This window comes from Blastococcus sp. SYSU DS1021, from assembly GCF_054050995.1.
Genome location: NZ_JBJHAL010000021.1, coordinates 1 through 90,502, shown reverse-complemented (window position 1 = coordinate 90,502; position 90,502 = coordinate 1). Strand labels below are relative to the sequence as shown.

Sequence of the window (90,502 nt, the reverse complement as noted above, 5' to 3'; positions counted from 1 at the left end):
CCTCGGTCGCGTTGTGCGCGATCTCCCGGATCGCCGACTCCATCTGCGACGACCCCGTCGCCACCGTGTCCACGCTCGAGGCCACCGCACCCGCGGAGGTCACCACCTCATCGGCCTGGCCGGCCGCGAGGCGGGCGTTCTCCCGCATGCCCTCGGCGGCGCCGCTGAGCTGGTGGGAGGCCGTGGCCAGGCGGGTGGAGGAGTCGTTGACCAGCAGCAGGACGTTGCCGATCGAGTCCAGCGTGTGGTCGAGCGACGCCGCCATCTCGCCCAGCTCGGCGCCACCGGTACGACCCGCCCGCACCGTCAGGTCACCAGCGGCCACCTGCGCGAGCACCTCGCGGATCCGCTGCACGGGCCGGGTCACGCCGCGAGCGACCACCATCGCCAGGACCACGGCGACCAGCAGGCCGGCGGCGATGATCAGCAGGGTGAGCGTCCGCGCCGTCTCGTAAGCGTCCTTGGCGTCCTCCGCCGTCGCCACCGCAGATGCGGCCGCGGCGTCGGTCGCCTCGATCAGCGACTCCTCGATGATGGTCTCGTTCTCGGCCATGGTCTGCAGCAGCCCCGGCATCGCAGCGGGGTCGGTCCCGCTGACCGCCTGGAGCTGGGCGAGGGCCGCGAGGTAGTTCTGGGTCGCCGTCGCGAACGTCTCGTACGCCGCCCGGGCCGCCGCGTCCAGGGGCATCTCACCCACCGCGGCGATGTGCTCGGCGAGCGACTCGCTGGAGGCCGCGGTGCCCCGCTGCGCCTTGGCGATCGTCTCGGGGGGCAGCGTGGGGATGGAGGCCCGCGCAACATTGGTCGACAGACGCCACCAGTCGCTCTCGAGCTCCTGCAGCCCGTGGAGCGGGACGGCGCCGTTGTCGTAGACCTGCTTGGACTGGTCACTGAGGGTGGACATCCGGTCGATGCCGAAGGCGCCCACCCCCACGGTGGTCAGCGCGACGACGAGGATCGAGCCCAGCAGGCGGCCGCGCAGCCCGATGCCGGACAGCCCCCGGGGCTGCTGGTCGTCCCGCGCCGTGTTCGCCGCGGTGTCGGGGTCCTGCACGCGCTCCATGCCTGCTCGCTCTCCTGGAAGTCGGTCGGTCCGAGAGGACCGTCGTCCTGCTCATCGGCAGGCCGAACGGTGGAGTTCACCCCAGTCGTGGAACGGCTCCACCGGTAGGGGTGCGCGGGACGCGCGACGGCGCCGCCCCCGGGTCGGGGGACGGCGCCGTCGGGCGTGCCGGGTTGGTTCAGACGGTGAAGCGGGCGACCGCCTCCTGCAGCTCCCCGCTCATCCGGGCCAGCTCCGCGGCGGCCCGCTGCGCGTCCTCGACCCGCTGGTTGGTCTCCTGCGTCCCCGCGGCCAGCCCCGAGATCGCCGCGGCGATGTCCTGCGAACCACTCGCCGCCTCGGCCACGTTGCGGTTCATCTCGTTCGTCGTCGCCGTCTGCTCCTCCACCGCCGCAGCGATCGTCGCCTGGAAGTCGTTGATCTCCCCGATCACCGCACTGATCTTGCCGATCGCATCCACCGCACCCGCGGTGTCACCCTGGATCGCCTCCACCCGCTTGGAGATGTCCTCGGTCGCCCGCGCCGTCTCCTGCGCCAGCTCCTTCACCTCGCTGGCCACCACCGCGAACCCCTTGCCCGCCTCACCGGCGCGCGCGGCCTCGATCGTGGCGTTCAGCGCCAGCAGGTTCGTCTGCTCCGCGATCCCGTTGATCAGCTTGATCACCGTGGCGATCTCCTGCGAGGAGTCACCCAGCTTCCCCACGGTCTTCGTCGTCGTCTCCGCCACCGTCACCGCCTGACCCGCCACCCGGGCCGCCTCGGTCGCGTTGTGCGCGATCTCCCGGATCGCCGACTCCATCTGCGACGACCCCGTCGCCACCGTGTCCACGCTCGAGGCCACCGCACCCGCGGAGGTCACCACCTCATCGGCCTGGCCGGCCGCCGCCCGGGCGTTGGCGGCGATGCCCTCGGCGGCGCCGTCGAGCTTCTGCGAGGCGTCGGCCAGTCGGTTCGCGGAGTCGCCGACCAGCCGCAGCACCCCGCCGATCGAGTCGAGGGTCCGGTCGACCGAGGCCGAGACGCGGGCCAGCTCGGCGCCGCCGGTCGGGCCTACCCGGACGCTGAGGTCGCCGTCGGCCACCCGGTCGAGCACCTCGCTGATCCGCTGCACCGGGCGGTTGATGCTGCGGGCCACCAGAACGGCCAGCCCGACCGACACGACGAGGCCGATCCCGATGACGAGGAACGTCAGCGTGCGCGCCGCCTCGGCGGCGTTCCTCGCGTCCTCCGCGATGGCGTCGGCGAACTCCGACTGCGCGTCGGCGGCCTCGGTGAGGGCGGCGATCGCCTCGATCTCGGCGGCGTCGAGCTCGGCGCCGGCGGTCTCCAGCTGCGCCAGCTGGGCCGGGTCACCGCTCTCGAGGGCAGCGATGATCTCGCCGAGCGTGGTGAAGTAGTCGGTCATCGCGGGCTCGAAGCGCTCGAAGGCCGCGCGCGACGCGGCACCCAGCGGCTCACCGTCGACGAGGCCGGTCAGCTCCTGGATCCGGGCCTGTACCTCGGTGGCGCGGGCCTGGTACTGGGCGACCGCCTCCGGCTGCAGCCCGGGGATCGTGGTGCGCGCCGAGTTCGCCTGGTACTCCCACCAGGCCGACTGCAGCAGCCGGATCTCGTCCAGCGGCACCGTGCCGTCGTGGTAGATCTGCTCGGCCTGGTCGCTGAGCACCGCCATGCGGGAGGCCCCGATGACGCCGACCGCCAGGGTGGTCAGGGCGACGAGCAGGATCGCCAGCAGGAGCCGGCCCTGCAGACCGACCCGGCGGAACAGCCCGCGCCCTCCCTCCGCCGCGTGGTCGGAACCGTGCTGAGCCGTTGGTGCGACAGCGGCGTCCATGCCGAGCCTCCCGAGGGACAGAACCGCTCCACCGGCGGTCGACTTCCCGGGTTTTCGGCAGATCGCGCGCCGGATTGAGCCGACCCAAGGCTGGAGTCACTCCAGCGGAGCACGAACGGCTAGAGCGACCTCAGGAAGGTGGCGACGCCGTCCTCCTCGTTGGTCCCCGTGACGTCGGTGGCGACGGCGAGCAGGTCGGGGTGCGCATGCGACATCGCGACCGCCCGGCCGCCGCCGTCGCGCACCCACTCGAAGGCGGCGATGTCGTTGGGCATGTCGCCGAAGACGACGACGTCCTCGGGGCCGATCCCGTGCCGGGCGGCGACCGTGGCCAGGCCCGACGCCTTCGTCACCCCGGTCGCGGAGATCTCCGCGAGGGCATCCGTCGACGAGCACGTGACCGTCGCCCGCCCGCCGATGACCTCCTCCACCAGGGCCACGAACTCGTCGCGCGGCAGCTTCTCGTGGCGGGCCAGGAGCTTGGCGACCGGTTGCTCCAGCATCTCCTCCAGCGTCGCCTCGGCGACCCCCGGCGCGTCGACGTCCCACCGTGGCTTGTAGATCGGCTCGTGGCGGAACTCCAGCCCGTACTCGACCGCGAACCAGGTGTCCGGCTGCCGCCGGCGCAGCTCGGCCGTGACCGACCGGAGGACGTCGGGGTGCACCGGCTCCTCGTGGAGGATCTCGAAGCTCTCCAGGTCCAGGAGCACGGCGCCGTTGCAGCACACCGCCGTCCCGTAGCCGAGCACCTCGCGGATCCGGCGCATCCACCGCGGCGGGCGGCCGGTGGCCAGCACGACCGGGACGCCGTCGGCCCGCCAGCGCTCCAGCTCGGCGACGGTCGCCTCGCTGACCGTGTCGTCCCAGCGCAAGAGCGTGCCGTCCATGTCGCTGGCGATCAGGCGGGGACGCCAGTCAGCCATCGAGCACCGCCTCCAGGTACCGGGCGACCCCGTCGGCGCGGTGGCCGCTGGTCACGTGGGTGGTGACGGCACGAACCGCCGGGTGCGCGTTGGCGACGGCGACGGCCCGGCCCCCGGCCTCGGCGACCGCGGTCAGCATCGGCAGGTCGTTGGGCATGTCGCCGAACACGAGGACGTCGGCGAGGTCGACGCCGAAGCGCTCGAGGGCGACGGCCAGGCCGGTGGCCTTGGTGATCCCCGGCGGCAGCACCTCGATGAACCCGAGGCCGGCGTGGGTCAGCTCGGCGTCGGCCGGGTCGACGACGGAGCGGGCGAGCGCGAGCAGCTCGTCCTGGCCGATCGTGGGCGAGCGCAGGAAGACCTTGAGCACGGCCTCGGCCGGCAGCACCTCGTCCTTGGCCACGAGCTCGGCGTCCTCGGGGTAGGGCCAGTCGAAGCCGTGCTGCACCCGCAACGCGCCGCGCGCCTCGCCCTGATGGGCGGCGTCCTCCACCGCCAGCACGAGGTCCCCGGCCACCGACTCGATCCGCTCGATGACCGCGGCCGCCTGGCTCCGCGGAAGGGCGACTGTGCGCAGCACCTCGTCGCGTTCCAGGTCGACGACGAAACCGCCCTGCGCCAGCACCGCGATTCCGCGCCCACCGAGGGCGACGCGCACGCTCTCCAGCAGCCGGGGGCCGCGGCCGGTGACGCCGACCACCGGGATACCGGCGTCCCAGCAGGCGGTCACCGCCGCCCGGGTGCGCGGGCTGACCTCGCCGGCGTCGTCGAGGAGGGTGCCGTCGAGGTCGGTGGCGACCAGCTTGGGCCGCCACGGGCCGAGGTCACCGAGCTCCACGACCTGGTCGGCGCCGGGCAGGACGCCGTAGGCCTGCAGAGCCTTCGGCGCGGAACCGCTCATGCCGCGGGCGGCGGGACGGGGGCCGCCAGGGTCATGCCGGGGGTCAGCGCCTCGACGCCCCCCAGCCACGGCCGCAGCGCCACCGGCACGTGCACCGAGCCGTCGGCCCGCTGGTGCACCTCGAGTAGGCAGGCGATGGTGCGGGCGATGGCGCAGAGCGTGCCGTTCAGCGTGGCCGCGGTCTGGTTCTTCCCGTCCTCGTCCCGGTACCGGATGGTCAGCCGGCGGGCCTGGAAGGTGGTGCAGTCCGAGGTGCTGGTGAGCTCCCGGTACGTGCCCTGGGTGGGGAACCACGCCTCGATGTCGTACTTGCGCGTGGCGCTGGTGCCCAGGTCGCCGGCGGCGATGTCGACGACGCGGTAGGGCAGCTCCAGGGCCTGGAGGAACTCCTCCTCCCACGCGAGCAGCCGCAGGTGCTCGGCGGCGGCGTCCTCCGGCCGGCAGAAGCTGAACATCTCGACCTTGTCGAACCAGTGCACCCGGATGATGCCGCGGGTGTCCTTGCCGTAGGAGCCTGCCTCGCGGCGGAAGCAGGAGGACCACCCGGCGTAGCGCTTCGGGCCCTGCGCGAGGTCGAGCACCTCACCGGCGTGCATGCCGGCCAGCGCCACCTCGGAGGTGCCGACGAGGTACAGGTCGTCGCGCTCGATGCGGTACACCTCCTCGTCGTGCTCGCCGAGGAAGCCGGTGCCCTCCATGGCGCTCGGCTTGACCAGGGCCGGGGCGACCACCGGGGTGAACCCGGCCGCCACCGCCCGGCTGATCGCCAGCTGGGCCAGCGCGAACTCCAGCAGCGCGCCGGGGCCGGTGAGGAAGTAGAAGCGGGAGCCGGAGACCTTGGCGCCGCGCTCCATGTCGATGGCGCCGAGGGCCTCGCCGATCTCGATGTGGTCGCGCACCTCGAAGTCGTAGGTGGGCACCTCGCCGACGGTGCGCAGGGTGACCGCGTCGTCCTCACCGCCGGGCGGGACGTCGTCGGCGACCACGTTGGGGATGCGCAGGTGGACCTCGCGCAGCGCGGCGTCGGCGGCGCGCTGCTGCTCCTCTGCCTCCTTGACCTCGGCGGCCAGCGCCTTGGCCCGCTCCAGGACGGCCGGGCGCTCCTCGGGGCTCGCCTTCTTCACCGCCTGGGAAGCGCTCTTCTGCTCGGCGCGCAGGTCGTCGGCCCGCTTCACCGCGTCGCGGCGGGCGGCGTCGGCGGCGAGCAGCCGGTCGACCAGGGACTCGTCGGCGCCCCGGGCACGCTGGCTGGCACGGACGACGTCGGGGTGCTCACGCACGAGTCGCAGGTCGATCACGGGACAACAGTAGGTGAGCCGCCCTGCGAGGGGCCGACGGCGGCGCGGAGCCCGGAGGGCTTCCGACGACGTGGCCACCAGAGCGCGGTGGCCCGCCGAACCGTGCGATGTCGTGGCGATCAGCCGCTGATGGCCACGAGTTCGCATGGTTCGGCGCGGTCGTCACGGTCCGGCGAGGTACGGGACACTGGGGCAATGCGCTTCCTGCAGCGGCCCTCGCACGACCTCACCTACTCCGACGTCTTCATGGTGCCCAACCACTCGACGGTCGGCTCGCGGCTCGAGGTCGACCTGACCACGCCGGACCGCGTGGGCACGACCATCCCGATCGTCGTCGCCAACATGACCGCGATCTCGGGACGGCGGATGGCCGAGACCACCGCCCGCCGGGGCGGGTTGGCGGTGCTGCCGCAGGACATCCCGGTCGACGTCGTCACCGAGGTCGTCTCCTGGGTGAAGACCCGGCACCCGGTCTACGACACCCCGATCACCCTCGCCCCCACCTCCACCGTCGGCGAGGCGCTGTCGCTGCTCACCAAGCGCGCGCACGGGATCGTCGTGGTGGTCGAGGGCGGCTCCCCCGTCGGCGTCGTCACCGATGGCCAGTGCCAGGGCGTCGACCGGTTCACCCAGCTCGCCGAGGTGATGACCCGCGAGCCGCTCACCATCCCCGCCGGCACCGACCTGCCGAAGATCTTCGACGTGCTCTCCGGTGAGCGCGTGAGCGCCGCCCCCGTAGTGGAGGGTGACCGGCTGGTCGGCGTCATCACGAAGAAGGGCGCGCTGCGCTCGGCGATCTACACGCCGGCGGTGAACGCCGAGGGCCACCTGCTCACCTCGGCCGCCGTGGGCATCAACGGCGACGTCGCTGGCAAGGCGGCGGCCTTGCTGGCCGCCGGGGTGGACGTGCTGGTCGTCGACACGGCGCACGGGCACCAGGAGAAGGCGATCGAGGCGGTCCGCGCGGCGCGCTCGGTGGCCGGCTCCGTGCCGGTGGTCGCCGGCAACGTGGTGACGGCGCAGGGCACGCGCGACCTGATCGAGGCCGGCGCCGACGTCGTCAAGGTCGGCGTGGGCCCGGGCGCGATGTGCACCACCCGGATGATGACCGGCGTCGGGCGGCCGCAGTTCTCCGCCGTCGAGGAGTGCGCCGCGGAGGCCCGTTCGCTGGGCAAGCACGTGTGGGCCGACGGCGGCGTGCGGCACCCCCGCGACATCGCGCTCGCGCTGGCCGCGGGCGCGGCGAACGTGATGGTGGGCTCCTGGTTCGCCGGCACCTACGAGTCGGCCGGTGACGTGCACGAGGACGGCGGCCGGCTGTACAAGGAGTCGTTCGGCATGGCGTCGGCGCGCGCGGTCAAGGCCCGGACGGCGACCCAGACCGGGTTCGAGCGGGCGCGGGCCGGCCTCTTCGAGGAGGGCATCTCCTCGTCCCGGATGTACCTGGACCCGGCCCGCCCCGGCGTCGAGGACCTGATCGACCAGATCGTGGCCGGCGTGCGGTCGTCGTGCACCTACGCGGGCGCGCGGACCGTGGACGAGCTGCACGAGCGGGCGGTGCTGGGGGTGCAGAGCTCGGCCGGCTACGAGGAGGGCCGGCCGCTGCCGACGTCCTGGTGAAGGCGCTCCCGCTCCCCGTCTTCGAGGAGCTGGTCGCCGACGCCCTCGACCAGGTGCCGCCCGAGCTGATGGGGCTGCTGGACAACGTCGTCGTCCTGGTGGAGGACCGGAACCCCGACGAGCCGGAGCTGCTCGGGCTCTACGAGGGGTACGCGCTGACCGAGCGCGGCTGGGACTACGGCGGCTCGCTGCCGGACCGGATCATGATCTACCGCGAGGCGATCTGCGACATCTGCGAGACCGAGGAGGAGGTCGTCGAGGAGGTCACGATCACCGTCGTCCACGAGATCGCGCACCACTTCGGCATCGAGGAGGACCGCCTGCACGAGCTCGGCTGGGGCTGACCCCGGCGTCTCGTGCACGAAGCGCCGGGTGGTCGGTGCGGCACCGACAGCCGAGTGCGCAGTCGTTTCCGCCGACACGGGCGGACACGCCGGGCAGACCGACCACAAGTCAGCACTCGGCCGCTCCGAGGGCCCTAGTAGCGTGGGACGACGTGCCCGAGAACAGCGCCGGCCGGCTGCCGATCAAGATGCTGCACGACCGCATCCTGGTGTCGCTGCGCCGGGAGGACGGCGAGCGGCGCTCCACCGGCGGCATCCTCATCCCGGCCACCGCGCAGGTCGCCAAGCGGCTGGTGTGGGGCGAGGCCAAGGGCGTCGGCCCGAGCGTGCGCCAGGTCAAGATCGGCGACCAGGTGCTCTTCTCCCCCGAGGACCAGCACGAGGTCGAGGTGCACGGCGAGGACCTGATCATCCTGCGCGAGCGCGACGTGCACGCCGTCGCCGCCGAGCGCATCGAGGAATCGACCGGCCTCTACCTCTGAGCGGCCCCCAGGCATAGGAAGGAAGCTATGCATGCGTCCGGGGCCCCGGATGCGCACGTATAGCTTCCTATGCCTGGGTCTCGGGCGGGGTCGTGCGGGCGTGCTGCTCGATCACCCCGGTCATGTCGGTCAGGAACCGGTGGACGACGGCGAGCTCGGCGTCGGAGTAGCCTTCCATCGCCGCCAGCAGGTCCCGCTGCAGCCCGCCGAAGAACTCCGCCCCGGCGGCCATCGCCTCCGATGACATCTCCAGCGTCACCCGGCGGCGGTCGGCGTCGTCCCGCACCCGGCGCAGGTGACCGGCGCGCTCCAGCCGGTCGACCAGCGCGGTCACCGACGCCGAGCTCAGCTCCACAGCCGCGCCAAGCCGGCCCGCGGTGAGCGCCTCACCGCGGCGGGCGGCGTCCATCACCGCCACCAGCGCCCGGACGTCGGTGCGCCCCAGCCCGTGCAACCCGGCGAACCGCTGCCCGACCGCATCCAGCTCCACGGTCAGCCGGCGGAGGAGCAGCGCCAGCTCCTGCCGCGCGGGATCGACCTCGGCCACCACACCTCCGTTCGCGCGCGGCACGAGACCGCCCTAATCTCTCGATCACCGAGATGATCGACCATCAAGGAAGTGCGATGCCGCGCCGCACCCCCGTCCTCCGCTGGATCCTGCCTGCCGTCGTCGCCCTGCTGTGGCTCGGGCTGGCCGGACCCCTCGGCTCGTTCAGCGGCAAGCTCGGGGAGGTCTCGGAGAACGACTCCGCCGCCTTCCTCCCCGACAGCGCCGAGTCCACCCGGGTGACCGAGCTGCAGCAGCGGTTCCGCACCGAGCGCACGCTGCCGGTGATCCTGCTCTGGGAGAGCGAGGACGGCGCGCTCGCCCCCGCCGCGCTGACCGAGGCGCAGGAGCGGGTCGAGGAGGCGGCCGCCCTCGCCGAGGACGCCGGCGCGCTGGCCGGCGAGCCGTCGCCGCCGATCCCGTCGGAGGACGGCGAAGCGGTGCAGGCGGTGCTGCCGTTCGACCCGGACCTGGGCGACGCGCTGGGGCAGGTCATTGCCGACCTGCGCGATCTGCCGGGCATCGACGGCACCACGGCGTACGTCACCGGCCCGGGCGCGATCTTCTCCGACTTCGCCGAGGGCTTCTCCGGCATCGACGGCCTGCTGCTGCTCGCCGCGTTCGGCGTCGTCCTGCTCATCCTGTTGGTCGTCTACCGCAGCCCGCTGCTGCCGCTGCTGGTCATCGGCACCGCCGGCCTCGCGCTGGTCGTCTCCCTCGCCGTCGCCTACTTCCTGGCCGACCGGGGCTGGATCACGGTCAACGGCCAGAGCCAGGGCATCGCCTCGATCCTGGTCGTCGGCGCGGCCACCGACTACGGCCTGCTGCTGGTCGCCCGCTACCGGGAGGAGCTGCGCCGCGAGCGGTCCCCCGTCGCCGCGATGAAGGTGGCGCTCCGGCAGTCGTGGGAGCCGATCCTCGCCTCCGGCGGGACGGTGATCCTCGGCGTCCTCTGCCTGCTCTTCTCCGACCTCGGCTCCAACCGCGCGCTCGGCCCGATCTCCGCAGTCTGCATCGCCTTCGCCATGCTCGCCGCGCTCACCTTCCTGCCCGCGGTGCTGGTCCTCTTCGGCCGCGCGGCGTTCTGGCCGTTCCGCCCGAAGTACGGCGAGGAGCACGCGCACGGCAAGGGCTGGGAGCGGGTGTCCGCCTCGGTCGGGCGCCGTCCCGGCCGGTACCTGCTCGGCAGCGGCGCCCTCCTAGTGGTCATGGCGCTCTTCCTCCCCACCTTCGACGCCGACGGCATCCCCCTGTCGGAGGCGGTCCGTGGTGGCTCCGAGTCCGGTGCGGGGCAGGAGGCGCTGGCCCGGCACTACCAGGCCGGCGGCGCCAGCCCGGCGGTGATCATCACTCCCGCCGACGGCTGGCAGGACGTCGCCGACGCCGCGTCGCAGGTCGACGGCGTCGCCGGGGTGGCGCCCTTCACCGGTGGGGGCCCGCCCGGATCCGGGGACGCCGAGCCGGTCGTGGCGGACGGACTGGTCCGCATCGACGCCACGCTGGCCGACGCCCCGGACAGCGAGGCCGCGCAGAGCACCGTGGCCGACCTGCGGGCGGCGGTGCTCGACGTCGACCCCGACGCCCTCGTCGGCGGCTCGACCGCCCAGGACCTGGACACCCAGCAGACCGCCGCCCGCGACCTCGCAGTGATCGTGCCGCTGGTCCTGCTGGTGATCACCGTCGTGCTCGCGATGCTGCTGCGGGCGGTCGTGGCGCCGCTGCTGCTGGTGGGCACGACCGCGCTGAGCACCGCCGCGACCGTCGGCGTCGCCGCGCTGGTCTTCGAGCACCTCTTCGACTTCCCGGGCAGCGATCCGCAGGTGCTGCTCATTGGGTTCGTCTTCCTCGTGGCCTTGGGGATCGACTACAACATCTTCCTCATGACCCGGGCCCGGGAGGAGTCGACTCGGCACGGGGCGCGGGCCGGCGTCCTGCGGTCGCTGGCGGTCACCGGCGGGGTGATCACCAGCGCCGGGCTGGTGCTCGCGGCCACCTTCGGGGCGCTGACCGTGCTGCCGCTGGTCATCCTCATCCAGCTCGGGTTCCTCGTCGGCTTCGGCGTCCTGCTCGACACCTTCGTCGTCCGGACCCTGCTCGTGCCCTCGGCCGTGCACCTGATCGGCGACAAGGTCTGGTGGCCGGGCCGGCTGGCGCAGGGGCCCACCGAGCCGGCCGCGCCCACGGAGGAGCGCGGGCTGGAGCGCAGAAAGGACCCCGCTGCCCCCCACCACTCGCGAGCTCGCGGCGGGACCCTGCAGCGGGGCCGCTGACGTAGCGCGAGGATGGCGTCATGGATCCGTTGCGCGTGGCCGTGCTGGGACCAGGTGGCGTCGGCGGGCTGCTCGCCGCCCTGCTGGCGCGCCAGCGGCACGCCGTCACCTGCCTGGCCCGGCCGGGGACCGCGGCACACCTCGACGAGCACGGCGTGCGGGTGACCAGCGACCGCTTCGGCGAGCTGACGGCGCGGGTGCGCGGCGCCGAGCGGCTGGACGGCCCGGTCGACGTCCTGCTGGTGACGACGAAGGCCACCCAGCTGGAGGAGGCGCTCGGCCGCGTGCCCGCCGACGTGCTGGGCGGCGCCGTCGTGGTGCCGCTGCTCAACGGCGTCGAGCACCTGGCGGCGCTGCGCGAGCGCTACCCGGCGGCGCGGGTGGTCGCCGGCACGATCCGCGTCTTCGCCGACCGCCCGGCGCCCGGCGTGGTGCGGCACGACGGCGAGCTGTGCGCCGTCCAGCTGGCGCCGGGCGCCGAGCCGCTGGCCGACGCGCTGACCGCCGCCGGGGTCGACGTCACGGTTCGACCGGACGAGGCCGGCCTGCTGTGGGACAAGCTCTGCTTCCTCGCCCCCATGGCGCTGCTGACCACCCAGGCCGCGGCCCCGCTCGGCACCGTGCGCGACCAGCACGGCGAGGAGCTCGCCGCGGTCATCGGCGAGGTCGCCGCGGTGGCGCGGGCCGAGGGCGCCGCCTCCGACGCCGCCACCACCCGCGAGTTCGCCTGGTCGCTGCCCGACGGCATGCGCTCGTCGATGCAGCGCGACGCCGAGGCGGGCAACCCGACCGAGCTGGAGGCCATCGGCGGGGCGGTGCTCCGGGCGGCCGACCGGCACGGCGTCGACGTCCCGGTCACCCGGCGGATCGTCGAGGAGCTCCGCACCCGCGCGCGGTGACGGCCCCGTCCGGAGGCTCGCCGCGAGCTCGCGAGCGGTGCGAGGGACGGGCGGCCCCGTCCGGAGGCTCGCCGCGAGCCTGCGAGCGGTGAGCGGGACGGGCGGCCCCGTCCGGAGGCTCGCCGCGAGCCTGCGAGCGGTGAGGGGGACGGGGTCCTTCTAGAGGTCGCCGGCGCGGACCCGGGCCAGCCACTCACGGGCGTCGGCGAACGCGGCGTCGGACGACTCCGGCTGCACCGGGCGGTTCTCCCGCCCGTCCGCGCGCGGGTAGGACCCCAGGAAGCGGACGTCCTCGCACACCCGGTGCAGCGCGGCCAGCGCCTCCCCCACGCGCGGGTCGCCCACGTGCCCCTCGCAGTCGAGGGAGAAGGAGTAGACACCCAGCCGCTGCCGGGTGGGCCGCGACTCGATGCGGGTGAGGTTGATGTCGCGGACGGCGAACTCCCGCAGCAGCTCCAGCAGCGCACCGGTGCGGTCCCCCACCACGGCGACCAGCGACGTCTTGTCGTTGCCGGTCGGCGCGGCGGGCGGGGCGGGCGGTTCCACCAGCACGAACCGGGTGACCGCACCGGGGTGGTCGGCGACGTCGGAGACCAGTTGCTCGAGGCCGTAGCGTTCGGCGGCGATCGCCGCGCAGACGGCGGCGTCCACCTCGCCCGCGGCCACCCCCGCGGCCGCCGCGGCCGTGGAGTTGGTCGGCAGCGGCTGGACGCCGGGCAGCAGCTCGGCCAGCCGCCCGCCGGTCTGCGCGAGGGCGTGCGGGTGGCTGGCCACCGACCGGACGGCGGACAGCGCCGTCCCCGGGCGGACGGCGAGGACGAAGGCGACCTCCAGGTACACCTCGCGGGTGATCACCAGCGGCGCGCCGTCGGCCAGCCCGTCCATGGTCGCCGGCACCGACCCCTCGACGGAGTTCTCCAGCGGCACGAGCGCGGCGTCGGCGTCACCCGATCGGACGGCGGCCAGGGCCGCGGCGACGCTCGGGTGGGGGTCCCGACGTCCCTCGGCGGTGGCGATTGCCCTGCTCAGGGCCGCTTCGGCGAAGGTACCCTCGGGCCCCAGATAGGCGAATCGCGTCGGAGACGAACTGGGTGGCATCCCGGGCATCCGACGAGGGTAGTGCGCACGGGACGAGGCGGTCGCCCGGCCCGGACGGGCACCGGGAACCGGCAGCACCGGCCCTCCGGGGGCCCACCGCGGAGGGGAGGGATGCGTGACCGCAGGTCGTGCCCGCGTCGCTCCCGGCGCCCTGCACACCGCCCTCTGGCGACTGCTCGACGCCAGCGACCGGGAGGACCACGCTCCCTTCCTGGCGCACCTGGACGAGGTCGACGAGGCCTTCGCCGGCAGCCCCGACCCCGCCTGGCGCGCCTGGCGGCACGCGTTCGACGCCCACCGCGCGCTCGTGGACGACGACCCCGCCGGCGCTGAGGTCCGGATCGCGGCGGCCCGCGAACAGCTCGACGAGTGCCCGGTGTCGTCGCAGACGGCCCTGCTCATGGCCTACCTCGCCCACGTCGAGGCGACCGCCGACCACCTCGACTCGGCCCTGCTGCTCGCCGTCGACGCCAGCCTGCTCACCGACGGGCCCGCCGTGCCGCCCTCGCGCGCCCTGCTGCAGGCCCACCGCTGGCTGTCGATGACGCTCTCCGGGCTGGACCTCGAGGAGCTCGCCGTCCACCACGCCGTCCGCGGGCACCAGGTGGCCGCGGAGCTGCCCGACGTCGGTGACCGCGGCCGGCTGCTGCTGCTCACCGCCCGCCAGCACGTCGAGCTCGCCCAGACGATGCGCCGCCGCGGCGACACCGAGCGCGCCGCCGAGCTGGCCACCGAGGCGATCGCCTGCGCGACCGCCGCCCGCGAGCTGGACTGGTCTCCCGAGCAGGCCGACGCCGACCTGCTCGACGTGGTGCAGGCCTGGGCGCTCATGTGCAGCGGCGACCCGGGCGCCGCTCTCGGGCCCCTGCGCCGCGTGCGGCGGGCCCTGCAGCGCGACGGCGGCGGCCTGTGGCTGCGCGGCTACACCGACCTGGCACTCGCCCGCGTGCTGGCCGCCCTCGGGTCCGGCGGACGGGACCCGGCGGCGGGCGAGGAGGCGATCACCCTGCTTGTCGACGCCTCGGGCGCGTTCGCCGCCGTCGGTGACCGACGCCGCTACCGGCAGAGCCTGCTGGAGCTCGGACAGGGCAGCGCCGACCTGGGCCGGCCGGCCGAGGCGCTGCACTGGCTGGAGGCCTACCGCGCCGACACCGGCCGGGCGCACGCCCGCAGCCGCGAGCTGTGGGCGGAGATGTTCGTCCGGCGCAGCCGGCTGCGCGAGGCCGAGCGGCAGGAGGCGGTGCTCCGCCGGCACGCGCTGGAGGACCCGCTGACCGGGCTGGGCAACCGGCGCAGCGCGGAGCGCCGGCTGGGGGCGCTGCGGCTGGGCGAGGAGCCGCTGTCCCTGGCCGTCGTCGACGTCGACCGGTTCAAGGAGGTCAACGACGACACCTCGCACACCCACGGCGACGCCGTGCTGCGCCGGGTCGCCGACCTGCTGCGGGAGCACAGCCGCACCGGCGACGAGGTGTACCGATGGGCCGGGGACGAGTTCCTCGTCGTGCTGCCGACCGCCACCGAGGCGCAGGCCGTGGTCGTCATGGAGCGGCTGCGGTCGGCCGTCGCCGAGGCCGACTGGCGCGACCTGCAGCTCTCGGGGCCGGTGACGGTCAGCATCGGCGTGGCGACGGCGCCGGCGGTCCCCGACGGGCAGCCGAGCCCGGTCGCCGGCTGGCGAGCGCTCTTCGACACCGCTGACCTCCACCTCTTCTCCGCCAAGCGGCTCGGGCGCAACCGGGTCCGCGCGCACGGGCCGGCCGACGTCACCCCGGCCGATCGCGGGGCGACTGCGTGACGACCCTGCGCGTGTGGGACGGGAGGGACACGACGGACGAGGGACGGCGCGTTCCCCGTGACGTCCTCGACACTGTCGGTGACGACATGCACAGTGCGCTCGTGCCACCGGGAGCCCTGCACCAGCGGGTGACCGCCGCTCTGAGCAACTGGCAGCTCGACGACGCCGAGCAGCTGCTCGCCGGGGTCGAGCGGGACACCTCGCCCTACGTCGCGGCCGCACCGGCCGCCGACGCGCCCGACGGCGCCCCGGCGTCGCTCGGCCGCGCGTGGGCCGACACGCTGCGCGCCGAGCTGCTGGTGCGGCGGCTGCGCGTCGCCGGCTTCACCCTCGTCGGCGACCCCGTCTCCCCCGCCGAGTCCGCCCTCGACCTGCACGCCGGGGTCGCCGGGCTGATCGACGGCGACTGCGCGGACGCCGACCCGCGGTCGGAGTCGGCCTCCCGCGCGGCGCTGGCCATCGCCCTGGTCCGCTCGGCCAAGGCGGCGTTCGACGCCGCCGACGACGACCTCCAGCGGGCCGCCGGGCTCGCCCGCCACGCCCGCATCGAGCTGCTGTCGCGGCGCATCGACGCCGCGATGGACGAGGCCGTGGAGGCCGCGAGCCTCCTCGACCCGGGGTTGGCACCCAGCCCGCTGCTGGTCGACACGCTCGGCACGCTGGCCGGCGTCCTCGCCGACCTGGAGCTGATGCCGCTGGCGCTGGACTACCAGCGACGCGCGGTCGAGGCCGCCCAGGCGGTCGCCGCGAGCGGGGCGGAGGAGACCGATGCCGACGTGCTCGTCGCCGTCGCAGCCACCCGCCTCGGGGAGCTGTGCGCCGAGCTCGGCGAAGGCCTCCTCGACGACGGCGCCCCCGATTCGGCCGCGCCCTACTTCGCGGAGGCCCGTGGGCTCGCCGAGCAGGCACTGGTGCAGCTGCCCCCGGACTCCGCCGGTGTCGTGCCCGCCCAGGTCGTGCACGGGTGGGCGCTGGTGGGCCTGGGCGAGCAGGCCGCCGCGGCCGGGCCGCTGCGCGCCGCGATCCGGCTCTCCGCGGCCGCCGCCGACCGGGACCGCATGGCCTCGGCGCAGCTGGCCCTCGGCCGCGCGCTGCGCCGCCAGGGCGAGGGCCGGGCCGCCGACGAGCACCTGGTCGCCGCCCTCACCCTGGCCACCGAGCACGGCCTGCCGCGGCTGCGCCGGGCCGCCCTGCGGGAGCTCTGCACGCTGCACGCCGACCTCGACGACGCCGGCCGCGCCCTCCCTTACCTGCAGGCCTACCTCGCCGACGAGCTGGACCGGGTCGACGAGCGGCGCACCCGCTGGGTGGAGCTGTTCGGCCGGCGCAAGAGCCTGCTGGAGACCGAGCGGGCCGCCGGGCAGCTGCGCCGGCAGGCCTACGAGGACCCGCTGACCCACCTGCCCAACCGGCGCTACGCCGAGGCGCGGCTGGACGGGCTGCTGGCCGCCGGCGACGTCCCGGCGCTGGCCGTGGTCGACGTCGACAACTTCAAGGCGATCAACGACACCGCCGGGCACCCGGCCGGCGACGCCGTGCTGCGGACCATCGGCGAGCTGCTGGTCGCCGGGGTGCGCGACACCGACGAGGTGTGCCGCTGGGCGGGTGACGAGTTCGTCATCCTCCTGCCCGAGACGACGGCGGAGCAGGGCGAGCGGGCGCTGGAGCGCATCCGCGCCTCGGTCGCCCGGTACCCGTGGACCGACCTCGGCCTCGACCTGCCGGTGACCATCAGCGCCGGCATCGCCTCGGCCACCCGGGGCGACGACCGCAAGACGCTGTTCGCCGCGGCCGACGGGGTGCTGTACGACGCCAAGCGCAGCGGCCGCGACCGCGTGGGGCGGCTCTCCGCGGTCACCCAGACGCGGGCCGCCGACGGCGCGCCCGAGCCGGCCGCCCAGGAGGCCGCGGCCCCGGAGGCCACGACGCCGGACGCGACGACGCCCGGGGAGACGACGCCCGGCGCCGCGCCGCCGGAGCCCGCGGGAGCCACGCCCGCCGACGACGCCGCCCGCGCCGCCGCCGCCGTCCGCGCGGAGGCGGCCGGCTTCGCCGCGCTGCTGGGCGGCGCGCACCCCCCGCTGGCCACCGCACGCCCGGGCGAGCCGCTGCTGGCCCCCGTCGCGCCGGCGCCCCCCGCCGCGGGGGTCGGCCCGGTGGTGGTTCGCGCCGCGGGCCGCACCACCGAGCAGGTGCTCGCCCTGGTCCGCGACGCCCGCCGCGAGACCCCCGACCGGCCCGTGCTGGTCCTGCGCGCGGCCGCCGAGACGCTGGTGGCGTTGGCCACCGAGCACGGGTCCGGCACCACCCTGGACGGCGCCGCGCGGGCCGCGGCCGTCGGCCCGCTGCCGGAACCGGCCGGCCGCACCACCGTGCTGTGCGCCGACGGTGCGGACGCCGCCGTCGCCGCCGAGGCCGCCTTCGCCGCCCGCGTGACCGGCACCGAGGTCCGCCTGATCGAGGACGGGACACTCCCCGAGGGCACCGACTGCCTCGTCGTCGTCGCCGGGGCGGACCCCGGGCTGGCCGCGACGATCGGCGCGCGCACCGACGTACCGGTGGTCGCGGTGCCGACCTCGGCCGCGCACCCCGGTGGGCTCGGCGGGCTGGGCGCGCTCGTCACGATGCTGCACCCGGCCGGGTCCGGGGTGGTCGTCGCCGCGGTCGACGACGGCTGCTCGGCGGGCATCTTCGCCGCGCGCACGGCGCGGAGGGGCGCCAGGAGGGCGTGACCCCGGGCCGGGGGACGGCACCTGGCCGCGGTGTCGTCCGGAGGACGACGATGTCACGGTGATCGGCTGGCTGGACCTCGCGGCCGGGGCCTCGGGCGACATGCTGCTCGGCGCCCTGGTGGACGCCGGCGTGCCCCTGGACGTCCCGGTCGAGGCGGTCGCCGCGCTCCCGGTCGAGCGCGTCCGCCTGGAGACCGAGCAGGTCACCCGGCACGGGCTGGGCGCCACCCGCGTGCACGTGCACGCCCCGCCCTCCGACGTCCACCGCACCTGGGCCGACGTCCGCGCGCTGCTGGGCGGCTCCGCCCTGCCGGCCCCGGTCCGCGACGGCGCGCTGGCGGTGTTCGAGCGGCTCGCCGTCGCCGAGGGGCGGGTGCACCGCGTGCCCGCCGAGGAGGTCCACTTCCACGAGGTCGGGGCGCTGGACGCGCTGGCCGACGTCGTCGGCGTCGTGGCCTGCCTGGAGCACCTGGCGCTCGACCGGCTCACCGCGTCCCCCGTGGCCCTGGGCAGCGGCTCGGCGCGCGGTGCGCACGGCGTGGTGCCGATCCCGGGGCCGGCCGTGCTGGAGCTGCTCACCGGCGTGCCGGTGCACGCCGGCCCGGTGCCGGCGGAGACGTGCACGCCCACGGGGGCAGCGTTGCTCGCCGCCCGGGTGGATGAGTGGACGACGCTGCCCGCCCTCCGCGTCCAGCGAGTGGGCACCGGCGCCGGCGGGCGCGACCCGGAGCAGCTGCCCAACGTGGTCCGGCTGGTCCTCGGCGAACCGGCCGAGCCGGCACCGTCCGGGCCGGTGGTGCTCGAGGCCAACGTCGACGACCTCGACCCCCGGTTGTGGCCCGGCGTGCTGGAGGCGCTGCTGACCGCCGGCGCCTCGGACGCCTGGCTGACGCCGATCGTGATGAAGAAGGGCCGCCCGGCGCACACGCTGTCGGTGCTCTGCCGCCCCGACGCGGTCGCGGCGGTGCAGGGCGCCGTCTTCGCCAGCACCTCCACGATCGGGCTGCGGGTGGTCCCCGTGGGCAAGGTCGCGCTCGACCGCACGCAGGCGGCCGTCGACGTGCTCGGCGGCCGGGTGGGCGTCAAGATCGCCTCCGCGGGAGGCCGGCGGGTGAACGTCAGCGTCGAGTTCGAGGACGTCGCCGCGCTGGCCCGCGCCCGGGAGCTGCCGGTCAAGGAGGTGCTGCGGGCCGCCACCGCCGCCGCGTCGGCTGCCTACCCGGTCGGCCCACCCGGCGACGCTCCCCCGCCCCGGGGCTGACCTCACCGCCGACGCAGGCCGGCCGCCGCCACCGGGACGACGGCGAGCACCAGCAGCCCGACGGCCGCCGGCCCGCCCAGCGCCCACACGGCGAAGACCAGCAGCGACGAGAGCTCGACCCCCATGCCGGCGACCGAGGTGATCGTCGCGCGGTGCGGGCCGGTGATCCGGCGCTGCAGCTCGGCCTCGGCGGCGACGAGCACGGCCAGGTACAGGCCGTAGGCCACCGCCAGCACGGTGACCACGAGGAACCCGCCCGCGGCCGCGGCGAGCAGCACCCCGGTTCCCGCCGCCGCGAGCAGCGCGGCCAGCAGCCGGCCCGGGGGCCCCACCAGCCGGCCACCGAGCGCGGCTCCGGACGCCCCGGCGAGGGAGACGACGAGCACCGACCCGGGCACCGCCACCTCCGGCACCCCCCGGTCGGCCACCAGCACCGGGAAGTACTCCTCCATCCCGTCCAGCCCGCCGACCAGCGCGACGGCCACCACGGCGGCGAGCAGCGCGGGGCGGCGCAGCGCGACGCCCGGGCCGGCGGCCGGCTCCTCCTCGGCCCCGGCGCCGGGCGCCGCCGCCTCGGGGAACCGGAGCGCGAGCGCGGCGGCGCCCAGGCAGCCGGCGGCGCTGACCCAGCCGACCAGCGGGAAGCCGCCGGCGGTGTAGAGGGCGGTGGCCGCCAGCGCCGTCGGCACCTGGACCAGCAGCTCGGCAGCGGTCATGGCGGCGTTGACCCGGGCGAAGCACCCCGCGGCGCCGACCTCGGCGAGGCCGTCGTGCACCAGGGCCTCCGCCGCGCCCGACGTGCCTGCGCCGGCGAGGCCCCACAGGACGAAGCCGGCGGCGAACGCGCCGGTCGAGGGAGCCGCCGCCCACACGCCGAAGGCCGCGGCCTGCAGCACGCCCGAGAGGGCCAGCACACCGCGGCGGGACCACCGGTCGGCGAGCAGCCCGGCCGGCACCTCGGCCAGCAGGGCGGTGACCGACCAGAGGCCGAACAGAAGGGAGAGCTGGGCGGCGGAGACCCCGGCGTCGAGGAAGAGCAGGGCGTACAGCGGGTACAGCGGCACCCACTCGGAGAGCGCTGCCCAGCCGATGGCCAGGCGGGCGAGCGGCCTGGCCGCGGGAGGCAGCGGGGGCGGTGCGGATCAATGTCGGCGCATGGCCCGCAGGCTAGCCCGGACGCTGCCCCGGCGCACCGGGGTAACAGCGGGGCGGGTGGGCATGACCCCTGCGGGTGGAAGGAACACGCCGGGGACTCAACCGCCGGACACGGCACGCCGTTGCGAGACTGAAGAGACCGGATGCTCCGGTCCCGCCCGCGGAGGGACGCAGGATGACCAGCACGGCCGAGCCCACGCCGGTGCCCGGCGGTCCGGGTGCCCGCGAGGAGGACCTCGAGCGTCCGGTCATGGACACCGACCCCGCGCTCGCAGGCCTGGTGCGCGTCGCCGCCGCCGTCACCGGCACGTCCTGGGCCTCGGTGATCACCATGGACACCCCCGTCATGCACGTGATGGCGGTGCACGGCTTCCGGGGAGCGGCGTGGCCGCGCGAAGGGTCCATCGTGTCGATCGTGCTCGAGCGCGGCCCGGGGGTGCAGACCTGCGACGACCTGAGGGCGGAGCCGCGGTTCGCCCGGAGCCCGTGGGTCGACGGCCGCCGCGCCGGGATGCGCGCCTTCGGCACCGCCCCGGTGGTCGTGGACGGCCGCACGCTGGCCGCGGTCTGCGTCTTCGACCCCGCCCCGCACGCCTTCACCGACGAGGAGCGCGCCCGGCTCGCCGACGTCGCCACCGCGGTGGCCTCCCTGGTGCGCGCCGCCCAGCAGGCCCGTCAGCTCGCCGACCTGGCCGCCGCCAGCCAGCTCGCCCGCGCCGAGACCGCCCGCGCCCACCAGGTGCTGGCCCGGTCCACCGCCTTCAGCCAGGCGCTGCTCGAGGTGCTCCCCGTGGGCGTCGTCGGCGCCGACGCCGAGGGCCGGGTGACCCTGTTCAACGCCGCCAGTCGCCGATGGCACGGCCTGGACGCCGACCCCACCGTCGAGCCGACGGACATCCCCGGCACCTACCGGCTCACCGACGTCGACGGCGCGCCGCTGCCACCGGATCAGGTGCCGCTGCGCCGGGTCTACGCCGAGGGGCGGCTCGACCAGGCCGAGGTGGGCATCGCGGTGCCCGGCGAGCCGTTCCGGCACGTCTCCTGCTCCGGTGTGCAGGTGCACGACGCCGAGGGTGCACTGCTCGGCGCGGTGGTCACGCTCTCCGACGTCACCGAGCAGCGGGCACTGGAGTCGGCGCTGCGCGAGGCCGCGCTGCACGACCCGCTGACCGGCCTGCCCAACCGCAACCTGCTGCTCGACCGGCTCGACCAGACGCTCGCCGCCGCCGAGCGGGCTCGAAGGCCGATGGCAGTGCTCTACTGCGACCTGGACGGGTTCAAACCGGTCAACGACACCGCCGGGCACGCCGCCGGCGACGAGGTGCTGGTCGAGGCGGCCCACCGGCTGGCCGCCGCCATCCGCCCCGGGGACAGCGTGGCCCGGATCGGCGGCGACGAGTTCGTCGTGCTGTGCCCGGAGGCCGGCTCCGAGCAGGCCGCGCAGGTCATCGCCGATCGCATCACCGCCGCCTTCGACCGCCCGCTGCGCCGCCCCAACGGCGCCGAGCACGCCGTGGGCATCAGCATCGGGGTCGCGCTGTGCGGGCCGGGCGAGACGCCCGACTCCGCGCTCGCCGCCTCCGACGCCGCGATGTACCGGGTGAAGGCCGCCCGCCGGGCGGGGCACCCGCACGCGCCGCGGCCGGTGCCGGGATCCGCCGTGTCCACCCCCTGACCCCTCCGCCCGCCCCATCCGGCGGCCGCTACCGTTGGCCGCTGAGAAGGTCGCCTGCCCGAGCTCCGCCCGGCAGTGCCGCGGAGGAGGGCTCGTCGTGATCTGGTCGGTCGTGCTGGCCGCGTTCGTCCTGGTGCTCCCGGTCGAGCTGCCCGACAAGACCCTGTTCGCCAGCCTGGTGCTCGCCACCCGGTTCCCCCCGCTGCCGGTGTTCGTGGGCGTCGCCACCGCGTTCGGCCTGCAGGTGGCGATCGCCGTCACCGCGGGCTCGCTGCTCTCCCTGCTGCCGGAGGCGCTGGTGAGCGGCGTCGTCGCGCTGCTGTTCCTGGTGGGGGCGGTGATCCTCTGGCGCAGCGCGACCGGCGAGGCGGAGGACGCCGGAGCGGCCGCCGACGGCCGCGAGCCGACGTCGTTCCTGCGGGCGGCGGCGATCTCCTTCGGCGTGCTGTTCGCCGCCGAGTGGGGCGACCTCTCCCAGCTGGCGACCGCGGGGCTGGCCGCGCGCTACGAGGCGCCGCTGTCGGTCTTCGTCGGCGCGTGGGCCGCGCTCTTGGTGGTCTCCGGCCTCGCCGTCTTCCTCGGCAAGAAGCTGGCCGACCGGCTGCCGATCGCGCTGATCCGCCGGGTCGCGGCGGGGCTGTTCCTCGTGTTCGCCGTGGTCGCGGTCGTGGAGACGGTCCGGGCGCTCAGCTGACCGGGGGCGCCAGCAGCGCCAGCCGCTCGACGAGCGCCGTCAGTTGGGCATCGAGGTCGGGCCAGCCCACCTCCGGCGCCGCGGACCGCAACGTGACGACGCCGTGCAGCGCCGTCCACACCAGCGTCGCCTCCTGGTGCGGGTCGCGGCTGCGGGAGCGCCCCGCGGCCATGCACGCCTCGACGCCGCCCACCAGGACGGCGAAGGCCCGTTGCCCGCTGGCGACCCTCCGCGGGCCGAACATCGCCCGGTAGCGGGCCGGCGCGGCCAGCCCGGCCAGCACGTAGGCCCGACACCCGGCGAGCAGCCGGCGCGCGGGGTCGGATTCGGCGTCGACGGCGGCCAGCACCGCCGCGCGCAGCTGCTCGAACCCCTCGTCCAGGACGGCACCCAGCAGCGCCTCGAGGTCGGCGAAGTGACCGTAGACGGCTGGCGCGCTGACCCCCGCCTCCCGGGCCACGGCCCGCAGGCTGACCGCGGCGAGCGACCCCTCTCGCTCCAGCAGCGTCGTCGCGGCGGTCACCAGATCGGCGCGCAGGTCTCGGGGCACGAGCGGCACTTTACAGCTGTAAAGAGGGCGGCTACCGTGCTTTACAGCTGTAAAGCTGGCGCCGAGCGAGGAGACCACCGTGCCGCTGATCCCCGATCTCATTTGGACCGCCCCCGACCGACGTCCGGGCCCGGGCGTCGTCGTCCGCACCGAGCTGCGACTGCGGCGACTGCGCGACGTGCCCGCCTTCGTGCGCACCTCGCTCGCCGTCCACCGGCAGGCCGTCGCCGCCCCGGGCGCCCGGTCGGTACGGCTGCAGGCCGAGCCGCTGGCCCGGCGCTTCCGCACCGTCTCGTGGTGGGACGACGCCGCGGCGGCGCGCGCCTACGCGATCGCCGAGCCGCACCGCTCCGCCATGCGGGACTGGCGCGAGCGCCTGGCGGTCGCCGAGGTCACGCGGGAGCCCGGCGTCGAGGGCGCCGCGCCGGAGGTGGCCACCCGGTGACGCGCGGCCGTGGCGACTAGCCCAGGGTCGGGATCCAGTCCGCCACCGCGCGGCCGATCTCGTGCGGCGAGTCCTCCGGCACGAAGTGGCTGCCCGCGACGGTCACCTCGGTCAGCGCCGGCCAGCTGCGCACCACCTCCCGCTGGCGGCCGACCAGGATCGATCCCGGGTCGGCGTCGATGAACAGCTTCGGGACGTCGCTGCTCGCGAGCCACGCCCCGTACCGCTCGACCCGCTCCACCACGGCCGCGGGCTCGCCGTCGAGCGGGATCGACCGCGGCCACTCCAGGGTCGGCCAGCGGTCCGCGCGCTCGCGGAACGGCGCCCGGTAGACCTCGTGCGCCTCCGGCGTCAGCCCGCGGGCCACCGACGCCGGCAGGATCCGCTCGACGAACACGTTCTTGTCCAGCACCGCCGCCTCGCCGTCCGCGCTCCGCATGAGCTGGAAGATCTTGCGGGCGTCGGCGGGCCAGTCGTCCCAGGTCATCGGCGTGACGATCGCCTCGGTGAAGGCGATGCCGCGGACCCGGTCCTGGTGGCGTTCGGCCCAGTCGAAGCCGAGCCCCGAGCCCCAGTCGTGCAGGACGAGGGTGACGCGGTCGCCGACGAAGACGCGGTCGAGGAACTCCTCCAGGTACGCGGCGTGCGTCTCGAACGAGTACGTGCCGGGGCCCGGGTCGGGGAGCTTGTCCGACTGCCCCATGCCGATGAGGTCGGGGGCGATGCAGCGGCCGAGGTGCTGCACGTGCGGGATGACGTTGCGCCACAGGTAGGACGACGTCGGGTTGCCGTGCAGGAAGACGATCGATTCCCCGGTGCCGACGTCCACGTACGCCATCTCGGCGCCCTTCACGGAGATCCGGGTGCGCGGGAACGGGTCGTCGGGTGAGATCTCGTCAGCCATGCGGCGATCCTCACCCCGCGGCGGCGGGACCACCTCCGGAACCACCGGACCTGGCCGCCGCCGCGCGCGCGGCGGCCTCGATGCGACCCCGGTAGGTGGCCCACTCCTCCGCGGTGCGCTCGGGCAGGTTGGCGTTGCCCGCGCTCAGCCCTGCCGCGCCGTCCAGCGTCTCGCGGAGGATGTCGGCGTGGCCGGCATGCCGGGCGACCTCGGCCGCCACGTGGACCAGGAGGGTGTGCAGCGTGGGGCGCCGTCTCTCCTCCGACCACCAGGGAACCTCCCCCACGGCGTCGAGCGGTAGCGCGTCGATCGTCGCGTCCGCGTGCGCGGCCGAGAACCGGTAGAGCTCGATGATCTCCGCACGGGACTCCTCGGCGGTGGCCCACATGTCGGCGTCGTCCTCCCCGTCGCCGTCCCACGGGTAGGCCCGGCCGCTCGGCCGGCCGAGCACCTCGCCGAAGTAGCCCAGCTGCACGTACGCGACGTGCTTGAGCAGGCCGAGCAGGTTGGTGCCGGTCGGCGTCAGCGGCCGGCGGACGGCGTACTCGTCGAGCCCGTCCAGCTTGGCGAGGAGGTCGTCGCACCCTTGCCGCAGGTAGGTGTGCAGGACGGTCTTCTGGTCCGGGTCGGTCGTCTCCATGCCGGCACCCTGCCGCAGCAGGGTGACGAATCGGACCGCTACGACCGGCTCTGCATGCTCCCGTCGCCCGGCCGGGCGACGAGCACCCGGAACAGGTTGTGCAGCCGGTAGCCGTCCTCACCCGTGCGGTAGGGCTCCAGGTGCTCGAGCACGGTGTCGCGCACGACGTCCGGCCCGGCCTGCCGCGTGGCGGCGCGGCCCAGCGGGGTCGCCAGGAGCGGGACGAGCAGCTCGTCGGCGTCGGCGTAGTCGAAGGGCACGAGCACCTCGTGCAGCTGCTCGACCACCAGCCCGGCCCGCTCCGCCATCGCCCGCAGCCGGGCCGGCTCGCTCACCGCCGGCGTCCGCGCCGGGCGGCCGGGCGCCAGGGCCTGCTGCAGCACGCGCAGCTCGCACTCCCGGTCCCGCCCCCACACCGTCGCGGCGACGACGCCGCCGACGCGCCCGGCCCGGCGCAGCACCGCGACCGGGTCGGCGACGTGCATCAGCAGCTGCACGGCGGCCACCACGTCGAACGGCCCGGGCGGCGGGTCCTGCGCGTGCCGCACCAGGAAGGTCCCGCCGGGCACCTCCGCCGCGGCCTGCGCGACGGCATCCGCGTCGAGGTCGACGCCGGTCACCCGGGCGCCGCGGTCGGCCGCCGCCCGCGCGAACAGCCCGGTGCCGCAGCCCAGGTCGAGCACGCGGGTGCCGCGGCCCACGCCGGTGGCGTCGAGGACGGCCTCGTGCAACGGCGCGCCCCAGCCGCGCGGTTCCTCGCTCACCGGGTCGACCCTAGGCGGCGCCCCGTCCTCGGGAGGCCGGCCCCGGCCGCGAGGCCCGGCAACCGCGCCGAGTGCGACGAACTCGTGGTCATCAGCGCCTGATGGCCACGAGTTCGTGACACTCGACGGGTCGTGGCCACCACGTCGTCCATGAACGGGCTTGACCCTGACGCGACGTCAGGCTGTTGCCTGCAACGTGTCAGGAGAAGGGAGGACCCGATGAACGTGGGTGAGGTCGCGGCGCTGGCCGGCGTCACGGTGCGCACGTTGCACCACTACGACCGGATCGGCCTGCTGTCGCCGTCGGGACGGACGTCGGCCGGCTACCGGCAGTACGCGCCGGCCGATCTAGAGCGGCTGCACCAGGTGCTGCTCTACCGCGAGCTCGGGTTCCCCCTCGAGGAGGTCGCGACGCTGCTCGACGACCCGTCCGCCGATCCCGTGGAGCACCTGCGCCGGCAGCACCGGCTGCTGCGGGACCGGCTGGAACGGACGTCGGCGATGGTCGCGGCCGTCGAGAAGGAGATGGAGGCACGTGCCATGGGGATCTCGTTGACCCCGGAGGAGCGGTTCGAGGTGTTCGGCGACTGGCTGCCGGAGGAGTACGCCGCCGAGGCCGAGGAGAAGTGGGGCGACACCGAGGCGTGGGCGCAGTCGCAGCAGCGGACGCGCGCCATGACCAAGGACGACTGGCTGCGGGTGAAGGCGGAGTCCGACGACGTCGAGCGCCGGTTCGCCGAGGCGCTCACCGCCGGCGTGCCCGCGGACTCGGAGCGGGCGATGGACCTCGCCGAGGAGCACCGGCAGCAGATCAGCCGGAACTTCTACGACTGCCCGCCGGAGATGCACGCCGGGATCGGCCGGATGTACGTGGAGGACGAGCGGTTCACCGCGTACTACGAGCGGATCGCGCCCGGCCTGGCGCAGTACGTGAGCGCCGCCGTCCAGGCGAACGCCGCGCGCCAGGGCTGAGCAGGCATGTGCGCCGGCGCCCGGTTTCCCGCACCGGAACCGGGCACCGGCGCACACGCCCGGGGGTCACCCGCGGGTGACCAGCCCCTCGGAGACCATCCAGTCCAGCGCGACGTCGGCGGGCTCCTCCCCGTCGACGTCGACCCGCGCGTTGAGCACCTGCAGCACCTCGTCGGTCAGCAGCGGGGTGATCCGGCCGAAGATGTCGGCCAGCTCGGGGTGCTCCTCGAGGGTCTCGGTCAGCACGACCGGGGAGATGTTGTAGGCCGGGAAGAACTGCCGGTCGTCCTCGAGCACGGTGAGGTCCAGGGCGGGGATGCGGCCGTCGGTGGTGAACACCTCGCCGAAGTTGCACAGCCCGTCGTCGGTGGCCTCGTACACCGCCCCGGTGTCCAGGATGCGGATGTTGTCCCGCGGCACGCCCTGCGGGTCCCCGAGCGGGATGCCGTAGGTCTCCAGCATCGGGGCCAGGCCGTCGTTGCGGCTGGCGAACTCCGACTCCACGCAGAACGTCCGCTCCTCGACCGGGAGCTCGGCGATCCCGGAGAGGGTGGAGATGCCGCCCAGCTCGGGCACCGCCTCGCTGCGGACGGCGAAGGCGTAGGTGTTGTTCGCCTCGGCCGGCGGCAGCCACGTCAGGCCGTTGGCCGCGTCGGCGTCCCGCACCGCCGCCCACTGCTCCTGCGGGTCGGGGATCGGCTCCGCCTCGCCGAGGTAGGAGAGCCAGGCCGTGCCGGTGTACTCCCACTCCATGTCGATGTCGCCGTCGACCATGCCCTGTCGGGCGGGGACGGAGCCGGGGATGTTGGTCCGGTCCACGACCTCGAAGCCGGCGACCTGCAGCGCGATCACCGCGATCTTGCCGAGGATCAGCTGCTCGGTGAAGTTCTTGGCGCCCACGACGATCTCGGCGCCCTCGGCGCCGTCGATCGGTTCGATGCTGCCGGGTGCCGACGGCGGGGTGTACTGCGTGGCCGCCTGGAGACCGCAGCCGCTGGTCGCCAGGCAGCCCGCGACGACCAGTGCGACGAGTCCGGCGGGCGGGCGCGGGCGCATCAGAGTCCCTTCGGCCGGGCGACGTGCTCCACGACACGGCCCAGCCAGTCGATGGCCAGTGCCAGCAGGGCGACCAGCACCGCCCCGCTGATCAGCAGGGCGTCGAGCGACAGGTTGATCCCGGTCGTGATCAGCAGCCCCAGCCCGCCGCCGTTGATGAAGGTCGCCAGCGTCGCGGTGCCGACGAGGAGCACGAGCGCGGTCCGCACGCCGGCCAGCAGCACCGGCACGGCCAGCGGGAGCTCCACGCGGAGCAGCACCGCCAGGGCGCTCATCCCCATGCCCCGGCCGGCCTCCACCAGCCGGGCGTCGACGCCCTGGATGCCGACCATGGTGTTGCGCAGGACGGGCAGCGCCGCGTAGACCACCAGCCCGATCACCGCCGTCCGGAAGCCGAAGCCGCCCCAGGCGGCCAGCAGGACCAGCAGGCCGATGGCGGGGGCCGCCTGCCCGGTGTTGGCCACGCCGATGATCAGCGGGCTGAACCGCCGCATCCCGCCCCGGGTGAGCGCCACGCCGAGCGGGATCGCGATGACCAGCACGATGACCGCGGAGGCCGCGGTGAGCTGGAGGTGCTGCACGATGGTCCGGGACAGCGCGTCCCAGCCCAGCTGGCGGGACTCGGTCTCGCTGAGGTCGGCGGTCAGCCGCCAGACGACGAAGGCCAGCACCGCGACCGCGAGCATGACCGGCTGCCACAGCAGAGCCCGCCAGCCGCCGGCGTCGGCCCTCGCCGAGCGCTCGTCGGCCGCCTGGGTCGCGGGCTCGGGGGCGGTCGGGTCGGGCGTCCCGTCCGGGCGGAGCCCGGTGGAGGCGGTCACCGGTTCGCCCCGCTCCGGGTGCGCTGGATGGCCGCCATCACGGCCTCGACGGCCATCACGCCGGCCAGCGCGTCCCGGCGCCCGGTGACGACGACGCCGCCCTGGCTGGCCGCCAGCATCGCGTCCAGCGCGTCGTTGAGGGTCGAGCGGAGCCCGACCACGGGGAGCCGCTCGTCGACGGTGCCCGGCACGGTCCTGGTCCGCTCGAGCTCGGCCAGCGTGGGCCAGCTGAGCGGCCGCCCCCGCTGGTCGAGCACCACCACGTAGTCGTCGCCGGCCGCCCGCGCCGCCGCCACCGCGGTCGCGGAGTCCGAGCCGACGGTCGCCGTCGTCGGCCGCTCGAGCTCCACGTCGCCCACCCTGGTCAGGGTGAGCTGCTTCAAGGTGGCGCCGGCGCCGACGAAGTCGGCGACGTACTCCTCGGCCGGCTCGGCCAGGATCCGCTCGGGGGTGTCGTACTGCACCACCCGGGCGCCGACGTCGAAGACGACGATCTTGTCGCCGAGCTTCACCGCCTCGTCGAAGTCGTGGGTGACGAAGACGATCGTCTTGCCCAGCTCCTCCTGGATGCGGATCAGCTCGTCCTGCAGGCGCTGCCGGGTGATGGGGTCGACGGCGCCGAACGGCTCGTCCATCAGCAGCACCGGCGGGTCCGCGGCCAGGGCGCGGGCGACTCCCACCCGCTGCTGCTGGCCACCGGAGAGCTCGCGCGGGTAGCGGTCGCGGTACTGGTCGGGGTCCAGGCCCACCAGGTCGAGCAGCTCGTCGACCCGCGCGGTGACCCGGGCGTCGTCCCACTTGAGCATCTTCGGGACCAGGCCGATGTTGGTCGCCACCGTCATGTGCGGGAACAGCCCACCGGCCTGGATGACGTAGCCGATCCGCCGGCGCAGCTGGTCGGGCTGCTGGTCGGTGACGTCCTCGTCACCGAGGTGGATGCGCCCGCCGGTCGGCTCGATCAGCCGGTTGATCATCTTGAGCAGCGTGGTCTTCCCGCAGCCGGACGGGCCGACGAACATGACCGTCTCCCCGGCGGCGATCTCCAGGGTCACGTCGTCGACGGCGGGGACCTCCTGACCGGGATAGCGCTTGGTCACGCCCTCCAGCCGGATCGGCACACCACTGATGTGCCGGTCGCTGCCGGACCCGGCAGCGGACGTCGGAGCGGGCAGGGTCTCAGACACGGATCCCCCTGGGGGTGGTCAGCCGGCCGGCCAGCACCAGCAGCAGGTCGAGGACGAGCGCCAGCAGGACGATCGCGATCGTCCCGGTGAGCGTGGAGTTGAGGGCGTTGGCCCCGCCGAGCCGGGACAGCCCGGAGAAGATGAAGCCGCCGAGCCCGGGGCCCAGCACGTAGGCGGCGATCGCGGCGATGCCCATGACCATCTGGGTGGACACCCGGATGCCCGCGAGGATGACCGGCCAGGCCAGCGGCAGCTCGACCCGCAGCAGGGTGCGGACCCGACTCATCCCGATGCCGCGGGCCGACTCGACCAGCGACCGGTCGACCCCGGCCAGCCCCACGACCGCGTTGCGCAGCACCGGCAGCGCCGCGTAGAAGGTGATCGCGATGACCGCGGGCGTGATGCCGAACCCGAACGGCGCCAGCAGGATCCCCAGCAGCGCGAACGAGGGGATGGTCAGGCCCACGGCGGAGAACCCGTTGGCAGCCGACGTCGCGGTCGGGTTCCGGTAGACCAGCACCGCCAGCGCGACGGCGATCAGCGAGCCGAGGAGCACGCACTGGACCACCAGGCTGACGTGCTGGAAGGCCTGGAAGGCGATGAGATCGGCACGCTCGGTCACGTACTCCCACATCGCGGCAACGCCTTCCCCGCCCGACGTCGTCATCGGGCTCGTCGTCGTTCCTCGTCTGCGCACCGCGACCTGCACCGGCGCGCGGCAGTTCCCCATGACGGTAGCGGCTGCCGCTCCCCGGGCGCCCGGTCAGGTCGGCGTCACCCCGTCCGGCGGCGCCGTGCCGCGCCCCGGGACCCGGCGCGCGCCCGAGCCGCGGCACCGGTCATCCTGGGCGGGATGAGGGCCGTATGGGTGTGGCTGCACCGCCCGGCGGCGCAGCGAGGGGTGCGGGCAGCGGTCGCTGCGGGGCTGGCCTGGCAGGTGGCGGTGATGCTGCCGCCGCTGCTGTCGGAGTACGCCTACTACGCCCCGCTCGGCGCGGTGATCGCCGTCCACCCGACGATCGCCGACTCGGCGAGCGCGGCGTGGCGCAGCGTCCTCGCGATGCTCATGGGCTTCGCCCTGGCCTACGCCGTGTACGAGCTGACCCGGACCGTCCCGGACGCCCTGACGATCGCGCTGATCGTCGCCCTGGCCATCGGGGTCGAGCAGTGGCGTCGCCTCCTGCGGGACCAGGCCGCCTGGGTCAGCTTCGCCGCGGTCCTGATGATCACCGTCGGGGCCGGTCAGCCCGGGCCCTACGTCCTGCGGTACGCCGGCCTGACGCTGGTCGGCGCCGCCATCGGCGTCCTGGTCACCGCCGTGCTCTTCCCACCCCTGCAGCTCACCCAGGCCGTCGATCGGATCGCCGCCACCCGCGCCGTCCTCGCCGAGCACCTCTCCGACATGGCCGGGACGTTGCGCGAGGGGCAGGTCCCCGATCCGGGCGAATGGACCGAGCGCAACCGCCGGCTGGACGGCGCGCTGGACCGCATGCGCGCCGCCGAGCGCCAGGTCGACCGGGCCCGCCTCGCCAACCCCCGGGCCCGCCGCTGGAAGGGGCGGGCCGAGAGCATCCGCGCCGAGTCCCGTGCGGTCGACCGCGTCGCGGTGCTCGTCGACGACCTCACCTCGCTGGTCGTCGAGTTCCACCCGCACCGGCGCGGCATCGACCACGCCGACGCCGGGACCGGCTGGGTGCTCGCCGAGGCCCTGGACGGGCTCGCCGACGTGCTCCGCGCCGGCGAGGGGACGGCGCCCGGTGAGCGCGACGCCCGGCTGGCCCGCGCCGTCGGCGCGCTGCACCGGCTGGTGGGCCTCGTCCGGAGCAGCACGGTCTCCGACGACGAGGGCTTCTTCGCCCTCGGCGCGGTCGCCGTCGGGGTCCGCCGCAGCCTCTCGGCGCTCGGCGCGCAGGACGGCCTGCGCGCCGCGGCGTGAGCCTCAGACGCGGACGAGGAGCTCGCCGTGCAGCATGCCCAGCCAGCCGTCGTCCGCGCCGGCCCAGCGCAGCCACGCGTCGGCGATCCGCTGCAGCTCCTCGGGCGTCGCCAGCCCGTAGGCCAGCGCCTGCTCGGCGAAGGACGACGCCGTCGCCCGCCCCGCCCACGAGGTGCCCCACCACTCCCGCTCGGCCGGGGTCGCGAAGCACCACGCCGACGCAGACGCCGTGAGGTCCCGCAGCCCGGCGGCGTGCGCCCAGCCCACCAGCCGGCGCCCGGCGTCGGGCTCGGCTCCGTTGCCCCGGGCGACCTGCTGGTAGAGCGCCAGCCAGCGGTCCAGCCCGTCGTCGGCGGGGAACCAGGTGGTGGCGGCGTAGTCGACGTCGCGCACGGCGATCAGCCCACCCGGCCGGCAGACCCGCGCCATCTCCCGCAGCGCGGCCACCGGGTCGGTGAGGTGCTGGAGCACCTGGTGGGCGTGGACGACGTCGAACGAGGCGTCGGGCAGGTCGAGGGAGTAGACGTCGCCGACGGCGAAGGTCACCGCCACGCCGGCGCGGGCGGCGAACGCCTGCGCCTCGTCGAGCGGCTCCGGTGAGACGTCGAGCCCCAGGACGCGGCCGGGCGCCACCCGCGCGGCGAGGTCGACCGTGATCGTCCCCGGGCCGCAACCGACGTCGAGCAGGTCGAGGCCCCGGCGCAGCGCCGGCAGCAGGTAGCCCGCCGAGTTCTCCGCCGTGCGCCAGCGGTGGGACTGCAGCACCGGCTCGCCGTGCCCGTGCGTGTAGGTGTCCACGCCCGCATCGTGCACCGTGGTCCCACTCTGCGAAACAGCGTTCCCAATGCGCGAGACGGCGCCCGCTCCGGGAGTGCTCTTCGCGCTCCCTGGGTCGTGCAGCACCCCCGGACCACGCGCAGGACCCCCCGAGCGCGTCCCCGCCGGATCAGCCCTCGGCGAGCACCTGCAGGGCCACCGGCACCGCCCGCTCGCGGTCGGCCGCCACCAGACCGATGCGGGTGCGGCGGTCGAGCAGGTCGGCGACGCTCCGGGCGCCCTCGTGGCGGACGGCGAAGCGCAGCTCCCCCACCGTCTCCGGCCGCCCGGCCACCACGAGCGCCGGGCCGAGCGCCTCGACCGCCGGCGCCTCGGTGCCGTACCGGGCGACCAGTCGGGCCGGGGCGGCCACCCGGTCCAGGGCCACCCGCGGCGCCGCTCCGACCAGCGGCAGTCGGGCCGTGACCGAGCGGGTCGCGCCCCGCTCCAGGCGGCTGACCACGGCGTCGACGGTCTCCTGCGCCATCGCCCGGTAGGTGGTCAGCTTCCCGCCGACCACGGAGAGGACCGGTCCGTCCCAGGCGAGCAGGTGCTTCCGGGAGAGGTCGGCGGTGCTGTCCCCCGGCCCGGTGCCGGCGGATTCGGGCAGCACCAGCGGCCGGTAACCGGAGTAGGCGCCCACCAGGTCCGCAGCCGTCAGCGGCTCGGCGAGCACCTGGTTCACCGTGTCCAGCAGCAGCCGCACCTCGGCGTCGGAGGGCACCGCGTCGTCGTCGGGCACCGGGCCCTCCACCGGCTCGTCGGTGAGCCCGAGGTACACCAGCCCGTCGGGCTGCGGCAGCGCGAAGACGTACCGCGACCGGGACCCGGGCAGCGGCACGGTCAGCGCCGCCGCCGGCGAGCCCAGCCGCACGCCCGGCACCACCAGGTGCGAACCGCGCGAGGGCACGAGCCGGAGCCGCGGCGCCAGGCGCTGCGCCCACACCCCGGCCGCGTTGACCACCGCGCCGGCCCGCACGGTCAGCGACCCCTCGTCGGTGGTGACGTGCACGTCGGCGCCGTCGACGCCGGTCACGGTCGCGCCGGTCAGCACCCGCGCCCCGTGCGCGGCCGCCGTCCGGGCCAGGGCGACGACGAGGCGCGCGTCGTCGGTCAGCTGCCCGTCCCAGAAGACGACGCCACCGCCCCCGGCCCGCACCCCGGGCACCAGCCGGCCGACGTCGGCGGCGTCCACGCGCCGGGTCGGGGGCAGCGAGCCCCGGCCGCCGGGCACCGAGAAGCGCACCGCGTCACCGAGCCGCCCGCCGAGCCCGGCGAGGGCGGTGACGTCGCGGCCGGCCGCGTCGGGCACGAGGAACGGCAGCGGGCGCACCAGGTGCGGCGCCGTCGCGCGCATGAGGACGGCGCGCTCGCGGGCGCTCTCCCGCGCCAGCCCGATCTCCCCGTGCGCCAGGTAGCGCAGGCCGCCGTGCACGAGCTTCGACGACCACCGGCTGGTGCCCGCCGCCAGGTCGGTGCGCTCGCACAGGAGCACCGAGAGGCCGCGCGACGCGGCGTCCAGCGCCACCCCGGCGCCGGTCACACCCCCGCCGACCACCACCAGGTCGACGGTCGCGCCGGCCACCTCCGCGAGGTCCCGGGCCCGCCGAGCGGGTGACAGGGAGCCGATCACCTGGCTGTCCAGCGCTGCGGCACCGGCAGACTGTAGCCGTGCCCGAGCAGCCGGAACTGACGATCCAGGGCTGGGGCCCGCGCCCCGCCCCCCAGGGCGACGAGAGCCCCGACGGCGCCCTGACCAAGGCCGCGCGCCGCCACCTCACCCGCGAGCTGGGCTGGGAGCCGCGGTCCACGCCGCCCGTGCCGGTGGCGCAGATCCGGCTGGCACCCTGCCGGCTCCCCGAGGAGGACCGCGCGGCGCTGGCCGGCCTGCTCGGCGAGGAGCACGTGCGCACCGACCGGGAGTCTCGGCTGCGGCGGGCCGGCGGCAAGAGCTACCTCGACCTGCTGCGCCGGCGGGAGGGCGACGCCTCCGACGCCCCCGACGCCGTGGTGCTGCCCGGCACCACCGAGGAGACCGCCGCGCTGCTCGCGCTCTGCAGCGAGCGCGGCATCGTCGTGGTGCCGTTCGGCGGCGGGACCAGCGTCGTCGGCGGGCTGGCCGGCGTCGACCCCGACGACCGGCCCGCCATCGCCGTCGACCTGTCGCGCATGTCGTCGGTGCAGGCGCTGGACGTGCCCTCCTCGCTGGTCACCGTGGGCCCGGGCATGCGCGGGCCCGCCCTCGAGCAGGCGCTGGCCCAGCAGGGCCTCACCTTCGGCCACCTGCCGCAGAGCTGGGAGTTCGCCACGCTCGGCGGCTACGCCGCGACCCGGTCGGCCGGGCAGTCCTCGACCGGGGTCGGCCGGTTCGACGACCTGGTCGCCGGCCTCACGCTGGCCACGCCGTCCGGGGTGCTGGAGCTGGGCTCCCCGCCCGCCTCGGCCGCCGGCCCCGACCTGCTCGGTCTCGCGCTGGGCTCGGAGGGGACCCTCGGCGTCATCACCGAGCTGACGCTGCGGGTGCGCCCCAAGCCGTCGGCCAGCGCCTACGAGGGCTGGTCGTTCCGCACCTGGCCGGCGGGGCTCGCCGCCCTCCAGCTGCTCGCCCGGCACGACCTGCTGCCCGACGTCGTCCGGCTCTCCGACGCCGACGAGACCCGCGCCAACCTGCTCATGGCCGCCGGCGCCGGGGCGAAGGCGCTGCGCGGCAGCCTGCGGGCCCGGGGGCGCGGCGAGGGCTGCATGCTCGTCGTGGGCTGGGAGGGGGTGCCCGACCTGGTGCGCGCCCGGATGCGGGCCGCCGCCTCGCTGCTGCGCGACGGCGGCGCCGTGCGGCTCGGCCGCCGGGTGGGCGACTCCTGGCGCCGGCACCGGTTCGAGGGGCCGTACCTGCGCGACCGGCTGATGGACGGCGGCCTGCTGGTGGAGACCCTGGAGACGGCGGCCACCTGGACGGCGCTGCCCACCGTGTACGACGCCACCCGCCGCGCGCTGCAGGGCTCGCTGACCCGCGGCGGGCACCGGCCGCTGGTGCTGGCGCACGTCTCGCACGGCTACGCCACCGGCGCGTCGCTCTACCTGACCGTGATCGCCGACCGCGACGACGCGCTGCCCATCCAGCAGTGGCTCACCGCCAAGCGGGCGGCGACCGACGCGCTGCTGGCCGCGGGCGGCACGCTCACCCACCACCACGCCGTCGGCGCCGACCACCGCCCGTGGCTGGAGCGCGAGATCGGGCCGCTGGGCGTGGAGGTGCTGCGGGCGGTCAAGCAGCGGCTCGACCCGCGCGGCATCTGCAACCCCGGCGTCCTGCTCCCCGACTGAACGGGCGAGATCTGCACACTGACCCCCATCAGCGGCCTGATGAGGGCCAGTGTGCAGATCTCGCCCGGTGGTTCAGGCGGTCGTGGCGATCCCGCCGTCGACGGGGATGACCGCGCCGGTGACGTAGGCGCCGGCCCGCGACGAGAGGTAGACGACGACGCCCGCCATGTCGTCGGGACGCCCGATGCGGCCCAGCGGCGACTTCGCGGCGATCTCGGCCCCGAAGGCGTCCAGCGTGGCGGCCATCATCTTCGACTCGAACGGCCCCGGCGCCACGGCGTTGACGGTGATGCCCTTGGGCCCGAGCTCCTTGGCGAGCACCCGGGTGAGGTGGTGCAGCCCGGCCTTGCTCGCGGCGTAGGAGTAGGTCGGCATCGGGTTGACGTGCAGGCCGTCGATGCTGCCGACGTTCACGATGCGCGCCGGGTCGCCCTCGGCGGCCGCGGCCTCGAGCTTCGGCAGGAAGGCGCGGGTGAGGAAGAACGGCGACTTGAGGTTCAGGTCGAGCAGCTTGTCCCACGCCGACTCGGGGAAGGTCTCCAGCGGCTCGCCCCAGGTGGCGCCGGCGTTGTTCACCAGGATGTGCACCCGCTCCTCGGAACGGCCCACCTCCTCGGCCAGCCGCACGCACTCCGCCTCCGTGGAGAGGTCGGCGGGGATCGAGACGGCGGTGCCGAACTCGGCGAGCTCCGCGACGGCGGCGTCGCCGGCCTCGGCCTTGCGGGAGCTGAGGTAGACCTTCGCCCCCGCCTGCAGCAGCCCCCGGGCCATCATCAGGCCGATGCCGCGGGTGCCACCGGTGACCACAGCCACCTTGCCGGTCAGGTCGAACAGGTCCACGGGTACCTCCGGTTCGGCGTCGCGGCGCCGTCGTCGGCACCACCTCCGGCACCCTAACGAGGGCCGCAGCGGGCGGCGCCGGAGCCAGGTGTGCCAGCCTGGCTCCCATGATCGGATCCGCCGCGACCCCGGGCGCCACGAGCGAGGTCGGCCCGCTGCGCACGGTGATGCTGCACCGGCCCGGCCCCGAGCTCCGCCGGCTGACGCCGCGCAACAACGACCAGCTGCTCTTCGACGGCGTCCCGTGGGTGGCCCGGGCGCAGGAGGAGCACGACGCGTTCGCCCAGGCGCTCACCGACCGCGGCGTCGAGGTGCTGCACCTGGCGACGCTGCTGGCCGAGGTCCTCGCCTTCCCGGCCGCCCGGGCCGAGCTCATCGGCGCCGCCGTCGACGATCCGCGGCTGGGCGCGACCCTGCAGCGCGACGCCACCCGGCACCTGGCCTGGCTCTCCCCCGAGGACCTGGCGACGGCGCTGATCGCGGGCCTGGCGCACGACGAGCTGCGCGGCCACGGGCTGGCCTACCAGCTCATGGACCGCTCGGACTTCGTCGTCCCCCCGCTGCCCAACCTGCTGTTCACCCGGGACTCCTCGGTGTGGATCGGCGACGAGGTGGCGGTGACCTCGCTGGCGATGCCGGCGCGGCACCGGGAGAGCACGATCACCGAAGCCATCTACACCCACCACCCGCGCTTCGCCGGGTCCGAGCAGCTGTACGGGCCCGGCCTGGAGCACCTGGAGGGCGGTGACGTGCTGCTGCTGGCCGAGGGCGTCGTCGCCGTGGGGGTGGGCGAGCGGACGACACCGGGCGGCGCGGAGCGGCTGGCGCGGCGGCTGTTCGCCCGCGGCCTGGCGCACACGGTGCTCGTCGTCCCGATCGCCCAGGAGCGGGCGACCATGCACCTGGACACCATCGCCACGATGGTCGACGTCGACGCGATGGTCATGTATCCCGCGGTCGCCGACTCGCTGGTCGCCTGGACCGTGAAGGCTCCGTACGGGATCGCCGACGACGCCGACACCACCGACCTCGCCGTCACCGGCCCCCAGCCGTTCCTCACCGCGGCCGCGTCCGCGATGGGCATCGACAAGCTGCGGGTGATCGACACCGGACTGGACCCGGTCACCGCCGAGCGCGAGCAGTGGGACGACGGCAACAACACCCTGGCCCTGGCCCCGCGCCTGACGGTCGCCTACGAGCGCAACACCGTCACCAACGCCGCACTCGAGGCCGCCGGCATCGAGGTGGTGCGGATCGCCGGCTCGGAGCTCGGCAGCGGCCGGGGCGGCCCGCGCTGCATGTCCTGCCCCGTCTCCCGCGCCCCGCTCTGACGCCGGGCGCACGACACCGGGGACGGCGGCGCGGCGCTCCGACCGGGGGACTCTCCGCACCGGAGCCCCCACCAGCGTGATCGCGACCACTACGCTGCCAACTTCCCGCGCCGGGCCCGGCGCTCGGCGAAGGGATGCCTGGTGGCACGCACGGAGACGGCACGGCGGACCGGCCGGATCGCGGGGATCGGCGGAGGGCTCGTCGGCTACCTGGTCTTCGTCGAGTTCACCAGCGGCGTGCTGCAGGGCTACTACGTCCCGCTGCTCACCGACATCGCGCGTTACCTCGGGGTCAACGACGCCGACGTCAACTGGCTCGAGGCGGCCCAGCTCATGCTCTCGGCCATCGCGGTGCCGGTGCTGGCCAAGCTCGGCGACCTCTACGGCCACCGCCGGGTGCTGCTGTGGTCCGCCGTGGTGGTCGCGCTGTCCACCGTCGTGCTCGCCTTCGCCCAGAGCTTTCCGCTGTTCCTCGTCGCCTGGGCGCTGCAGGGCATGTACGTGGTCTGGCTGCCGCTGCAGGTGGCGCTGATCTGGGACCGGTCGCGCCGGACGCCCGGGGCCGCGAGCCAGACCCGGCGGGCGACCGGGCTGATCGTGGCCGCGCTGCAGGCGGGCGCCATCGTCGGTGCGCTCGGCGGCGGGCAGATCGGGCAGAGCCTGGCCGGCACCTTCTGGCTGGTGCTCCTGGCCCCGCTGGTCCTGGTCGTCGGCGTCTGCGCGATCGTGGCCTTCCTCGTGCCGGAGAGCGAGGACCGCACCGGCGGCAGCGTCGACGCGACGGGCGCGGCCCTGCTGAGCCTGGTGCTGCTGGTCATCACCGGCGGGCTGAGCTTCGTCCGCCTCAACGAGGATGCGCTGTGGCCGTGGGCGGTCACCGCGCTCGGCCTCGTGCTGCTCGTCCCGTTCGTGCTGTACGAGCTGCGCCAGGACGACCCGCTGGTCGACTTCCGGGTCCTGCGCAGCTCCTCGATGTGGCCGGTGCAGCTGACCGCCGGCCTCTTCGGCATCAGCGTGCTCGGCGCCCAGGGCCCGCTCTCCACGTTCGCGCGCACCGACCCGGAGGTCTACGGCTACGGCCTCGGGCTCTCCACCAGCGAGGTGTCCATCGTCATCGGTGCGTACGTCGTCTCCATGCTGGTCGGCGCCAGCCAGTTCTCCCGGGTCAGCCGGCTGACCACGCCCCGGCGCACGCTGATCGGCGCGGCGACCCTGACCGGCGTCGGCTACCTGCTGCTGGTGCCCTTCCACGACACGCTGGCGCAGATGCTGGCCTGCATCGCGATCGCCGGCCTCGGCTCCGGGGCGCTGGTCGCCGCGCTCCCGGCGGCGGCCGCCGCGGCGGCGCCGGTGGGCCGGACGGCCGTCGCCACCGGGCTGACCAACACCACGAAGGTGCTCGGCGGGTCGTTCGCCTCCGCCGCCTTCGCCATCGCGCTGGCCTCGAACGTGCCGCTGCTGCCCGACGGGTCGGCGGGCACCGCCGGCTCGCTGTCGGGTTACATCACGGTCTGGGTGGTCTGCGGGACGACGGCGCTGCTGGCCGCGGTCGCCCTGGTGTTCGTGCCACGGCTGGCCTTCTCCGACGGACCGGTGACCGACCAGCCCCTGCCCACGGCGGACGAGAGGAGCCGGGCGTGACGACCGGAGCGGCCGAACGGCTGGCGGAGCTGATCCGCATCCCCACCGTCTCCTCCCGCGACCGCGAGCGGGTCGACCAGGCGGTGTTCGCCCGGTTCCGCGACCGGCTGGCCGAGCTCTACCCGGCCACGCACGAGGTGCTGGAGCGCGAGGTGCTGGGCGACGGCGCCCTGCTGTACCGGTGGCGCGGCACGACCGACGAGCCGCCGCTGGTCCTCATGGCCCACTACGACGTCGTCCCCGTCGACGGCCAGGAGTGGAGCCGCGACCCGTTCTCCGGCTCGATCGAGGACGGCGTCGTGCACGGCCGCGGCGCCATCGACGACAAGGGCTCGCTGGTCGCGATCATCGAGGCGGTCGAGTCGCTGGCGGCGGCCGGCTTCACCCCGCGCCGCGACGTCCACCTCTCCTTCGGCAACGACGAGGAGGTCGCCGGGGTCGGTGCCCAGCTTGCAGTGGACTCGCTGCGCGCGCGGGGGATCCGGCCGTGGGCCGTGCTCGACGAGGGCGGCGCCGTGGTGAGCGGCATGTTCCCCGGGGTGCCCGGGCAGATCGGCGTCGTCGGGCTCGCCGAGAAGGGCCTGCTGGACGTGGAGCTGGCCACCAGCGACCCCGGCGGGCACGCCTCCTCCCCCACGCGTAACGGCGCGCCGGCCCGGCTCGCGCGAGCGATCGTCGCCCTGGAGGAGCACCCGTTCCCGGCCCGCCTCAACGACGTCGTCCTCGGCATGATCGAGGCCGTGCGGCCGAAGGCGCCCGCACCGGTGCGCGCCGTCCTGGGTCGGGCGCACCGGCTGCGGCCGGCCCTGGCCGCCGTCCTGTCCCGCGCCGGCCGCGAGGCCAACGCCATGGTGCGCACCACCGTGGCGGTCACCCAGCTGGAGGGCAGCCGGGCGGCGAACGTCCTGGCCACCCGGGCGACGGCGCACCTGAACATCCGGATCGCGCTGGGCGAGACGGTGCAGTCGACGGTCGACCGGCTGCGCCGGGTGATCGGCGACCCGGCCGTGGAGGTGCGGGTGGTCTCGGGCAGCGACCCGACGACGATCTCCCGGGCCGACAACGACGCCTTCGCCGCCATCCGGGCCTCGGCGCTGGCCGTCTACCCCGACGCGACCGTGGCGCCCTACGTGATGGTGCAGGCCAGCGACGCCCGACACTTCCACGCCATCAGCGACAGCGTGTACCGGTTCATGCCCTTCGACCTCAGCCGAGAGGAGCTCGGGGCGCTGCACGCCGCGGACGAGCGGATCCGGGTCGAGACCCTGGAGCGGGGCGTCGAGTTCTTCCGGCACCTGATCCGCGGCCTCTGAGCGCACGGTCCTCGGGACGGTCGGGCCCTGTCCACCTGGGTGGGCAGGGCCCGACTGCGCGCGGAGGGCCCCGCCGGTCAGATCCCGGCGGCCAGCCGGTGGTACGCGGCGCTCCAGCGCAGCTCCTTGGCCAGCGACCGGCGGGTGGTGTCGCCGTCGATGACCACGAGCTCCACGCCGAACACCTCGGCGAGGTCGGTGAGCACGTCGGCGTCCAGCGCGGTGGACAGCACCGTGTGGTGCGGGCCGCCGGCGGTCAGCCAGCCCTCGGTGGAGGTCGCGAAGTCCGGCCGCGGCTCCCAGACCGCCCGGGCCACGGGCAGGTTCGGCAGCGGCTCGGACGGCGGGACGACGTCGACCTCGTTGGCCACCCAGCGGAACCGGTCGCCGAGGTCGGCCCAGCCGATGACGACCCCCTCGCCGGGAGCGGCGGTGAAGACCAGGCGGGCGGGGTCCTCGCGGCCGCCGATCGAGAGCGGGTGCACCTCGAGCCGGGGCCGCTCGCCGGAGATCGTCGGGCAGACCTCGAGCATGTGCGCGCCGAGGATCTTCGGCCGGTCGGAGGCCAGGTCGTAGGTGTAGTCCTCCATGAACGACGTGCCACCCGGCAGGCCGGCCGCGGCCACCTTGAGCACCCGCAGCAGGGCGGAGGTCTTCCAGTCGCCCTCCCCGCCGAAGCCGAAGCCGTCGGCCATGAGGCGCTGCACGGCCAGCCCGGGCAGCTGGCGCAGTCCGCCGAGGTCCTCGAAGTTGGTGGTGAAGGCCCCGAACCCACCCTCGGTGAGGAACTGCCGCAGCGCCAGCTCGATCCGCGCCTGGTAGCGGACCGAGTCGTGCCGCTCCCCGCCCGGCCGGACGTCGGCGGCCAGCTCGTAGAGGTCGCCGTACTCCTGCACCAGCGCGTCGACGTCGGCGTCGGCCACCTGGTCGACCACGGCGACCAGGTCGTTGACCCCCCAGGTGTTCACCGACATGCCGAAGCGGAGCTGCGCCTCGACCTTGTCGCCCTCGGTCACGGCGACGTCGCGCATGTTGTCGCCGAAGCGGGCCAGCTTGAGGTTCCGGGCGGCCGCGGCCCCGGCGGCCGCGCGCACCCAGGAACCCACCCGTGCCCGCACCGCGGGGTTGTCCACGTGGCCGGCGACGGTGGTGCGCGGCTGGCGCAACCGGGTGAGGACGAACCCGTACTCGCGGTCGCCGTGGGCGGCCTGGTTGAGGTTCATGAAGTCCATGTCGATCGTCGCCCACGGGAGGGCGGCGTCGGCCTGGGTGTGCAGGTGCAGCAGTGGCTTGCGCAGGGCGTCGATCCCGGCGATCCACATCTTGGCCGGCGAGAAGGTGTGCATCCAGGTGATCACCCCGATGCAGGACGGGTCCTCGTTGGCCTCGCCCATCGCCCGGCGGATGGCGCCGGCGTCGGTGAGCACCGGCTTCCACACCACCTCGGCGGGAATCTCGGCGGCCGCGTCGAGCGCGACCGCCACCCGGCGGGACTGGTCGGCCACCTGCTGCAGCGTCTCCTCCCCGTACAGCCCCTGGCTGCCCGTGAGGAACCACACCTGCGCCCCGGCGTAGGGGTCCTGTGCCACGAAGTCGTCCTTCCTCAGCGCTGTCCGTAGACGTTCTGGTAGCGCGCGTAGAGCGAGTCGATGTCCGACTGCGCGATGGGGATCGGCTCGCCCAGCTGCCGGGACAGGTGCACGGTGCGGGCGACGTCCTCGGTCATGACGGCCGCCTTGACGGCGGCCCGGGCGTCCCGGCCGATGGTGAAGACGCCGTGGTTCTGCATCAGGACGGCGGGTGAGCGCGACCCCGACAGCGTGGCGACGACGCCCTGACCGATCGAGTCGTCCCCGATCAGCGCGAAGGGGCCCACCGGGATCGGGCCGCCGAACTCGTCGGCCATCGCCGTCAGCACGCACGGGATCTCCTCGCCGCGCGCGGCCCAGGCCGCGGCGTACGGGCTGTGCGTGTGCACCTGGCCCCCGACCTCCGGCATGTGCCGGTAGACGTAGGCGTGGGCGGCGGTGTCCGACGAGGGCGCCTTGACCCCGTCGACGACGGCGCCGTCCAGGTCGCAGACGGTGATGCCCTCCCAGGTCAGCTCGTCGTAGGAGACGCCGCTGCCCTTGATGACGAACAGGTCCTCGCCGGGCACGCGGGCCGAGACGTTCCCGGCGGTCCAGGTGACCAGCTCGTACCGGGTCAGCTCGCCGTGCAGCGCGGCGACGTGCTCGCGCAGTTCCCGGTGGGTGCCGCGCTCGGTCAGGGTCGGGCTGCTCATGCCAGGTGCTCCTCCTTCGGGACGGGGGAGGTCGTCGGGGCGTCGGCGGCCCGTCCGCGGCCGACTCCCACGTGGTCGACGGCGGCCTGCTCGACCGGCAGGCCGGCGACGTACCGCTCCATGAACGCGTCGAAGCCCGCGACGTCGACCGGGTCGGGCTCGGCGGTCTGCAGGCTGGTGCCGGCGAAGACCGCGGTGTCCAGGTAGTCGGCCAGGCCCTGCTCCGGGGAGCGACCGGTCGCGAAGGCGGCGAGGACGGCCATGCCCCAGGCACCCCCCTCACCGGCGACGTCGCCGACGGAGACCGGGGTGTCGGTCGCGGCGGCCAGGAAGCGCTGGGCGACGCCCTCGGTCTTGAACATGCCGCCGTGGGCGAACATCCGGTCCAGCCGCACGCCCTCGGCCTTCTGCAGGACGTCCATGCCGATCCGGAGCGTGGCCAGGGAGGAGAACAGGTGGGTGCGCATGAAGGTGCCCAGGTCCAGCCTGCTGTCCGGCGACCGCAGGAAGAGCGGCCGCCCCTCCTCCAGACCGGTGATCGGCTCCCCGGAGAGGTAGTTGTAGGCGAGCATCCCGCCGCAGTCGCTCTGCCCGTCCAGCGCGGCGGTGAAGAGTGTCTCGAAGACCTTCCCCGGCTCGGCGTCGGCACCCAGCGCCCGGGCGAACTCGGTGAACAGCCCGGCCCACGCGTCCAGCTCGCTGGCGCCGTTGTTGCAGTGCACCATCGCCACCGGGTCGCCGGCCGGTGTGGTGACCAGGTCCAGCTCGCGGTGCACCGCGGCGAGCTCCCGCTCGAGCACCACCATGGCGAAGATCGACGTCCCGGCGGAGACGTTGCCGGTGCGCGGCGCGACCGAGTTCGTGGCGACCATGCCGGTGCCCGCGTCGCCCTCCGGGGGGCAGAGCGGGATGCCGGGGCGCAGCCGCCCGGCCGGGTCGAGGAGCCGCGCGCCCGCCGCGGTGAGCGTGCCGGCCGGCTGGCCGGCGACGGCGATGGCCGGCAGCAGCTCGGCGAGGGTGACCTCCACCCCGGCCTCGGCGGCCAGCTGGTCGAACCGGGCCAGCATCGCGGCGTCGTAGCCGCCGGTGGTGGCGTCGATGGGGAACATGCCGCTGGCGTCCCCCACGCCGAGCACCCGCTCCCCGGTGAGCTGCCAGTGCACGTAGCCGGCGAGGGTGGTCAGGTGGTCGAGCCGGGCAAGGTGCTCCTCGCCGTCCAGGACCGCCTGGTAGAGGTGCGCGACGCTCCACCGGTGCGGGATGTTGACGCCGAACTCCGCGCTGAGCCGCTCGGTGGCCCGCCCCGTGTTGGTGTTGCGCCAGGTGCGGAACGGCGCGAGCAGCTCACCCCGGGCGTCGAAGGCCAGGTAGCCGTGCATCATCGCCGACACCCCGAGCGCACCGGCTCCGGTCAGCTCGACCCCGTGGCGGCGCCGCACGTCCTCGGCCAGGGCCGCGACGCTCTCCTGCACGCCCGACCAGACGGCGTCCAGCGAGTACGTCCACACGCCGTCGACCAGCCGGTTCTCCCAGTCGGAGCTGCCGACGGCGAGCGGAGCGTGGTCCGGGCCGATCAGCACCGCCTTGATCCGCGTCGACCCGAGCTCGATGCCCAGCGCCGTGCGGCCCGCGGTGATCGCCTCGCCGGGGTCCGTGCCGGCACCGGCGCCGGCCGTCACGGCGTCCGCCTGCTGGCCCATCGGGTCTCCTCCGGGTGATTTGTGAGCGTTCACATCAGCCTCTCACGGCGGGCGGGGAGCCCGCACTGGCCCGCACCACCAGGCTCGGCGGGACAGGGTCGGGATGCGGGGACTCGCCCCGGATGCGGCCGAGCACCAGGTCCACGCCCCGTCGGCCGAGCTCGGCGAAGTCCTGCCGGATCGTGGTCAGCGGCGGCACGAAGTACGGGGCCTCGGGCAGGTCGTCGAAGCCCACGACGCTCACGTCGCCCGGCACGGTGAGCCGGGCGTCGTGCAGCGCCGCCAGCAGACCCAGGCTCATCTGGTCGTTGGCCGCGAAGACGGCGGTGATCTGCTCCCCCGCGCGCCGCCGGGCCACGAGCTCCTCGCCGGCGGCGTATCCGGAAGCCGGCGTCCAGTCGCCGCGCGGCAACTCCTCGGGCAGCCACGCACCGGCGGCCGCGAGCTCCGCGCGCCACCCGTCGGCGCGACCGCGGGACTCCTGGGAGTCCGCCGGGCCGGGCAGGTGGTGCACCGTCGCGTGCCCCAGGTCCAGCAGGTGCCGCACCGCCGCCCGCGCCCCGGCCTCCTGGTCGATCGCGACGGCCGGCCGCCCGTCCGCCCCGCCCACCTGGACGGCGACCAGGGGGACCGGCGGCTCGAGCCGGCTCACCGCGTCGGCGGCGTCGTCGTAGGTGGACAGCGCCACGACCGCGTCGACACCCTGGGCCACCAGGTTGTCGACCGACTCCCGCATGGCGTCGGCGGTGGCCTCGTCGAGGATCGCCACCGACAGCGCGTACCCGGCCGCCCGGGCGGCCCGCTCCAGGCCGATCATCATCTGCGCCGGGCCGTACTGGGCGATGTTGACCGTGACCAGGCCGATCGTGCGGGTGGTGCCGGTGACCAGCGCCCGGGCCGCCCGGTTCGGGCGGTACCCGAGCTCGGCGATCGCCCGCTGGACCCGCTCGCGGGTGAGGGGCGCGACGCTCGGGTGCCCGTTGATGACCCGGGAGACCGTCTGGTGCGACACCCCCGCCCGCGCGGCCACGGCGGCCAGCCCCGGGGGACGGGACCCCACGACCTCGGCTGTCACGCCCGCTCCTCCCTCGTTGCCCGGCACGGTCCTCCGCAGGCGCCGCCGCCGGTCAGCGCGAGGCGCCGGCGCGCCGCTTGTTGTAGACGTCGAAGGCCACGGCGAGCAGGAGCACGAGGCCCTTGACGACCATCTGCACCTGCTGCTCGATCCCCATGAGCTGCATGCCGTTGGTCATCACCGCCATGATCAGCCCGCCGACCATGGCGCCGACCACCGTGCCCACGCCGCCGGTCACCGCGGCACCGCCGATGAAGGCCGCCGCGATGGCGTCGAGCTCGAACATCTCACCCGCTGCGGGCTGGGCCCCGTTCATGCGCGAGGAGTAGATGATCCCGGCGATCGCGGCGAGGAAGCCCATGTTGACGAAGATCCAGAAGTTGACCTTCTTGACCTTCACCCCGGAGAGCATCGCCGCCGGCAGGTTCCCACCGATCGCGTAGACCTGCCGCCCGAACACCGTGCGGGTGGTGACCAGGCCGTAGACCAGCACCAGGACGGCCAGGATGATCAGCACGATCGGCAGGCCGCGGGAGTTCGCGAGCTGCCAGGCGAACGCCATCACGACGACGCCGACGGCGACCACCTTGAGGACGAACAGGCCGAGGCTCTCGACCGGCTGGTCGTAGCGGATGCGCGCCGACCGGGCCCGCCAGCCGCTGACCGCGTAGCCGGCCACCGCGACCGCACCGATCAGCAGGGTGAACGCGTCGTAGCCGTAGCCGCCGAGCCAGCCGTTGATGAAGCCGGTGGCGATCTGCCCGTACTCGCGGGGGAAGGGCGAGAGCGAGACGTTGTCCAGGACCTGCAGGGTGAGGCCGCGGAACAGCAGCATGCCGGCGAGGGTGACGATGAACGCCGGGATGCCGACGTAGGCCACCCAGAGGCCGTGCCAGGCGCCGACGGCGATGCCGACGGCGAGCGCGGCCACGATGCCGACCCAGTACGGGAAGCCCTGCTGGATCACCAGCACGGCCGAGACCGCACCGGTGAGCGCGACCACGGAACCGACCGAGAGATCGATGTGCCCGGCGATGATCACGATCACCATGCCGATGGCCAGCACCAGGATGTAGGAGTACTGGAGGACCATGTTGGACAGGTTTCCGGGGCTCAGCGAGTCCCCGCCGGTGAGGACCGCGAACAGGGCCACGATCGCCACGAAGGCGATGTAGATGCCGCTGGTGCGCAGGTTCGCGGTGACCAGGCCCAGCAGCCCGCCGCCCCGCGCGTCCTCCTTCGCCTGCTGCGCGGCGCCCGGCGCCGGCGTGATCTCCTCGGTCTGCGGCACGGTCTTGGTCACGCCGCGACCTCCTTGTCCTGGGTCATGAGCTCCATCAGGTTCTCCTGGGTCGCCTCGCGCACGGGCAGCTGACCGGTGATCCGGCCGGCGGAGAGGGTGTAGATGCGGTCGCAGATGCCGAGCAGTTCGGGCAGCTCCGACGAGATGACGACGACGGCCTTCCCGTCGGCCACCAGACGGTTGATGATCGTGTAGATCTCGTACTTCGCGCCGACGTCGATGCCGCGCGTCGGCTCGTCGAGGATGAGCACCTCGGGGTCGGTGTACAGCCACTTGGACAGCACGACCTTCTGCTGGTTGCCGCCCGAGAGCTTGCCCACGACGGCGGAGACCGTCGGCGCCTTGATGTTCATGCTGCGCCGGCTGGCCTCGGCGACCTTGGTCTCCTCGTTGGCGTTCACCCAGCCCCGGCGGGAGAGCTTGCCGAGGGCGGCGGCGGAGACGTTGCGCCGGATGTCCTCGATCAGGTTGAGGCCGTAGTGCTTGCGGTCCTCGGTGGCGTAGGCGATGCCGTGGTCGATCGCCTCCGGGACGTTGCGGGCCTGGATCTCCTTGCCGTGCATGTACAGCCGGCCGGAGATGTTGCGGCCCCAGGAGCGGCCGAAGATGCTCATCGCCAGCTCGGTGCGCCCGGCGCCCATCAGCCCGGCGATGCCGACCACCTCGCCGGCGCGCACGTCGAAGCCGGCGCCGTCGACGACCTTGCGGTCCTGGGTGGGGTGCCACACGGTCCAGTCCTCGACCCGGAGCACCTCCTCCCCGGGGTGCGACTCGCGGTCGGGGTAGTAGCTCTCCAGATCGCGGCCGACCATCCCGCGGATGATCCGGTCCTGGGTGACCTCGCCGGCGTGCAGGTTGAGCGTCTCCACCGTCTTGCCGTCGCGGATGACCGTGACGTTGTCGGCGATCGCGGTGATCTCACCGAGCTTGTGCGAGATCATGATGCAGGTGATGCCGCGCCCCTTGAGGTCGCGGAGCAACCCCAGGAGGTGCGCGGAGTCGGTGTCGTTGAGGGCGGCGGTGGGCTCGTCGAGGATGAGCAGCCGCACGTTCTTCGACAGCGCCTTCGCGATCTCGACCAGCTGCTGCTTGCCGACGCCGAGCTGGCCGACCGGCGTCTCGGGGTTCTCCCGCAGGCCCACCGACCGCAGCAGCGCCTCGGCCTCGGCGTGCGCGCGGTTCCAGTCGATCAGGCCGCCGCGGCCGCGGCGCTCGTTGCCGAGGAAGATGTTCTCGGCGATCGAGAGGTAGGGGACCAGCGCCAGCTCCTGGTGGATGATCACGATCCCCACCTGCTCGCTGTCCCGGATGCCGCTGAAGGCGACCGGCTGACCGTCGAAGACGATCTCGCCGTCGTAGCTGCCCGCCGGGTACACGCCCGAGAGCACCTTCATCAGGGTGGACTTGCCGGCTCCGTTCTCCCCGCAGATCGCGTGGATCTCGCCGGCGCGAACCGCGAGGTTCACGTCCTCCAGCGCCTTGACCCCGGGAAAGGTCTTGGTGATGGAGCGCATCTCCAGGATGTTGTCCATGGGACTCCGTCGTCCTCGGTGCTGAGTGGGTCACGGTGCTGGGCGGTGCACGGAACTGCTGGATGGTGCCCGGTCGGGCCCGGCGGCGAGAACGCGGCGCCGAGCCCGACCGGTCGTGCGGGGTGCTGCCGAGGAGCGCGGGTCAGCTGGTCTGACCGGCGGCGACCTCGTCGGCGGTGTAGTAACCGGAGTCGATCAGGACCTGCTCGATGTTCTCCTTGGTAACCGTCTCCACCGGGAGCAGGTACGACGGCACGACCTTCACGCCGTTGTGGTAGCTCTCGGTGTCGTTGGCCTCGGGCTCCTCGCCCTCCAGGTAGGCCTGGGCGGCCGCGACGGCCTGCTCGGCCAGCAGCCGGGTGTCCTTGAAGATCGTCGAGTACTGGATCTCGTCGTCGATCAGCTTGACGGAGGCGATCTCGGCGTCCTGACCGGTGATGATCGGCATCGGCCGCTCCGGGGCGGTGATCGTCGGGCCGTAGCCGGCGTTCTCCAGGGCGGTGATGATGCCGCGGGACAGGCCGTCGTAGGGCGAGAGGACGCCGTTGAGGACGGTGCCGCTGTTGTACGTGGAGGTCAGCAGGTCCTCCATGCGCCGCTGCGCGCCCTCCTGCGCCCAGCGCAGGATCGCGGCCTGCCCGATGTCGGTCTGCCCGGACGGGACGACCAGCGTGCCGTCGTCGATCAGCGGCTGCAGCACCGACATGGCGCCGTCCCAGAAGAAGTGCGCGTTGTTGTCGTCCAGCGAGCCGGCGAACAGCTCGACGTTGAACGGACCGGCGGCGTCGGTGCGCTCGCCGTTCTCGTCCAGGACGCCGAGGCCCTTGAGCAGGGACTCGCCCTGGGCGACGCCGACCTTGAAGTTGTCGAAGCTGACGTAGAAGTCGACGTTCTCGGTGTCGCGGATGAGCCGGTCGTAGGAGATGACCGGGATGCCCTCGGCGGCGGCGTTGGCGAGCTGGCTGGTCAGCGCGGTGCCGTCGATGGCGGCGACGATCAGGGCGTCGACGCCCTGGGTGATCATCGTGTCGATCTGCTGCGCCTGGGTCGGGATGTCGTCGTTGGCGTACCGCAGCTCGACGTCGTACCCGGCCTCGGTCAGCTGCTCCTCGACGTTCTCGCCGTCGGCGATCCAGCGCTCGGAGGTCTGCGTCGGCATCGAGACGCCGATCGACAGGTCCTCCGGGTTGGCGTTGGCCGTGTCGTTGGTGCTGCCGGCGCCCTCGCCGCCGCACGCCGCCAGACCGAGCGCCAGGGTGGCGCCCAGTGCGGTCAGGCCGAGCTTCTTGCTCACATGGGCCTCCTCGTTGAAGCTTCTGCCGCCGTCGCGTCGGCGCTCAGGCCCGCGTCTGCGGACCCGTCTATGTGAGCGCTAACACGAGCCGCCGTCAAGTGCGGTTCGCGTCACGGTCGCGTAACGACACGTCCATCCGCCGGACACCCGGCAAGCGCCGTCCGGGCAGGCGCACGCCCGGCCGCCAGCGCGTTCTCCCCGCCGGGCGGCCGGTACGGGCGGTCACCGGGCGGGCCGCTCCCGGGCGCGTCGGTTGCGCGGCGTCACCCGTTCGTGCGCCCCGCAGCCGGCTACCGCAGGGTGATCTGGCGGGAGAGCAGCCCGGCGCGGGCGCGCCGCTCGTCGGCGGTCAGCGGGGCCGTCTCGGCCAGGGCGGCCTCGAGCCGGCTCTGGAACTCGGTCGCCGGTGCGGCCCAGTCCTCGGCCGGGGTGTCGGCCGGCAGGTCCCACACCGGGACGACGAGACCGTGGGCGCGGAAGGCGCCGGCGTAGCGGGTGCCCTCACCGAGGAGGATCTGCTCGGACGCCGACAGGCGGGCCAGCGCGTCGAGCAACTGCTCCTCCTTCTCCGGCCGCACCCAGCGCAGGTGCGCCCGCTCGCTGCCCGGGCGCACCCAGTAGGCGGCCTCCAGCCCTTCCAGCCGGACGGTGGGCAGGATCGCCTCGTTGGCCTGGGTCAGGCCGGCGCGCGCGGCGGGGCTGGGGTCGGTGCCCTCCAGCCAGAAGTCGAAGCTGTCGTGCACGGTCACCTCGAGCGGCGCGGTGAGGTCGAGCACCTCCTGCAGCCGTGGGCCGGCCGAGCCGGTGCCCCCGATGGGGCCCGGGTCCACCGGCGCGCCCGCGGGGGCCTCCAGCGCGGCGGCGACGGCGGTGCCGAGGTCGCGGCTGACGTCGTCCGACGACGTCGCCAGCTGGGCGCCGACGAGGATCTGGCCGTTGGCGCGCACCAGAGCGGGGGCGCCGCCGGGCAGCACGCTGGCCAGGGTGAGCTCGCGCCCGTCGGCCGAGCGCAGCGTCGCCGTCGCCGCCGGGACGAGCTCGCGCAGCGCCACCCAGTCGGCCTCGCCGGGCAGGCCCTCGAACGGCCGGACGACCGGCGGGGCGTACCCGGAGCCGTGGCAGTGCTTGTAGCGGCGGCCCGACCCGCAGGGGCAGGGCGCCTTCGGGTTCACGCCCTCCGGCGCGGCAGCGGGGGCGGACGAGCGCTTGCGGGAAGCCATGCGGGTCAGCGTATGTGGCGGGGTGCGGGGCCCCGCCCCGAGGCCGCGGGCGCCGGGGGACGCGGCCTCGAAGCCGAGTTCGTCTCACTCGTCGGCGGGCCCGCGGGTGCCGGACGCCGCGGGCGGGCTCCTAGGCTTCCCGGCGTGTCCCCGGCCGTCGACGCGCTCGACCTCACCGCCCCCTCGTTCGTCGCCGACCCGTACCCGGCGTTCGCGCGGGCCCGGGCGCAGGCGCCGGTGCAGTGGCACGAGGGGCTGGGACTCTGGTTGGCGTTCACCCACGCGGAGTCCAACGCCGTGCTGCGCGACCGCCGGCTGGGCCGCATCTGGGCGGACAAGGAGCCGGCCGACCGGTTCGAGAGCTTCAACCTCATCCACCGCAACGCCATCCTGGAGATGGAGCCGCCGGACCACACCCGGCTGCGGCGGCTGATCACCAGCGCGTTCGCCCGCGGGCACGTGGAGCGGCTGCGCCCGTGGGTGGAGGAGCTGGCCGGCCGGCTGGCCGACGAGCTGGTCGAGCGCTCGGCCGGGTCGACGCCGGTCGACCTGCTCACCGGCATGGCCGAGCAGCTGCCGGTCGCGGTGATCGCCGAGCTGCTGGGCGTGCCCGAGGCCGACCGCCCGCTGCTGCGGCCGTGGTCGAACGCGATCGTGAAGATGTACGAGTACGGGCGCACGGCAGCCGTCGAGGAGGCGGCCGAGCGCGCGGCGGACGAGTTCGTCACCTACCTGCGGCAGCTGGCCGCCGAGCGCCGTACCGCCCCCGGCGAGGACCTGCTATCCCACCTGGTGTCCGTCCGGGACGCCGACGGCGACCGGCTGACCGAGGACGAGCTGGTCACCACCTGCATCCTGCTGCTCAACGCCGGCCACGAGGCCACGGTGAACGTCACCGGCAACGGCATGCTGGCGCTCCTGCGCCACCCCGACCAGCTGGCTGCCCTCCGCGCGGAGCCGGGTCTGCGCCCCGCGGCGCTGGAGGAGCTCATGCGCTTCGACCCGCCGCTGCAGCTGTTCGAGCGCACCGCCACCGCGGACGTGGAGCTCGGCGGCGTGACCGTGGCCGAGGGGCAGAAGATCGCCGCCCTCCTCGGCGCGGCGAACCACGACCCCACCGTCTTCGCCGACCCCGAGACCCTCGACGTCCGCCGTAGCGACAACCCGCACATCGCGTTCGGTGCGGGCATCCACTTCTGCATCGGGGCGCCACTGGCCCGGGTCGAGCTGCAGGCCACCTTCGGCGCGCTGCTGGACCGGACGTCGGTGCTCGAGCTCGGCGGTGAGCCGGTGCGCCGTCCCGAGTTCGTCATCCGCGGCCTGGAGACGCTGCCCGTCGTCCTCACCGCCTGATCGGGGCCGTTACCGAACCGAGATCTTCCGCGCTGGGGTCCGGCTGCCGGGCCGATACGTCTTCCGGGTGGAGGCATCGGCGGAGGGTGGGCGCGTGGGACGACCGAGGGACGACGGGTTCACGGACTTCGTCCGCGACCACGGGCCCGGGCTGCTGCGCACGGCCTGCCTGCTGACCGGGGACCGCGCCCGGGGCGAGGACCTGGTGCAGACGGCGCTCGCCCGCGCCTTCGCCTCCTGGCCGAAGGTGCAGCGGGCCGACAACCCGCTGGCCTACGTGCGCCGGATGCTGGTCAACAGCCACTTGAGCTGGCTGCGGCTGCTCACCAACACCGAGCAGGTCATCGAATCGGTCCCCGACCGGGGGGACGGCACCGACCTGCAGGCGGCGCACGCCGCGGCCGACGAGCTGCGGGCCGCGCTCCTGCAGCTCTCGCCCCGCGCGCGCACCGCCGTCGTCCTCCGGTACTTCGACGACCTCAGCGAGGCCGAGACCGCCCGGTTGATGCGGTGCTCGACCAGCACGGTCAACAACCACGTCACCCGCGGGCTCGCCGCGCTCCGGGCGCTGCTCGCACCCGGGGACCCCTACGAGCAGCTGACCGGGAGGTCGTCGTGAACGACGTCGAGCAGTTCCTGCCCGCGCGGCTGACCGCGCTCGCCGACAGCATCGCGGCCGGCGGGCGCGTGTCGCCCGACGACGTCGTCGCCCGGCACCGGCAGCGCCGCCGCACCCGGGCCGGCGTCCTGTCGACGGTCGCCGCGATGGTCGTGATCGCAGTCGGCGTCCCGGCCACGGTCGGCTCGCTGTCGTCGGCACCGGCCGGCCCGGCCGCGCCCGCCCCGGCGACGGTCGTCCCCGATCGGACCTCGGAAGCGGAGCGGTCGGCCTCGGCGGAGGCCGACCGGGCGGCAGCGGCGGAAGCCGAGGCGGAACGGGCGTCAGCGGCGGAAGCCGAGGCGGAACGGGCGTCAGCGGAGGAGGCGCAGGCCGGTGTGGCTGCGGCCGCTGCCCAGGCGGCTGCGGCCGCTGCCGCGCCCGAGCTCGAGGCCACCGCCGCCGCGCTGGGCGGGCCGGTCGTGCTCAGGTCCCCTGCTGAGTGGGACCGGTGGCTGCCCGCCGGCAAGCCCTACCCGGGGGTCTCCACCGAGGAGGACATGGCGACCTGCCCGCGGCTGTCCGCGCGGCTCGGCGAGGCCCTCGACGACGAGTTCAGCTACTGGACCGGCACCCTGCCGGCCGGCCCGTCCGGCTGCACCTGGGTGCCGGTGCCGCTGTCCTACGACGGGCCCTACGACTACGCGTACCTCGTCGACGTGGGTTTCCTGGGCGACGGGACGACGGTCGAGCAGCTGCGGAGCACCTACGTCATGGGCGGCGGCCAGGCGGAGTACCCGGGTGCGACGCCCTGCCCGTCGGCCGACGTCCCTGGCGGCGGGGCGCTCATCCTCTGCCCCGGGATGGACGAGCGTTACGACGCCCGGTGGTCACTCGCCGTTCCCGACGCCCGGGGGGCTGGCGTGTGGGTGCTGTCCGCGACGGCCCAGTCGTCGACCGGCCGCTCGTCGGCGGAGGCGTTGACCGTGCTGACCGAGCAGCTCCGGGACATCTACGGCTGACCGACCCGGCGGCCCGCACCCCTACCGCTGGAAGGTGAGCGCGGTCACTGGCAGGATCCGGACATGCGCGGCTTGATGCAGGACTACCCCCTCACGATCGACTCGATCTTCCGGCACGTCGAGCAGCACTACGGCGACGGGACGATCGTCACCAACAACCCCGGGGGCGTGACCCGGGCGACGTACGCGGAGTGGGCGCAGCGCACCCGCAAGCTGGGCGGCGTCCTCGACACCCTGGGCGTCAGCGCCGACGGGCGGGTCGGCACGTTCGGCTGGAACAGCCAGCGGCACCTGGAGCTGTACTTCGCCGCGCCGTGCACCGGGCGCGTGCTGCACACCCTCAACGTGCGGCTCTTCCCCGAGCAGCTCACCTACATCGCCAACCACGCCGAGGACGAGGTCATCTTCGTCGACCGCACGGTCCTGCCGCTGCTGTGGCCGCTGATCGACACCATGAAGACGGTCAGGCAGGTCGTGGTCATGGACGACGGCGGCGGCAACGAGATCCCCGACGACCCCCGCATCCTCGACTACGAGACGCTCCTGGCCGACGCGCAGCCGGTCGAGTTCGGCGTCACGGACGAGTGGCGCGCGGCCTCGATGTGCTACACGTCCGGCACCACCGGCAACCCGAAGGGCGTCGTCTACTCGCACCGCTCGACGTTCCTGCACACCATGGGCGTGATGGCGCCCAACGCCTTCGGCCTGGGCATCCGCGACGTCGCGATGCCGGTCGTGCCGATGTTCCACGCCAACGCCTGGGGCATCGCCCAGGCCGCCCCGGCCGCCGGCGCATCGCTGGTCATGCCGGGCGCGCTCATGCAGCCCGAGGCGCTGGCGAAGCTGATCGTCGACGAGGGCGTCACCTTCACCGCCGGCGTCCCGACCATCTGGCAGGGCGTGCTCCCGCACCTGGCCGGGCAGCCGCACAAGCTGCGCGACATCGGCTGCGGTGGCTCCGCTGTGCCGAAGGCGCTCTCCGAGGCCTACCGCGAGCAGGTCGGCATCCCGATCCTGCAGGCGTGGGGCATGACCGAGACCCACCCGGTGGCCTCGTCGGGCGTGCTGCCCAAGCGCTACGAGGACGCCGACGACGAGACCAAGGCGGCCCAGCGGGCGCGCGCCGGCATCCCGTTCCTCGGCGTCGAGGCGCGCATCGTCGACTCCGACACCCTCGAGCCGCAGCCGTGGGACGACAAGGCCACCGGTGAGCTCCAGGTGCGCGGGCCGTGGTGCGCGCAGGACTACTACAACCCCGACGCCGGTGTGGAGCTCACCACCGCCGACGGCTGGATGAAGACCGGCGACGTCGCCGCCATGGACGAGTACGGCTCCATCCGGATCGCCGACCGCACCAAGGACCTGATCAAGTCCGGCGGCGAGTGGATCAGCTCGGTCGACCTGGAGAACGCGATCATGAGCCACCCCAAGGTGAAGGAGGCCGCCGTCGTCGGCATCCCGCACCCGAAGTGGGACGAGCGCCCGCTGGCCTGCGTCGTCCTCAAGGAGGGCGAGGAGGCGTCGGAGCAGGAGATCCTCGACCACCTCAAGCCGCTGGTGGCCAAGTGGTGGATGCCCGAGGCGGTGGAGTTCATCGACGAGGTGCCCAAGACCAGCGTCGGCAAGTTCTCCAAGAAGGACCTGCGCAGCCGGTTCGCGGAGTACCAGGTGAAGAGCTGACCCCTTCGCGGGTTGATCATCGGCAGGTGGTTGCCGGCACCGGCGTGTCGGGCGACCACCTGCCGATGATCGAATTCGGCGGGCGCGGCGGAACCGCGCCCACCCCCCGGCCCGTCATCCTCTCCAGAGGGCGATCCGGCGGAGGGTGAGTGGAGCGGGACGAGGCGTTCACGCGGTACGTGGACGAGCGCTGGCCGGTGCTCGTCCGCTCCGCCGTGCTGCTCGGCTGCGCCCGCACGGAGGCCGAGGACCTGGTGCAGACGGCCCTGGTGCGCTGCTACGTCGCCTGGGACCGGGTCGGCACCGCCGACAACCGGGACGCCTACGTCTACCGGGTGCTGGTCAACTGCCACCACGACAGCCGCCGCCGCCGATGGTGGGGCGAGCGGCCGACCGCGGAGGTGCCCGACGTCGCCACCGACGACGGCACCGCGCAGGTGGACGACGCCGACGCCGTCCGACGCGCGCTCTCCCGGTTGAGCCCGGCGCACCGGGAGGTCGTCGTGCTGCGCTTCTACGCCCACCTGGGCGAGCAGCAGATCGCCGACGCGCTGCGCATCGCGCCGGGGACGGTGAAGAGCCGGCTCTCCCGTGCGCTGGCCCAGCTGCAGACCGATCTGGACGTCGCCGAGCTGCGGGGAGGGAGGGCATCGTGACCGATCGGGAGACCTCGGCGTTGCTGGGCGAGGTGGCGGAGCGGGTGCCCGTCGGCCCGCCGCCGACGGCGCAGCTGCTGCGGGCCGGCCGCCGAGCTCGGCGGCGCCGAGCAGCGGGTGTCTCGCTCGCGGTCGCCGCGGGGGTGGCGGTGGTGGCCGGCGGGGTGGTCACCGTCGTCGACCTGCCGAGCGGGCAGGACGACGCCGCGGGCTCGGCGTCGGTGCTGGTCGCCGAGGAACCGCGGCAGGACGCTCCGGAGGCCGCCGACGCCGACCCGGGCACCGGCATGCCTCCGGCCGACGGCGGGGACGAGCCCGGGACGGCGGCCGGCAGCGAGCTGTCGCAGCTCGCCGAGGACCCGACGGCCAGGCGCACCGGGCCGCTCGCCGGCACGGAGGCGAGCTCCTGCGCGCTCGAGTACAGCTCCGCCGCCGTCGGCAGGCTGGACTTCGCCTTCACCGGCGTGGTGGTGGGCATCGGGCCAGCCGTCACGACGCAGGCCGGTTCACCCGGGCCGCCGGAGGACCTGGTCGGGGTCACCTTCGCCGTGCAGGAGTGGTTCTCCGGCGGATCGGGCGAGACTGTGACCGTGGACCTCCCGGCGCCGTACGACCCGGCAGCGGGCAGCAGCACGCCGGGCCCGGTCTACGGGGTCGGGTCGCGCCTGCTGGTCAGCGGCGCCGACCGCTGGGAGGGCGAGCCGCTGGAGCCGATCGCCTGGCTGTGCGGTTTCACCCGCTACTACGACGAGGAGACCGCCGCGTCCTGGCGTTCCCCCTGAGCGCAGAGCAGTCACCGTTCCCGCGTTGACCCGCGCCACCTGACCTGAAGCCGCGCCACGGCACGGCTCGACGTCCGCCCGAGCGGCTCAACCCTCGCAGACGACCGGCGCTGGACCTCAGCGGACGAAGGGCTCCTCGCCGGTCTCGCTCACCATGGGCTTGCCGGCGGCCTGCCACTCGCCCATGCCGCCGCCGACGTTGACCGCGTCGTAGCCGTTGGCGTTGAGCCACGCGGCCACCCGTGCCGAGCGGCCACCGCCGCGGCAGGTGACGTAGAGCGGGTCGGCCTCGGGCAGCTCGTCGAGCCGGGCAGGGACGTCGCCCATGGGGATGTGGGTGGCGCCCTCGATGTGCCCGTGCACCCACTCGTCGTCCTCCCGGACGTCGAGGACCACGGCGTCCGCGGGCATCTCGGAGGCGGGCACGGTCGGAACCTGCTGCGGCATCACGCTCTCCATCGTGGCACGAACACCGGTTGCGCGACCGGCGCCCGCCGCACTGGGAGGATGGGCCCGATGTCCCCCAGCCACCGGGCCGCCCCAGGCGCCGCCCGCCCGACGCCCGTGCGCGAGCCCGCCTGGGAGCTGCCGCGCTCGGCGATCGGGCTGTGGGTGGTGGAGAGCCTGATCAGCGCGGCCTTCATGTGGCTGGGCATCGGCGCGTTCCTGCTCTTCGTCCCCGCCGACGCCGGCGACCCGGTCCCCCTGATCCGCACGCTGCTCCCCCTGGCCGGCGGCGTCTACGCGGTCATCGCCCTGAGCATCCGGCCGTGGTTCAAGCACCGCGTGTACCGGTGGGAGATCACCAACGAGGCGGCCTACACGCGCACCGGCTGGCTCACCCAGACCTGGACGTTGGTGCCGATCTCCCGCATCCAGACCGTCGACGTCACCCGCGGCGTGCTGCAGCAGATGTTCGGCCTGGCCACCGTCGCGGTGCTCACCGCCTCCAGCCAGGGCACCGTGCGCATCTGGCACCTGGAGCAGCACGTCGCCCAGCGCGTCGCCGACGACCTCGCCCGCCGGGCCGAGCTGGTCCGCGACCAGGCCACCTGAGCGCCGTGCAGCCCGCGCCCCCACCCCCGCGCCGGCCGGCCGGCCCGCTCCCGCCCTGGCCCCCGCCCCTCGGCCCGCCGCCCGCGCCGCCCACCGAGCCCGGACGGCGGCTCTCCCCGCGCGTCATCGCCGTCCACACCGCGACGTTCCGCCAGGCCCGGCAGTTCGTCCCGGCCGTCATCCCGATCGTCGCGGCCACCGGGTTCGGCGGCGGGACGCGCACCGTCGTCGCCCTCGTCATCGGCGTCACCGTCCTCTCGCTCCTCACCGCCGCCCTCAACTGGTGGCGGTTCAGCTACGCCGACGGGCCGTCCGCGGTCGTCATCACCCGCGGGCTGCTGGCGCGCTCGGTGCGCACCGTCCCCAACGACCGCATCCGCGGCGTCGAGGTGGAGGCACCCCCGCTGCACCGCCTCTTCGGCCTGGTGCGCGTCCGCATCGACGCCGCCGCCGGGGCGGTCTCCGACGGCGACGAGGAGCTGCTCGTCGACGGCGTCCCGCGCGCCGAGGGGGACCGGCTGCGCGTCGCCGTGCTCACCCACCGCGCCGCCGCCGCACCCGCGGCTCCCCCGGACGGCGCACCGGCACCCGAGCCCGTCGAGGAGGAGTACGCCCGCCTCGACCACCGCTGGCTGCTCTACGCCCCCCTGGTCGGCACCTACCTCGCCGTACCGCTCGCCGCCGTCGGCGCCCTGTTCCGGCTGGCCGAGGAGCTGCCCGAGCAGCTCACCCCCGAGTTCGAGGAACCGAACCTCTCCGACGTCCAGCTGATCGGTGCCGGGATCGGCATCGCCGTGCTCGTGCTGCTGCTCGGGTCCGTCATCGGCGCCGCCGTCGTCAACTGGCGGTTCCGGCTGGCCCGCCGCGGCGGCTCGCTGGTCGCCTCGCGCGGGCTGCTCACCCGCCGGCACACCGAGCTGGAGGTCGACCGCATCCGCGGCGTCACCGTCACCGACGGGCTCGGCATGCGACTGGCCCGCATCGCCCGCGTCAACGCGCTGGTCACCGGCCTCGGCGACGCCAGCGGCCGCGGCCAGCTGCTCCCCCTCGGTCCGCGTGCGGAGGCGTGGGCGCTGGCCCGGCGGGTCACCGACGTCCCCGGCGAGCTCACCCCGCACCCGCCCGCGGCCCGGCGCCGGCGGGTGATGCGGGCCGTCGTGTTCGGGCTGCTAGTCACCGCGGGCGGCGGTGTCCTCCTGGCCGAGCAGGGCTGGTGGTGGCTGCTCGCCGTCGGCATCGTCCTCACCGTGCTCGGCGTCCCGGTCGGGATCGCCCGCTACCGCTCCCTCGGGCATGTGACCGGGCCCCGGACCTTCTCCGTCCGCAGCGGCTGGCTGGTGCGCGAGCAGGTGGTGCTCGAACGCCGGGCAGTCGTCGGCTGGCAGGTGCGGCAGTCCTTCTTCCAGCGGCGTGCGGGACTGGCCACCGTCACCGCGTGCGTGGGCGCGGGCAGCGGCGGCTACGCCGCGCAGGACATGGCCGCCGACGAGGTCCCCGCGTTCACGCTGGCCGCCTCCGAGCCCTGGGCCGGCACGCTCGGCAGGTGAGCTGCCCGAGGTAAGGGAAGGTGAACCTTCCGAGACCGGCGGTTGTCGATCATGCCCCCGGGTAGCTGGCCCGGCGATGACGTCCTGGGGAGTTCAGCCGACGAGGCCACCGGTGTGCCGCACCGGCTCCCCGGCGCCCAGCCCGACGCGGCCGGCCAGCGCCGCCGCCTCCACCCGCGTCGCCACGCCGAGCCGGCGCAGCAGGTGGGCCACCAGCCGCTTCGCCGTCCGCTCCGAGACGTGCAGCGTCGTCGCGATGTCCACCGTGCTGGTGCCGTCGGCGATCAGCCGCCAGAGGCGCCGCTCGTCGGCGGTGAGCTGGTCGACGATGCTCTGCTGCCCGGCGGGCGCGGCGTCCTCCAGCAGCTGGCGCAGCAGCGCCTCCGGCACGACCGACCACCCGTCGAGGACGGCGAGCAGCGGCCGCACCAACGCCTCGGGGTCCGCCGTCTTCGGCAGGAAGCCCGCCGCGCCGGCCCGCAGCGCCTCGATGGCGGCGTCCGCCTCCGCCAGGCCGGAGAGCGCGACCACCCGCACCATCGGGTCCGCCCGGCGGATGGCGGCGATCGCCCTGGTGCCGCCGGGGGGCGGCATGTGCAGGTCGACGATCGCCACGTCGGCGTGGTGGCGCTGCACCAGCGCCGCGGCGGCCGAGGCGTCGTCCGTCGTCGCCACCACCCGGACCCGGCCCTCGCTGAGCCCCGGCAGCAGCAGGCCCAGCCCACGCGTGAACAGCGGGTGGTCGTCCACGACGACCACGTCCACCGGCGGCCTGCGGTCAGCAGCGGCCGCGTCGTCGGTCTGCCCCACATCACTCCTGACGGTCGGTGCGCCCCACGGTGCCACTGCCCGGCTCCCCTGAGGAGGTGCCCGTGACCCTGGCTGCCGACACGCAGACGTCGACGCGTAGCCGCGGACTGCTCAACGATCTCGTCCGCGTGCTGCGCGCGCACCTTCCGCACCCGCGCCGGAGGCCCGGATCCGATCCGGAGATCCCCAGCCCAGAGGACGCCGTCGTCCGTGCGCTCTGCCACGACATGCGCAGCCCGCTGGCCTCGCTCGAGGCGGTGCTGGGCTCGCTGGACCGGGCCCCCGAGCAGGCCGGTGAGCTGCTCGCGCTCGCACGGGCCCAGACCGCGCACCTGTCGTCGATGCTCCGCACGGCCGACGCCACCGGCGGCGCGGTCCGGCGGTCACCCGGCACCCGCCGTCTCCGTGATGTCCTCCAGGCCTCAGTCGCCGCCTCGGGGCTGCCCCGGTCGCAGCTCACGGTGCAGTTCGACGACGGTGCGGGGGAGATCGCCGTCGGGGACGCGCGGGTGCAGCGCATCCTCATCAACCTGCTGGAGAACGCCCACCGCCACGGCGACGGCGCCCCGGTGCGGCTCCGCGTGACCGCCCGCGCGGGCTGGGTCGACCTCTCCCTCACCCAGCCCGGGGTCCCCGTCGACCGCATCGTCCAGCACCTGCGGCAGACCCGGCCGCCGGTGGACCTCACCGGGCTCGGGCTGTGGTCGGTGCAGCGCCAGGCCGGGGAGCTGGGGGGCCGGGTGCTGTGGTTCCGGGACGGCGAGGACTTCACCCTCACGGTGCGGCTCCCGGACCGCTGAGCACGTCGCCCTCCGGACGACCGAGCAATTGGCACCGGGGGGCCACGGGACGGCACCGGTGGGCCACCCGGGGCGGGCAGAACCTCGTCGTCACCGCGAACGCGGTGGAGCGACGACGCAAGGAGAGCCCGTGTTCACGCACACCCACGCCCTGCAGTACGAGGCCAAGCCCGACGGCCCCGACGCCGCGTTCGCCCGCCGGATGCAGGAGATCCTCGGCGGCCAGTGGGGCGAGATGACGGTCGCCACCCAGTACCTGCTGCAGGGCTGGAACTGCCGGCTGCCCGGCAAGTACAAGGACATGCTCCTGGCCATCGGCACCGAGGAGCTGGCCCACGTCGAGATGATCGTGACGATGATCGACCGGCTGCTGGACCACCAGCCGCTCAAGCCGGACTCCGCCGACCGCACCAAGGAGGCGGCCGCCGGGTACGGCGACGTCAACCCGCAGCACGCCATCGTCAACGGCGGCGGCGCCTACTACCGCGACTCCATGGGCCTGCCCTGGAGCGGCGGCTACGTGACCGCCAGCGGCAACCTCATGGCCGACTTCCACTACAACGCCACCGCGGAGATGCAGGGCCGGCTGCAGGTCGCCCGGCTCTTCAACATGACCGACGACCCCGGGGTCAAGGACATGCTGCGCTTCCTCATCGCCCGCGACCACATGCACCAGATGCAGTGGCTCGCCGCGATCGAGGAGCTCAAGGAGGACGGCCTCGAGGGCATCCCGGTGCCGGAGGCGTTCCCGCTCGAGGAGGAGCCGGGCAACTTCGGCTACACCTTCATCGACGCCTCCGACGGCCCGGACGCCGCCGCCGGCCGCTGGGCCTCCGGCCCGGCCGTGGACGGTCGCGGCGAGATGTCCGCCGCCCCGATCGAGGCGACCGCCGACGCGCCGATCCTGCCTCCGGGCGACCCGCGGCTGTTCCCGACCCCGCAGATGGAGGGTCAGTCGATGCTGCAGCGGGCCAAGGACATGCTCAAGTAGGCCCTGGCCCCACCTGCACCTGCGCCGTCGCCGTGCCGGCGGCCCACCCGCGACGGGTGCGGCCGCCGGCCCGGCGGGCCCAGCCCCTCCCGGAGGTCTCGTCGTGCACCCCCACCTGCACCTGCCCCGCCTGCCCCTGCCCGCCGTGCTGCTCTCGCTGGTGTACCTCGCCGCGATCGCCGTCGCGGTCAGCGCACCCGGCCAGCACGCCGTCGCCGGCCTGGTCGTCCTGACCGGCCTGGTCGCCCGCTGGGTCGTCCGCGCCCGCCGCCCCGAGCGGGCGGCCGCGCCCGTGGCGCTCGCCGTCGCGGAGAGCACCGGCACCGTGGACGCCGTCCTCACCGCTGAGCCCGCCCCGGCCACCGCTGCCTGACCCGGGAGCGCGAGGCGCGCGCCTCCCCGTCCGGGGAAGCGCGCGCCTCCGGTACGACCATGGGCGGCCGGCAGGCGACCGCCGGCGTCCCTGCGTCGAGGTGGAGCGATCAGCGGGAGCGCGGCTCGTGCGGCGGCGGCTCCTGCGACCCGGCCTCGTGGATCACCTCGTCGAGGTGCCCCTCGGCGTGCGCCGCGACCAGCCGGCTCTTCCCGGGGTAGCGGATCTCCTCCACCAGCTCCTGCATCACCGGCGACGGCTTCGGGGTGAACTGCGAGACGACGATCGTGACCACGAAGTTGATGATCATGCCGATCGTGCCGAAGCCGGTCTCCGGGATGCCGAAGAGCCCCTCGCTGTTGCCGTAGATGTCGATCGTCCACAGCATGTAGGCGACGGTCGTGCCGAGACCCGCCGCGAGCCCTGCCGTGGCGCCCATCGCCGTCGTCTTCTTCCAGAAGATGCCGAGCACCAGGATCGGGAAGAAGCTCGCACACGCCAGGCCGAAGGCGAGCGCCACCACCTGGGCCACGAAGCCGGGCGGGTTGATGCCCAGGTAGCCGGCCACGAGGATGGCCAGCGCCATCGCGATCCGGCCCACGAGCAGCTGGCGGCCCTCCGTGGCGCCCGGGTTGATCCGCTTGTAGTAGACGTCGTTGGCCACCGAGGACGAGATGACCAGCAGCAGCCCGGACGCGGTGGAGAGGGCCGCCGCCAGGGCGCCGGCGGCGACCAGCCCGACCACGGGCGCCGGCAGCCCGGCGATCTCCGGCGACGCGAGCACGATGATGTCGTTGTTGATCACCAGCTCGCCGGTCTCGGGCCCGTAGTCGATGACGCCGTTGCCGTTGACGTCGTCGACGGTGATCAGGCCGACGTCGGCCCAGGTGTTGAACCACCCCGGCGTGTCGTCGACGTCGGTGCCGGCGATCTGCTCGATGAAGTTGAGCTTGCTGAACGCGCCCACCGCCGGGGCCGAGGTGTAGAGCAGGGCGATGAAGAACAGTGCCCACAGCGCCGAGTACCGGGCCGCGCGCACGCTCTTGGCCGTGTAGAACCGGACGATCACGTGCGGCAGACCCGCGGTGCCGAACATCAGTGCCGCGGTGATCAGCACCATGTTGAGCATGGTCGTCTGCGTGAACGCCTCGGTGTACGCGGCGAAACCGAGGTCCTGCTGGAGGCCGTCGAGCTCGGACAGGATCTGGCCGAAGCCGATCTGCGGGAACGGGTTGCCGGTGAACTGCGCCGAGATCGCCACCACCGGGATGAGGTAGGCGACGATCAGGACGCTGTACTGGGCGACCTGCGTCCAGGTGATCCCCTTCATGCCGCCGAGCACGGCGTAGAAGAAGACGATCACCATGCCGATGACGACGCCGGCCGTGGTGCCGACCCCGAGGAACCGCTGGAACACGAGGCCGACGCCGGCCATCTGCCCGGCGACGTAGACGAACGAGACGACGATCGCCGCGACGACCGCCACGAGGCGGGCGGTCTCGGAGTACCGGTCGCCGACGAAGTCGGGGATCGTGTACTTGCCGAACTTGCGGAGGTAGGGCGCGAGCAGGAGGGCGAGCAGCACGTAGCCGCCGGTCCACCCCATCAGGTACACCGAACCGGCGTAGCCGTTCCCGGCGAACGCGATGATGCCGGCCATCGAGATGAACGACGCCGCGCTCATCCAGTCCGCCGCGATCGCGGCGCCGTTGGCCGGAGCCGGGATGCCGCCGCCGGCGACGTAGAAGCCGGACGTGGTGGACACCCGGCTGGCGTAGGCGATGTAGATGTAGACGCCGAACGTGAGGATGACGAAGACGAGCGTCCACACCTGGATGTCGCTCATGAGTGGTGGACCTCTTCCTCGTACTCGTCGATGCCGAACTCGGCGTCGAGCTTGTCCATCCGCCAGACGTAGACGGCGATGAGCACGACGAAGGTGACGATGGACCCCTGCTGGGCGAACCAGAAGCCGAGCGGGAACCCGAGGATCTCGATGCCGTTCAGCGGCTCGACGAAGACGATCCCCGCGCCGAACGACACCAGTGCCCAGATGACGAGCAGCACGCTCATCAGGCGGAGATTCCTCCGCCAGTACTCCTTGCGCTGCGCAGCGTCCACCCGCTCCTCCAGAGATCCGCTCGTGTGTGCTACATCACATGTGCGCGGAAAGGGAACCAGACCAGCCGAGTGGGGTCAAACAGTGCGACGAAGCTGTGACCTGGACGGACGTGGGGGGCGGCACCGGCGGATGACGGGCTACCGGGACGACGCCGCACCACCTACAGTTCTGCCCTCATGGCGATGAGTGCACAGCAGTCGGGGCGCCGCGGCGGACGCCGGAGCCCCGGGAGCAGGCGCCTGCTCGGCGCCGCCCTGCTGGTCCTCTTCGGGGCCTTCCTCCCCTGGATCGCCACCGCCGCGGGCAACGTCGCGGGAGTGCGGGGCGCCGGCCTGTGGACGATGTACGCGGCGGCGCTCGGCATCGCCGGGGCGATCCTCCGGTCCCCCACCCTCGCCGCCGTGCACGCGGCGGTCCTGGCCGTGGTGGCCATCGCCCTCCCGCTGTGGCAGGTGCTGCGCCTGGCAGGCCTGGTGGGCTTCGCGGGGTGGGCGCCCGGCCCGGGCCTGGTCATGACGCTCGGCGGCGGGGTGCTCGCCGGGACCGCCGCCGTCTCCCTCTTCCGGGCCGGACGGGCCGCTCCCCCGACGAGCTGACCGGTCACCCGGCCGCGGTCCCGGGCCGGACCGCCCGGCCGCCCCGGGCCGGCCGACCCACAACGTTGCGCCGCCCGTAACGCCGCGAACATCCGGCGACGGTGCAATGGCTCATGGTCGCGATCAGCGCTCTGCCGTCGGGATGGTTCGCGGTGGCCCGCGCCGCCGACGTGGGGACCACGCCGGTGCCCGTGGGCGCCGGCGGGCGGGCGTACGTGGTGGTCAGGCTCCAGCCCGGGGGCGAGGTGAGCGCGTTCCCGGCCCGCTGCCCGCACCGGGCCGTGCCGCTCGCGGCGGCCACGGTCTCCGACGGCCGGCTGGAGTGCCCGCGCCACGGCTGGCGGTTCGACGCCGACGGCCGGTGCGTGGCCGTCCCCTCCCTCGGACCGGCCGGCGTCCCGCCGCCGCGCGCGGACCTGCCGGTGCCCTGGGCGGTGGAGGAGCGGCACGGCTGGATCTGGCTGGCCCCCGACCGCACCGCGCTCCCACTGCCGCCTCGCCCTGCCGGGCCGCCCACGCCCGAGCCGGTACCCCCCGCCCCGGCTCCGCAGGGGCCGCTGTTCGGCAACCTCGACCCGTCACTCGCCGCGGCCTGGCACCCGGTGGCCCTGTCCGGGGAGCCGCGGCCCGGTGGCTGGCTGCAGGTCCGGCTGCTCGGCCGCACGTGGACGCTGCGGCGGGACGGCGACGGGCTGCGCGCCGATCCGCCCGCCGCCGGGGTCCGCGAGCGGCGGGGGGTGGTCGAGCTCGCCCCGTGCACGCCGGACGACGTCCCGTTGGACGTGCCGGAGCACGCCGACCGGCGCTTCCTGAGCCGCTGGCTGGCACCCCGGCGCACCGCGGCCCCCGCGGCCGTCGTCGCCGACCTGCTGCTCGACGTCGCCCGGCTGCCGTTCGTGCACGGGGCCACGTCCGCGGCCGCCGACCACCCGGAGGTGCCGCCGTACGAGGTGGTCAGGGAGCCCGGTGGCTTCTGCTCCGTGCAGGAGCAGTGGTGCGACGACCCGCTGGACCCCGAGGTCGCCCTGGGCGGGCGGCCGCTGCGGCAGCGGCGCCGGGTCACCTACGCGTACCGGGCACCGTTCGCCCTCCGGGTGCGCCGCGACCAGCTCGACTCCGGCGCGACGACGACGGTCGTCACCCTGCTACAGCCGGAGGACGCCGACTCCACGCGGGTGTTCACCCGGCTGCTGCACTCCGCCGGGTCGGGGCAGCCCCTGCCCTCCCGCGCACTGCTCGCCGAGCACGTCGCGGCCGAGCAACGGTCGCTCGACACCGACCTGGCGCTGCTGGCCGGCACCGAGCTCCCCGGCCTGCCGCTGGACCGCCGCGACGAGCTGCACCTCCCCGCCGACCGCCTCGGGCTCGCCCTGCGCGACGCGCTCTGCGACCTCCGGTCGGCCGGGCGCGCCTCCGCGGCCGCCTGACGCCGCTCACTCCGCGGGCAGCCACTCCCCGCACCGGGGGCAGGCGGTCGGCGGGTCCTCGTCCGCCAGACCGCCGCAGGCCGGGCACACCCGGCGCAGCCAGCAGGCCGGGTCGCCGCCGTCGTCGCCGGCCGCGCGCCGGCCCTCGTCGTCGTCCACACGCTTCCCCAATGCGACAACTCTGTTGCGGTCCACACACCGGTGCGGTGCCGGCGGGCGGCCGGGGTAGCCCCGGACGGTCGACCACCGTCCCGGAAGGACCAGCATGACCCGCCGCACGCGCACGCACCCGTTCGCCGCCCTGCTCCTCGGGGCCACCCTGCCCCTGGCCGCCTGCGGCGGGGTCGCCGACGAGGAGGAGTCGGCCAACCCGATGGAGGAGTTCGGCACGGAGGTCGACGGCGGCAACGCCGGGCCGGACGAGTCCGTCACCGAGGACATCACCCTCGCCGATGTCCAGCTGCCCTACCCCGACGACGGCGTCTACAGCGCCGGCGAGGACGCCCCGCTGACCTTCACCGTCACGAACACGTCCGCCGACCCGGTGACCCTGGAGCAGATCACCGGCGAGGACTTCGCCGAGGCGCGGATCAGCGGCGAGGAGGGGAACGCCACGCTGGAGGTGCCCGGCAACGACAACCTCTACGTCGGCGCACCCGATGCGCCCTCGGTGATGCTCGTCGAGCTCGAGCAGGACCTGCGCTCCTCCCAGTCCATCCCGGTCACCTTCAGCTTCGGTGACGGCGAGGAGGTCACCATCGAGGCGGTGGTGGCTGCGTCGAGCGACGACGTCCCCGAGTCCGACGAGGACCCGACCGGGGAGAGCTGATCCGCCTGCCGGACGACGCGCAGATCATCCCGGGGGGCGATGAAGCGGGCGCTCGGGCTCCCTAGGCTCCCGGTCATGGAGCGGTCGGCCGTCGTCGAGCGTCCGGCCGCCTGGCTGCGGACCCGGACGTTCGCCGTCGACGCCGTGCTCGCGGCCTGCGTCGGCGTCGTCACCGTGGCGCTGCCCGCCCTCGCCGGGAGCTACTGGCCCGCCGAGACGGGTGCATTCGTGCTCGGGGTGCTCCTGGTCGCCCCGCTGGCGTGGCGCCGGGTCGCCCCGGTGCCCGCGGCCGCGGTCGTCATCGCGGCCGGACTCCTGGAGCTCGTCGTCACCGACGACTTCCTGGCGGCCAACGTCGCGGCGCTGGTGATGGTCTACTCCCTGGCCGCCTACGCCCCGCGCTGGGCCGGGCGGGCCGGCCTGGTCATCGGACTGGTCGGTGCGGTCCTCGCCTCGGCCCGGTACTTCTCGGTCGGCTACTCGCTGGTCGACCTCGACGCCACGCTGCTCACCGCCGGGGCGATCGTCGTCTCCGTCGTGGCGGCCTGGGCGCTGGGTGACCTGCGGCGGGCGCGCGTCCAGCGGCTGGCCGCGCTCGAGGAGCGGGCGCAGCTGCTCGAGCTGGAGCGCGACCAGGAGATGCGGCTGGCCGCCACCGCCGAGCGCGCCCGCATCGCGCGGGAGATGCACGACGTCGTCGCCCACTCCCTGTCGGTCGTCATCGCGCAGGCCGACGGCGGCCGCTACGCCGGGAAGACCGATCCGCAGGCGGCCACCGACGCGCTGGAGGCGATCGCCACCACCGGCCGGCAAGCGCTCACCGACATGCGGGCGCTGCTCGGGGTGCTCCGGGACGGCGGCGGGGAAGAGTACGCCCCGCAGCCCGACGTCGCCGCGATCCCGGCCCTGGTCGAGGACGTGCGGGCCAGCGGCCTGGACGTCGACCTCATCGTGGAAGGGACGCCGCAGCCGATGCCCGCCGGACCGCAGCTGGCCGCCTACCGGATCGTGCAGGAGTCGCTCACCAACGTGCTCAAGCACGCCGGCCCCGCCGGTCGCGCCTGGGTGCGGCTGCAGTGGCGGCCCGACGCGCTGGAGCTCTCGGTGCTCGACGACGGCCGGGGGGCCTCGGCCGCGGTGGGCACCTCCGACGGCCAGGGGCAGGGGCTGCGCGGCATGCGCGAGCGCGCCCAACTGCACGGCGGGCGCCTGGATGCCGGGCCCCGGCACGGTGGCGGGTTCGGCGTGCACGCGGCGCTGCCCTACCGTGCGTCCCGATGAGCGCGATCCGGGTGGTCCTCGTGGACGACCAGCAGATGGTGCGGGCCGGGTTCCGCATGGTCATCGAGTCCCAGCCCGACCTCACCGTGGTCGGGGAGGCCGGGGACGGCGCGGCGGCGGTCGAGCTGCTGACCCGCACCCGCGCCGACGTCGTCCTCATGGACATCCGCATGCCGGGCACCGACGGGATCGAGGGCACCCGGCAGGTCACCGCGCTGCCCGAGCCGCCGCGGGTCGTCGTCCTCACGACGTTCGACCTCGACGAGTACGTGGTGGCCGCGATCGGGGCCGGGGCCAGCGGCTTCCTGCTCAAGGACGCCGCTCCCGAGGAGATGCTCGACGCCATCCGCACCGTGCACGCCGGTGACTCGGTGATCGCGGCGAGCTCCACCCGCCGGCTGCTGCAGCACGTCGCCCCGATGCTGCGCGGCGGCGGGACCGCGGCGCCCACCGGTGGCGACGACGCCGCGCTGGCCGAGCTCACCCCTCGCGAACGCGAGGTGCTGGAGCAGATGGCCTACGGCGCGACCAACAGCGAGATCGCCGCGCACTTCTTCGTCAGCGAGGCGACGGTGAAGACGCACGTCGGCCGGGTGCTGGCCAAGACGGGGTCGCGCGACCGGGTGCAGGCCGTCGTCCTGGCCTACCGCTCCGGGCTGGTCGCCCCCGCGGACCTGCTCCGCAACGCCTGAGCCAGCGTCGACCGGCTCGCACCTGGCCGGCTGGCACCAGCCGGCCGGGCAACACTCCAGGTGCTCTGCCTCTGAGTGCCCCTGCACTCAGAGGCAGAGCGTGCCGAGGGGAACCACCTGCCAGGGACGGGAGGCCCGGCAGCGGCCGCGTCCACCCGCGGTATGACGGCCGGTCCACCCGGGGGACCACCGCGGGGTCGCGGTAGACCGGCCCCTGCTCCGACGCGGGGAGAGGCCCCCGGGCGGCAGCGTGATCACCGTCGATGATCACCGTTCCCGGAGGCCCGAAGTGCCAGTCCCCGTCATGACCGTCCCCGGCGAGCCGCCGGCGTCCCTCGCTGCCGCGGCCGTCCGCGCCACCGGCCTGCGCAAGACCTACGGCGACGGGGAGACCGCGGTCCACGCGCTCGCCGGCGTCGACGTCGCCTTCGCCCGCGGGGAGTTGACCGCGATCATGGGCCCGTCCGGCTCGGGCAAGTCCACGCTGATGCACTGCCTGGCAGGGCTGGACGCCGCCACCGAGGGGCAGGTCTGGCTCGGCGACACCGAGCTGACCAGCCTGCACGACGACGAACTGACCGCACTGCGCCGCTCGCGGATCGGATTCGTCTTCCAGGCGTTCAACCTGCTCCCGGTGCTGCCCGCCCGCGAGAACATCGTGCTGCCGATGCAGCTGGCCGGCCAGCGCCCCGACCCGGTGTGGTTCGACGACGTCGTCGCCCGGCTCGGCCTGCGGGAACGGCTCGGGCACCGGCCGCACGAGCTCTCCGGCGGCCAGCAGCAGCGGGTGGCGATCGCCCGCGCCCTGCTCCCCCGCCCGGACGTCGTCTTCGCCGACGAGCCGACGGGCAACCTCGACTCCCGCAGCGGCGCGGAGGTGCTCGGGCTGCTCCGCTCCAGCGTCAAGGAGACCGGGCAGACCGTCGTCATGGTCACCCACGACCCGTCCGCGGCCGCCTACGCCGACCGCGTGGTCCTGCTGGCCGACGGGCGGCTGGCCGGCGAGCTGCTGCACCCCACCGCCGAGTCGGTGCTCGACGCCCTGCGCGGACTGGGTGCCTGACATGCGCAGCGTCACCCTCGCCACCGCCCGGGCGCACGCCGCCCGGCTGATCGCCTCCACCCTCGCGATCGTCATCGCCGTCGGCTTCGTCGTGGCCACCCTGGTGCTCAACGAGACCTCCCGCGCCACCGTGCTGGAGGCCGCGGGCGCCCCCTACGTCGGAACGGACGCGGTCGTCCTCTCCGAGGACGGCACCGCCCTCGACGACGAGCTGGACCGCATCGCCGCCCTGGACGGCGTCGCCGCGGTCGACGCCACCTGGAGGACCGGCGTCCAGGCCTTGCTGCCCGGCCGCACGGGCGCCCAGTACCTGCTCGCCGAATCGGTCGCCGACGCCCCCGCCCTGCGCTGGCAGTCGATGGCCGACGGCGAGCTGCCCGACGCGCCCGGCGAGATCGCGGTCAGCGAGCGCACCGGCGCCGCCGTCGGCGACACGATCGACGTCACCTACTTCGCGCCGGACGGCGCCGAGCGGGAGGCCGCCGTCACGGTCACCGGCGTGGTGGACCTGGGCGGCGACCCCACGGCCGGCATCTACGGCCGCATCTGGGGCACCACCGACCAGCTGCGCGGCTGGGGTGCGGTGGACCCGACGGAGCTGCGGGTGACCGGGGCCGACGGCGTGCCGGCTCCGGAGGTGGTGCAGCAGGTCGGCGCCGCGCTCGCCGACCGGCAGGTCGTGGTGCGCACCGGCACCGAGCAGGCCGAGCACGCCGCCGCCGCGCTCACCGGCGACACGATGGCGCTCACCGCGGTGCTCCTGGTCTTCGCCACGGTCGCGGTGCTGGTCGCAGGCCTCGTCATCGCCAACACGTTCGCCGTCCTGCTGGCCCAGCGCACCCGCGAGCTCGCGCTGCTGCGCTGCGTGGGCGCCACCGCCCGCCAGGTCCGCCGCAGCGTCCTCGGTGAGGCGGTCCTGACCGGGCTGGCCGCCTCGGTCATCGGGGTCCTCGCGGGCATCGGCCTGGCCGCCGGGGTGTCGGCGATCGCCGGGGCCGCCGACTCCCCCGTCCCGCTCTCGGGCCTCTCCGTGCCGCTGGTCGCGGTGGTCGCCGGTCTCGCCGTCGGCACTCTCACCACGCTGCTCGCCGCCCTCGCCCCCGCCCGTGGCGCCACGAAGGTCGCGCCGCTGGCCGCCCTCCGCCCGACCGACCCGGCGCCGCTGCGGTCGCGGGGCGGCGTGCTGCGCCTGGTGCTCGGGCTCCTGCTGGTCGTCCCGGGGGTGCTGCTCATGGGGCTCGGGGTGTACCTCGCCGACGTCCTGATCGCGCTGCCGGGCGGGGCGCTGAGCTTCCTCGGCGTCGTCCTGCTCGCCCAGCGAGTCCTGCCGCCGGTCGTGGGGGCCGTCGGCCGGCTGGCCGCCCGGCTGGGCGGCGTCCCGGGTCGGCTCGCCGCCGGCAACGCCACCCGCAACCCCCGGCGGACGGCGGCCACGGCGACGGCGCTGCTCATCGGCGTCACCCTGACCACCGCCATGGTCGTCGGCGCGGCGTCCACCCGGGCCACCGCGCAGGCCGGGCTCGCGGCGCAGTACCCCACCGACGTGATCGTGCAGGGCGGCGAGGCGATGCCGTCGTCGCTGCCCGGGCAGCTCGCCGCGATCGACGGAGTGGTGGCGGCGTCGTCCCTGACCGGGGCGTTCGTCGAAGGGCCCGACGGGGAGACCGGCGTGGCCGGGCTCGACGCCACCACGGCGGCGACGGTCATGCGGTCGACCGGTGACGTGCCGATCCCCGAGGCGGGGGAGGTAGTGCTCCCGTGGTGGACCCAGAAGGGCTGGGACGTCGCCGAGGGTGACGAGGTCACCTTCACCTCGGGTGACCGGACCGCGACGCTGACCGCCCTGTTCGGGGACGTCGAGCTGGCGACCCTCAACGCCGCGGAGCTGGAGCGCCTCGCGCCCGAGGCCGCCGTCGACACCGTGTGGCTGCGGCTCGCCGACGACGCCGACCAGGCCGACGTGATCGACGACGTCACCGACGTGGCGGGCGCGGCGATGCCGTTCGCCTTCGTCACCGGCCTGGCCAGCGAGCGCGCCGCGATCGACTCGGTGCTCGACGTGCTGCTGCTCGTCGTCACCGGCCTGCTGGGGGTGGCGGTGGTCATCGCGCTGATCGGCGTCGGCAACACCCTCGCCCTGTCGGTGGTCGAACGGCGGCAGGAGAACGGGCTGCTGCGCGCGCTCGGGCTGACGCGGGGCCAGCTACGCGGGCTGCTCGCCTGGGAGGCCGCCCTGGTGGCGGGAGTGGCCGCGGTGCTCGGGGTGGTGCTGGGCAGTGCCTACGGGCTGATCGGCGTCGCTTCGGTACTGGGCTCGTACGGCGAGCTGGTGCTGAGCATGCCGTGGCTGCAGGTGGCCGCGATCGTGGCGGTGGCCACGGCGGCCGGGCTGGCGGCCTCGGTGCTGCCGGCCCGCCGGGCGGCCCGGACCTCCCCGGTGGCCGCCATCGCCGGCTGACGCCCGGCCAGATCTGCACACCGGCCCCCTTCCGGGCGGGGAAGGGGGCCGGTGTGCAGATCTCGTCCGGCGGGAGGCGTCGCCCGGTTCACAGCGGAGATCGAGCTCCGGCTGGGATGCTGGAGGGCGTGCCGTCCCGCTCACTCCGCCGTACCGCTCTCGCCGCCGCCCTGCTCGCCGGTCCCGTCGGCTGGGTGACCGCCGCCGCCTGGGGGCTGCCGACCGCGCTCGGGGCGCACCGCCGCCGGCTGCGCCGCGTGGTGGCCGGCTCGCCGCAGTTCTTCGACGGCAAGTTCCACAACCGGATGCCGACCCCGGCGCTCGCCCCGGCCAACACCCGCGACGGGCTGCTCCGGCAGTGGCACGAGGAGCGGCACGTCGGGCTGCCGGGCGGGCCGATCCCCCTGGCGCACGCCGACCTCCCGGCCGACGCCGCCGAGCTCGCCGTCACCTGGTTCGGCCACGCCAGCGCGCTGCTGGAGATCGACGGCCGGCGGGTGCTGCTGGACCCGGTGTGGGGCCACCGCGTCTCGCCGTCGCCGATCATCGGGCCGACGCGGCTGCACGAGCCGCCCATGGCCCTCGACGAGCTGCCGCAGGTCGACGCGGTGCTCATCTCCCACGACCACTACGACCACCTCGACCTGCCCACCGTGCGCACGCTGCTGCGCACCCAGCGCGCGCCCTGGGTGGTCCCGCTCGGCATCGGCGAGCACCTGCGCGTGTGGGGGGTGCCCGAGGAGCGGATCGTCGAGCTGGACTGGGACGGCGAGCACCGCATCGGTCCCCTGACGCTCACCTGCACCGAGGCCCGGCACTTCTCGGGGCGCTACTTCCACCGCGACACCACCCTGTGGGCGTCCTGGGCGATCACCGGCCCCCGGCACCGCGTCTTCTTCGGCGGCGACACCGGCTACACCCCGGCATTCGCCGCCATCGGTGCCCAGCTGGGCCCCTTCGACCTCACCCTGCTGCCGATCGGCGCCTACAACGACGCCTGGCACGCCATCCACATGGACCCAGAGGAGGCCGTGCGGGCGCACGGCGACCTGGGTGGGCGGGTGCTGCTGCCGGTGCACTGGGCCACGTTCAACCTGGCCTTCCACCGGTGGGCCGAGCCGGTGCAGCGGCTGCTGGCCGCGGCCGGCGCGCGCGGCGTCGAGGTCGTCGTCCCGCAGCCCGGGGAGCGCGTCGACGTGCTCGCCCCACCGCCGCTGCGCGACTGGTGGTCCGCGGTGGGCTCGGCTGCCGAAGCGGCCGGGCGCCCGGACGACGCGGGCGTCGGCAGCAGCGTCCTCGTGCGCGCGCTGACCCGCCTGCTGTCGCTGCCCGGCTGAACGACGGCGGCGTCCGTGCGGGGCAGGGACGTGCGGGGAGCGCGCGGACCTCCTTCAGCGCAGGAGCTTGCTCATCCGCCGGTCGGCGAGCGGCTTGCCGCCGGTCTGGCAGGTGGGGCAGTACTGCAGCGAGGTGTCGGCGAAGCTGACCTCGCGCACGGTGTCCCCGCACACCGGGCACGGCAGCCCGGTGCGGGCGTGCACCTGCAGCCCCGAGCGCTTCTCGCCCTTCATGGTGGCGGCCCGCTGGCCGACCTGGCGGCCCAGCGCCTCGGTCAGCGTCCCCCGCACCGCGTCGAAGAGACGGACCAGTTCGTCGTCGCTCAGCTTGTCGGCCATCTTGAACGGCGACAGCCGGGCGGCGTGCAGGATCTCGTCGGAGTAGGCGTTGCCGATGCCGGCGAGCAGCGTCTGGTCGGTGAGCGCCCCCTTGAGCTGCCCGCTGCGGCCGGCCATCAGGCGGGCGAACGTCTCCCGGTCGACCTCCAGCGCGTCGGGCCCCAGGCGGGCGATCCCGGGCACCTCGGCGGGTGACCGGACGACGTAGACGGCCAGGCCCTTGCGGGTGCCCTGCTCGGTGAGGTCGAAGCCGTTCCCGTCATCGAGGTGCACCCGCAGCGCGAGCGGACCCTTGCCCGGCTTCGGCGGTGCGGTCGGCAGGCTCTCCCGCCAGTGCAGCCAGCCGGCCCGGGCCAGGTGGACGACCAGGTGCAGCCCGCTGACGTCGAGATCGAGGAACTTGCCGTGCCGGGCGGCGCCGGTGATCTCCAGCCCGGCCAGTGAGGACAGCGGCGGGTCGAAGGTCTTGATCGCCTGGACGGCGGCGAGGTCGGCGCGCGCCAGCACGTGGCCGACGGCGTTCTCGCGCAGGAACGCCGTCAGCGCCTCCACCTCGGGCAACTCGGGCACCCGACCATGATCGCGCGGATCCCGGCGTCCCGCCGTCCCCGATCAGGCGGTTCTCCGACGGCGGCGTTGCGGCGGTGCGACGGCCGGATGACGGCCGCGACGACCTGGTGGAGACCCTGTTGCGGCGGCTTCCTAGCTCCCCGCGGGCGAGTAGACCTCCGTCCACAGGCCCGTTCCGCAGGGGCGCGGGCCCGACAGATGGAGGTCATCGTGAGAAGGATCCGACTCGGTTCCCTGGCGGTCCTCGCCGGTGTGATCGCGCTGCTGGTCGGCGTCCTCACCCCGGCGACGGCGGCCGGGGCGACCCGCGCGCCGTACTGCGGGCTGGTGTGGGGGTCGCTGCCGGAGAGCAGCGCGGCGTCCACCGCCGGCCTGACCGTGACCGACGTGCGCGCCGGCCGGCACGCCTGCTTCGACCGCCTGGTCGTCGACCTGCGCGGTCCCGCCGCGGCGACCGGCTACTCGGTGCGCTACGTCGACGCGGTGCACCAGGAGGGCTCGGGCACCCCCGTCCCGCTGGCGGGCGGTGCGGCGCTGCAGGTCGTCGTCGACGCCCCCGCCTACGACGCCTCCGGGCGGGCCACCTACCTCCCGCCCAGCCGCGGCGAGGTCGTGGACGTCGACGGCTTCCGCACCGTCGAGCAGGTCGCGTGGGCGGGCTCCTTCGAGGGCCGCACCACGCTCGGCGTCGGCACCCGTGCCCGGCTGCCGTTCCGCACCTTCACCCTGCTCGGCGCCCCCGGGGACGACGACGCGGTGCGCCTCGTGATCGACGTGGCCCACCGCTGGTGACCGTTCCGCACCCGGCCAGATCTGCACACCGGCCCCCATCCGGCCCCGGAACCGGGCCGGTGTGCAGATCTCGCCCGTCTCAGCCCTGGTGGAGCACCTCGACCACCACCCGGTCGGGGTTCTGCAGCCGGTACACGCGGAACGGCCGCTCGGCCGCGGTGCCGACGAAGGTCACCGTCTGCCCCTCGAAGGTGCTGTCCAGGACGACCTCGCGCACCGCCGGGTACCCCGGCGCCAGCCGTCCGGGGCCCGGGTACGGGGCGACGCCGGTGTCCCCGGGCAGCCCGACCCCGGTGACCGCGAGCCGCAGGACCGCCTCCCCCGCGACCTGCACCGGGGAGCCGCTCCCCTCCGACCGCGCCTCGGGCACGTAGCGGGCGTCCCAGCCCGGCAGCCCGGCGCCGTCCACCTCGAGGACGACCCGGTCGAACCCCTCGTGGCGGCCGACCCGGAGGTCGGTCACGGTGACGGCGGCCCCGGGCGACGCCGATGCCGTGTCCGGCCGGGTGTCGGCGACGAAGGGTGGCGCCACGGTGGGCGACGGTCGCGGCCCGGTGACGGTCGGCTGCGCCCCGGTGGTGGGAGGGGCCGGCACGGCCGGCGAGGTGGATTCCGTGGGTGGCGGCGGCGGGCTGAGGAAGACGGCGTAGTCGGCGGGCAGCAGCGGCGCGTCGGTGAGCGCACCGGAGGGCAGCGGCGCCTCCACCGGCTCCCCGTCGCTGGTCAGCAGGACGGCCTCGATCCCGGGCAGGCTCGTCGCGGTGAGCACGATCTGCGCCACGGCGCGGCGGCTGGAGGACAGCGGCGCGGTGCCGGAGATGTCGATCGTGGCCGTGGTGCCGTCGATGCCCGCCACCGCCAGCGTCACGCCGGAGGGGAGGGCGGTGGACACCTGCTCGGCCCGCTCGTCCTCGGTCGGGCCGGCGGTCAGCGCGTCCAGCAGGGCGCCCAGCCGCTCGTCGAGCGACCCCGTGCCGGCGTCCCGGGCCCGGGGGACGAGCGACTCGTCGGGGCCGACGAGGTAGGCCCACCCGGTCTGGCCGGGGACGGACGACGGCGCGGCCGACGGCGGGGCAGCCGGTGCGGCGAGCCCGTACGGGACGTCGGACGCCGCGATCGTCGACGGGTCCCCGCCGGTGGGGACGCCGCAGGCCGTTGCCGCGAGGACGGCGCCCAGGGTGCCCGCGGCGCTCACCCGGCGCAGGCGCTTCACGTCCGCGCCGCCGGCAGCGACAGGACGAACCGGGCGCCGCCGCTCGGGCCGGCGGCGCACCACGCCGCGCCCCCGTGCTGGGCCGCCGTCTCGGCCACGATGGCCAACCCGAGCCCGGCCCCGGGCACCGAACCGCGCGCCGAACCGGGGGCCCGGGCGAAGCGCTCGAAGATCCGCTCCCGGTCCAGCGGGGCCACGCCCGGGCCGGCGTCGTCCACCGTCACCACGACCGAACCCTCGCAGCGCCCGACGTCCACGTGCTCCGGCCCGCCCGCGTAGCGGTCGGCGTTGTCCAGCAGGTTCCGCACGGCGCGCTCCAGCCGGTTCTTGTCGCCGAGGACGGTGGTCTCCTCCGGCGCGCCGGCGTCCAGCAGGCCGACGGGCCGGCCGGTCCGCTCCAGCACCTCCCGGACCAGCACCGCCATCGACACCGGGACGGCGTCGGGCAGCTGCCCGACGCCGTCGTGCCAGGCCAGCTCCAGCAGGTCGTCGAGGGTGACGCGCAGCCGCGCGACCTCGCCCTCCACCAGGGCGAGGGCCTGCTGCGCACGCGGCGGGAGCTCCTGGCGGCGGGTCGCCAGCACCTCGACGCTCGTGGTCAGGCTGGTGAGGGGGCTGCGGAGCTCGTGGCTGACGTCGCCGACGAACCGGGCGTCGCGGGTGATCCGCGCGGCCAGGGCGTCGACCATGCTGTTGAACGCCGCCACGATCCCGACCAGGTCGGGGTCGTCGGTCGCCGGCAGGCGGGTGGAGAGCTCGCCGCCGGCGATGCTCGTCGCGGCCCCGGCGACCTGCTCCAGGGGCAGCACCGCACGACGGCTGGCCCACATCCCGAACCCGGCGCCGGCCACGGTCGCCGCGACCGCACCGGCACCGAGCACGACGGCCAGCGTGCGCAGCAACGCCTCCAGGTCGTCCAGCGGCGCCACCTCGTAGAACTCCACGCCCGCGCTCACCACGGGCACGGCGACGACGAGCCGCGGCCCCTCGGCGGAGTCCACCCGCAGCGTGCCCGCCGCGCCGGTGGACACCACCTCCTGGAGGGCGGCCGGCACGTCACGACCGCCGACCTCCAGACTGGAGGAGAACCAGTCGTCCTCCCGCCGGACGACGATCTCCGCGTCACCGAACGGGACGAGCTCCCCGAGCACCCGGCCGACGTCGGCACCTGCGCTGGACAGCCGGTTGCGCAGCACCTCGGCGTCGGCGAACGCCTGCTGCGTGAGCGCCTGCTCGCGCTGCTCCACCACGAAGCTGCGCGCCAGCAGCCACGTGGTCGTGACGAGCACCGCGGAGACCAGCAACGTGCTGGCCGCGAAGCCGAGCACGATCCGCCTCCGCAGCCCCCGCCGCCCCGGGACCCTGCTCACCGGCCGCTCACTGCGGGTCCAGGCGGTAGCCCAGCCCCCGGACGGTGACCACGAGCCGGGGAGCACTCGGGTCCCGCTCGACCTTCGTCCGCAGCCGTCGCACGTGCACGTCGACGATCCGCTCGTCCCCGAAGAACCCGTGCTCCCAGACCCGCTCGAGCAGCGCCTGCCGGCTGAAGACCCGCCCCGGCGCGCCGGCCAGCTCGCAGAGCACCCGGTACTCGGTCAGCGTCAGCGGGACCAGCTCGTCCCCGCGGTAGACCGTGCCGCTGGCCTCCCGCAGGACCAGCGGGCCCGCCGGGTCGTGGTCGAGGACGACGCCCGCCCGGGCGGCGTCGGCCGGGGAGCCCGCCGGAGCCGTGGCCGTCCGGCGGCGCAGCGCACGCAGCCGGGCGGTGATCTCCTTGATCTGGAAGGGCTTGGTCACGTAGTCGTCGGCGCCCGCCTCGAGCGCCTCGACGATGTCCTGCGTGTCCGCGCGGGCGCTGACGACGACGACGGGCAGGTCGTGGGCGCGGCGGACCTCGCGGATGACGGCCAGGCCGTCCATCGACCCGAGCATCAGGTCGACGATCATCATGTCGGGCGCGGCGATGCCCACCATGCCGACGGCGTCCTCCCCGGAGGCGGCCTCGGCGACGTCGTACCCCTCGTCCTCCAGCGCCCACCGCAGCGCGGTGCGGATGGAGTCGTCGTCCTCCACGACCAGGATCCGCAACGACACGCGGACATGCTGCCACCGCGGGCCGGCCACCTCGGACGCGGCGGCCACCGTCATGCGATCGCAATGTCGCGACCCGGGGAATCGCAAACTCCGGTGGAGAAGCTGCTGGGGACCGTGCGGAGACCGACCGCCGAGGAGACCGCCGTGCGCCCTGCCGACCGCGACACCCGTGCCCCCGGTGCCGAGGGCGGCCGCGGTGAGGTCGTCCTGCGGCTGACCGAGGAGATGCTCGCCGACGGCGTCGCCGACATCCGCTGGCTGCTGCACGACGCCCTGCTGGCGGGTGCGCGGCGGGTGGTCGTCGACGTCGGCGAGGTGGAGCACCTGACCAGCCCGGCAGCGGCCAGCCTGCTCACCGCCCACCGGGCATGCCGGGCCCGCGGCGGCAGCGTCGTCGTCCGCGGGGCCAACCGGCGCACCCAGGGCCTGCTGCGCCGGACCGGCCTGTGGCGGGTGCTGGCGCTGGAGAACCTGGACCGCTCCGCCTGAGGCGCGCCCGGGGCCGGGGCCTCCTACGCTCGGCCGGGTGCCGACCGCGCTGCTCTGGTTCCGCCGCGACCTGCGCCTGGGCGACCACCCCGCGCTGCTGGCCGCGCGGGACGCGGCCGGGCCGGACGGCGAGGTCCTCCCGGTGTTCGTGGTCGATGACCGGCTGTGGGGCCCGTCCGGCGAGCCGCGCCGCCGCTTCCTGCTCGACTGCCTCGCCGCGCTGGACGCCGACCTCGGCGGCGCGCTGGTCCTCCGGCACGGCGACCCCGTCCGGGTGCTGCCGGCGCTGGTCCACGAGGTCGGCGCGACGTCGGTGCACGTCAGCGCCGACGCGGGGCCGTACGGGCGGCACCGGGACCAGGCCGTGGAGCGGGCTCTGGTCGATGTCCCGTTCGCGCGCACCGGGTCGCCGTACGCGGTGACGCCCGGCCGGGTCACCAAGGCCGACGGGACGCCGTTCCGCGTGTACTCGCCGTTCGCCCGGGCCTGGCGGGAGCACGGCTGGCGCCCGCCGGCGTCCTCCCCCGACGGCGTCCGCTGGCGCACCGGCGTCCGCTCCGACGACCACCCGCCAGCACCCCACCTCGACGGCGTCGTCCTGCCCCCGGCCGGCGAGGCCGCCGCGCTGGCCGCTTGGGCGCGCTTCCGGGACGAGCGGCTGCTCGGCTACGCCGACGGGCGCAACACCCCGGGCGGCGACGGGACGAGCCGGCTGTCGGCCTACCTCAAGTACGGCTGCCTCCACCCTCGCACGCTGCTGGCCGACCTCGCCGCGGCGGAGCAGACCGAGTCGGTGCGCCGGTACACCGACGAGCTGGCCTGGCGGGAGTTCTACGCCGACGTCCTCTGGCACCGACCGGAGTCGGCCCGGGAGTACCTCAAGCCGGAGCTGCAGGGGATGGGCTACGACAGCGGCCCGGACGCCGAGGAGCTCGTGCGGGCCTGGGAGACCGGCCGCACCGGCTTTCCGATCGTCGACGCCGGCATGCGCCAGCTGCTCGGCGAGGCCTACGTGCACAACCGGGTGCGGATGATCGTCGCCTCGTTCCTGGTCAAGGACCTGCACCAGGAGTGGACGGTGGGCGCCCGCTGGTTCATGCGGCACCTGGTCGACGGCGACCTGGCCAGCAACCAGCACGGCTGGCAGTGGGTCGCCGGCACCGGCACCGACGCCTCGCCCTACTACCGCGTGTTCAACCCGGTCACCCAGGGCAAGAAGTTCGACCCCGACGGCACCTACGTGAAGCGCTGGGTGCCCGAGCTGCATGACCTCGATCCGCGGCACGTGCACGAGCCGTGGACCGCGCCCGGCGGCATCCCGGCCGGCTACCCGGAGCCGGTCGTCGACCACGCGCACGAGCGCCGGGTCGCGCTGGACCGCTACACCCGCGTACGCGGCCGCTGAGGCTCAGCCGACGAGCAGCGAGACCGGGTCCCGCCGGACGACGGTGCGGACGACGAGCGCGACCGCCACCGCGGCCGCGGCGGCGAAGGCAGCGATCACCACCGGGGCCGGCGGGCCGGCGGCCGCGACGGCCACCAGCCCCCAGACGACGGCGAGCGCGAACGGCCCGGCCGCGGTGCGGGCGGCGAGCACCAGGGCGCACGCGATCAGCGCGACCCCGGCCAGCGCTCCGACAGCCCACAGCTGCGCGGTCGTGCCGGACGCCGGGGCGCCGAGCGCGACCCCCGCCTGGCCGGTGTTGACCGCCGCGGCCACGGTGACCCAGCCGAGCAGCAGCCCGGCGACGGCGGCCGGCAGCACCCGCCCCAGGCCCTCGACCGGGAGGTCCTGCAACCGCGCCCAGGCGACCGCGGCGGCCGCCACGATGCAGAACAGGAGCACGACCGGAACCAGCGGCACCGACACCCCGATCAGGGGGAAGGCGATCTCCCACGCGGTGTTGCCCGCGAACGCCGCGGCCAGCGGCCAGCCGGTGCGCCGGTGCAGCTCCCGGCCGCGCTGGGCCGGCAGCGCCTGGTACACCGCCCAGGCCAGCGATCCGGCGAAGATGACACCCCAGATGCTGAAGGCGTAGCCCGCCGGGGTGATCAGCGAACCGGTCTCGTCGCTGACCGCGCCGACGCTGCGGCCGGCGATCGCGCTGCCCACGGGGCTGCCGGCCACCTGCGCGACGGCGGCGGCGATCACCGCCGCCGCCCGGAGCCCGTCCTGCCGGCCTGCCGTCCCGCTCATCCCCCGGCGGTGCCCGGCACCGCCCGTACCCGAAACCTGGCCGACCGCCTCGCCGCCGGACGGTCCGCTCAACCGCGGAGCCGGGGAGCGCTGCGCACCGGGTCGCGGCCGGTGGCGGGCGCGGCGGCCAGCGCACGCGCCCACCCGGCGAGCCCGGCCACGTCCACCCCGTGCGGACGGCGGTCGGCGTACGGACCGAGGGCCGCCGCCCCGCGCTCGAGCAGACTGGTCGCGCCCCGGTCGTTGCCGCGGGCGGCGTGGGTCAGGCCGACGGCGAGCTGGGCCAGCCCTCGCCACAGCTCGCGCTCGTCCTCGGGTGCGGACTTCCAGGCATCCTCCAGCACCTCGTGGGCGTGGAACGGGCGCCCGGCGTCCAGCAGTTCCTGCGCCTCGGCGAGCGCCACCTCCGGCGCCCGGACCACTCCCTCGGGGGCGCGCTCCTCCCCGACGGCGCCGTGCGGCAGCGGCCGCCCGAGCGCATCCCGCGGGCGCGCGTTGCGGGCCCGGCCCTGCTCGTCGCGGTCTCGGTCAGGCACAGGGGCATCCTCCCCGCGCCGCCCGGGGAGCGCCTCGGGAGGTATCGATCCGAATCGCGTCCGAGATTGTTGGAGGCGATCCGCATCCGGCGGCCGGAGCGCAGCGGAAGACCAGGCAGCACGACCCCCTACGAGATGAGGAGCCACCCGTGAGCACCATCCGCACAGTCGGCCGTTCCGCCGGCGTCCTCGGTGCCGTCGGCGCCGTCGTCCTGGTCGCCACCCCGGCCATGGCCGACAACCACACCGCCACGGTCTCGGTCCTGCACGGCGTCCCCGACACCCCGGTGGACGTGTACGCCAACGGCGAGCGGCTGATCGACGACTTCCAGCCGGGCACCCTCACCGACCCGCTGGAGCTGCCCGGCGGCAGCTACGACCTCGCCCTCTACCCGGCCGACGCCGCCGACGACTCCGGCGACCCGATCCTGTCGGCCGACGGCGTGGAGGTCCCGGCCGGCGCCAACGCCACCGTGGTGGCCCACCTGACCGAGGCCGGCGAGCCCGCGCTCACCCCGTTCGTCAACGAGACGGGCTCCGTGCCCGCCGGTCAGGCCCGCGTCACCGTCCGGCACGTCGCCGCGGCGCCCGCCGTGGACGTCCGCGCCGGCGGCCAGCCGGTGATCGAGGGGCTGACCAACCCGAACGAGGAGACCCTCACCGTCCCGGCCGGGACGATCAACGCCGACGTCGTGCTCGCGGGCACCGACACCGTCGCCATCGGCCCCGCCGACCTGACGCTGGCCGAGGGCACCTCGACCGTCGTCTACGCGTGGGGCTCGGAGGACGCCGGCTTCGAGCTCGCCGTCCAGAGCGTCTCCGCCCAGCACTCCGCGCCCAGCGGCGTCCCGGGTGGCACCGCCGGGCTGGCCGACGACTCGGGCCTCCCCCTGCCCGTGGGTGCCGCGGCCGTGGCCGGTCTCGCCCTGGCCGGCGCCGGCGCCCTGCGGCTCGCCCGGTCCTCGCGCTGATCACCGTCACTCCGAGGAGCTGACCGTGCGACCCGCCGCCGCCACCGCCGTGCTCGGGCTGGCCCTCGCCGTCGGTGCGCCGACCGCGTGGGCCGTGACCCGGCCGGACGCGGCGGCGGGTCCGCCGGTCGAGCGGGTGCTGGAGCGCCCCGACGCCGCCACCCCGGCGCCGTCCGGGGCCTCCTCGCTCCCCCCGGTGTCCGTCCGCGACGCGGCACCGGCCGCCGTCCCCGCCACACCCCCGCCGCTCCGGCTGGAGCTGCCGGGCCTCGGCGTCACCGCACCGGTCGATCCGGTCGGCGTCGCCGGGGACGGGCAGATGGAACTCCCCGAGGACGTCGACCGGGTGGGCTGGTACCGCCACGGCCCGGCACCCGGTGCGGACGGCAACGCCGTGCTCGCCGGCCACGTCGACGACCGCGAGCAGGGCCCCGGCGCCCTCTTCCCGCTCCGCGACGCCGAGCCCGGCGACGAGCTCACCGTCACCGACGCCGCCGGGCAGACCACCCGCTGGCGCGTCGTCTCCCGGGAGCTCGTGCAGAAGCAGGTGCTGCCGCTCGACACGATCTTCGCCCGCGAGGGGCCGGCCCGGCTGGTGGTCATCACCTGCGGCGGCCCGTTCCTCCCGGAGTACCGCAGCTACCGCGACAACGTCGTCGTGGTCGCGGAACCGGTGGTGGACGGTGCGCCGTGACCGGGCTGCTCGCCCGGACGCGGGCCGACCTCGGTAGCGTCCCGGCCGTGACCTCCCCTCCGGAACCGCCGCCGGATGGCGCCGCGGAGCCGGACGACGCCGAGGTGGGCCGCCGGTTCGCCACCGGTGACGAGCAGGCGCTCGCGCTGGCGTACGAGCGGTGGGCGGGGCAGCTGCACGGCATGGCGGTGCGCGCCTTCGGTCCCGGGCCCGACGCCGAGGACGTCACCCAGCAGACCTTCATCTCCGCCTGGACCGGCCGCGCGCGCTACCGCCCCGACCAGGGCCCCCTCCCCGCCTGGCTGGTGGGCATCTGCCGTCACAAGATCGCCGACGCCTGGGCCCGGCGGGACAGGATGCGCCGCGAGGCCGAGGCCGCCGCGTCGGAGGCGCAGGCCGCACCGGCCGGCGGGACGACCCCGCCCGTGGACGGCGTCGTGAGCGACCGGCTGCTGGTGCTCGAGGAGCTCGATCGCCTGGGCCAACCGCAGCGCGGCATCATCGAGCTCGCCTTCTTCGCCGACCTCACCCACGCCCAGATCGCCGAGCGCACCGGCATCCCGCTCGGCACGGTGAAATCCCACATCCGCCGCACGCTCGAACGCCTGAGGACACGATTGGAGGTGGACGGTGCCACACTGCCAGCCTGAGCAGCTCGCCCTCGCGGCGCTGCACGAACCGCTGCCGGCCGACGACGCCGCCCACCTGTCCGCGTGCGCCCGGTGCCGCGACGAGGTCGCCGGCCTGCAGCGGGCCGTCGACGCCGTCGCCGTCCCCGAGCTCGCCGAGCCCGGCCCTCCCGTGGCGCCACCGGCCTCCGTGTGGGCGGGGATCGCCGCGGCCACCGGGGTGTCGTCGACGCCCCGCCCGGCCGCCGCCGCACCGACCGCCACCGCGCCTGCGGCCACCGGCGCCGCCGGGGCCACGGCCGCGACGCCGCCCGTGGCACCTGCGCCGCCGGCGCGCGGCGGCGAGGTGCTGCCCTTCCGCCGCCGCCGGCCGCTGCTCCTCGCCGTGGCCGCCGCGGTCGCCGGTGCCGTCGTGGGGGCCGGAGCGGTCGCGCTGCTGCGCGGTGGGGACGGCGTCGAGCCGATCACCGCCGTGGCCCTCGAACCGCTCGGCGACGAGCCGGCCGCCGGGCGGGCGGAGGTCGTCCTCCGCTCCGACGGGTCCCGGGCCATGCGGGTCGAGCTCGACGCGCCGGAAGTCGAGGACGGCTACTACGAGATCTGGCTGATCGAACCCGGGATCGTCGACATGGTGCCGCTGGGCGTCCTGCGCCCCGGGGCGCAGACCTTCGAGCTGCCGGCGGGGCTGGACCTCGGGGAGTTCCCGATCGTCGACGTCTCGGTGGAGCCGCTCGACGGCGACCCGGCGCACTCGGGGGTCTCCGTGGCCCGGGGTGTGCTCGAGAGCTGAGCGACGCCTAGCGTGCTGCAGGTGACCGCCGCGCACACCCCCCTGCCGTTCGACGACCTCGGTGCGCACTGGCGCACGGTGCGTCCCCGGCCGGCGGGCCGGCACCTCGACAGCGCGGCGTCCAGCCGGCAGAGCCACCGGGCGCTGGAGGCCGCGGCACACCACGCCCGGCACGAGGCCGAGCTGGGCGGCTACGTCGCGGAGGCGACCGCTGACGACCTGCTGCAGCAGGGGCGCTCGGTCATCGGCGGCCTGGCCGGCATGGCCGCCGCCGACGTGGCCTTCGTCGAGTCCGCCCAGGCCGCGCTGGTCACCCTGCTCGGCGGCTGGCGGCTACCCGCGGGCTCGCGGGTCGCCTGCCTGCCCGGCGAGTACGCCCCGAACGTCGCCCAGCTGCGCGCCGCCGGCCTGCGCCCGGAGCCGCTGCCGGTCGACGGCCTCGGGCGGGCCGACGTCGACGGCGTGGAGCAGCTCCTGGCCACCGACCCGCCCCGGTTCGTGCATCTCACCCACATCGGCAGCCACCGCGGGATCGTGCAGCCGGCGCGCGAGATCGCGGCACTGTGCCGCGCGGCCGGCGTCCCCCTGGTGCTCGACGCCGCGCAGTCCCTGGGGCACGTCGACGTCGACCTCGGCGCGGAGGTCGTCTACGGGACCTCGCGGAAGTGGCTGGCCGGGCCCCGTGGCGTGGGCGTGCTGATCGTCGGCCCGTCGATCGCCGCCGAGCTGGTACCGGTGCTGGCCGAGCCGGAGGGGGTCCCGCCGATGCGCGCCTTCGAGTCGGGAGAGGCCCACGTGGCCGGCCGGATCGGCCTGGTGGTGGCCGTCGGGGAGCACCTCGCCGCGGGGCCCGAGCGCGTCCGCGCCCGGCTGGCCGGGCTCGGCCGGGCCACCCGGGAACTGCTCGACGGCGTCGCCGGCTGGCGGGTGGTGGAGCCGCTGGAGGAGCCGACGGCCATCACCACGCTGCGGCCCCCGGACGGTGTCGACGTCGTCGCCACCCGCACCCGGCTGCTCACCGAGCACGGCATCGTGCTGACCGCGGCCGGCAGGGAGCGGGCCCCGGGGGAGATGACCGGGCCGGTCCTGCGGGTCTCCCCCCACCTGGACGCCACCGCGGAGGACCTGGCGGCCCTCGCCGCCGCCCTCTGAGCGGACCGCCCCCTCACCCCCGTCCAGCACGACGTCTCGCCGGGTGACCGGCGGCGAGCGGGCTCCGCCCCGCGCACCTCGGCCCCGACGCGGGCCCGGCGTCGGAAGCAGCCGCCCGGCGGCGCCCCGCGGCGGGGACTTGTGCCCGCGTGGCGGTGGTCCTATGGTTCATTACATGAGTAATGGACCCAGGGACCATCCCGGCCCTGGTGACGCCGGGGCCGCGTCGTGAACGAGGACGCCGGCCCGATCTTCCGGCAGGTGGCCGCCGAGATCGAGAACGCGATCGTCGACGGCTCGCTGCCCGAGGAGAGCCAGGCGCCGTCCTCCAACGAACTGGCCGCCTTCCACCGCATCAACCCCGCGACCGCCGCCAAGGGCCTGAACCAGCTGGTCACCGACGGGGTCCTCTACAAGAGACGAGGAGTCGGGATGTTCGTCGCCACCGGCGCCCGCGAACAGGTCCTCAAGCGTCGGCGCAGCGAGTTCGCCGACCAGTACGTCCGCCCCCTGATGACCGAGGCCCAGAAGCTCGGCATCCCCGCCCACGAGCTCACCGACATGATCGATCGCTGGGAGGACCCGCGATGACCGCCGTCGCCACCGTCTCCGACGTCACGATGCGCTTTCCCGGGCACACCGCCCTCAGCGGCGTGTCGACGGTGCTGGAACGTGACGCCATCACCGGGCTGCTGGGCCGCAACGGCGCCGGCAAGACGACCCTCATGCAACTGCTGACCGGCCACCGCGTCCCGACCAGCGGGCGGATCGAGGTCTTCGGGGCCCGGCCGTTCGAGAACGACGACGTCCTGCGCCGGATCTGCTTCATCAAGGAGGGCCAGCGCTACCCCGACCACTTCCGGGTCAAGGACGCGCTCGACTCCGCGGCGTTCGTCTTCGCCGACTGGGACGCCGACCTCGCCGCCTCGCTGCTGCGCGACTTCGACCTGCCCGCCAAGCGCCCGATCAAGAAGCTCTCGCGCGGCATGAACTCCGCCGTCGGCATCATCGTCGGACTGGCCTCCCGGGCGCCGCTCACCCTGTTCGACGAGCCCTACCTGGGACTGGACGCCGTCGCGCGTCAGCTGTTCTACGACCGCCTGCTCGCTGACTACGCCGAGCACCCGCGCACGATCGTCCTCTCCACGCACCTGATCGAGGAGATCGCCGCCCTGCTCGAGCGGGTGATCCTGATCGACCGGGGCAGGGTGCTGCTCGACGCCGACGCGGAGTCGCTGCGCGGCACGGCGCTCACGGTCACCGGACCCCGGGAGCGGGTCGCCGCGTTCAGCGGCCGGCACGAGCTGCTGCACACCGAGTCCCTCGGCAGCACCAGCCGGGCCGTCGTGCGGCTGCGCGACGGCGCCGACGGCGACGACGCGACGGCGGCCGGCTTGTCCTGGGAGGCCACCAGCCTCCAGCAGCTCGTCGTCGCCATGAGCCTGCACACCGCGGCCGGCGGCCCGACCGCACCGGTCCACCTCGAGGAGGTCTCCCGATGACCCGCGTGCTGCAGGCCGCTCGCCTGCACCTGGTCCACCCGCTGGTGGCTCTCGGCATCCCCTGGCTGGTCGTGTCGATCAGCTTCGCCATCAACCTCGCCGTCTGGCACCTCACCCCGGCCAGCGAGGAGAGCGGCTTCACCGGCGGCATCCTGGCCTTCTACATCACCGTGCTGGTCGTCTACGTGCAGGCGGTGACGCAGGTGCTGCCCTTCGCCATGGGGATCAGCCTCAGCCGCCGCGCCTTCTACCTCGGGACCGCGCTCGTCGCGCTGGTGCAGGCCGTCGCCTACGGAATCGCGCTCTCCGCGCTGGTGAGCATCGAGAACGCCACGAACGGCTGGGGCGCCGGGATGGACTTCTGGGCCCCAGGCGTCTTCGAGGTCGGCAACCCGGTGCTCCAGGTGTTCGCCTCGGGGGCCCCGCTGCTCGCCTTCATGTTCGTCGGCGTCGGCATGGGTGTGGTGCACCAGCGCTGGGGCCAGATGGGCACCTGGGGACTGATCCTCGGCTCCATCGTGGTGCTGGGTGGCCTCACCGTGCTGATCACCTGGCTCGACGCCTGGGGGAGCATCGGGGTGTGGTTCACCGACCAGTCGACGGTGACGCTGACGGTCGCCCTGCCCCTGGCCCTCGCGGCGGTGGCGGCGCTCGTCTCCTTCCCCGGCATCCGGCGGGTGGTGCCGTAGCTCCGGGCCCCTCCGCCTGCACCGCGGCCCCCGTTCCGTCATGTGACGGTTCGGGGGCCGCTCCCATTTCCCCAGCGTGGTGATCCGCCCGTCGCGGTGTCGCGCGCCGGACCGCCGCCCGGGAGTGCGTGCCGCATCCGACGACCGCGCCGACGCATGCGCACGAGGCGCCTCCATCGGCACCGGACCGCCTCACGCAGCCGCCCCGCTCCGTGTCCGACGCGCCGCTCCGCCGACCGCCCGTGAGCGGGGGCCGTGCGATGCCGACCGGGCTGGGGGAACGACGAAGGGGCCCCAGCACGAATGCTGGGGCCCCTTCGGGAATGGTTGTCCGGCGGCGTCCTACTCTCCCACCCCGTCTCCAGGGCAGTACCATCGGCGCTGAGAGGCTTAGCTTCCGGGTTCGGAATGTTGCCGGGCGTTTCCCTCTCGCCATGGCCGCCGTAACTCTGTGAACTTCGAACCAAGCTGGTTCGTGCGTTCAGAACCGCACAGTGGACGCGAGACAAGTCTTCGTTGGTTGACCCTGGCACAGACCCCTCGTGGTGGAGGTGTGTGTGGTCAAGCCCTCGGCCTGTTAGTACCGGTCAGCTCCACACCTTGCGGTGCTTCCACTTCCGGCCTATCAACCCGCTGGTCTGGGCGGGGGCCTTACCCGGTTGACCCGGTGAGAGACCTCATCTTGAAGCGAGCTTCCCGCTTAGATGCTTTCAGCGGTTATCCCTGCCGAACGTAGCTAACCAGCAGTGCACCTGGCGGTACAACTGGCACACCAGAGGTTCGTCCGTCCCGGTCCTCTCGTACTAGGGACAGCTCTTCTCAAGTCTCTTACGCGC

85 protein-coding genes and 2 rRNA genes are annotated in these 90,502 nt (G+C 74.9%); 47 read left to right on the top strand and 40 right to left on the bottom strand.

Features of this window, described 5'->3' with window-relative positions; genetic code table 11:
* The 5 genes from ACI8AP_RS15750 to serS form a co-directional block, all read right to left on the bottom strand.
* Positions 1-1,063, bottom strand: a 1,063-nt coding sequence (locus ACI8AP_RS15750; protein ID WP_456590305.1) for an MCP four helix bundle domain-containing protein, incomplete at its 3' end; no start/stop codon positions are given.
* 178 nt (positions 1,064-1,241) lie between these two features.
* Positions 1,242-2,897, bottom strand: coding sequence for a methyl-accepting chemotaxis protein (locus ACI8AP_RS15745; RefSeq protein WP_456590304.1), 1,656 nt, complete (start codon positions 2,895-2,897; stop codon positions 1,242-1,244).
* A gap of 119 nt (positions 2,898-3,016) precedes the next feature.
* Positions 3,017-3,820: an HAD family hydrolase gene (locus ACI8AP_RS15740; protein WP_456590303.1), complete on the bottom strand. Its 804-nt coding sequence runs from the start codon at positions 3,818-3,820 to the stop codon at positions 3,017-3,019.
* Positions 3,813-4,721 (bottom strand): HAD family hydrolase, encoded by a 909-nt coding sequence (locus ACI8AP_RS15735; RefSeq protein WP_456590302.1) that lies wholly within the window; start codon positions 4,719-4,721, stop codon positions 3,813-3,815. The genes ACI8AP_RS15740 and ACI8AP_RS15735 overlap by 8 nt, the downstream gene beginning before the upstream one ends.
* Entirely contained in the window at positions 4,718-6,019 is a 1,302-nt protein-coding gene (serS, locus tag ACI8AP_RS15730; protein WP_456590301.1) for a serine--tRNA ligase, read from the bottom strand. The genes ACI8AP_RS15735 and serS overlap by 4 nt, the downstream gene beginning before the upstream one ends.
* Before the next feature lie 195 nt (positions 6,020-6,214).
* Between serS and ACI8AP_RS15725 the strand changes: the two genes are divergently transcribed.
* The 3 genes from ACI8AP_RS15725 (at position 6,215) to ACI8AP_RS15715 (ending at position 8,465) form a co-directional block, all read left to right on the top strand.
* Positions 6,215-7,639, top strand: coding sequence for a GuaB1 family IMP dehydrogenase-related protein (locus ACI8AP_RS15725; RefSeq protein ID WP_456590300.1), 1,425 nt, complete (start codon positions 6,215-6,217; stop codon positions 7,637-7,639).
* Complete coding sequence (locus ACI8AP_RS15720) at positions 7,636-7,983, top strand: metallopeptidase family protein (protein ID WP_456590299.1); 348 nt, start codon at positions 7,636-7,638, stop codon at positions 7,981-7,983. The genes ACI8AP_RS15725 and ACI8AP_RS15720 overlap by 4 nt, the downstream gene beginning before the upstream one ends.
* A gap of 152 nt (positions 7,984-8,135) precedes the next feature.
* A complete protein-coding gene (locus tag ACI8AP_RS15715) occupies positions 8,136-8,465 on the top strand; it encodes a GroES family chaperonin (protein WP_456590298.1) in 330 nt (109 codons plus the stop codon).
* Between the two features lie 67 nt (positions 8,466-8,532).
* Here ACI8AP_RS15715 and ACI8AP_RS15710 read toward each other — a convergent pair whose 3' ends face one another.
* Positions 8,533-9,012 (bottom strand): MarR family winged helix-turn-helix transcriptional regulator, encoded by a 480-nt coding sequence (locus ACI8AP_RS15710; RefSeq protein ID WP_456590297.1) that lies wholly within the window; start codon positions 9,010-9,012, stop codon positions 8,533-8,535.
* A 77-nt stretch (positions 9,013-9,089) separates the two neighbouring features.
* Here ACI8AP_RS15710 and ACI8AP_RS15705 point away from each other — a divergent pair, with 77 nt between their 5' ends.
* Entirely contained in the window at positions 9,090-11,282 is a 2,193-nt protein-coding gene (locus ACI8AP_RS15705) for an MMPL family transporter (RefSeq protein ID WP_456590296.1), read from the top strand.
* 20 nt (positions 11,283-11,302) lie between these two features.
* On the top strand, positions 11,303-12,181 hold the full coding sequence (locus ACI8AP_RS15700) for a ketopantoate reductase family protein (RefSeq protein ID WP_456590295.1): 879 nt from the start codon (positions 11,303-11,305) through the stop codon (positions 12,179-12,181).
* A gap of 159 nt (positions 12,182-12,340) precedes the next feature.
* Here ACI8AP_RS15700 and pheA read toward each other — a convergent pair whose 3' ends face one another.
* The gene (gene pheA / locus ACI8AP_RS15695) at positions 12,341-13,288 is read right to left on the bottom strand and encodes a prephenate dehydratase (RefSeq protein WP_456590294.1); all 948 of its coding nucleotides are present in this window, start codon (positions 13,286-13,288) and stop codon (positions 12,341-12,343) included.
* A 106-nt stretch (positions 13,289-13,394) separates the two neighbouring features.
* Here pheA and ACI8AP_RS15690 point away from each other — a divergent pair, with 106 nt between their 5' ends.
* The 3 genes from ACI8AP_RS15690 (at position 13,395) to larC (ending at position 19,067) form a co-directional block, all read left to right on the top strand.
* Positions 13,395-15,074 carry a diguanylate cyclase gene (locus tag ACI8AP_RS15690; protein ID WP_456590293.1) on the top strand — a complete coding sequence of 560 codons (1,680 nt, stop codon included), beginning with the start codon at positions 13,395-13,397 and terminating at the stop codon, positions 15,072-15,074.
* A 101-nt stretch (positions 15,075-15,175) separates the two neighbouring features.
* Positions 15,176-17,806 (top strand): diguanylate cyclase domain-containing protein, encoded by a 2,631-nt coding sequence (locus tag ACI8AP_RS15685; protein ID WP_456590292.1) that lies wholly within the window; start codon positions 15,176-15,178, stop codon positions 17,804-17,806.
* Positions 17,807-17,864: 58 nt separating this feature from the next.
* Positions 17,865-19,067: a nickel pincer cofactor biosynthesis protein LarC gene (gene larC, locus ACI8AP_RS15680; protein ID WP_456590291.1), complete on the top strand. Its 1,203-nt coding sequence runs from the start codon at positions 17,865-17,867 to the stop codon at positions 19,065-19,067.
* 2 nt (positions 19,068-19,069) lie between these two features.
* Here larC and ACI8AP_RS15675 read toward each other — a convergent pair whose 3' ends face one another.
* Complete coding sequence (locus tag ACI8AP_RS15675) at positions 19,070-20,131, bottom strand: MFS transporter (protein WP_456590290.1); 1,062 nt, start codon at positions 20,129-20,131, stop codon at positions 19,070-19,072.
* Positions 20,132-20,397: 266 nt separating this feature from the next.
* On the opposite strand from ACI8AP_RS15675, the gene ACI8AP_RS15670 reads away from it, so the two are divergent.
* Together ACI8AP_RS15670 and ACI8AP_RS15665 are read left to right on the top strand one after the other, a co-directional pair.
* Positions 20,398-21,897: a diguanylate cyclase domain-containing protein gene (locus ACI8AP_RS15670; RefSeq protein WP_456590289.1), complete on the top strand. Its 1,500-nt coding sequence runs from the start codon at positions 20,398-20,400 to the stop codon at positions 21,895-21,897.
* Positions 21,898-21,994: 97 nt separating this feature from the next.
* Positions 21,995-22,591 (top strand): TMEM165/GDT1 family protein, encoded by a 597-nt coding sequence (locus ACI8AP_RS15665; RefSeq protein ID WP_456590288.1) that lies wholly within the window; start codon positions 21,995-21,997, stop codon positions 22,589-22,591.
* Here ACI8AP_RS15665 and ACI8AP_RS15660 read toward each other — a convergent pair.
* Positions 22,584-23,141: a TetR/AcrR family transcriptional regulator gene (locus tag ACI8AP_RS15660; RefSeq protein WP_456590287.1), complete on the bottom strand. Its 558-nt coding sequence runs from the start codon at positions 23,139-23,141 to the stop codon at positions 22,584-22,586. The genes ACI8AP_RS15665 and ACI8AP_RS15660 overlap by 8 nt on opposite strands.
* A gap of 79 nt (positions 23,142-23,220) precedes the next feature.
* Between ACI8AP_RS15660 and ACI8AP_RS15655 the strand changes: the two genes are divergently transcribed.
* Positions 23,221-23,586 carry a hypothetical protein gene (locus ACI8AP_RS15655; RefSeq protein WP_456590286.1) on the top strand — a complete coding sequence of 122 codons (366 nt, stop codon included), beginning with the start codon at positions 23,221-23,223 and terminating at the stop codon, positions 23,584-23,586.
* A 16-nt stretch (positions 23,587-23,602) separates the two neighbouring features.
* Here ACI8AP_RS15655 and ACI8AP_RS15650 read toward each other — a convergent pair whose 3' ends face one another.
* From ACI8AP_RS15650 to ACI8AP_RS15640, 3 genes are read right to left on the bottom strand one after another with little or no spacing between them, the layout of a single operon-like run.
* A complete protein-coding gene (locus ACI8AP_RS15650) occupies positions 23,603-24,490 on the bottom strand; it encodes a haloalkane dehalogenase (protein WP_456590285.1) in 888 nt (295 codons plus the stop codon).
* Between the two features lie 10 nt (positions 24,491-24,500).
* Positions 24,501-25,130 carry a DinB family protein gene (locus tag ACI8AP_RS15645; RefSeq protein WP_456590284.1) on the bottom strand — a complete coding sequence of 210 codons (630 nt, stop codon included), beginning with the start codon at positions 25,128-25,130 and terminating at the stop codon, positions 24,501-24,503.
* A 38-nt stretch (positions 25,131-25,168) separates the two neighbouring features.
* Positions 25,169-25,894 carry a class I SAM-dependent methyltransferase gene (locus ACI8AP_RS15640; RefSeq protein WP_456590283.1) on the bottom strand — a complete coding sequence of 242 codons (726 nt, stop codon included), beginning with the start codon at positions 25,892-25,894 and terminating at the stop codon, positions 25,169-25,171.
* A 219-nt stretch (positions 25,895-26,113) separates the two neighbouring features.
* Between ACI8AP_RS15640 and ACI8AP_RS15635 the strand changes: the two genes are divergently transcribed.
* A complete protein-coding gene (locus ACI8AP_RS15635) occupies positions 26,114-26,866 on the top strand; it encodes a MerR family transcriptional regulator (protein ID WP_456590282.1) in 753 nt (250 codons plus the stop codon).
* A 66-nt stretch (positions 26,867-26,932) separates the two neighbouring features.
* On the opposite strand, the gene ACI8AP_RS15630 is transcribed toward ACI8AP_RS15635, so the two are convergent.
* The 4 genes from ACI8AP_RS15630 to ACI8AP_RS15615 are packed head-to-tail and all read right to left on the bottom strand — an operon-like array spanning position 26,933 to position 30,594.
* A complete protein-coding gene (locus ACI8AP_RS15630) occupies positions 26,933-27,922 on the bottom strand; it encodes a glycine betaine ABC transporter substrate-binding protein (protein ID WP_456590281.1) in 990 nt (329 codons plus the stop codon).
* Positions 27,922-28,743, bottom strand: coding sequence for an ABC transporter permease (locus ACI8AP_RS15625; protein WP_456590280.1), 822 nt, complete (start codon positions 28,741-28,743; stop codon positions 27,922-27,924). Before ACI8AP_RS15625 ends, ACI8AP_RS15630 begins: the two co-directional genes overlap by 1 nt.
* Positions 28,740-29,927, bottom strand: a complete 1,188-nt coding sequence (locus tag ACI8AP_RS15620; RefSeq protein WP_456590279.1) for an ABC transporter ATP-binding protein — start codon at positions 29,925-29,927, stop codon at positions 28,740-28,742. The genes ACI8AP_RS15625 and ACI8AP_RS15620 overlap by 4 nt, the downstream gene beginning before the upstream one ends.
* Positions 29,920-30,594 carry an ABC transporter permease gene (locus tag ACI8AP_RS15615; protein ID WP_456590278.1) on the bottom strand — a complete coding sequence of 225 codons (675 nt, stop codon included), beginning with the start codon at positions 30,592-30,594 and terminating at the stop codon, positions 29,920-29,922. Before ACI8AP_RS15615 ends, ACI8AP_RS15620 begins: the two co-directional genes overlap by 8 nt.
* Before the next feature lie 186 nt (positions 30,595-30,780).
* Here ACI8AP_RS15615 and ACI8AP_RS15610 point away from each other — a divergent pair, with 186 nt between their 5' ends.
* Entirely contained in the window at positions 30,781-31,863 is a 1,083-nt protein-coding gene (locus tag ACI8AP_RS15610; protein ID WP_456590277.1) for an FUSC family protein, read from the top strand.
* Between the two features lie 3 nt (positions 31,864-31,866).
* On the opposite strand, the gene ACI8AP_RS15605 is transcribed toward ACI8AP_RS15610, so the two are convergent.
* Both ACI8AP_RS15605 and ACI8AP_RS15600 read right to left on the bottom strand, forming a co-directional pair.
* On the bottom strand, positions 31,867-32,661 hold the full coding sequence (locus tag ACI8AP_RS15605; RefSeq protein WP_456590276.1) for a class I SAM-dependent methyltransferase: 795 nt from the start codon (positions 32,659-32,661) through the stop codon (positions 31,867-31,869).
* A gap of 148 nt (positions 32,662-32,809) precedes the next feature.
* On the bottom strand, positions 32,810-34,312 hold the full coding sequence (locus tag ACI8AP_RS15600) for a glycerol-3-phosphate dehydrogenase/oxidase (protein WP_456590275.1): 1,503 nt from the start codon (positions 34,310-34,312) through the stop codon (positions 32,810-32,812).
* A 38-nt stretch (positions 34,313-34,350) separates the two neighbouring features.
* Between ACI8AP_RS15600 and ACI8AP_RS15595 the strand changes: the two genes are divergently transcribed.
* Positions 34,351-36,003, top strand: a complete 1,653-nt coding sequence (locus tag ACI8AP_RS15595) for an FAD-binding oxidoreductase (RefSeq protein ID WP_456590274.1) — start codon at positions 34,351-34,353, stop codon at positions 36,001-36,003.
* Between the two features lie 72 nt (positions 36,004-36,075).
* Here the strand turns inward: ACI8AP_RS15595 and ACI8AP_RS15590 are convergent, their stop codons facing one another.
* Positions 36,076-36,843: an SDR family oxidoreductase gene (locus ACI8AP_RS15590; RefSeq protein ID WP_456590273.1), complete on the bottom strand. Its 768-nt coding sequence runs from the start codon at positions 36,841-36,843 to the stop codon at positions 36,076-36,078.
* A 107-nt stretch (positions 36,844-36,950) separates the two neighbouring features.
* On the opposite strand from ACI8AP_RS15590, the gene ACI8AP_RS15585 reads away from it, so the two are divergent.
* From ACI8AP_RS15585 to ACI8AP_RS15575, 3 genes are all read left to right on the top strand, one after another.
* Complete coding sequence (locus ACI8AP_RS15585; RefSeq protein ID WP_456590272.1) at positions 36,951-38,174, top strand: arginine deiminase; 1,224 nt, start codon at positions 36,951-36,953, stop codon at positions 38,172-38,174.
* 141 nt (positions 38,175-38,315) lie between these two features.
* Positions 38,316-39,815 carry an MFS transporter gene (locus tag ACI8AP_RS15580; RefSeq protein WP_456590271.1) on the top strand — a complete coding sequence of 500 codons (1,500 nt, stop codon included), beginning with the start codon at positions 38,316-38,318 and terminating at the stop codon, positions 39,813-39,815.
* Entirely contained in the window at positions 39,812-41,128 is a 1,317-nt protein-coding gene (locus ACI8AP_RS15575; protein WP_456590270.1) for a M20/M25/M40 family metallo-hydrolase, read from the top strand. The genes ACI8AP_RS15580 and ACI8AP_RS15575 overlap by 4 nt, the downstream gene beginning before the upstream one ends.
* A 77-nt stretch (positions 41,129-41,205) precedes the next feature.
* Here the strand turns inward: ACI8AP_RS15575 and araA are convergent, their stop codons facing one another.
* The 8 genes from araA to ACI8AP_RS15535 all read right to left on the bottom strand — a co-directional run bounded on the left by araA (position 41,206) and on the right by ACI8AP_RS15535 (position 51,536).
* Positions 41,206-42,717, bottom strand: a complete 1,512-nt coding sequence (araA, locus tag ACI8AP_RS15570; protein ID WP_456590269.1) for an L-arabinose isomerase — start codon at positions 42,715-42,717, stop codon at positions 41,206-41,208.
* A gap of 14 nt (positions 42,718-42,731) precedes the next feature.
* Positions 42,732-43,412: an L-ribulose-5-phosphate 4-epimerase gene (locus ACI8AP_RS15565; protein WP_456590268.1), complete on the bottom strand. Its 681-nt coding sequence runs from the start codon at positions 43,410-43,412 to the stop codon at positions 42,732-42,734.
* Complete coding sequence (locus tag ACI8AP_RS15560; RefSeq protein ID WP_456590267.1) at positions 43,409-45,112, bottom strand: xylulokinase; 1,704 nt, start codon at positions 45,110-45,112, stop codon at positions 43,409-43,411. Before ACI8AP_RS15560 ends, ACI8AP_RS15565 begins: the two co-directional genes overlap by 4 nt.
* A 34-nt stretch (positions 45,113-45,146) precedes the next feature.
* A complete protein-coding gene (locus ACI8AP_RS15555) occupies positions 45,147-46,187 on the bottom strand; it encodes a LacI family DNA-binding transcriptional regulator (protein ID WP_456590266.1) in 1,041 nt (346 codons plus the stop codon).
* A gap of 52 nt (positions 46,188-46,239) precedes the next feature.
* Positions 46,240-47,490, bottom strand: a complete 1,251-nt coding sequence (gene mmsB, locus ACI8AP_RS15550; protein WP_456590265.1) for a multiple monosaccharide ABC transporter permease — start codon at positions 47,488-47,490, stop codon at positions 46,240-46,242.
* Entirely contained in the window at positions 47,487-49,022 is a 1,536-nt protein-coding gene (gene mmsA / locus ACI8AP_RS15545) for a multiple monosaccharide ABC transporter ATP-binding protein (protein ID WP_456590264.1), read from the bottom strand. Before mmsA ends, mmsB begins: the two co-directional genes overlap by 4 nt.
* A gap of 142 nt (positions 49,023-49,164) precedes the next feature.
* The gene (gene chvE, locus ACI8AP_RS15540) at positions 49,165-50,316 is read right to left on the bottom strand and encodes a multiple monosaccharide ABC transporter substrate-binding protein (RefSeq protein WP_456590263.1); all 1,152 of its coding nucleotides are present in this window, start codon (positions 50,314-50,316) and stop codon (positions 49,165-49,167) included.
* Between the two features lie 290 nt (positions 50,317-50,606).
* A complete protein-coding gene (locus ACI8AP_RS15535) occupies positions 50,607-51,536 on the bottom strand; it encodes a DUF5926 family protein (protein ID WP_456590262.1) in 930 nt (309 codons plus the stop codon).
* 144 nt (positions 51,537-51,680) lie between these two features.
* On the opposite strand from ACI8AP_RS15535, the gene ACI8AP_RS15530 reads away from it, so the two are divergent.
* The 6 genes from ACI8AP_RS15530 (at position 51,681) to ACI8AP_RS15505 (ending at position 57,627) form a co-directional block, all read left to right on the top strand.
* Entirely contained in the window at positions 51,681-52,889 is a 1,209-nt protein-coding gene (locus tag ACI8AP_RS15530) for a cytochrome P450 (protein WP_456590261.1), read from the top strand.
* Positions 52,890-52,983: 94 nt separating this feature from the next.
* The gene (locus ACI8AP_RS15525; RefSeq protein ID WP_456590260.1) at positions 52,984-53,508 is read left to right on the top strand and encodes a SigE family RNA polymerase sigma factor; all 525 of its coding nucleotides are present in this window, start codon (positions 52,984-52,986) and stop codon (positions 53,506-53,508) included.
* Positions 53,505-54,509 (top strand): hypothetical protein, encoded by a 1,005-nt coding sequence (locus ACI8AP_RS15520; RefSeq protein ID WP_456590259.1) that lies wholly within the window; start codon positions 53,505-53,507, stop codon positions 54,507-54,509. The genes ACI8AP_RS15525 and ACI8AP_RS15520 overlap by 4 nt, the downstream gene beginning before the upstream one ends.
* A gap of 63 nt (positions 54,510-54,572) precedes the next feature.
* The gene (locus ACI8AP_RS15515) at positions 54,573-56,189 is read left to right on the top strand and encodes a long-chain fatty acid--CoA ligase (protein ID WP_456590258.1); all 1,617 of its coding nucleotides are present in this window, start codon (positions 54,573-54,575) and stop codon (positions 56,187-56,189) included.
* A 149-nt stretch (positions 56,190-56,338) separates the two neighbouring features.
* Positions 56,339-56,845, top strand: a complete 507-nt coding sequence (locus tag ACI8AP_RS15510; protein ID WP_456590257.1) for a SigE family RNA polymerase sigma factor — start codon at positions 56,339-56,341, stop codon at positions 56,843-56,845.
* Complete coding sequence (locus tag ACI8AP_RS15505; protein ID WP_456590256.1) at positions 56,842-57,627, top strand: hypothetical protein; 786 nt, start codon at positions 56,842-56,844, stop codon at positions 57,625-57,627. The genes ACI8AP_RS15510 and ACI8AP_RS15505 overlap by 4 nt, the downstream gene beginning before the upstream one ends.
* A gap of 117 nt (positions 57,628-57,744) precedes the next feature.
* On the opposite strand, the gene ACI8AP_RS15500 is transcribed toward ACI8AP_RS15505, so the two are convergent.
* Positions 57,745-58,053, bottom strand: coding sequence for a rhodanese-like domain-containing protein (locus tag ACI8AP_RS15500; protein WP_456590255.1), 309 nt, complete (start codon positions 58,051-58,053; stop codon positions 57,745-57,747).
* A 90-nt stretch (positions 58,054-58,143) separates the two neighbouring features.
* Between ACI8AP_RS15500 and ACI8AP_RS15495 the strand changes: the two genes are divergently transcribed.
* A complete protein-coding gene (locus tag ACI8AP_RS15495) occupies positions 58,144-58,683 on the top strand; it encodes a PH domain-containing protein (protein ID WP_456590254.1) in 540 nt (179 codons plus the stop codon).
* Positions 58,684-58,688: 5 nt separating this feature from the next.
* Positions 58,689-60,230, top strand: a complete 1,542-nt coding sequence (locus ACI8AP_RS15490) for a PH domain-containing protein (RefSeq protein ID WP_456590253.1) — start codon at positions 58,689-58,691, stop codon at positions 60,228-60,230.
* A gap of 93 nt (positions 60,231-60,323) precedes the next feature.
* Here the strand turns inward: ACI8AP_RS15490 and ACI8AP_RS15485 are convergent, their stop codons facing one another.
* Entirely contained in the window at positions 60,324-61,040 is a 717-nt protein-coding gene (locus ACI8AP_RS15485; RefSeq protein WP_456590252.1) for a response regulator, read from the bottom strand.
* A 62-nt stretch (positions 61,041-61,102) separates the two neighbouring features.
* Between ACI8AP_RS15485 and ACI8AP_RS15480 the strand changes: the two genes are divergently transcribed.
* The 3 genes from ACI8AP_RS15480 (at position 61,103) to ACI8AP_RS15470 (ending at position 63,204) form a co-directional block, all read left to right on the top strand.
* The gene (locus tag ACI8AP_RS15480; RefSeq protein WP_456590251.1) at positions 61,103-61,840 is read left to right on the top strand and encodes a sensor histidine kinase; all 738 of its coding nucleotides are present in this window, start codon (positions 61,103-61,105) and stop codon (positions 61,838-61,840) included.
* Between the two features lie 130 nt (positions 61,841-61,970).
* Positions 61,971-62,831 (top strand): manganese catalase family protein, encoded by an 861-nt coding sequence (locus tag ACI8AP_RS15475; protein ID WP_456590250.1) that lies wholly within the window; start codon positions 61,971-61,973, stop codon positions 62,829-62,831.
* 103 nt (positions 62,832-62,934) lie between these two features.
* Positions 62,935-63,204 (top strand): hypothetical protein, encoded by a 270-nt coding sequence (locus tag ACI8AP_RS15470; protein WP_456590249.1) that lies wholly within the window; start codon positions 62,935-62,937, stop codon positions 63,202-63,204.
* 109 nt (positions 63,205-63,313) lie between these two features.
* Here ACI8AP_RS15470 and ACI8AP_RS15465 read toward each other — a convergent pair whose 3' ends face one another.
* Both ACI8AP_RS15465 and ACI8AP_RS15460 read right to left on the bottom strand, forming a co-directional pair.
* On the bottom strand, positions 63,314-65,050 hold the full coding sequence (locus ACI8AP_RS15465; RefSeq protein ID WP_456590248.1) for a sodium:solute symporter family protein: 1,737 nt from the start codon (positions 65,048-65,050) through the stop codon (positions 63,314-63,316).
* The gene (locus tag ACI8AP_RS15460; RefSeq protein WP_456590247.1) at positions 65,047-65,325 is read right to left on the bottom strand and encodes a DUF4212 domain-containing protein; all 279 of its coding nucleotides are present in this window, start codon (positions 65,323-65,325) and stop codon (positions 65,047-65,049) included. Before ACI8AP_RS15460 ends, ACI8AP_RS15465 begins: the two co-directional genes overlap by 4 nt.
* A gap of 183 nt (positions 65,326-65,508) precedes the next feature.
* Here ACI8AP_RS15460 and ACI8AP_RS15455 point away from each other — a divergent pair, with 183 nt between their 5' ends.
* A complete protein-coding gene (locus ACI8AP_RS15455) occupies positions 65,509-65,922 on the top strand; it encodes a hypothetical protein (RefSeq protein WP_456590246.1) in 414 nt (137 codons plus the stop codon).
* Positions 65,923-66,035: 113 nt separating this feature from the next.
* Positions 66,036-67,349, top strand: a complete 1,314-nt coding sequence (locus tag ACI8AP_RS15450) for a Rieske 2Fe-2S domain-containing protein (protein WP_456590245.1) — start codon at positions 66,036-66,038, stop codon at positions 67,347-67,349.
* A gap of 6 nt (positions 67,350-67,355) precedes the next feature.
* Here the strand turns inward: ACI8AP_RS15450 and ACI8AP_RS15445 are convergent, their stop codons facing one another.
* Positions 67,356-67,520 carry a hypothetical protein gene (locus ACI8AP_RS15445; RefSeq protein WP_456590244.1) on the bottom strand — a complete coding sequence of 55 codons (165 nt, stop codon included), beginning with the start codon at positions 67,518-67,520 and terminating at the stop codon, positions 67,356-67,358.
* A gap of 94 nt (positions 67,521-67,614) precedes the next feature.
* Here ACI8AP_RS15445 and ACI8AP_RS15440 point away from each other — a divergent pair, with 94 nt between their 5' ends.
* The 6 genes from ACI8AP_RS15440 (at position 67,615) to ACI8AP_RS15415 (ending at position 75,009) form a co-directional block, all read left to right on the top strand.
* Positions 67,615-68,178 (top strand): hypothetical protein, encoded by a 564-nt coding sequence (locus tag ACI8AP_RS15440; RefSeq protein WP_456590243.1) that lies wholly within the window; start codon positions 67,615-67,617, stop codon positions 68,176-68,178.
* Between the two features lie 75 nt (positions 68,179-68,253).
* A complete protein-coding gene (locus tag ACI8AP_RS15435) occupies positions 68,254-69,459 on the top strand; it encodes a sensor histidine kinase (protein ID WP_456590242.1) in 1,206 nt (401 codons plus the stop codon).
* A complete protein-coding gene (locus ACI8AP_RS15430; protein ID WP_456590241.1) occupies positions 69,456-70,151 on the top strand; it encodes a response regulator in 696 nt (231 codons plus the stop codon). Before ACI8AP_RS15435 ends, ACI8AP_RS15430 begins: the two co-directional genes overlap by 4 nt.
* Before the next feature lie 289 nt (positions 70,152-70,440).
* The gene (locus ACI8AP_RS15425; RefSeq protein WP_456590240.1) at positions 70,441-71,214 is read left to right on the top strand and encodes an ABC transporter ATP-binding protein; all 774 of its coding nucleotides are present in this window, start codon (positions 70,441-70,443) and stop codon (positions 71,212-71,214) included.
* Between the two features lies 1 nt (position 71,215).
* Complete coding sequence (locus ACI8AP_RS15420; protein WP_456590239.1) at positions 71,216-73,672, top strand: ABC transporter permease; 2,457 nt, start codon at positions 71,216-71,218, stop codon at positions 73,670-73,672.
* Positions 73,673-73,800: 128 nt separating this feature from the next.
* Positions 73,801-75,009: an MBL fold metallo-hydrolase gene (locus ACI8AP_RS15415; protein ID WP_456590238.1), complete on the top strand. Its 1,209-nt coding sequence runs from the start codon at positions 73,801-73,803 to the stop codon at positions 75,007-75,009.
* Positions 75,010-75,063: 54 nt separating this feature from the next.
* Here ACI8AP_RS15415 and ACI8AP_RS15410 read toward each other — a convergent pair whose 3' ends face one another.
* Positions 75,064-75,918, bottom strand: coding sequence for an Fpg/Nei family DNA glycosylase (locus ACI8AP_RS15410; RefSeq protein ID WP_456590237.1), 855 nt, complete (start codon positions 75,916-75,918; stop codon positions 75,064-75,066).
* 210 nt (positions 75,919-76,128) lie between these two features.
* Here ACI8AP_RS15410 and ACI8AP_RS15405 point away from each other — a divergent pair, with 210 nt between their 5' ends.
* Positions 76,129-76,710: an AMIN-like domain-containing (lipo)protein gene (locus ACI8AP_RS15405; RefSeq protein WP_456590236.1), complete on the top strand. Its 582-nt coding sequence runs from the start codon at positions 76,129-76,131 to the stop codon at positions 76,708-76,710.
* 79 nt (positions 76,711-76,789) lie between these two features.
* Here ACI8AP_RS15405 and ACI8AP_RS15400 read toward each other — a convergent pair whose 3' ends face one another.
* Genes ACI8AP_RS15400 through ACI8AP_RS15390 form a run of 3 tightly spaced genes read right to left on the bottom strand, consistent with a single transcriptional unit; the run spans position 76,790 to position 80,017 of the window.
* The gene (locus ACI8AP_RS15400) at positions 76,790-77,923 is read right to left on the bottom strand and encodes a GerMN domain-containing protein (RefSeq protein ID WP_456590235.1); all 1,134 of its coding nucleotides are present in this window, start codon (positions 77,921-77,923) and stop codon (positions 76,790-76,792) included.
* A complete protein-coding gene (locus tag ACI8AP_RS15395; RefSeq protein ID WP_456590234.1) occupies positions 77,920-79,293 on the bottom strand; it encodes a sensor histidine kinase in 1,374 nt (457 codons plus the stop codon). The genes ACI8AP_RS15400 and ACI8AP_RS15395 overlap by 4 nt, the downstream gene beginning before the upstream one ends.
* 7 nt (positions 79,294-79,300) lie before the next feature.
* Entirely contained in the window at positions 79,301-80,017 is a 717-nt protein-coding gene (locus ACI8AP_RS15390) for a response regulator (protein ID WP_456590233.1), read from the bottom strand.
* A gap of 144 nt (positions 80,018-80,161) precedes the next feature.
* On the opposite strand from ACI8AP_RS15390, the gene ACI8AP_RS15385 reads away from it, so the two are divergent.
* Both ACI8AP_RS15385 and ACI8AP_RS15380 read left to right on the top strand, forming a co-directional pair.
* Positions 80,162-80,506, top strand: a complete 345-nt coding sequence (locus tag ACI8AP_RS15385) for an STAS domain-containing protein (protein WP_456590232.1) — start codon at positions 80,162-80,164, stop codon at positions 80,504-80,506.
* A gap of 37 nt (positions 80,507-80,543) precedes the next feature.
* Entirely contained in the window at positions 80,544-81,911 is a 1,368-nt protein-coding gene (locus ACI8AP_RS15380; protein ID WP_456590231.1) for a cryptochrome/photolyase family protein, read from the top strand.
* Positions 81,912-81,914: 3 nt separating this feature from the next.
* On the opposite strand, the gene ACI8AP_RS15375 is transcribed toward ACI8AP_RS15380, so the two are convergent.
* Positions 81,915-82,703 (bottom strand): hypothetical protein, encoded by a 789-nt coding sequence (locus ACI8AP_RS15375; RefSeq protein ID WP_456590230.1) that lies wholly within the window; start codon positions 82,701-82,703, stop codon positions 81,915-81,917.
* Between the two features lie 68 nt (positions 82,704-82,771).
* Entirely contained in the window at positions 82,772-83,239 is a 468-nt protein-coding gene (locus ACI8AP_RS15370; RefSeq protein ID WP_456590229.1) for a DUF309 domain-containing protein, read from the bottom strand.
* 149 nt (positions 83,240-83,388) lie between these two features.
* On the opposite strand from ACI8AP_RS15370, the gene ACI8AP_RS15365 reads away from it, so the two are divergent.
* The 8 genes from ACI8AP_RS15365 (at position 83,389) to ACI8AP_RS15330 (ending at position 89,666) form a co-directional block, all read left to right on the top strand.
* A complete protein-coding gene (locus tag ACI8AP_RS15365; protein WP_456590228.1) occupies positions 83,389-84,210 on the top strand; it encodes a DUF4397 domain-containing protein in 822 nt (273 codons plus the stop codon).
* A 25-nt stretch (positions 84,211-84,235) separates the two neighbouring features.
* On the top strand, positions 84,236-84,904 hold the full coding sequence (locus ACI8AP_RS15360; RefSeq protein WP_456590227.1) for a class F sortase: 669 nt from the start codon (positions 84,236-84,238) through the stop codon (positions 84,902-84,904).
* Positions 84,905-84,951: 47 nt separating this feature from the next.
* A complete protein-coding gene (locus ACI8AP_RS15355) occupies positions 84,952-85,554 on the top strand; it encodes an RNA polymerase sigma factor (protein WP_456590226.1) in 603 nt (200 codons plus the stop codon).
* Entirely contained in the window at positions 85,535-86,323 is a 789-nt protein-coding gene (locus ACI8AP_RS15350; RefSeq protein WP_456590225.1) for an anti-sigma factor domain-containing protein, read from the top strand. Before ACI8AP_RS15355 ends, ACI8AP_RS15350 begins: the two co-directional genes overlap by 20 nt.
* A 21-nt stretch (positions 86,324-86,344) precedes the next feature.
* A complete protein-coding gene (gene egtE, locus ACI8AP_RS15345) occupies positions 86,345-87,475 on the top strand; it encodes an ergothioneine biosynthesis PLP-dependent enzyme EgtE (protein WP_456590224.1) in 1,131 nt (376 codons plus the stop codon).
* 228 nt (positions 87,476-87,703) lie between these two features.
* Positions 87,704-88,066 carry a GntR family transcriptional regulator gene (locus ACI8AP_RS15340; RefSeq protein WP_456590223.1) on the top strand — a complete coding sequence of 121 codons (363 nt, stop codon included), beginning with the start codon at positions 87,704-87,706 and terminating at the stop codon, positions 88,064-88,066.
* Positions 88,063-88,977 (top strand): ABC transporter ATP-binding protein, encoded by a 915-nt coding sequence (locus ACI8AP_RS15335; RefSeq protein WP_456590222.1) that lies wholly within the window; start codon positions 88,063-88,065, stop codon positions 88,975-88,977. The genes ACI8AP_RS15340 and ACI8AP_RS15335 overlap by 4 nt, the downstream gene beginning before the upstream one ends.
* Complete coding sequence (locus ACI8AP_RS15330; protein ID WP_456590221.1) at positions 88,974-89,666, top strand: hypothetical protein; 693 nt, start codon at positions 88,974-88,976, stop codon at positions 89,664-89,666. Before ACI8AP_RS15335 ends, ACI8AP_RS15330 begins: the two co-directional genes overlap by 4 nt.
* Positions 89,667-89,995: 329 nt before the next feature.
* Here ACI8AP_RS15330 and rrf read toward each other — a convergent pair.
* A 5S ribosomal RNA gene (rrf, locus tag ACI8AP_RS15325) occupies positions 89,996-90,112 on the bottom strand.
* Positions 90,113-90,223: 111 nt separating this feature from the next.
* Positions 90,224-90,502, bottom strand: a 23S ribosomal RNA gene (locus ACI8AP_RS15320); the annotation flags it as partial.

Bases quoted from the DNA above. Each gene is read 5' to 3' on its own strand.
- ACI8AP_RS15745 (WP_456590304.1), bottom strand. From the start codon at position 2,897: ATGGACGCCGCTGTCGCACCAACGGCTCAGCACGGTTCCGACCACGCG.
- ACI8AP_RS15740 (WP_456590303.1), bottom strand. From the start codon at position 3,820: ATGGCTGACTGGCGTCCCCGCCTGATCGCCAGCGACATGGACGGCACG.
- ACI8AP_RS15735 (WP_456590302.1), bottom strand. From the start codon at position 4,721: ATGAGCGGTTCCGCGCCGAAGGCTCTGCAGGCCTACGGCGTCCTGCCC.
- ACI8AP_RS15725 (WP_456590300.1), top strand. From the start codon at position 6,215: ATGCGCTTCCTGCAGCGGCCCTCGCACGACCTCACCTACTCCGACGTC.
- ACI8AP_RS15705 (WP_456590296.1), top strand. From the start codon at position 9,090: ATGCCGCGCCGCACCCCCGTCCTCCGCTGGATCCTGCCTGCCGTCGTC.
- ACI8AP_RS15700 (WP_456590295.1), top strand. From the start codon at position 11,303: ATGGATCCGTTGCGCGTGGCCGTGCTGGGACCAGGTGGCGTCGGCGGG.
- pheA (WP_456590294.1), bottom strand. From the start codon at position 13,288: ATGCCCGGGATGCCACCCAGTTCGTCTCCGACGCGATTCGCCTATCTG.
- ACI8AP_RS15670 (WP_456590289.1), top strand. From the start codon at position 20,398: ATGACCAGCACGGCCGAGCCCACGCCGGTGCCCGGCGGTCCGGGTGCC.
- ACI8AP_RS15650 (WP_456590285.1), bottom strand. From the start codon at position 24,490: ATGGCTGACGAGATCTCACCCGACGACCCGTTCCCGCGCACCCGGATC.
- ACI8AP_RS15645 (WP_456590284.1), bottom strand. From the start codon at position 25,130: ATGGAGACGACCGACCCGGACCAGAAGACCGTCCTGCACACCTACCTG.
- ACI8AP_RS15635 (WP_456590282.1), top strand. From the start codon at position 26,114: ATGAACGTGGGTGAGGTCGCGGCGCTGGCCGGCGTCACGGTGCGCACG.
- ACI8AP_RS15630 (WP_456590281.1), bottom strand. From the start codon at position 27,922: ATGCGCCCGCGCCCGCCCGCCGGACTCGTCGCACTGGTCGTCGCGGGC.
- ACI8AP_RS15615 (WP_456590278.1), bottom strand. From the start codon at position 30,594: ATGACGACGTCGGGCGGGGAAGGCGTTGCCGCGATGTGGGAGTACGTG.
- ACI8AP_RS15610 (WP_456590277.1), top strand. From the start codon at position 30,781: ATGAGGGCCGTATGGGTGTGGCTGCACCGCCCGGCGGCGCAGCGAGGG.
- ACI8AP_RS15585 (WP_456590272.1), top strand. From the start codon at position 36,951: ATGATCGGATCCGCCGCGACCCCGGGCGCCACGAGCGAGGTCGGCCCG.
- ACI8AP_RS15565 (WP_456590268.1), bottom strand. From the start codon at position 43,412: ATGAGCAGCCCGACCCTGACCGAGCGCGGCACCCACCGGGAACTGCGC.
- ACI8AP_RS15560 (WP_456590267.1), bottom strand. From the start codon at position 45,112: ATGGGCCAGCAGGCGGACGCCGTGACGGCCGGCGCCGGTGCCGGCACG.
- mmsA (WP_456590264.1), bottom strand. From the start codon at position 49,022: ATGGACAACATCCTGGAGATGCGCTCCATCACCAAGACCTTTCCCGGG.
- ACI8AP_RS15535 (WP_456590262.1), bottom strand. From the start codon at position 51,536: ATGGCTTCCCGCAAGCGCTCGTCCGCCCCCGCTGCCGCGCCGGAGGGC.
- ACI8AP_RS15515 (WP_456590258.1), top strand. From the start codon at position 54,573: ATGCGCGGCTTGATGCAGGACTACCCCCTCACGATCGACTCGATCTTC.
- ACI8AP_RS15495 (WP_456590254.1), top strand. From the start codon at position 58,144: ATGTCCCCCAGCCACCGGGCCGCCCCAGGCGCCGCCCGCCCGACGCCC.
- ACI8AP_RS15465 (WP_456590248.1), bottom strand. From the start codon at position 65,050: ATGAGCGACATCCAGGTGTGGACGCTCGTCTTCGTCATCCTCACGTTC.
- ACI8AP_RS15455 (WP_456590246.1), top strand. From the start codon at position 65,509: ATGAGTGCACAGCAGTCGGGGCGCCGCGGCGGACGCCGGAGCCCCGGG.
- ACI8AP_RS15450 (WP_456590245.1), top strand. From the start codon at position 66,036: ATGGTCGCGATCAGCGCTCTGCCGTCGGGATGGTTCGCGGTGGCCCGC.
- ACI8AP_RS15440 (WP_456590243.1), top strand. From the start codon at position 67,615: ATGACCCGCCGCACGCGCACGCACCCGTTCGCCGCCCTGCTCCTCGGG.
- ACI8AP_RS15435 (WP_456590242.1), top strand. From the start codon at position 68,254: ATGGAGCGGTCGGCCGTCGTCGAGCGTCCGGCCGCCTGGCTGCGGACC.
- ACI8AP_RS15430 (WP_456590241.1), top strand. From the start codon at position 69,456: ATGAGCGCGATCCGGGTGGTCCTCGTGGACGACCAGCAGATGGTGCGG.
- ACI8AP_RS15420 (WP_456590239.1), top strand. From the start codon at position 71,216: ATGCGCAGCGTCACCCTCGCCACCGCCCGGGCGCACGCCGCCCGGCTG.
- ACI8AP_RS15375 (WP_456590230.1), bottom strand. From the start codon at position 82,703: ATGAGCGGGACGGCAGGCCGGCAGGACGGGCTCCGGGCGGCGGCGGTG.
- ACI8AP_RS15335 (WP_456590222.1), top strand. From the start codon at position 88,063: ATGACCGCCGTCGCCACCGTCTCCGACGTCACGATGCGCTTTCCCGGG.
- ACI8AP_RS15330 (WP_456590221.1), top strand. From the start codon at position 88,974: ATGACCCGCGTGCTGCAGGCCGCTCGCCTGCACCTGGTCCACCCGCTG.